Origin of the sequence: Devosia sp. Root436, from assembly GCF_001426345.1 — a bacterium.
Lineage (GTDB): Bacteria > Pseudomonadota > Alphaproteobacteria > Rhizobiales > Devosiaceae > Devosia.
Genome location: NZ_LMEM01000011.1, coordinates 111232 through 223716, shown reverse-complemented (window position 1 = coordinate 223716; position 112485 = coordinate 111232). Strand labels below are relative to the sequence as shown.

At 64.8% G+C, this 112485-nt stretch carries 112 protein-coding genes (2 of these 112 cut by a window edge); 74 read left to right on the top strand and 38 right to left on the bottom strand.

Annotated elements, in window-relative coordinates:
* The 4 genes from ASD04_RS12205 to ASD04_RS12190 form a co-directional block, all read left to right on the top strand.
* Positions 1-106, top strand: partial view of a GNAT family N-acetyltransferase gene (locus ASD04_RS12205; RefSeq protein ID WP_082531180.1) — the 3' end only. The gene continues 416 nt to the left of window position 1, outside the view; the window shows 106 of its 522 coding nt (coding positions 417-522); the start codon falls outside the window, past its left edge; the stop codon is at positions 104-106.
* A gap of 203 nt (positions 107-309) precedes the next feature.
* On the top strand, positions 310-1116 hold the full coding sequence (locus tag ASD04_RS12200; protein WP_056257170.1) for a universal stress protein: 807 nt from the start codon (positions 310-312) through the stop codon (positions 1114-1116).
* A 234-nt stretch (positions 1117-1350) separates the two neighbouring features.
* Positions 1351-2058 (top strand): VIT family protein, encoded by a 708-nt coding sequence (locus ASD04_RS12195; RefSeq protein WP_056257167.1) that lies wholly within the window; start codon positions 1351-1353, stop codon positions 2056-2058.
* Positions 2059-2397: 339 nt separating this feature from the next.
* A complete protein-coding gene (locus ASD04_RS12190) occupies positions 2398-3465 on the top strand; it encodes an HWE histidine kinase domain-containing protein (protein ID WP_156461228.1) in 1068 nt (355 codons plus the stop codon).
* Between the two features lie 291 nt (positions 3466-3756).
* On the opposite strand, the gene ASD04_RS12185 is transcribed toward ASD04_RS12190, so the two are convergent.
* The 7 genes from ASD04_RS12185 to ASD04_RS12160 form a co-directional block, all read right to left on the bottom strand.
* On the bottom strand, positions 3757-4404 hold the full coding sequence (locus ASD04_RS12185) for a BON domain-containing protein (RefSeq protein ID WP_056257163.1): 648 nt from the start codon (positions 4402-4404) through the stop codon (positions 3757-3759).
* Positions 4405-4508: 104 nt separating this feature from the next.
* Entirely contained in the window at positions 4509-5762 is a 1254-nt protein-coding gene (locus ASD04_RS12180; RefSeq protein WP_056257161.1) for an MgtC/SapB family protein, read from the bottom strand.
* Between the two features lie 6 nt (positions 5763-5768).
* Positions 5769-7589 (bottom strand): heavy metal translocating P-type ATPase, encoded by a 1821-nt coding sequence (locus tag ASD04_RS12175; protein ID WP_056257158.1) that lies wholly within the window; start codon positions 7587-7589, stop codon positions 5769-5771.
* 19 nt (positions 7590-7608) lie between these two features.
* Entirely contained in the window at positions 7609-7791 is a 183-nt protein-coding gene (locus tag ASD04_RS19615) for a hypothetical protein (protein WP_082531178.1), read from the bottom strand.
* A 14-nt stretch (positions 7792-7805) separates the two neighbouring features.
* Complete coding sequence (locus ASD04_RS12170; protein ID WP_056257154.1) at positions 7806-8186, bottom strand: hypothetical protein; 381 nt, start codon at positions 8184-8186, stop codon at positions 7806-7808.
* Between the two features lie 114 nt (positions 8187-8300).
* Positions 8301-9152 carry a universal stress protein gene (locus ASD04_RS12165; protein ID WP_056257150.1) on the bottom strand — a complete coding sequence of 284 codons (852 nt, stop codon included), beginning with the start codon at positions 9150-9152 and terminating at the stop codon, positions 8301-8303.
* A gap of 2 nt (positions 9153-9154) precedes the next feature.
* Positions 9155-10333 (bottom strand): hypothetical protein, encoded by a 1179-nt coding sequence (locus tag ASD04_RS12160; RefSeq protein ID WP_056257148.1) that lies wholly within the window; start codon positions 10331-10333, stop codon positions 9155-9157.
* A 172-nt stretch (positions 10334-10505) separates the two neighbouring features.
* Between ASD04_RS12160 and ASD04_RS12155 the strand changes: the two genes are divergently transcribed.
* Complete coding sequence (locus tag ASD04_RS12155) at positions 10506-10841, top strand: DUF4342 domain-containing protein (RefSeq protein WP_056257146.1); 336 nt, start codon at positions 10506-10508, stop codon at positions 10839-10841.
* A 58-nt stretch (positions 10842-10899) separates the two neighbouring features.
* Here the strand turns inward: ASD04_RS12155 and ASD04_RS12150 are convergent, their stop codons facing one another.
* The 6 genes from ASD04_RS12150 to ASD04_RS12120 form a co-directional block, all read right to left on the bottom strand.
* Positions 10900-11559, bottom strand: coding sequence for a helix-turn-helix domain-containing protein (locus ASD04_RS12150; RefSeq protein ID WP_082531204.1), 660 nt, complete (start codon positions 11557-11559; stop codon positions 10900-10902).
* Between the two features lie 530 nt (positions 11560-12089).
* The gene (gene fixJ / locus ASD04_RS12140) at positions 12090-12716 is read right to left on the bottom strand and encodes a response regulator FixJ (protein WP_056257141.1); all 627 of its coding nucleotides are present in this window, start codon (positions 12714-12716) and stop codon (positions 12090-12092) included.
* On the bottom strand, positions 12713-14170 hold the full coding sequence (locus ASD04_RS12135) for a PAS domain-containing sensor histidine kinase (RefSeq protein ID WP_056257138.1): 1458 nt from the start codon (positions 14168-14170) through the stop codon (positions 12713-12715). The genes fixJ and ASD04_RS12135 overlap by 4 nt, the downstream gene beginning before the upstream one ends.
* 258 nt (positions 14171-14428) lie before the next feature.
* Complete coding sequence (locus ASD04_RS12130) at positions 14429-14920, bottom strand: hypothetical protein (protein WP_056257136.1); 492 nt, start codon at positions 14918-14920, stop codon at positions 14429-14431.
* A 112-nt stretch (positions 14921-15032) separates the two neighbouring features.
* Positions 15033-15317 (bottom strand): hypothetical protein, encoded by a 285-nt coding sequence (locus ASD04_RS12125; protein ID WP_056257133.1) that lies wholly within the window; start codon positions 15315-15317, stop codon positions 15033-15035.
* 17 nt (positions 15318-15334) lie between these two features.
* Positions 15335-15970, bottom strand: a complete 636-nt coding sequence (locus tag ASD04_RS12120) for a helix-turn-helix domain-containing protein (RefSeq protein ID WP_056257131.1) — start codon at positions 15968-15970, stop codon at positions 15335-15337.
* 155 nt (positions 15971-16125) lie between these two features.
* On the opposite strand from ASD04_RS12120, the gene ASD04_RS12115 reads away from it, so the two are divergent.
* The gene (locus tag ASD04_RS12115) at positions 16126-16851 is read left to right on the top strand and encodes a response regulator (protein ID WP_056257129.1); all 726 of its coding nucleotides are present in this window, start codon (positions 16126-16128) and stop codon (positions 16849-16851) included.
* Here ASD04_RS12115 and ASD04_RS12110 read toward each other — a convergent pair.
* Together ASD04_RS12110 and ASD04_RS12105 are read right to left on the bottom strand one after the other, a co-directional pair.
* Complete coding sequence (locus tag ASD04_RS12110; RefSeq protein ID WP_056257127.1) at positions 16826-18385, bottom strand: PAS domain S-box protein; 1560 nt, start codon at positions 18383-18385, stop codon at positions 16826-16828. The genes ASD04_RS12115 and ASD04_RS12110 overlap by 26 nt on opposite strands.
* Positions 18386-18496: 111 nt before the next feature.
* The gene (locus ASD04_RS12105) at positions 18497-18889 is read right to left on the bottom strand and encodes a pseudoazurin (protein ID WP_244488313.1); all 393 of its coding nucleotides are present in this window, start codon (positions 18887-18889) and stop codon (positions 18497-18499) included.
* A 276-nt stretch (positions 18890-19165) separates the two neighbouring features.
* On the opposite strand from ASD04_RS12105, the gene nirK reads away from it, so the two are divergent.
* The 4 genes from nirK to ASD04_RS12085 all read left to right on the top strand — a co-directional run bounded on the left by nirK (position 19166) and on the right by ASD04_RS12085 (position 23372).
* Positions 19166-20296, top strand: coding sequence for a copper-containing nitrite reductase (nirK, locus tag ASD04_RS12100; protein ID WP_056257121.1), 1131 nt, complete (start codon positions 19166-19168; stop codon positions 20294-20296).
* A gap of 68 nt (positions 20297-20364) precedes the next feature.
* Entirely contained in the window at positions 20365-21255 is an 891-nt protein-coding gene (locus tag ASD04_RS12095; RefSeq protein ID WP_056257118.1) for an SUMF1/EgtB/PvdO family nonheme iron enzyme, read from the top strand.
* 159 nt (positions 21256-21414) lie between these two features.
* The gene (locus ASD04_RS12090) at positions 21415-22071 is read left to right on the top strand and encodes a Crp/Fnr family transcriptional regulator (RefSeq protein ID WP_056257115.1); all 657 of its coding nucleotides are present in this window, start codon (positions 21415-21417) and stop codon (positions 22069-22071) included.
* An 86-nt stretch (positions 22072-22157) separates the two neighbouring features.
* Positions 22158-23372, top strand: a complete 1215-nt coding sequence (locus ASD04_RS12085; protein WP_056257113.1) for an NnrS family protein — start codon at positions 22158-22160, stop codon at positions 23370-23372.
* Here ASD04_RS12085 and ASD04_RS12080 read toward each other — a convergent pair whose 3' ends face one another.
* The 4 genes from ASD04_RS12080 to ASD04_RS12065 are packed head-to-tail and all read right to left on the bottom strand — an operon-like array spanning position 23373 to position 25851.
* Positions 23373-23681: a metal-sulfur cluster assembly factor gene (locus ASD04_RS12080; protein WP_056257109.1), complete on the bottom strand. Its 309-nt coding sequence runs from the start codon at positions 23679-23681 to the stop codon at positions 23373-23375.
* Entirely contained in the window at positions 23678-24187 is a 510-nt protein-coding gene (locus ASD04_RS12075; protein ID WP_056257106.1) for a DUF2249 domain-containing protein, read from the bottom strand. Before ASD04_RS12075 ends, ASD04_RS12080 begins: the two co-directional genes overlap by 4 nt.
* Entirely contained in the window at positions 24184-25542 is a 1359-nt protein-coding gene (locus tag ASD04_RS12070; protein ID WP_056257591.1) for a hypothetical protein, read from the bottom strand. The genes ASD04_RS12075 and ASD04_RS12070 overlap by 4 nt, the downstream gene beginning before the upstream one ends.
* Before the next feature lie 57 nt (positions 25543-25599).
* Positions 25600-25851 (bottom strand): DUF2249 domain-containing protein, encoded by a 252-nt coding sequence (locus tag ASD04_RS12065; protein ID WP_082531175.1) that lies wholly within the window; start codon positions 25849-25851, stop codon positions 25600-25602.
* 262 nt (positions 25852-26113) lie between these two features.
* On the opposite strand from ASD04_RS12065, the gene ccoN reads away from it, so the two are divergent.
* The 8 genes from ccoN to ccoS are packed head-to-tail and all read left to right on the top strand — an operon-like array spanning position 26114 to position 32996.
* The gene (gene ccoN / locus ASD04_RS12060; RefSeq protein ID WP_082531174.1) at positions 26114-27763 is read left to right on the top strand and encodes a cytochrome-c oxidase, cbb3-type subunit I; all 1650 of its coding nucleotides are present in this window, start codon (positions 26114-26116) and stop codon (positions 27761-27763) included.
* A 4-nt stretch (positions 27764-27767) separates the two neighbouring features.
* Positions 27768-28496, top strand: a complete 729-nt coding sequence (gene ccoO / locus ASD04_RS12055; protein ID WP_056257101.1) for a cytochrome-c oxidase, cbb3-type subunit II — start codon at positions 27768-27770, stop codon at positions 28494-28496.
* Complete coding sequence (locus ASD04_RS19170) at positions 28496-28672, top strand: cbb3-type cytochrome c oxidase subunit 3 (RefSeq protein WP_082531173.1); 177 nt, start codon at positions 28496-28498, stop codon at positions 28670-28672. Before ccoO ends, ASD04_RS19170 begins: the two co-directional genes overlap by 1 nt.
* Entirely contained in the window at positions 28660-29544 is an 885-nt protein-coding gene (gene ccoP, locus ASD04_RS12050; protein WP_056257099.1) for a cytochrome-c oxidase, cbb3-type subunit III, read from the top strand. The genes ASD04_RS19170 and ccoP overlap by 13 nt, the downstream gene beginning before the upstream one ends.
* A complete protein-coding gene (locus tag ASD04_RS12045; RefSeq protein ID WP_056257096.1) occupies positions 29541-29756 on the top strand; it encodes a hypothetical protein in 216 nt (71 codons plus the stop codon). Before ccoP ends, ASD04_RS12045 begins: the two co-directional genes overlap by 4 nt.
* Positions 29757-29775: 19 nt before the next feature.
* Positions 29776-30573, top strand: coding sequence for a DUF2189 domain-containing protein (locus ASD04_RS12040; protein ID WP_056257093.1), 798 nt, complete (start codon positions 29776-29778; stop codon positions 30571-30573).
* Positions 30574-30576: 3 nt separating this feature from the next.
* Positions 30577-32826, top strand: a complete 2250-nt coding sequence (locus ASD04_RS12035) for a heavy metal translocating P-type ATPase (protein WP_056257090.1) — start codon at positions 30577-30579, stop codon at positions 32824-32826.
* Positions 32823-32996: a cbb3-type cytochrome oxidase assembly protein CcoS gene (ccoS, locus tag ASD04_RS19165; RefSeq protein ID WP_082531172.1), complete on the top strand. Its 174-nt coding sequence runs from the start codon at positions 32823-32825 to the stop codon at positions 32994-32996. The genes ASD04_RS12035 and ccoS overlap by 4 nt, the downstream gene beginning before the upstream one ends.
* Here ccoS and ASD04_RS12030 read toward each other — a convergent pair.
* Positions 32993-33448: a hypothetical protein gene (locus ASD04_RS12030; protein ID WP_056257088.1), complete on the bottom strand. Its 456-nt coding sequence runs from the start codon at positions 33446-33448 to the stop codon at positions 32993-32995. The genes ccoS and ASD04_RS12030 overlap by 4 nt on opposite strands.
* Before the next feature lie 162 nt (positions 33449-33610).
* On the opposite strand from ASD04_RS12030, the gene ASD04_RS12025 reads away from it, so the two are divergent.
* From ASD04_RS12025 to hemN, 3 genes are read left to right on the top strand one after another with little or no spacing between them, the layout of a single operon-like run.
* A complete protein-coding gene (locus ASD04_RS12025; RefSeq protein WP_056257085.1) occupies positions 33611-34030 on the top strand; it encodes a hemerythrin domain-containing protein in 420 nt (139 codons plus the stop codon).
* Positions 34027-34713, top strand: coding sequence for an NnrU family protein (locus ASD04_RS12020; RefSeq protein WP_056257083.1), 687 nt, complete (start codon positions 34027-34029; stop codon positions 34711-34713). Before ASD04_RS12025 ends, ASD04_RS12020 begins: the two co-directional genes overlap by 4 nt.
* Positions 34710-36056, top strand: coding sequence for an oxygen-independent coproporphyrinogen III oxidase (hemN, locus tag ASD04_RS12015; protein WP_056257080.1), 1347 nt, complete (start codon positions 34710-34712; stop codon positions 36054-36056). The genes ASD04_RS12020 and hemN overlap by 4 nt, the downstream gene beginning before the upstream one ends.
* On the opposite strand, the gene ASD04_RS12010 is transcribed toward hemN, so the two are convergent.
* Positions 36053-36619, bottom strand: coding sequence for a UbiX family flavin prenyltransferase (locus tag ASD04_RS12010; RefSeq protein ID WP_056257077.1), 567 nt, complete (start codon positions 36617-36619; stop codon positions 36053-36055). The two genes, hemN and ASD04_RS12010, sit on opposite strands and share 4 nt — an antisense overlap.
* Positions 36616-38124, bottom strand: coding sequence for a UbiD family decarboxylase (locus ASD04_RS12005; protein ID WP_056257074.1), 1509 nt, complete (start codon positions 38122-38124; stop codon positions 36616-36618). The genes ASD04_RS12010 and ASD04_RS12005 overlap by 4 nt, the downstream gene beginning before the upstream one ends.
* A gap of 105 nt (positions 38125-38229) precedes the next feature.
* On the opposite strand from ASD04_RS12005, the gene ASD04_RS12000 reads away from it, so the two are divergent.
* The 11 genes from ASD04_RS12000 (at position 38230) to ASD04_RS11950 (ending at position 49584) form a co-directional block, all read left to right on the top strand.
* Entirely contained in the window at positions 38230-38724 is a 495-nt protein-coding gene (locus ASD04_RS12000; RefSeq protein WP_056257071.1) for an SCP2 sterol-binding domain-containing protein, read from the top strand.
* 3 nt (positions 38725-38727) lie between these two features.
* Positions 38728-39705 (top strand): peptidase U32 family protein, encoded by a 978-nt coding sequence (locus ASD04_RS11995; RefSeq protein WP_056257069.1) that lies wholly within the window; start codon positions 38728-38730, stop codon positions 39703-39705.
* A gap of 5 nt (positions 39706-39710) precedes the next feature.
* Positions 39711-40637 carry a U32 family peptidase gene (locus ASD04_RS11990; RefSeq protein WP_056257586.1) on the top strand — a complete coding sequence of 309 codons (927 nt, stop codon included), beginning with the start codon at positions 39711-39713 and terminating at the stop codon, positions 40635-40637.
* Positions 40634-41008 (top strand): hypothetical protein, encoded by a 375-nt coding sequence (locus ASD04_RS11985; RefSeq protein WP_056257066.1) that lies wholly within the window; start codon positions 40634-40636, stop codon positions 41006-41008. The genes ASD04_RS11990 and ASD04_RS11985 overlap by 4 nt, the downstream gene beginning before the upstream one ends.
* 327 nt (positions 41009-41335) lie before the next feature.
* A complete protein-coding gene (locus ASD04_RS11980; RefSeq protein ID WP_056257063.1) occupies positions 41336-42526 on the top strand; it encodes an acyl-CoA dehydrogenase in 1191 nt (396 codons plus the stop codon).
* A 259-nt stretch (positions 42527-42785) separates the two neighbouring features.
* Positions 42786-43247: a tripartite tricarboxylate transporter TctB family protein gene (locus ASD04_RS11975; RefSeq protein ID WP_162245127.1), complete on the top strand. Its 462-nt coding sequence runs from the start codon at positions 42786-42788 to the stop codon at positions 43245-43247.
* Complete coding sequence (locus tag ASD04_RS11970; RefSeq protein WP_056257059.1) at positions 43247-44755, top strand: tripartite tricarboxylate transporter permease; 1509 nt, start codon at positions 43247-43249, stop codon at positions 44753-44755. Before ASD04_RS11975 ends, ASD04_RS11970 begins: the two co-directional genes overlap by 1 nt.
* Positions 44756-44820: 65 nt before the next feature.
* Complete coding sequence (prpB, locus tag ASD04_RS11965; protein ID WP_056257058.1) at positions 44821-45741, top strand: methylisocitrate lyase; 921 nt, start codon at positions 44821-44823, stop codon at positions 45739-45741.
* Complete coding sequence (locus tag ASD04_RS11960) at positions 45738-46601, top strand: CoA ester lyase (RefSeq protein ID WP_056257055.1); 864 nt, start codon at positions 45738-45740, stop codon at positions 46599-46601. The genes prpB and ASD04_RS11960 overlap by 4 nt, the downstream gene beginning before the upstream one ends.
* On the top strand, positions 46598-47953 hold the full coding sequence (locus ASD04_RS11955; RefSeq protein WP_056257051.1) for an MFS transporter: 1356 nt from the start codon (positions 46598-46600) through the stop codon (positions 47951-47953). The genes ASD04_RS11960 and ASD04_RS11955 overlap by 4 nt, the downstream gene beginning before the upstream one ends.
* Positions 47954-47973: 20 nt before the next feature.
* Entirely contained in the window at positions 47974-49584 is a 1611-nt protein-coding gene (locus ASD04_RS11950) for an FAD-dependent oxidoreductase (RefSeq protein ID WP_200940259.1), read from the top strand.
* A 36-nt stretch (positions 49585-49620) separates the two neighbouring features.
* Here the strand turns inward: ASD04_RS11950 and ASD04_RS11945 are convergent, their stop codons facing one another.
* From ASD04_RS11945 to ASD04_RS11920, 6 genes are read right to left on the bottom strand one after another with little or no spacing between them, the layout of a single operon-like run.
* Positions 49621-52242: a CoA transferase gene (locus ASD04_RS11945; RefSeq protein ID WP_200940258.1), complete on the bottom strand. Its 2622-nt coding sequence runs from the start codon at positions 52240-52242 to the stop codon at positions 49621-49623.
* A 60-nt stretch (positions 52243-52302) separates the two neighbouring features.
* Entirely contained in the window at positions 52303-53232 is a 930-nt protein-coding gene (locus tag ASD04_RS11940) for an FAD-binding protein (protein WP_056257046.1), read from the bottom strand.
* Positions 53229-54002, bottom strand: a complete 774-nt coding sequence (locus ASD04_RS11935; protein WP_056257043.1) for an electron transfer flavoprotein subunit beta/FixA family protein — start codon at positions 54000-54002, stop codon at positions 53229-53231. The genes ASD04_RS11940 and ASD04_RS11935 overlap by 4 nt, the downstream gene beginning before the upstream one ends.
* Positions 53999-55384, bottom strand: a complete 1386-nt coding sequence (locus ASD04_RS11930) for an MmgE/PrpD family protein (RefSeq protein ID WP_056257040.1) — start codon at positions 55382-55384, stop codon at positions 53999-54001. The genes ASD04_RS11935 and ASD04_RS11930 overlap by 4 nt, the downstream gene beginning before the upstream one ends.
* The gene (locus ASD04_RS11925; protein ID WP_056257039.1) at positions 55381-56532 is read right to left on the bottom strand and encodes a PrpF domain-containing protein; all 1152 of its coding nucleotides are present in this window, start codon (positions 56530-56532) and stop codon (positions 55381-55383) included. Before ASD04_RS11925 ends, ASD04_RS11930 begins: the two co-directional genes overlap by 4 nt.
* Before the next feature lie 56 nt (positions 56533-56588).
* Entirely contained in the window at positions 56589-57575 is a 987-nt protein-coding gene (locus ASD04_RS11920) for a tripartite tricarboxylate transporter substrate binding protein (protein WP_082531169.1), read from the bottom strand.
* Between the two features lie 403 nt (positions 57576-57978).
* On the opposite strand from ASD04_RS11920, the gene ASD04_RS11915 reads away from it, so the two are divergent.
* From ASD04_RS11915 to ASD04_RS11830, 18 genes are all read left to right on the top strand, one after another.
* Positions 57979-58875 (top strand): alpha/beta hydrolase, encoded by an 897-nt coding sequence (locus ASD04_RS11915; RefSeq protein WP_056257033.1) that lies wholly within the window; start codon positions 57979-57981, stop codon positions 58873-58875.
* Positions 58876-58923: 48 nt separating this feature from the next.
* On the top strand, positions 58924-60402 hold the full coding sequence (locus tag ASD04_RS11910; RefSeq protein WP_056257031.1) for an aldehyde dehydrogenase family protein: 1479 nt from the start codon (positions 58924-58926) through the stop codon (positions 60400-60402).
* On the top strand, positions 60399-61319 hold the full coding sequence (locus tag ASD04_RS11905; protein ID WP_056257028.1) for an NAD(P)-dependent oxidoreductase: 921 nt from the start codon (positions 60399-60401) through the stop codon (positions 61317-61319). The genes ASD04_RS11910 and ASD04_RS11905 overlap by 4 nt, the downstream gene beginning before the upstream one ends.
* Positions 61316-62650, top strand: a complete 1335-nt coding sequence (locus ASD04_RS11900) for an MmgE/PrpD family protein (RefSeq protein WP_244488308.1) — start codon at positions 61316-61318, stop codon at positions 62648-62650. The genes ASD04_RS11905 and ASD04_RS11900 overlap by 4 nt, the downstream gene beginning before the upstream one ends.
* A gap of 34 nt (positions 62651-62684) precedes the next feature.
* Entirely contained in the window at positions 62685-63086 is a 402-nt protein-coding gene (locus ASD04_RS11895) for a carboxymuconolactone decarboxylase family protein (protein ID WP_056257023.1), read from the top strand.
* Positions 63087-63118: 32 nt separating this feature from the next.
* Positions 63119-64039, top strand: coding sequence for a LysR substrate-binding domain-containing protein (locus ASD04_RS11890; RefSeq protein ID WP_056257020.1), 921 nt, complete (start codon positions 63119-63121; stop codon positions 64037-64039).
* A gap of 286 nt (positions 64040-64325) precedes the next feature.
* Positions 64326-65444, top strand: a complete 1119-nt coding sequence (locus ASD04_RS11885) for a thiolase family protein (RefSeq protein ID WP_056257019.1) — start codon at positions 64326-64328, stop codon at positions 65442-65444.
* Complete coding sequence (locus tag ASD04_RS11880; RefSeq protein ID WP_056257016.1) at positions 65444-65848, top strand: OB-fold domain-containing protein; 405 nt, start codon at positions 65444-65446, stop codon at positions 65846-65848. Before ASD04_RS11885 ends, ASD04_RS11880 begins: the two co-directional genes overlap by 1 nt.
* Entirely contained in the window at positions 65845-66621 is a 777-nt protein-coding gene (locus ASD04_RS11875) for an enoyl-CoA hydratase/isomerase family protein (RefSeq protein WP_056257012.1), read from the top strand. Before ASD04_RS11880 ends, ASD04_RS11875 begins: the two co-directional genes overlap by 4 nt.
* A gap of 20 nt (positions 66622-66641) precedes the next feature.
* The gene (locus ASD04_RS11870) at positions 66642-67652 is read left to right on the top strand and encodes a CoA transferase (RefSeq protein ID WP_156461226.1); all 1011 of its coding nucleotides are present in this window, start codon (positions 66642-66644) and stop codon (positions 67650-67652) included.
* Positions 67649-68803 (top strand): CoA transferase, encoded by a 1155-nt coding sequence (locus ASD04_RS11865; RefSeq protein ID WP_056257007.1) that lies wholly within the window; start codon positions 67649-67651, stop codon positions 68801-68803. The genes ASD04_RS11870 and ASD04_RS11865 overlap by 4 nt, the downstream gene beginning before the upstream one ends.
* Positions 68804-68825: 22 nt before the next feature.
* Positions 68826-69995, top strand: coding sequence for a PrpF domain-containing protein (locus ASD04_RS11860; RefSeq protein ID WP_056257004.1), 1170 nt, complete (start codon positions 68826-68828; stop codon positions 69993-69995).
* A 1-nt stretch (position 69996) separates the two neighbouring features.
* A complete protein-coding gene (locus ASD04_RS11855; RefSeq protein WP_056256996.1) occupies positions 69997-70800 on the top strand; it encodes an N-acyl homoserine lactonase family protein in 804 nt (267 codons plus the stop codon).
* A 52-nt stretch (positions 70801-70852) separates the two neighbouring features.
* Positions 70853-72202, top strand: a complete 1350-nt coding sequence (locus ASD04_RS11850) for an MmgE/PrpD family protein (RefSeq protein WP_056256994.1) — start codon at positions 70853-70855, stop codon at positions 72200-72202.
* Positions 72203-72396: 194 nt separating this feature from the next.
* On the top strand, positions 72397-73377 hold the full coding sequence (locus ASD04_RS11845; RefSeq protein WP_056256990.1) for a tripartite tricarboxylate transporter substrate binding protein: 981 nt from the start codon (positions 72397-72399) through the stop codon (positions 73375-73377).
* Positions 73378-73449: 72 nt separating this feature from the next.
* Positions 73450-74187, top strand: coding sequence for a dimethylmenaquinone methyltransferase (locus tag ASD04_RS11840; protein ID WP_056256989.1), 738 nt, complete (start codon positions 73450-73452; stop codon positions 74185-74187).
* A gap of 148 nt (positions 74188-74335) precedes the next feature.
* On the top strand, positions 74336-75115 hold the full coding sequence (locus ASD04_RS11835; protein ID WP_056256985.1) for an aldolase/citrate lyase family protein: 780 nt from the start codon (positions 74336-74338) through the stop codon (positions 75113-75115).
* 2 nt (positions 75116-75117) lie between these two features.
* Positions 75118-75579 (top strand): nuclear transport factor 2 family protein, encoded by a 462-nt coding sequence (locus tag ASD04_RS11830; RefSeq protein ID WP_056256983.1) that lies wholly within the window; start codon positions 75118-75120, stop codon positions 75577-75579.
* Positions 75580-75669: 90 nt separating this feature from the next.
* On the opposite strand, the gene ASD04_RS11825 is transcribed toward ASD04_RS11830, so the two are convergent.
* Positions 75670-76608, bottom strand: coding sequence for a helix-turn-helix domain-containing protein (locus tag ASD04_RS11825; RefSeq protein WP_056256980.1), 939 nt, complete (start codon positions 76606-76608; stop codon positions 75670-75672).
* Between the two features lie 197 nt (positions 76609-76805).
* On the opposite strand from ASD04_RS11825, the gene ASD04_RS11820 reads away from it, so the two are divergent.
* Positions 76806-77735, top strand: coding sequence for a hypothetical protein (locus ASD04_RS11820; RefSeq protein WP_056256977.1), 930 nt, complete (start codon positions 76806-76808; stop codon positions 77733-77735).
* Positions 77736-77773: 38 nt separating this feature from the next.
* Here ASD04_RS11820 and ASD04_RS11815 read toward each other — a convergent pair whose 3' ends face one another.
* Positions 77774-78721 carry a 3-keto-5-aminohexanoate cleavage protein gene (locus ASD04_RS11815; RefSeq protein ID WP_056256975.1) on the bottom strand — a complete coding sequence of 316 codons (948 nt, stop codon included), beginning with the start codon at positions 78719-78721 and terminating at the stop codon, positions 77774-77776.
* Positions 78722-78913: 192 nt separating this feature from the next.
* Between ASD04_RS11815 and ASD04_RS11810 the strand changes: the two genes are divergently transcribed.
* From ASD04_RS11810 to ASD04_RS11780, 7 genes are all read left to right on the top strand, one after another.
* Positions 78914-79666 carry an SDR family oxidoreductase gene (locus tag ASD04_RS11810; protein WP_056256973.1) on the top strand — a complete coding sequence of 251 codons (753 nt, stop codon included), beginning with the start codon at positions 78914-78916 and terminating at the stop codon, positions 79664-79666.
* 145 nt (positions 79667-79811) lie between these two features.
* Entirely contained in the window at positions 79812-80792 is a 981-nt protein-coding gene (locus ASD04_RS11805) for a tripartite tricarboxylate transporter substrate binding protein (RefSeq protein ID WP_056256970.1), read from the top strand.
* Between the two features lie 107 nt (positions 80793-80899).
* Entirely contained in the window at positions 80900-81544 is a 645-nt protein-coding gene (locus ASD04_RS11800; RefSeq protein ID WP_056256967.1) for a tripartite tricarboxylate transporter TctB family protein, read from the top strand.
* Complete coding sequence (locus ASD04_RS11795; protein ID WP_056256964.1) at positions 81541-83046, top strand: tripartite tricarboxylate transporter permease; 1506 nt, start codon at positions 81541-81543, stop codon at positions 83044-83046. Before ASD04_RS11800 ends, ASD04_RS11795 begins: the two co-directional genes overlap by 4 nt.
* A gap of 26 nt (positions 83047-83072) precedes the next feature.
* Positions 83073-84068: an Ldh family oxidoreductase gene (locus tag ASD04_RS11790; protein ID WP_056256961.1), complete on the top strand. Its 996-nt coding sequence runs from the start codon at positions 83073-83075 to the stop codon at positions 84066-84068.
* A gap of 27 nt (positions 84069-84095) precedes the next feature.
* Entirely contained in the window at positions 84096-85340 is a 1245-nt protein-coding gene (locus ASD04_RS11785) for an iron-containing alcohol dehydrogenase (protein ID WP_056256959.1), read from the top strand.
* Entirely contained in the window at positions 85337-86809 is a 1473-nt protein-coding gene (locus ASD04_RS11780; protein ID WP_056256956.1) for an NAD-dependent succinate-semialdehyde dehydrogenase, read from the top strand. The genes ASD04_RS11785 and ASD04_RS11780 overlap by 4 nt, the downstream gene beginning before the upstream one ends.
* Before the next feature lie 191 nt (positions 86810-87000).
* Here the strand turns inward: ASD04_RS11780 and ASD04_RS11775 are convergent, their stop codons facing one another.
* From ASD04_RS11775 to ASD04_RS11765, 3 genes are read right to left on the bottom strand one after another with little or no spacing between them, the layout of a single operon-like run.
* Entirely contained in the window at positions 87001-88176 is a 1176-nt protein-coding gene (locus ASD04_RS11775) for an acetyl-CoA C-acetyltransferase (protein WP_056256953.1), read from the bottom strand.
* Positions 88173-88829, bottom strand: a complete 657-nt coding sequence (locus tag ASD04_RS11770; protein ID WP_056256950.1) for a 3-oxoacid CoA-transferase subunit B — start codon at positions 88827-88829, stop codon at positions 88173-88175. The genes ASD04_RS11775 and ASD04_RS11770 overlap by 4 nt, the downstream gene beginning before the upstream one ends.
* Entirely contained in the window at positions 88829-89542 is a 714-nt protein-coding gene (locus ASD04_RS11765) for a CoA transferase subunit A (RefSeq protein ID WP_056256947.1), read from the bottom strand. Before ASD04_RS11765 ends, ASD04_RS11770 begins: the two co-directional genes overlap by 1 nt.
* A gap of 81 nt (positions 89543-89623) precedes the next feature.
* On the opposite strand from ASD04_RS11765, the gene ASD04_RS11760 reads away from it, so the two are divergent.
* Entirely contained in the window at positions 89624-90178 is a 555-nt protein-coding gene (locus tag ASD04_RS11760; protein WP_056256946.1) for a PAS and helix-turn-helix domain-containing protein, read from the top strand.
* On the opposite strand, the gene ASD04_RS11755 is transcribed toward ASD04_RS11760, so the two are convergent.
* Positions 90179-90853 carry a GntR family transcriptional regulator gene (locus tag ASD04_RS11755; RefSeq protein WP_056256942.1) on the bottom strand — a complete coding sequence of 225 codons (675 nt, stop codon included), beginning with the start codon at positions 90851-90853 and terminating at the stop codon, positions 90179-90181.
* Between the two features lie 118 nt (positions 90854-90971).
* Here ASD04_RS11755 and ASD04_RS11750 point away from each other — a divergent pair, with 118 nt between their 5' ends.
* Genes ASD04_RS11750 through ASD04_RS11715 form a run of 8 tightly spaced genes read left to right on the top strand, consistent with a single transcriptional unit; the run spans position 90972 to position 99541 of the window.
* Positions 90972-92336 (top strand): acyclic terpene utilization AtuA family protein, encoded by a 1365-nt coding sequence (locus tag ASD04_RS11750; protein ID WP_156461224.1) that lies wholly within the window; start codon positions 90972-90974, stop codon positions 92334-92336.
* Positions 92333-92713 carry a hypothetical protein gene (locus tag ASD04_RS11745; RefSeq protein WP_056256936.1) on the top strand — a complete coding sequence of 127 codons (381 nt, stop codon included), beginning with the start codon at positions 92333-92335 and terminating at the stop codon, positions 92711-92713. The genes ASD04_RS11750 and ASD04_RS11745 overlap by 4 nt, the downstream gene beginning before the upstream one ends.
* A 20-nt stretch (positions 92714-92733) precedes the next feature.
* The gene (locus ASD04_RS11740; protein ID WP_056256934.1) at positions 92734-94305 is read left to right on the top strand and encodes an ABC transporter substrate-binding protein; all 1572 of its coding nucleotides are present in this window, start codon (positions 92734-92736) and stop codon (positions 94303-94305) included.
* A 3-nt stretch (positions 94306-94308) separates the two neighbouring features.
* Positions 94309-95211 carry an ABC transporter permease gene (locus ASD04_RS11735; RefSeq protein WP_056256932.1) on the top strand — a complete coding sequence of 301 codons (903 nt, stop codon included), beginning with the start codon at positions 94309-94311 and terminating at the stop codon, positions 95209-95211.
* Position 95212: 1 nt separating this feature from the next.
* Positions 95213-96157, top strand: a complete 945-nt coding sequence (locus tag ASD04_RS11730) for an ABC transporter permease (protein WP_056256930.1) — start codon at positions 95213-95215, stop codon at positions 96155-96157.
* The gene (locus ASD04_RS11725; RefSeq protein WP_056256927.1) at positions 96154-97173 is read left to right on the top strand and encodes an ABC transporter ATP-binding protein; all 1020 of its coding nucleotides are present in this window, start codon (positions 96154-96156) and stop codon (positions 97171-97173) included. The genes ASD04_RS11730 and ASD04_RS11725 overlap by 4 nt, the downstream gene beginning before the upstream one ends.
* A complete protein-coding gene (locus ASD04_RS11720; RefSeq protein WP_056256926.1) occupies positions 97170-98114 on the top strand; it encodes an ABC transporter ATP-binding protein in 945 nt (314 codons plus the stop codon). Before ASD04_RS11725 ends, ASD04_RS11720 begins: the two co-directional genes overlap by 4 nt.
* The gene (locus tag ASD04_RS11715; protein ID WP_056256923.1) at positions 98111-99541 is read left to right on the top strand and encodes a carboxylesterase family protein; all 1431 of its coding nucleotides are present in this window, start codon (positions 98111-98113) and stop codon (positions 99539-99541) included. Before ASD04_RS11720 ends, ASD04_RS11715 begins: the two co-directional genes overlap by 4 nt.
* Here the strand turns inward: ASD04_RS11715 and ASD04_RS11710 are convergent, their stop codons facing one another.
* Positions 99542-100756: an ROK family transcriptional regulator gene (locus tag ASD04_RS11710; protein ID WP_056256921.1), complete on the bottom strand. Its 1215-nt coding sequence runs from the start codon at positions 100754-100756 to the stop codon at positions 99542-99544. It abuts the gene before it with no gap.
* 180 nt (positions 100757-100936) lie between these two features.
* Here ASD04_RS11710 and ASD04_RS11705 point away from each other — a divergent pair, with 180 nt between their 5' ends.
* The 3 genes from ASD04_RS11705 to ASD04_RS11695 all read left to right on the top strand — a co-directional run bounded on the left by ASD04_RS11705 (position 100937) and on the right by ASD04_RS11695 (position 103858).
* Complete coding sequence (locus tag ASD04_RS11705) at positions 100937-101950, top strand: sugar ABC transporter substrate-binding protein (protein ID WP_056256919.1); 1014 nt, start codon at positions 100937-100939, stop codon at positions 101948-101950.
* 73 nt (positions 101951-102023) lie between these two features.
* Positions 102024-103085, top strand: a complete 1062-nt coding sequence (locus ASD04_RS11700; RefSeq protein ID WP_056256916.1) for an ABC transporter permease — start codon at positions 102024-102026, stop codon at positions 103083-103085.
* Positions 103061-103858, top strand: a complete 798-nt coding sequence (locus tag ASD04_RS11695) for an ATP-binding cassette domain-containing protein (RefSeq protein WP_200940257.1) — start codon at positions 103061-103063, stop codon at positions 103856-103858. The genes ASD04_RS11700 and ASD04_RS11695 overlap by 25 nt, the downstream gene beginning before the upstream one ends.
* Here the strand turns inward: ASD04_RS11695 and ASD04_RS11690 are convergent.
* Together ASD04_RS11690 and ASD04_RS11685 are read right to left on the bottom strand one after the other, a co-directional pair.
* Positions 103855-104853 (bottom strand): LacI family DNA-binding transcriptional regulator, encoded by a 999-nt coding sequence (locus tag ASD04_RS11690; protein ID WP_056256909.1) that lies wholly within the window; start codon positions 104851-104853, stop codon positions 103855-103857. The two genes, ASD04_RS11695 and ASD04_RS11690, sit on opposite strands and share 4 nt — an antisense overlap.
* 23 nt (positions 104854-104876) lie before the next feature.
* Positions 104877-105884, bottom strand: coding sequence for a Gfo/Idh/MocA family oxidoreductase (locus ASD04_RS11685; RefSeq protein WP_056256908.1), 1008 nt, complete (start codon positions 105882-105884; stop codon positions 104877-104879).
* 141 nt (positions 105885-106025) lie between these two features.
* Between ASD04_RS11685 and ASD04_RS11680 the strand changes: the two genes are divergently transcribed.
* On the top strand, positions 106026-106754 hold the full coding sequence (locus tag ASD04_RS11680; RefSeq protein ID WP_056256905.1) for a ThuA domain-containing protein: 729 nt from the start codon (positions 106026-106028) through the stop codon (positions 106752-106754).
* Between the two features lie 36 nt (positions 106755-106790).
* On the top strand, positions 106791-108812 hold the full coding sequence (locus tag ASD04_RS11675; protein WP_056256902.1) for a glutaminase family protein: 2022 nt from the start codon (positions 106791-106793) through the stop codon (positions 108810-108812).
* A 57-nt stretch (positions 108813-108869) separates the two neighbouring features.
* On the opposite strand, the gene ugpC is transcribed toward ASD04_RS11675, so the two are convergent.
* On the bottom strand, positions 108870-109949 hold the full coding sequence (ugpC, locus tag ASD04_RS11670) for a sn-glycerol-3-phosphate ABC transporter ATP-binding protein UgpC (RefSeq protein WP_056256899.1): 1080 nt from the start codon (positions 109947-109949) through the stop codon (positions 108870-108872).
* Positions 109950-110304: 355 nt separating this feature from the next.
* Here ugpC and ASD04_RS11665 point away from each other — a divergent pair, with 355 nt between their 5' ends.
* Together ASD04_RS11665 and ASD04_RS11660 are read left to right on the top strand one after the other, a co-directional pair.
* The gene (locus ASD04_RS11665; RefSeq protein ID WP_056256896.1) at positions 110305-111558 is read left to right on the top strand and encodes an extracellular solute-binding protein; all 1254 of its coding nucleotides are present in this window, start codon (positions 110305-110307) and stop codon (positions 111556-111558) included.
* A gap of 78 nt (positions 111559-111636) precedes the next feature.
* Positions 111637-112485, top strand: partial view of a sugar ABC transporter permease gene (locus ASD04_RS11660; protein ID WP_056256894.1) — the 5' portion only. Its footprint extends 78 nt past the window's final position; only the first 849 of its 927 coding nucleotides appear in the window; the start codon lies at positions 111637-111639; its stop codon lies beyond the right edge, outside the window.

Below are 112485 nucleotides of genomic sequence, written 5' to 3'. Positions count from 1 at the left end.
CGTATCGGCGATCCAGCTGGAGCGGGAAATGGGTTTTACCGCCAGCGCCTACCCGGGCGACTCCACCTTGGTCCTGCTTGAGAAAACGTTGTCGGCGCCAAGTTGAGACACCGTACCCCGGGGAACCGGATACGCACCGGTGCTCGCTCCATGACGCCAACCGAGGTCGGCCGCTCCGAACCCGGAATTTGATCCAGGACAAAACATGCTTCACCAGCGCGGCTAGCTTGCCTGGACGAGCCGTCAGTGGTCACGATCGTTGCCACCCGGCGTTCAGCGCAAACAGCGCCCAGGCGGGAGTGCAAATAGATGAAGGACATCGTGGTTCATTTGACCGGATCGGAAGAGGACGAGGTTCGTCTCGCCTATGCCGAAACCATGGGAGAGCGCTTCGAGGCGCATTTGACGGGCCTCTATGTCCATATGATGCCCGAGCTCGTGGGCACCTATCTCGGCGGAACGGTCGCAATGGACGAGTTGTTCGAAGCATCCAATGCTCGAGCAACCGAGACTTTGCGGCGGCTGGCAGGGCGCTTCGAGCGCCTCCGCCTCCCCCACGAAGTTCGTCGCCTCGACGTATTGTCGGGAACAGCCGGTCAGGCACTGACCGCGGAGGCTCGGACGGCTGATGTATTCGTTGCCACACGTCCATATGGGGACCCGGCCGACGAAGTCCACATGGAAACGGCCGTCTTGTTCGGTTCCGGCCGAGCCTGCCTGTTCGTCCCTCCGAAGGGCGAAGCCAAGGGTTTTGGAACGATCCTGGTTGCCTGGAACGGCAGCCGGGAAGCGGCACGGGCGGTGGCTGAGGCCATGCCCATCCTCAAGCAAGCCAGTCAAGTCATCGTCGCAGTCGTCCGCGAGGGCGAGGGCGCAGCGTTCGGCGGAGATATCGCCCGTCACCTGAGCCGGCATGGGATTTCGGCCGTGATCTCTACTGTGGACGCGGCGCCGGATGGTCCGGGGCAGACCCTGCTCAACGAGGTTCGCCGTGTTGGCGCCAATCTGCTGGTCATGGGCGGGTACGGCCATTCTCGGTTCCTCGAATGGGTATTGGGTGGCACCACGCGGCACGTCCTGGCGCATGCCGATGTTGCGGTATTCATGGCACGGTAGCGCGGTAGGGCAGACACAATGTTGGGGGAAGCGTGCATTGGGTACGGCCCGCGTTGGGGGCGCTGCCCCTCGCCTTGCCCTGCGCACTTTTCACCATGAGCACCGGCGATGTTCGACGGCTCATCACGATCTTCGGAGTGGGCCGGCTATGGTCCGCGACTCAATTTTCGAGCTGTTGCAGATGGCACGCAGACAATATTGCATCGATACGACCGCACATCATGGTGAGAGAAAATGTCGCCTCCTTATCAATCCGCTCATGACGAAATTCACTTCATTAACCGCTCCGGATGGCTGCGTGCCGCCGTGCTGGGGGCCAATGACGGCATCGTCTCGGTGTCGTCGCTGATCGTCGGCGTAGCGGCCGCGGACCCCAGCCCGGGACCGGTTCTAATCGCCGGGGTGGCCGGGCTTGCCGCCGGTGCCATGTCTATGGCGGCAGGGGAATATGTCTCAGTCAGCTCGCAATCCGATATCGAACGGGCAGACATAGCTCGCGAGAAGCAGGCTTTGATCGACACGCCCGTCGAGGAAGAAGCGGAACTGGCCTCCATCTACGAGTCGCGGGGCCTTTCCCCGACAACAGCTGCACTTGTTGCGAAGGAAATGACTGAGAAAGACGCACTTGGGGCCCATGTCCGGGACGAGCTTGGCCTCTCCGAAGTCCATAGCGCCAATCCGCTGCAGGCGGCGTTGGCCTCGGGCCTGACCTTCACGGTCGCTGCCGCCCTGCCGCTGACTGCGGCAATGCTGGCGCCCGCCGGCACGATTATTCCTGTCGTTGTCGGAACAACGCTGATCTGCCTGGCGGGGCTGGGGGCGCTGGGCGCGCAGGCCGGTGGCGCACCAAAACTGCGCCCTACGGCGCGGGTTCTATTCTGGGGCGCCGCCGCCATGGCCGTAACTGCGCTTATTGGGCGTTTATTCGGGGTAAACGTTTAGGGAGTCGCAAGCTCCGCCGTCGGCACGGCGGCAGATGGGCCGTCTGTCCAGGTTCGGCATATCGAAACTGGTGGAGCGCACCGCTGGCCGGCTCGCAGCCGAGCGTGGCTGGGCCGTCGCACGCGATGGCGACAAAGGGCGCCGGGCGTCGCCTCTCCGGCGCCCGCGGATATTCTCGAGATCAAGGTCGTCTCGCTGCTCGGCAGGCTGGCCGACGCCACGGCAATTGTCAGGGGCGAACGGGGTACCATCGTTCGACAGCCTTGATCGGCGTCAAGAACGGAGAATTCGTCGCTGCTAGGCTCGGTCCTGAGGCAAACATTGCGAGAGAGTGCGGCGATGGATGATCGCATCGGAAATCAGCCCGGCGGGTCCCAGATTTTGGCGAGCCTTACACTATCGTTTCAGGACTTTATCGATGCCATTCCGGCCGGTGCCGTCGTCGTCGATGAGCATGGGACCGTTCTGATCACCAATGCCGAACTCGACCGCCAGTTTGGCTATGAACCCGGGAGCCTGCTTGATCGGTCCGTCGATATGCTCGTCCCGGTCGGGCTGCGCGGTGGCCATGCCGGTCTTCGGTCGCAATACGTCGAGTCAGAGCAAACTCGAACGATGGGAGGCGGGAGGGCCCTGCAGGGGCAACGGAAGGACGGTTCCACTTTTCCGGTCGAGGTAGGGTTGAGGGCGCTGTCGGCTGGCAACGCCCACTTCGTCCTCGCCGTGGTGTCGGATCGCTCAGACCATTTTCGCGCCAGGGCATCGGAAGCCCAGGAGAAGGCCCTCGGCCTGGAACTGGCGCATCAGGAGACGGTCGCGCGCGAAATGGGCCATCGCGTCAAGAACCTTATGGCGACCGTGGCCGCCCTGGTTTCGCTCAGCGCCCGTGGAGCCTCCACGCCCAGGGAGATGGAGGAGAGCCTGCGGGGAAGGATACTGGCCCTCTCCTCGGTGATCGACCTGGCCTTCAACGCGCCGCAGTCTCGATCTCCAACTGCGCTGAGCATTGAGGACATCCTTCAGGCCGTGTTGGCTCCGTTCACGTGGACCCAGGACGAGCGTGCCCGGATTGCGCTGACCGGTCCGGAACTGACCGTTGGTCAACGGCCTTCGGAGGTGTTGGCGCTGGTCTTTCATGAGCTGGCGACGAACGCCATGAAATATGGCGCCCTGCAGCGCCCCGAGGACAGGCTGTATATCGAATGGCGCAAGGCCGACGCCATGCTGAACCTGTCCTGGCGCGAGGAGGTCGGCCAGTTCCATGGTTCCGCCCCTAAGCAGGGCTTCGGCACAACGCTCGTTGCGCGCCTGATCGAGGCCGAATTTGGAGGACGCGTAGAGCGTCAGGTCTCTTCCAGCGGCTGGACCACACAGCTGAACATTCCAGTCGCGTCGCTTGGAGGCTAGCTACGCTTGCAGAAGCCTGCAAGGCCTCCTCAGAGTCCTGGTCATTGGTGCTTGGGGCAGAGATTCCGCGGGGCGTTATGACTTCGCTTCAGTCAGTAGCTCAGCGCCGGCATCGAGATCGGAACGCCGGCCGGCAAGGGTGGTTTTGCGCGCTCGAAAAGCATCCGCAATAAGGTGCGTGAGGTTCTGATGCGGCCTCGTAATGATCGCATCGGCAAGGATGTCGCGTGATGACGCAGGCGAAGCTGCGACTGCCGGTGGATAGAGCCCGCCGGCAGTCCTTCTCCTCGTTCAAGCGATGGTCAGCCGGTCATCGACCATGGTCACGCCCGGAATGGCCCAGGCGGCCTGCTCGGCGATGCGCCGCTCGTACCAGGCTTTGACGTTGCCTTCCAAAATCACCTTGTTGCCGGCGACGTTGACGCGGATGGACTTGGCTTCCAACTCGGCATTGCGTTTGAGCGAGTCCTCGATGTGCTTCTTGACGTCGATCGAGGAGACGCGGGGACGAAGCGCGATCTGGTTGGAGATGCCGATGACGCCGGCAAGGTCGCGGACGGCGTCAGCGGCGCCGGTCTTCTGATAGTTCCAGTCAACCGTACCGGTCAGGGTCACCCAGCCGTCCTGGACTTTTACCTGGACCTTGTCAGCGGGGACGGAATTGCTCCACTTCAGCATGTTGACGGCGCGCTTGGCGATCTCGTCGTCGGAGTTGCCGGCAGTGCCAGGATACCGAACGTCGATTTCGACGGCGATGCCTTTGACCCCCTTCACCCGGGCCACCAGCTTCTCGACGGTGATCTTCTGGCCAAAGGTCGTTACGTGCCCCGTGAGGGTGACAATGCCGTCTTCCACGGCCACGCCAATATCGGCAGCGTCGATGCTGGGCTCGAAGTCCAGCTCGTCAAGAATATCCTGTTTCAGGGTCTTGTCGCTCATTCGAAATCTCCATTGAGTGGGGCGGCTCGCGCCGTTGACGACCCATTCAACGCCTTGCCCGGGCGCGGGGTATTGACGCAGATCAAGCCTGAGATTTGCAGCCGTCAGAACGGCGGCCACGCGACGACAAGCCCCGTGGCGAGTGCCGTCAGGCTGCCTGCTGCCACCATCAGGCCGAGCCGCCACCCACCGAGCACAAGCGAAATGCCGGCCCGGACCAGTGTGTTGACGGCGACTCCAACCATGATCGCTTGACCGGCCGTCTGCAAATCGACCGCATCGCCGCCAAGACGTGCCATCGACAAGGTGACCGCATCGGCGTCCACCATCCCCGATATGGCGGCGACGATTAGCACACCGGCCGAGCCCAGGACGGATCGCAGGTATCCAACCGCCAGCATCACGGCCCCGATGACGGCGCCCAGTTTAAGGGCGGTGCCAATGGCCAGCGGGTTTGATGCGGTCATCAGCGGACTGGTTGGGTCGCTGGGCCCCACCGCCAGAAGCAATGCGCTCAAGCCCAGCACGGCCCCGGCGGAAGCGATCGGCAAGATGATCCCGGCTACCAGCGGCGCGTTGAGCAGCAACGCAATACCGGTGACCCGAGCCATCATGACAACGCCGGCCAGGAGGATGCCGGCAGCCAACAATCGCGATGACTTCGAGTGGTCCCTGCCCACCCTGGAGAGCGCCAGCGTCGTAGCCGTCGAGGAAGCGAGGCCGCCGACTGCGGCGGCCAGCAATATGCCCATGCGATTGCCGAACACCTTCATCGCCACGTAACCGACGAAGGATATCCCAGCAATCAGGATGGTGAGGAGCCAGACCTCGTGGGGATTGATGGCTTTCCACGGATCGATTGTCCGATCCGGCAACAGCGGGAGCAACAGGAATGTCATTGCCAGCAGGATCAGAACAGAGCTGATCTCCGCCCAGGTCAGATTGGCAACCCAGCGGTGCATCTGCTCCCGAAAGGCGAGCAGTGTCGCGGCTGCCACGGCGGCGGCGGCCGAAACACCGACGTCACCGAGAACGGCCAGCGCGCCGAGCAAGAATGTGAGCAGACCGGCGATGACCGAGGTGGCGCTGAGGTTGCTGTCCGTCGTGGCCTCAAGCCAGTGAAAGGCAGCAAACGCGGCCGCATAGGCAACAAAGACCAAGCCGAGGACGACACCACCGGCGCTCAGCGAAACCAGGCCGGCCACGCCGCCCAACAGGCCAGACAGGGCGAAGGTGCGAAACCCGGCAGCGCGCTGATGATCTTCCTCCTCGCGCTGGCTCCACCCCCTTTCAAGACCGACGAGCAGGCCGATGGCCAGTGATACCCCCAGGCGGCTCAAGACTTCTGCCTGCTCCATGGCGCTCTACCGCAGGGCCCGCAAGGCATTGAGAATGACGGCAATGTCGATCGCTTCCTGCAGCAGCGCACCTTGTACGGGAGGCAGGTAGCCGAGGGCCGCTGCAATCATGGCGGCCAACGAAAGCCCCAGTCCCACGAAGACGCTCTGCAACGCGATGCTGCGCGTTCGCCCGGCGATGACAATCGCAGCAGCCAGCGGTTTCAGCTCATCCACCAGCACGACCACTGCGGCCGCCTCCGATGACGCGGCGGTACCGCGCGCGCCCATCGCTACGCCGACGTCGGCAGCCGCCAGTGCGGGTGCATCATTGACGCCGTCGCCAACCATCATCACCGGACCTGCCGCCGCCTCGGCCTCCACCACCGCGATCTTGTCCTGGGGACTGAGATTGCCCAGCGTCAGGTCGGCGCCGATCTGCTCGCCGACAACGCGGGCGATTTCGACCTTGTCACCAGATGCCAGAACGATCCGCCGAACGCCTGCCTGCCGCAGGGCGGTCAGCATGGCAGCGGCGTCGTCCCGTACCCGATCCTCCAGCACGATCACACCAGCGACCTTGCCGTCGACCGCAACGGCCACCGTCATGGCTGCCGGGGCAAGCCCGGCAAGCAGGTCCTCCAGGTCTGTGCCGCCGACCGAACGCTGCACCATGTCTTCGCCGCCAACGACCACCCTCCGTTCTTCCACGGTCCCTGCAATGCCCAGTCCTGGTGTCTCGTCGATCTCGCTCGGTGCCGAAAGGGCAAGGCCACGGCCGGTGGCAGCCTCTATCAGGGCTGCGGCCACGACGTGACCTGAGGCCTGGTCCAGGCTGGCGGCAAGGCGCAGCACCTCGACCTCGGAGAAGCCGTTGCTTGTCCTGATGGCATTTATGGTCGCGCGACCATGGGTGAGTGTTCCGGTCTTGTCCAGGATGGCGGTTCGTATCCGGGCCAGGGTCTCCAGCACGCCGCCGCTCTTGACCAGCACGCCAATGCGGGCCGCGCGCGACATTCCGGAGATGATGGCAACCGGGACCGCCAGGATCAGGGGGCAGGGCGTCGCCACCACCAGGACCGCGAGGGCACGGATTGGGTCCTGCGCGCCAATCCAGGCCGCGCCTGCAATCGCGAGCGTCAATGCCAGAAACCCCATGGCGTAGCGGTCGGCGAGGCGCACCATGGGCGCCTTGTTGCGCTGCGCAGCCTCGACCAGCCGCACGATGCCGGCATAGGTGCTTTCGGCCGCGACGCGGGTGGCGATCAATTCGAATGCGGCGCCAGTCGAGGTGGCCCCGCTCAACACCTCGCCACCGATGGCAATACGCTGTGGCACGGATTCTCCGGTCAGCGCCGACAGGTTGAGCAGGGCGAATGCGCCCGCAACGCGACCATCGACAGGGAGAACTTCGCCCTCGCGGATCAGTAGCCGGTCGCCCGGCACGATCGAGGATATGGGCGTCTCCTCAAGCATCGATCCCCGGAAGCGCATCGCGGTGCGGGCAACCCGTCCCAGCAGTGCCGTCATCTCGCGACGCGCCCGGCCTTGAGCGAAGCTTTCGAGCAGCTGGCCTCCGGCATACATCAGGGCGACGACATTGCCGGCAAGCGGCTCCCCGAAGGCCAGGGCTGCCGACATCGATAAAGCCGCCACGACATCGAGGCCGACATCCCCTCGACGCAGGGAGGTAACGATCTGGACGAACAGGGCCATCAGTACCGGCAGCGTGGCGATGGTCCATGCGGCTCGAGCCATTGCTTCCAGCGCGTTCCACCAGAAGGTGGCGCCAACCGCCAGGCCAAGCATCGGGATGAAGACCAGCAATAGAGGAGACAGGCGCTGCATCACACTCCTTGGGCCCGCTCTACTTGAGACTACGAGGGGTTGGAGCGGTCAGGCCGCGCGCTTCCAGTTCACGTTTTATGGCTGGAGGCATGTCACGGCAACTGCAATTGGCAGCGTGCCTGATGTGCCAGGTCAGGCGCTCGTCCAGCGTCGCGCCTCTTGGCAGCTTGTTGAGCGCATGCCATTCGCGATTGATCGCCACGGACCTCTTCCCACCTACGAATGCATACGAGCAGCCGCGCGAAAGTACTTTCGCGCGGCTGCAACCAGTTCGGCTTCGCTGGGGTGGTCCATCGGCTCGAGGGCCCAGATGCGCTTGGCGATCGCGGGAAAGCGATCGTTCAGGTGGCCGGCCAGTTCGGTCCTCGCTCTGCCGGGGCCGACGATCATGATGGCCTTGGCCTGCCCAAGCGCTTGCGCCACCTCGTCCAGGAAATCGTGGCTCATGGGATCGGTGCCGATCCTCACGTGATCGGCCTTCCGGTGGATGTGATGCTTCGGTCCCCCATCGACGACGACGTGCTTTTCGGCATCGTGGGTGGTGATGCCGAAGATTTTGGCTTCGTTGTGGTCGATCCAGACACAGTAGTAGTGCACGTGAAGGCTCCTCGAGCAGGGTGGGTGGGCATGGTTCGAACCATAGGCCGCAACCGGGCGCTTGTTTTGATCTGGCGCAAGTCGCAGCGGGCGAAAGGCAAACGGACGCCTGCTCTAGTGAGACAAAAGGATCGGCAACCTGGGCGCGTGCGTGACCGTGCGGGTCGCGCCGCCAAGGATGAATTCCTGCAATCGGGTCCGACCGTAGGCGCCCATCACCAGCAGGTCGGCCTCCTCGGCAACTGCAACCGCCTGCAGGGCGTCACCGATCGGAGAGCTTCCGCGTTCCCTGTGCAGGTGTCGGTTTCTTATGCCATGGTGGTCGAGCAATGCCTGTATTCCGCCAATGCTCAGAGGGTGGATGTTTTTGTCGTCGCCAATCGTCACGATCGAAACCAGATCGGCCAGCGGCAGAATGGGCAGGGCGTCGCGCAGTGCGCGGGAAGCGGCTCGGCCCCCGTCCCAGGCCACGACGATGTTGAGGGGGACAGCACGCCTTTCGGCAACCGGGACGGCCGCTGCCAGCGGGACGAGAATGACCGGGCCCCCGGAACCGAAAATGAGCGTCTCGTTGTCGGCTTGCCGCTGCGGATCGCCACCGTCCTGCACCACGATAGTCAGATCATGGGAACGCGCGTATGGGAGCAGCCCCTCACCGAATGCTTCGGGTCGGCACCGCACTGTGCTGACATCTACCTCGATGCCGAGGCCTTGCGCGCGGTCTCGAATCCACCGGTCGGTCTCCACTGCGCGCTGGCGGCTGTGCGCCTCGGCCTCGGCCGACATTCTCGACAGCCCGAGCAATGCTTCTCCGAGCGTGCTGCTGATGGGGGCAATATCCACCTCCTGCGCAACGGCTGTCACCTTGGCCCCCAGTCTGAGCGAAAGACTGAGAGCGTTTCCAAGGCCGACTTTGGATGTGGGATCCGGATAGGTTGCAATCGGCAGCAGGACGTTCGTGCTCATCGCTATTCTCCCGTGACCACGGCGCCGATGGGGCCGCCCAGACGCCGTGCATCACGCGCCGCCCAGTGACCAATGACGGCGACAGTCGCCGCACCAAAGCCAAAGATCAGGATGAGCAGCGTGATGAGCCAACCCAGGAAGGGGATTGTCCCCAGCAACGCAGCCGCGACTAGTGAGATCGCAAGCACACCCAGGCGCTTCAGATTGGTGTCGACGCCGATAAAGGCACTGGCGATCCGGACCCCAATGAGGAATGCGCCCCCGACAAAGGCCAGGCTGCAGGCGACGACGGCGAAGATCACGACGAATGGCAGCAGGAGAATGCCAACGAACGTCATGGCCATGACAGGGACGAGACCTAGAACGGCTGCGAAGGCGAGAAGCCCCAGACCAAGGTTGCGGAAAGGGCGCCTTTCAGCGGCAGCCTGCAATGCCCCGACCGACTTGGGGAGGAGAGCGATCAGGCCCGCGCCAACCAGCACCAGCACCAGCCACCAGGCTGCTACGGTCCAGAACACCGGCCAGAAGCGGCCAAAAACACTACCAGCCGTCTTGCCAGCCTCCGAGACATAGTCGGGTGAATCCAGCAGTTCGAACCGGACGCGATCGGCGGAGGCGACGGTGCCAGGCACAGCGACCTCCTTGGGCGCCCGGATTTCAACCGTCCCGTCGACACGTGCGCCAGGTCCAAAGACAAGGTTCTCGCCATAAAAACTGAAGTCACCGGACACCACTGCGTCCAAGGTGAACGTTTGCGCTGTTACCAGGGCCGAACCGGCAACGGGAGCGCCCAAAGTGACGGTCGCGCCTGCAAGCCGGGCGTTGCCTGAGACGGGAGCAGTCTCCTTGACGGTGATGGTGTTGGCAGCGGCGGTGAGATCGCTCCCTACCGCACCGGTGACGCTCACCGAAAAACCAGCGGCATAAACATCGCCGGAAACATCGGCGTCCACATCGACGTCGTAGCCTGCCAGGTGCGCATCACCGGAAACGGCCCCAGACAGAGTCACATCGTTTCCGATCGCGAAGGCATCGTGCTGAACGGGCGTCGCAATCGAAGTGACCTGACCGGCGGCAAACTGGTCGCCGCCGAAGGCGAGTTTGGCTTCGTCGGCCCAGGCAATTGGGCACGAGGCTGCCAGAAGGCCGACTGCGAGAGCTGGCAGGAGCGTCTTCATCATTTTCAGTCCTCCATTGTGTGGGAGGCATTCATGGCACCTCGGCCAAGCGACATATTGATCCGTATCAATCGGTCGGAGTGCCCGAGACGAGAGGCCGTCGGGGAGTTGATGTAAGTCAAACTCGGGTCGCCCCGGAGCGGTATGCTGGGGACTTGTCATCAGGAGACGAGCAATGACCGAAGACCCCAAGACGACCTGGAAGACGTTCACCGAGGAGATCGAGGTCACCGGGCATCAACTGGTTGAGCAGGTCACGCGCTTGCTCGCTGAGGGCAACGTGCGTCAGCTTCAAATTCGATCGGAATCAGGAGATGTCTACCTGTCCGTGCCGCTGACAGCCGGTGCCATCGTAGGGGGCGTCATGGTGATCGCAGCACCGTGGCTGGCGGTCATCGGCGCGATAGCCAGCCTGGTAGCCAAAGCGAAGATTGTGATTGTGAGAGTGACGCCGCCATCGGACGATGACATTGGGCCAGAAAGTGGTGGACCCCCCTTGGGCGGCGACTGATGCAGGGGGGGCGCTATGTCGCTACCGCGGTCGGTCGGCAGTACTCCCGTGAACTCAACTACTCCGCGAGGCAGCGAAGCCCCGTCCAATCGAGGACCTCGATCTGACTCAGCATGGGGAGACGGATCAGCTTTGCGTCCTTGAATGCTTTCAGCACGCGCGACACTGTTTCGAAGGTGAGGCCGAGATAGTCTGCGATGTCGCTGCGCTGCATGGACAGGTCGATGAAGCGATCCGCATCCTGTCGATCATGCAGGTCGATAATGAACACTGCCATCTTCTCGGCTGCGTTCATTCGTCCCAGGAGCAGCAAATGGTCCTGGATGCGGGCCATCGTCCGCAGAGCAATCGTCAGAGCGCTTTCGCCAAGTCCTGCGTCGGAATTGGGTCGAAGGAGCCGGATACCGGTGCTGTCAACGCTTTCCGCATAGTTCAGATGCTCCCCGCCAGGCTCGAAACCGAAGACTTCGCCGGCAAAATGGAACGTGCTGATCTGCCGACGGCCATCAGCCGTCAAGCGGCAAACCCGTACGGTTCCGAACTCCACCAGATAGAGTGGTCCGCTGGTATCGCCGTGCGCATAGATGGCCTCGTTCGGTTTGTAAAAGGACACCGCGCAGGGGCGGGCATTCGCCAGCAGCGATCGAACCACGGGGTCGGAGTGGGTCGCGGGTGCGGACACATGCGAAGAAGAGGGATGTAGCGACTGGATCTGCATGGCCATGTCCTCGGTTTTGATGGACAGAACCTGACCGAATTCTTCTGACGGGAATATTCCGGTACGACTCCTAGGGGAGTTACTTAGTGCCCCTACCGCCACTCCGCACCGACCGAAGTGCCGCCTCGACGGCAGCGATCAGTGGCTCTCCGAGAAGGGGTTTACGTACCACGCGAAAGACAAGACTTTCGAGCCATGGCGATGAACCGCCAGCGAGCAGGATGATTGGCCCCAATTTGGGCTTGAGCTCGATCACAAGGTCAGGCCGCGGGATCGCCTGGTGGTCCAGGACTGTGCAGTCGAAGGTCTCCGACTTGGGATAGCTGCTGATGTCGGGTCGGGAAGTCACCACATATCCTGCGGCTTCCAGCAAGAATACCAGCGAGCTCCGCAGATCGCCGTCAGGCGCTATAATGAGCAGGCGGCCACCAGGCATGGAGCAAGATTCCCCCCCGCGATACTGATCGCGTCTTGGTCTCGTAGCTCGCTTATGGCTTGGCGGATTGTCCTAGATCAAAAATGGGACCCACTTAGTCATCACCTTTGTAAGACTCGATGCTCAGAATCATTCGGACCAGTTCCGCAAGATTCTTTGCCTGCATCTTGGACATCAGCCCTGCACGGTAGACCTCCACCGTACGCGGGCTGATGCCGAGGTCGAAGGCAATCGTCTTGTTGGGCTCTCCCGAGACGACGCCATTGAGGACCTGCATCTCGCGTTCGCTCAGCGTGCCCAGCCGCTGACGCGTTGCTTCGATGGTGGCCTCGTTTCCATGTTTGATCTGCGCAGTGTTGACAGCCCTGCGGATGGATTCGATGAGCACTTCATCGCTGAAGGGTTTCTCGATGAAGTCGAGTGCGCCACTCTTCATGGCCTCGACGGCCATTTGCACGTCCCCATGGCCGGTAATGACGATTGCGGGCAGAAGGGTGCCTGCGTCGCGCAACCGCCTCAACAGTTCAACGCCCGTCATGTCGGGCATGCGAAGGTCGGTGACGAGACAGCCCGTACGGATGCTGCTCGCCTCGCGCATGAAGTCGGTCGCGCTCTGATGCGTGCGCACGGCAAAGCCAGCACTTGTCAGCAGGAAAGCTATCGAATTCCGGACGGCTTCCTCGTCGTCGACGATGTGGACTACGACTTCTACCCCGCTCATCCTGGGCCCTCGTCAATTGTGGGGAGCGTGAACTGGAATGTTGCCCCGCCCGAATTGTTTCGGCTGGCAATGATGGTTCCACCGTGCGCTTCGATGATCCGCTTCGAGATCGACAGACCGATGCCCATGCCGGAGGGCTTGCTGGTGACGAACGGCTGGAAGAGTTGGGGAGCTACGTCTTCCGAGACTCCCGGTCCGGTATCGGAAACCTCCACCATCATCAGATCCGGTCCGGCCGGCCTGGCGCTCACCGTCAAGTCCTTGGCCGAACTATCGCGCATGGCTTCCATCGCATTTCGCATCAGATTGATCAGCACCTGCTGGATTTGAACCCGGTCGGCCAATACCGGCTCCAAACCTTCGCCATAGTCGAACACCGTTCGAATGCCGCGCTCGCGGGATCCCACAAGGGCCAGGGCGCCAGCCTCTTCGATCAGTTGTTTGACGTCCTCGGGGTGACGCTCGTTATCGCCCCGGGTAATGAACTCCCGGAGATGGCGAATGATTTCCCCGGCCCTTAGCGCCTGCTTGGCCGCCTCGGACAATGCACTGCGCATTCGGCCCGCTGGTTCCGAGTCGATTTTGTCGAGCATGCGGATGCAGCCCTGCACATAGTTGGCGACTGCCGATAGCGGTTGATTGAGCTCATGCGCCAGAGTCGAGGCCATCTCTCCGAGCTCATTGAGCCGCGACAGGCGGGCCAGCTCGCTTTGTGCTTCGTTGAGCCTCGCCTGGCTTTCCTCCTGCTCGGTCAAGTCACGGATGAATCCCGTGAAGTATGTGACACCGCCGGACCGCATTTCGCCGACAGCGAGCTTCATGGGGAAGGTCGATGCGTCCTTCCGCCGGCCCACGACCACCCGGTCGACCCCGATGATGCGTTTCTCGCCGGTGCGTAGATAACGTGCGAGGTAGCCGTCATGCTGTTCTCGATAGGGGCCCGGCATCAGCATGCTCACGTTCCTGCCAACCACCTCCTCCGGGCGATACCCGAATTGCCTTACCGCGGCGGCATTGAATGAGACGATCGTACCGTCCGTTTCGATGACGATGGTCGCGTCGGGGACCGTGTCGAGGATCGACTGCAGATGAGCTTCGCGGCGGTGCAGCACGCGGGCACTTTCTTCAGCCTTGGTTTGAGCGCGCCTTAACGAGCCTCCCACCCACGCAATCGTGCTGCCGACGATGACGAACAAGACGATATTGCTGACGATGGTCGTCGCATCGTCGCGTCCGTATGCGAAGTAGGCGATCAATGGCGCCGACAGCGCTGTACTCACAAGCCCTGGCACCAAGCCACCCACAATTGCGCCGACCAGTATGGCGGGCGTGAACAGCAGGCCAATGGCCGAGTTCGGCAGGGCATCGTGGATGCCAAACCGGACCAGGAAGGCAGTGAGGATCAAGGCCCCCGAGAGGGCGTATGCAGTCCACCGTCCCCGCAGCGAAATCATGTGGCCACCCGCCGACCCACCCCCAGTGGTCAGTTCAGGTACTGACGGCACCAAATTTGTGGATACGAGAGCAACCTAATGGCGATTAACCATCCTAGGCAAGCAGGCATATCAACAGCGCCAGGCCTTCGCCAAGTCGCTGGGGCCAACAGGGAAGCCGACCTCACTGATCCTGTTATCGATCATGACCTGCGCAGCAGGCGCAACGCTGCTGCCGGCGCTCAGGGCAACGACGTGCCGGGACATGATCTTTGGCCTTCATTTGAGGGCCTCTTCGGCGTTGCGTGATAGGTCCCCAGCCCATTTGGCGGCTCGCTCCAACTCGCCAGTTTTGAGGGGGCCTTCATTACCGGTGACCAGAAAAGCCGCCGGAGTGCCGCGCAATTCGATGTGCTGATGCGTCAGGGCGGCAGCCATCCGGTCGGCCGCATAGCCACCCACATCGATCACCCATCTCAGTGGCGCCGGTTGGACCGTCTCGAGGTCGAGGCGCGTGTCAAAAACGGCCGCGGCCATGCTGCTGGGGAAGTTCCTCAGCCCAGTAAGGTATTCTTGAATCTGTGGAGTGGGCTGGAAGCCGCGTGTTGGCGACCCGATGATCAAAAGATCCGTATTGGACAGATCGAGTTCACCAGCTTCATGCACCGTGGCCAGCCTGATTTGGTTGCCGCCTTGGAGCCCGCCCGCCACGGCCTTTGCAATGCTGGCAGTATTTCCGAAGATGCTGTCGTAGACGATTGTCACGTTCATGATTGCCTCCGGCAATCACGCTAGCAGTACCGGCGGCGGCCAATTTGATATGGCTCAAGGTTCATAGGCTGCCATTTGGCGGCCGAACTCTGCGTGCTATGCTGCACACCCTTCATTGTCGATGCTCCAGGCCGTGCAGCGAGTCGACGTCGTGCAACTGCACGCTTTGGGCGTTGCTCTCGAGAAGGGCGCGTGCGACGAGCTGCTCTTCGTCCGGCGTTTGCAGGTAAACCCGCAGGGCGATGGTGTTGGAAGGGGCGGTCGCAGCCTGGTCGGCGGAAACCGGCAAGCGTTCGAAATGGGTGATGCCGAGTGCCGTGAGCCGCACGACCACGCTTTCGGCGTCGCCGAGTGTGGCAAAGACGCCAATGGCGACGCGCCGCCGATTACGATCCAAGGTCTTGCCTCCCGTCCTCAGTGCATGTTGCCTTCGCACTGCGCCAGAAGGCGCAGGCGATCGATGTCGCGCACGGCAAAGCTGCCCCGATTGGGCAGGTCGATGACCCGCATCGCCTTGAGCCGCGTCATGTTGCGGCTGACCGTTTCGATGGTGAGGCCGAGATAGTCGGCGATATCGGCCCGGCACATGGGCAGCGGCAATTGCCGACCCACAAGTGGGCCGGCGCTCTTGCCGGCCATGGTGAGCAGGAAGCTGGCAATGCGCTCGATGGCGGTCTTGCGGCAGAGCAGGATGGAAAGGTCCTGCATGTTGGCGACTTCTCCACCGGCCACTTCGAGCAGTTTCTCACCCAGTTCGGGACGCTCGCGCATGGCACGCAGCAGCGAGGATTTCGGAATGGCCCGCACGCGCGTCGTGGTCAGCGCATCGCAATCGAAGCGATAGGTTTCGCCATGGCCGAAGCCGACAATGTCGCCGGCAAAGGCGAAGGCCACGATCTGCCGCCGGCCATCGGGAAAAATCTTGTAGGCGCGGACGGCGCCGCTGAGGATTTCGTAGAATCCGGTGGCTTCGTCGCCTTCCCGGAACAGGGGGTCATAGGCGGAGAGCAGCCGCACGCCTCCCGAGCCGATAGCGCCCATGGCGGGCATTTGAGTCTCAACTGCCAATGCGATAGTGGAAAGCTGCATGATATCTGCCCCGGACCCTCAACGTCCTGTCGTCGTTGTGGCCATATAGGCACCGCAATGTAAGCGCCGTGCGGGCGCTTCGTACTGAATTGTAACGCTTTGTAACGGGACGGCGGATGGCGGAGGCGCAACATCACATTCTGGTCGTTGATGACGATGACCAGGTGCGGCGCATGCTGCGGCGCTGTTTTGAGGACGAGGGCTATCGCGTGTCCGAGGCCACGGACCAGGCCGGGGTGACCGCCGCGCTGGGCAATGGCATCGACCTCATCACGCTTGACCTCAACCTGGGCAGCACGGACGGGCTTACCATTGCGCGCACGGTGCGACAGAGCTGGGACCTGCCCATCATCATGATCACCGGCAAGGGCGACATGATCGACCGGATCGTCGGACTCGAGATCGGCGCCGACGATTATATCGCCAAGCCCTTCCACCTGCGGGAGGTGCTGGCACGCGTCCGCTCGGTGCTGCGCCGTGCCGGGCCGCGCAGTCAGCCGGCCGCTGCGCCCGCCGCATCAAACGGTGCGCAGATCCGTTTCGATGGCTTCGTGCTCGATCTTGACCGGCGCGAGTTGAGCGGCCCGGATGGGGACATCCGCATCACCGGCGGCGAATTCGACCTGCTGGCGCTCTTTGCACGGCATCCGCATCGTGTGCTGAGCCGTGACCAGATCATGGACCTGCTCAAGGGGCATGACTGGGCCCCGAATGACCGCAGCATCGACAACCAGATCGCCCGGTTGCGCAAGCTGGTCGAGCCCGACAGCAACCAGCCGCGCCTGCTCAAGACCGTGCGCGGCGCCGGCTACAGCTTCACGCCGAAGACCCTCTCGCCTTGAGCGCATCGTCGATGGCCGAAGCCAGGTCGGCCATGCGATAGGGCTTGCGCAGGATCTTGAGATCGGCATCGGGCTTGACCTGGTTGCCCGCCAGTTCCTCGGCATAGCCCGAGGTGAGCAGTACGGGCATCTGCGGATAGAGGCTGCGCACCTGCTGGCGCAGCTCATAGCCGGACATGCCACCCGGCATGACAACATCGGTGAACAGCAGGTCAACCGCATTGCTCTTGAGCATTTCCAGCGCGTCGGCACCGCTGGCTGCCGCCAACACAGTATAGCCCAGTTGCGAGAGCCGGGTGACAGTGAGCTTGCGCACGCGCTCGTCATCCTCGACGGCCAGGATCACCTGGCCGCCGCCCTGCATGGCGGCGAGATCGTCGGCGCCATGCAGGCGCACCGGTTCGACGCGGTGCCGCGGCAGGTAGATGGTGACGGTGGTGCCCTTGGCTTCGGTGCTTTCTATCGTGGCCAGGCCCCCCGATTGCTTGGCAAAGCCATAGATCATGGACAGGCCCAGCCCGGTGCCCTTGCCTTGTTCCTTGGTGGTGAAAAAGGGCTCGAAGGCGCGCTCGCGCACCGACAACGGCATGCCGGTACCGGTATCGGATACGGAGAGGCGCACATAGTCGCCGGGCGGCATGCCATCCAGCATGGCAGACATGTCGGCGTCGATGGCAGCATTGCCGGTTTCGATGAGCAGGCGTCCGCCGTCGGGCATGGCGTCGCGCGCATTGACAGCCAGATTGACGATGGCGCTTTCCACCTGGGACGGGTCGACTCGCGCCGACCAGAGATTGGGCGTCAGTGCATTGGAGAGATAGATGGTCGCCCCCAATGTGCGGTGGAGCATATCGGTGAGGCCGACCACGAAATTGTTGAGATTGACGCTTTCCGGCTCAAGATGGGAGCGCCGGGCAAAGGCGAGCAGCCGCGCGGTGAGACGCGCGCCAAGGTCGGCCGCTTCCAGCGCCTCGGTGGTCAATTCGCGCTGCAGGGGCGTGGTCAGTTTGCCCTCGAGCATTTCGAGATTGCCGATGATGACCGTGAGCAGGTTGTTGAAATCATGGGCGATGCCGCCGGTCAGCTGGCCCATTGCCTCCATTTTCTGCGCCTGGCGCAGGGCCATTTCGGTGGCCTTGTGGGCGGAGAGATCATGGATGATGCCGGTGAAATGCACCCGCCCATCCATTTCGAACTCGCTCACGGCCAGATGCATGGGGAACAAGGTGCCGTCGCGCCGCCGGCCGGTCACTTCGCGGCCTATGCCGATGATCTTGCGGCGGCCGGTGGTGCGGTAGTTGCGGATATAGCCGTCATGCTCGGAGTGATAGGGTTCGGGCATGAGGAAATGCACGTTGCGCCCCAGGAATTCGTGCTGCTCGTAGCCGAACAGGCGCGCGGCGGCTGGATTGACCGTGGTGATGGTGGCCGAGCCATCGATGGTAATGATGGCATCGACCGCCGATTCCAGTATGGCCTGCAGCTTGCGGGCCTGGCCGAGCAGGGAGGAATTGAGTTCTTCTGTATCGGACACGTTGGGCTCGCCACTCTGGATCGTCGATGAATCGTAGCGAGGCGGGGCGGCCGGCACAACAAAAACCCCCGCAGGTGCACCTGCGGGGGACGGGGCGTGAGCGTTGAGGTCTCAGAGCCCCAGGGCGGCGTAGATTTCGTCGAAGCGTTCGCCCACCTTCTTGGGCACTTTCACCGCCTTGACGGCATCCAGATTGGCATTCTCGTCACCGACAAAGATCATCCCGACCATGCCCATGGCGAAATGCGGCGTGCATTTGACGCCATAAACGCCGGGAACATCGAAGGTGACCGTATAGGTCTCGTTGACCTTGCTCTTGAAGGGCTCGACACCCTCTGGGAGCATGTCCTTGATGGTCTCGACATTATGCCCCTTGTCGGTGGGGATGAAGGTGACCGTATCGCCCGGCTGCACCTGCACATAGGCAGGCTCGAACACCATTGCGCCGGCAGCGCCCTTGTTGAGCATGTGGACTTCATAGTCGGCGGCGAGGGCAGGGGCCATGGCCAGGCCCGCAAAGGCGATGGCCGCGACGAGGGGGGTGAGGGCGTTGCGCATGATTGGTACTCCTTCAATGCGGGTCCATTCGCGGGCCCGTTTCGGCTCTCCTCTATGCCCGGGGCAACGCCGCATCTTTGATACGTGTCAAACTTGTTCGAATTTTCGGCCCGACGAAAATCGACTGATTATTTGCTTCAGATCAAAGAAAATGGACGAAAGCTGCAATATTGCTGATCATACGGGCAAAGAGACGTTCGTGCCCAAGAACAGGATAATAAAATGGCAAATCGTCAGGGACTTTCGCGCCGCGCGTTGCTTGCTGGTGCCACAGCAATTGGTGCCGCAGTACAGTTATCGGCAATATTACCGGCTGCCGCACAGGAAGCCGCTGCCACGGCCGCTGCCGTCGACCTGAGCACGCTGGAGCGCGTAAAGGTCGAGCTGGTTCCCCCGCCTTTCGTCCATGCCCATGAGCAGGTGGCGACCGGCGGCCCCAGGATCGTCGAGTTCACGCTGACGATCGAGGAAAAGCTGCATGAAGTGGATAATGACGGCACGACCCTGTGGGCCATGACCTTCAACGGCTCGGTTCCCGGCCCGCTGATGGTGGTGCATGAGGGCGACTATGTCGAGCTGACCCTGGTCAATCCCGACACCAACATGATGCAGCACAATATCGACTTCCACTCGGCAACCGGCGCCCTGGGCGGCGCGGGCCTGACCATCGTCAATCCGGGTGAAAAAGCGGTTTTGCGCTTCAAGGCCACCAGGGCCGGCGTCTTCGTCTATCACTGCGCGCCCGAGGGCATGGTCCCCTGGCACGTCACTTCGGGCATGAATGGCGCCATCATGGTGCTGCCGCGCGAAGGCCTGACCGACGGCAGGGGCAATGCCCTGCCCTATGACCGGGTCTATTATGTGGGCGAGCAGGATTTCTACGTCCCCAAGGACGCCGACGGCAACTATATCGCCTATGAGAGCATCGGCGACGGATATGCCGATGCGCTCGACGTGATGCGCAAGCTGGTCCCGAGCCATGTCGTGTTCAACGGCAGGGTAGGGGCGCTGACCGGCGAGAATGCCATGACGGCCGCCGTGGGCGAACGCGTGCTGATCGTCCATTCGCAGGCCAACCGCGACACGCGGCCCCACCTGATCGGCGGCCATGGCGACTATGTGTGGCAGACCGGCAAGTTCCACAACGTGCCCGATGTGGACCAGGAAACCTGGTTCATCCCCGGCGGTGCGGCGGGCGCGGCGCTCTACACATTCCTGCAGCCGGGCGTCTACGCCTATGTCAACCACAACCTGATCGAGGCCTTCGAGCTGGGCGCCGCCGCCCACTTCAAGGTGACCGGCGAGTGGAACGACGACCTGATGACCGGCGTGCTGGCCCCCAGCCCGATCTGATCCCGGCTGACGACTGACGGCATGGCGCCAGGTGGCGCCATGCCCCTCCCCCGCGGAGACCACCTGACATGACCGCCCTCGCCCATCCCATCGACACATTGCGCAATTCGGTCGCCCTGCCGGCCATCCTGCTGGTTGCAGGCGCGCTGCTGGTCGGCGCCCAGCTCGACCTGCCCGGCCTCATCCCGGCCCCCGCCGCCAGCGGGCCCGAAACCGTGACGCTGGCCCCGGCAGACTTCACCTACCGCGCCGAGGGCCACTTCCTGCGCAACGGCAATCCCATCGACGCGCCCATGGTCACGGCACGGCTGGATGCGCCGCTGGTCATCATGAAATACCAGGTGAGCGCCGCCGACTATGCCGCCTGCGTGGCCGATGGCGCCTGCGCCCCGGCCGAGCCGCGCAATATCGGGGTCGGCAATGTGCCAGTGACCGGCGTGAACTATGACGATGCCACCACCTATGCCACATGGCTCTCGGCAAACACCGGCCAGGACTGGGCCCTGCCCACCGACCGGCAATGGGCCTTCGCCGCCGGCAGGGGCTTTGCCGATGACGCCCTGGGGCTCGATGACGACAATACCAACCCCGCCGAACGCTGGCTGGCCAATTACGAAAAGGAAGCCGCCCGCGAGAGCGATGCAGGTCGGGTGCCGCTCGCTTTGGGCGGCTTCGGCGTCAACGAAAACGGCATTGCCGATATGGGCGGCAATGTGTGGGAATGGACGCAGACCTGCCACCGCCGCGTGCATGTCGATGCCGACGGCGCCGTGCTGAGCGAGGTCCCCGCCTGCACCATCAAGGTGCTCGACGGCCAGCATCGCACGCCCATGAGCTTTTTCATCCGTGACGCCAAGAGCGGCGGCTGCTCGGTCGGCATCCCGCCGGACAATCTGGGCTTCCGCCTGGTGCGGCAGCAGGCCTGGTATGAACCGGTGCTGGCCCTGATCGGTCGCTAGAACCTGGTCAGAACCGTACCCACTTTGCGGGAAACCCTGCGGGACTGCGGCCGATTGCCGAATACCGGCGACAGGGACTATCGTGTATGGCAAGGCCGTCAATACGATAGGACCCCGATCTTGGCAGCAATTGACCGCAGCCTCGTGCGCGCCTTGCCGATGTTCGAGAAGCTCAGTGACGCCGATCTCGACCGGCTGCTCGCCCGCGCCACCTTGCGCCGCGTGCCGATTGGCGAAGCCGTGTTCGAGCAGGGGCAGAAGGCGACCCAGTTCTTCCTGCTGCTGCATGGTAGGCTCAAGGTGACCCAGGTCACTTCCGACGGCCAGCAGATCATCGTGCGCGTGGTCCATCCCGGCGACATTTTCGGCTTTGCCAAGGCGCTGATGCGGGAAGACTATCCGGGCACGCCCAGCGCGGCGGCCGAAAGCCTCGTCCTGTGCTGGCCCACCGAAGTCTGGGGCCTTTTCGTCGAGCAGAATCCGCACCTGGCGGTCAACGCCATGCAGACCATCGGCCAGCGCCTGCAGGAGGCCCATACCCGCATCCGCGAAATGGCCACCGAGGAGGTCGAGCGCCGCGTGGCCCATGCCGTGCTGCGCCTGATCGACCAGGCCGGCCGCAAGGAAGGCGGGGGTATCCGCATCGACTTCCCCATCTCCCGGCAGGACATCGCCGAAATGACCGGCACCACGCTCCACACGGTCTCGCGCATTCTAAGCGCCTGGGAGGCCAAGGGGCTGGTGGAAGGCGGGCGGCAGAAACTGCTGGTGCGTGACGCGGCGGGGCTTGCCACTCTGGCCGAGGGCGAGAGCTAGGCGTCCCATCCTTGCGCCAGAACAAAGACGCTGGCCAAAGCCCGGTATAAAGCGCCCGCTGAGCCACCCTGTTCGCCGGAGCCGCCATGAACCAGATTGCCCCCGCCGCCAAGCGGACCCCCGTGCCGCGCGGCATCGCCCGCAGCGGCCCGGTGATCTTTTCCTATGGCTTCCGACCATTCTTCCTTGCGGCAGGGCTCTGGGCAATTGCCGCCATGGCCCTGTGGATCGGCGCGCTGGCCGCTGGCTGGGAGATCGGCGGCAGCTATGGCGGGCCGAACTGGCATGCCCATGAAATGCTGTTCGGCTATAGCTCGGCCGCACTGGCCGGATTCCTGCTGACCGCCGTACCCAACTGGACAGGGCGCCTGCCGGTTTCGGGTACGCCGCTGATCGCGCTCTTCGCCGTCTGGTGTGCCGGGCGGCTGGCGCTGCTCGCGCCGGACCTTTTGGGCCTCGTCCCATCCATCCTGATCGATGCCGCCTTCCTGCCGCTGCTGCTGGCCACCTGCGCCCGCGAAATCGTCGCCGGCCGCAAGTGGAAGGACCTCAAGATCCTCGGCGGCATCCTTGCTCTCGCCATTGCCAATATCGGCTTTCACCTACTCATCGCCCTGGGCGGTGATGCGGGTCTTGCCAATCGGCTGGGGGTCGGCGCTTTCGTCATGCTGGTTTCCATTATGGGCGGGCGCGTCGTTCCCAGCTTCACGCGGAACTGGCTGGTCAAGCGCCACGTCATCGACCTGCCCATCCCCTATAACCGCTTCGACACCGTGGCCTTGCTCACAGGACTGGCGGCACTGGCGCTCTGGGTCGCCCTGCCCGGCACGATCTGGACGGCTTTGGCCTGTCTCCTGGCCGGCCTTTTGCATCTGGCGCGCCTGTGGCGCTGGCGCGGCTGGCAGAGCTGGGACGAAAAACTCGTCCTGGTGCTGCATCTCGGTTATGCCTTCGTGCCCCTGGGGTTTCTCGCCATCGCCGCCGCGCAGATGGGCTGGACTGAACCGGTGGCCTCGCTCCATGTCTTTACCGTGGGCGCCATCGGCGTCATGACCCTGGCCATCATGAGCCGGGCGACCCGGGGCCATACCGGCCTGCCGCTCGCCGCCTCGCGCGTCACCGCCATCAGCTATGCCGCGCTGATCCTTACCGCCCTGCTGCGCCCCCTGGCCAGCGTCTGGCCGGATTATTCCACCGAGCTGCTCTCGGCCACCGGCCTGTGCTGGATCGTCGCCTTTGCGCTCTATGTGGCCGAATATGGCCCCGTGCTGGTGCGGACGCGCCGCGACCGGCCGGAATGACTAGCGCGCGCCGAGCAGGCCCGCGATTTCCGGCGCGATGAAGCTGGGCGACCACGGCGGATCATAGGTGAGCTCGACATCGGCAAACTCCACGCCCGGCACCGCCCAGGCCACGTCCTGCACCGCCTGCTTCAGGTAGCCGGTGGCCGGGCAACCGCGCGTCGTCGTGGTCATGCTGATGCGGACCACGCAATCGTCGATCACCTCGATCTCATAGATCAGGCCCAGGTCGACGACATTCTGCCCCAGCTCGGGATCGATCACCGCCTTGAGCGCCTGGCGGATCTCGTCGACCTTGTCCGCGCTCACTTCTGCCCTCCCGAGCGGATCATCAGCCGATAGGCCGCGCCGGTCTCGTCGAAATCACCGGCCCAGGCATGGCCGCGGCTCCTGAGTTCGGGGAACAGGAAGATCGGCTCGCGGCCCAGTAGCGCGAACAGCACCTCGCCCTGCGGCATGGTTTCGAGCTGCGCCAGGATGCGCACCATGGGCTCGGGCGGATCGAGTTCGGTGCAATCGAGATACTGCGCCGGATCTGGCCAGGTCTCGGGCGAGTCCGGGCTGGATTCGACCACGGCACCCCGCTCGCCATCGACAGGCGTGAAGATCACCATCCATTCGCCATCCTCGAGCGGGCTGGCCTCGTTGGAAAAGCCCTGGCTGGCCATGACATGGAACAGGGGCTCGGGCTTGAACGTGGCATAGAGCTTGAGCCGCTGTCCCTTGGCCAGCCGGTTCACCGCGCCCATAATGGCGCCGAACGGCTCCCCGCCATGGCGCAGGATGGGGCGGACGTCGAGTTCGAGATCATTCATGGCAGTTTCCTCGCGACGGGTTGAGGCCAAAAGGGATGCGGCCGCACGAAGCCGCGCCGCAGGTCGGGCGGCACATTGAGCAATTCGCGCGAGCGATAGAGATGGCGGATGATCGCCAGGGTGGCGACAAGCTGGCTGAAGGCACAGAGCCGGAAGGCCAGCGGCAGGTCCACCAGCAGCGTCAGCGTGCCCAGGCCCACGGCCAGGTAATAGACCCCGAACCACGGCGCGGCATGGCGCTCATCGACCAGATCCTGCACCCGCGGCGTCTGCCTTTTGCCCAGCACCGGCGCGAAACATTCCAGCCAGGTGAGAAAGGCGACAATCTTGTAGAGCTTGGCCAGACCCAGCCCCCCGAGCCAGCCGAAAGCGAAAAGATAGGTCAGCGCCCCGACATGTGCGGGCAAGCTGCCTGAGAGCAGCAGGAAAACCAGGAGCAAGCAGGCGGCAAGCAGCGCGCCAAACGCACCGATGGCGGCGATTGCATTGAGCTCGATATTGCGCCTTTTGCGCTGCCGGTAGAGCGCCAGCATGTCGCTGCCATAAACGCCGAATGCACAGAGGCCGATCACCGCCGCGGCCAGCAGCATGCCCCCGACGCCCGCCCCGGCCGCCATGGCAAAGGGCGTGCCCGCGGCCACCAGCGCCAGGGTCAGCGTGCCGGTGGCCAGTACCACGCTGGTCGAAAAACGCTCGGTTTCCGGCGCCAGCATGAACATGGCCAGCAGCCGGTAGCTGACGCCCATGGCCGTAAAACTCATCCACCCGCCCAAGCCCAGCAAAGCATGGAGCGGCACGCCATTGAGCAGCAGCGACAGGGCCGCCTCACCCCCGACCAGACCGGACAGGATGAGCGCGAAACTTTCTCCGAACAGCGCGGTGGCGGCCAGCGCCGCCAGCCCCACCACGACGAAACGGGCCGGCATGGCCAGCGGACGCGCAGCCCAGAGGGTACGGCCCAGCGAGACAATGACGAGCCCGAAGCCGATAATGAGCAGGAGCCCACCCAGCGGCATGACGCTGGCGGGGATGTCGAAAAGGCTACCCATGCCGGCAAAACCGGACAGCAGCGCGGTGAGGCCCAGAATGATGAAAACCAGCGCCACTGGCGGCAGCGCCTCGCCCAGGAGCGGCCGCGCCACCAGTACGGGGACGAATTGGAACAGCGCCCCACAGAGCAACAGGCTCAGCCAGCCGATAGCAACCAGATGCACCAGGATCAGCGTTTCCGGCGCTTCAATGGCCGCGCCCGGATAGCCGAAGCCCATGGCCATCAATCCTTCTGCCGCGACCAGACAGAGGAGGGCGCAGGCGAAATAGGTGAGGGTCCAACGGGAAAGGCTTGCTCCGGGCATGGCGGTGATCTCCAGCAAGGGGAGCGGCGCGGCCGGGCCGCGCCTGCTCCGCATGCGTCAGGCGGCAGCCTGGCGCCCCAGTTCCACGCGCCAGACTTCCGGACCGCTTTCGAGATAGGTCCAGGAGAACTGGCCCGGATATTCGGCCTGCAACTGGTAATGCAGCGGCTTGGGGTCGTGGTCGTTGATGATGGTGAAGGATTCCCCGATCTCGAGGGCATGGGCCATGGCGAAGATGCGGGGATGGCGCTGGCCGGGCGGCACGATGCGGACATCAATGAAGGAGGGGAAAGCCTCGGTTTCGGACATATCGGTCACTACTCCGTTCGGCCGCGGACAGGAGGAGCGCCGGGCAGCGGCCAGAACCCGGGCTGAACCATGCCTTAGCGCCATCGGGCCCGCGCCACTTTGTCGCCGGACAAACAAAACCACCGCAGCATGGCGGCGCGGCTTGCACATGCGGGCGCGATAAGTCGCGATCTTTGTCCTGGATCAAAGACCAGGGCGGTTTTTTCGCTACGCCTCGGGCACAAAGCGGGCTTCGCGCCTGCAGTTGAGGCAGGGCAGAAACATGATTGCAGATCTGACACGGGCCGAGCGGCTTTGGGCCATGCTGATCTTGGGGGCGCTGGGGCTGATCGGGCTGGCCATGGCCATTGGCGGGCGCAATGACCTGCTGGGCATCCATGGCTGGATCGTGCTGGCGGCAGGGCTGGCCGGCTTCATCGCCGTCATGCGCGGCCGGGATGCGCCCGAGCCCGGCGCCGAGCGGCTCCACGAATATTACGACGCGCCCACCCGCGTCGGCCTGATCCTCACTCTGCTCTGGGCCGTTGTGGGCATGGGCGTCGGCTTCTGGGTCGCCGCCTTGCTGGCCTGGCCGGACATGACTTTCGACGTGCCGTGGCTGAGCTTCGGGCGCCTGCGCCCCGTCCATACGTCAGGCGTCATCTTCGGCTTTGGCGGCAATGCGCTGATCGCCACATCCTTCCATGTGCTGCAGCGCACCACCCGTGCGCGCCTGCCCGACCAGATCAGCCCATGGTTCGTGCTGCTGGGCTACAACCTCTTCTGCGTCATCGCCGCTAGCGGGTACCTGATGGGCCTGACCCAGTCCAAGGAATATGCCGAGCCCGAATGGTATGCCGATATCTGGCTGGTCGTGGTCTGGGTGGTCTATTTCGCCATCTATATGCGGACCCTCGCCCGCCGGAAGGAGCCGCATATCTATGTGGCCAACTGGTACTACATGGCCTTCATCCTGGTCGTGGCGATCCTGCATATCGTCAACAACCTGGCCGTGCCGGTGTCGCTGGGCAGCGCCAAATCCTACTCGCTCTTCTCGGGCGTGCAGGATGCCATGACCCAATGGTGGTACGGCCACAACGCGGTGGCCTTCTTCCTCACCGCAGGCTTCCTGGGCATGATGTATTACTACCTGCCCAAGCGCGCCGGCCGGCCGATCTTCTCCTACCGGATGTCGATCATCAGCTTCTGGGGCATCACCTTCATGTATATGTGGGCCGGTTCGCACCACCTGCATTACACCGCTCTGCCCCATTGGGTGCAGACGCTGGGCATGGCCTTCTCGGTCGTGCTGCTGGTGCCCAGCTGGGCTTCGGCGGGCAATGCCCTGCTCACGCTGAACGGCGCCTGGCACAAGGTGCGCGACGACGCCGTGCTGCGCTTCATGGCCCTGGCAGCGATCTTTTACGGCATTACCACGTTCGAGGGCTCGTTCATGGCCATCCGCGCCGTGAATTCGCTGAGCCACTATACCGACTGGACCATCGGCCACGTGCATGCCGGGGCGCTGGGCTGGGTTGCCATGATCACCTTCGGCTCGCTCTATTCCATCGTGCCGTCCATGTTCAAGCGCGAGCGCATCTATTCGCAGAAGCTGGTCGAGGTCCACTTCTGGCTCGCCCTGTCAGGCACTGTCATCTACGTCTTCGCCATGTGGAATTCGGGCGTCATCCAGGGCCTGATGTGGCGCACCTATACCGAGAGCGGGGGCCTGACCTACTCGTTCATCGATAGCCTCGTGGCCATGCACCCCTATTACATTGCCCGCGCCTTCGGGGGCCTGCTGTTCCTGCTCGGTGCCCTGACCGCCCTCTACAATGTCGTGATGACCATCCGCATGCCGGCACCGGCACCGGCACCAGAAGATGCCGGGCTCGACATTCCCGCCAAGCCCGCTTTGCAAGCCGGAGAATAGATCCATGTTCGGCCTACACTATAACCTCGAACGCAGCGCGGTCGGCCTTGTCGCCTTCATCGTGCTGGTCGCCTCGATCGGCGGCCTGATCGAGATCGCGCCGCTCTTCACCATCAACGAGACCGTGGAAGAAGCGCCCGACATGCGCGTCTACACCCCGCTCGAAGTGGCCGGGCGCAACATCTATATCCGCGAAGGCTGCTATGCCTGCCACAGCCAGATGATCCGCACGCTGCGCGACGAAGTGGAGCGCTACGGGCCCTACTCGCTGGCGGTGGAGTCGAGCTACGATCATCCCCAGCTCTGGGGCTCCAAGCGCACCGGACCGGACCTGGCGCGGCTGGGCAACAAGTATTCGGACGCCTGGCACACGATCCACCTCAACAATCCGCGCGACGTCGTGCCGGAATCCAAGATGCCCGCCTATCGCTGGCTGCTGCGCGAGCAGCTCCATACGGACGATCTTGGCGAACACCTGGCGGCCCTGCGCGCTGTTGGCGTGCCCTATACCGACGAGCAGATCGCCAATGCGCCGCTCGACGCCTATGGCCAGGCCAACCCGGACAGTGCCGCCGCCGGCGGCGTGGCCGAGCGCTATGGCGACGCCACCAATATCCGCCTGTTCGACGGCGAGGCGACACGCCTTACCGACATGGATGCGCTGGTTGCCTATCTCCAGGTGCTCGGCAACCTGACCGACGCCGCCCATCAACCCCAGCCGGAGGCCGAATAATGCCATTCGACCACGACACCGTCGTCGGCTTTTCCAAGTCGTTCGGCCTGTTCTATCTCGTCGCGCTCAGCGTGATCGCTTTGGTCTGGACCTATTGGCCATCCAACAAAAAGGGCTTTGACGAAGCCGCCAAGCTCCCCGTGCTCGAAGAGGAGGACCGGCCATGGCGGGGTTGATCGAACGCGACAAGGTCTCGGGGCAGACCACCACCGGCCATGAATGGAACGGCATCAAGGAACTCAATACCCCGGTTCCGCGCCTGCTCTGGGCCTTCCTCATCACGGCAACCATCTTTTCCGTCACCTGGACGGTGCTCATGCCGAGCTGGCCGGGCATCAATGGCTATTTCCGGGGCTTGTTGGGCGTGGACCAGCGCGTGGCCGTGACGCGGAGCGTGACCGAGGCCGCCGCCGAACGGGAAAGCTGGACCAGTCGCATCGACAGCGAGGACTTTGCCACGATCCAGGCCGACACGGAACTGATGGCCATTGTCCGCGAAACCGGCGCGGCCCTGTTCGGCGACAATTGCGCCGCCTGCCACGGCACCAATGCCCGCGGCACACCGGGTTTCCCCAACCTCGTCGCCGCCCCCACCATGTGGGGGGATGATCCCGAAACCGTGGCGGAGACCATCCGCGTCGGCATCAATGGTACGAGCCCGGAAACGCGCTATGCCCAGATGCTGGCCTTTGGCCGCGACCATATGCTGGAACGGGCCGATATCGACGCCGTGGTGAGCTATGTCGAAACCCTGTCGCAGCCCGAACTGGCCGCCGGCATGGACGCCGATACCCTGGCCTATGGCGCCGAAGTCTTCGCGGCCAATTGCGCCGGCTGCCACGGCGAGGATGCCAGGGGCATGACCGAGACCGGCGCGCCCAACCTGACCGACCAGTACTGGACCTATGGCGGCGACCGCGCCACCATCCGCCACTCGGTCTATTATGGCCGCGCCGGCACCATGCCGTCATGGGAAGGGCGCCTGTCGCCCACCCATATCAAGCTGCTGACGCTCTATGTTCTCGACCTGCGGGCCAACGAACAATGAGCACATCTGCGGCCACCCACGACAGCGATGACCGGCGCCGGCGCAGTACGCGCCGCGTGCTGGTCATCGCCGCGCTGGTGATCGTCGGCGTCCTGCTGGCCGCCAATGCCCACCTTGTCTATGTCGCCTTCTCCTCGCAGCCCGACTGCGTGACCCATCTCAAGGGCGAAGGCGAACACGGCACCTACCGCGCCGCCAAATCGGCCTGCTGATCAACAAAGGGAACCGCCCATGGCCAAGACGCTGCACCCTATTCCCGCCCATGTGGCGCCCCTGCCCAAGGCGGTCGACCACAACCGGCACCTGCCCGCCAGCGTCGCTTTCCGCTGGCTGGCTTTGGGCTGGCGCGACCTGTGGACCACGCCCATGCCCAGCCTGCTCTATGGACTGGGCGTGGCTTTGCTCTCCCTGCTGGTCATCGCCGCCATGGTCAATTTCGGCTGGGCGCAGATCCTGTTCCCCGCCCTGTCGGGGTTCCTCGTGGTCGGTCCGCTGCTGGCCACCGGCCTCTACGAAAAGAGCCGGCGGCTGGAAGCGGGCGAGCCGGTATCGCTCTGGCGCATGCTGTTTCCCGGCCGCGGCGCGGGCACGCATCTGCTGTTTGTCGGCGCCATCCTGCTGACGTTGATGCTGGTCTGGATGCGCGCCGCCGTGCTGCTCTATGCGCTCTTCTTCGGCTGGCGGCCTTTCCCCGGCTTCGACAATATCGTCGCCATGCTCTTCACCACGCCTGTCGGCCTGACCATGCTGGTCACCGGCACGGCGATTGGCGGGCTGTTTGCCGCCTTCTCCTTCGCCATCAGCGCCTTTTCCATTCCCATGCTGCTCGACAAGAAGCTCGACGCATTCTCGGCCATGGCCATGTCCATGTCGCTGGTATGGAACAACCTGCCCGCCGCCCTGCTCTGGGGCGCCATCATCCTGCTGCTGACGCTGCTCAGCCTCGGGACGGCCTTGATCGGGCTCATCATCATCTTCCCGCTGCTCGGCCACGCGACCTGGCATGCCTATGCGGCGGTGCGGGACTAGATCATGAGTTGCTGCCTGCCCCCGCCGGAATTCATCGAGGCCGCCGCCGGCCCGATCCGGCGCGGCCCGTCGGATGACGAAATCCGCCTGGCCAGCCGCGATATCGGCCAGGGCATGCGCCAGACCGACCTGTCAGTACCATCAGTGCATTGCGGCGGCTGCATCCAGACGATCGAAAAGGCGCTGAATGCCCTCGAAGGCGTGAGCTCGGCGCGGGTGAACCTGTCCACCAAGCGGGTCGCCATTCGCTGGCCCGACGGCGGAACGCCGCCGGCCATGGTCGAGGCGCTGGTCGGGTTGGGCTATGAGCCCCATCTCTACGAGACCGAGGACAGCCAGAAAGATCGCACCCTGCCAGGCTTGATCCGGGCATTGGCCGTGGCCGCCTTTGCCTCGATGAATATCATGATGCTGTCCGGCTCGGTCTGGTCGGGCGCCGATGGCGCGGCGCGCGATATCCTGCACTGGATCTGCGCCGGATTGACCCTGCCTGCCCTGCTCTATTCAGGCCGCGTCTTCTATCGCTCGGCCTGGAATGCCGTCCGTCATGGCCGCACCAACATGGATGTGCCGATCACCATCGGTATCGCCCTGGCCTTTGCACTCAGTCTCTATGACACGATCCATTCGGGGCGCGAGGTCTACTACGACGCGACCGTGTCGCTGATCTTCTTCCTGCTGATCGGGCGTACGCTGGATCATGTGATGCGCGAACGCGCTCGCACCGCGGTCAAGGGCCTCGCCCGCCTTGCGCCGCGCGGCGCGCTGGTGCTCGGCGACAATGGCGCCCCGGAATACCTGCCTTTGCGGGAGATCGTGCCCGGCATGACCATTCTTCTGGCGGCTGGCGAACGCGTGCCGGTCGATGCCGTGGTGCTGACCGGCGCATCCGACCTGGACCGGAGCCTGATCAGCGGCGAAAGCCTGCCGGTAGCTGCCGAAGTGGGCACAAGGCTCGAAGCCGGCGTGCTGAACCTCACCGGGCCGATCACCATCCGCGCCGCGGCGGGCGAGCAGGATTCGACGCTGGCGCAGATGGTTCGGCTGATGGAAGTGGCTGAAAGCGGCCGCAACCGCTATCGCCGCATCGCCGACCGCGCCGCCGAACTCTATTCGCCCGTGGTGCATCTGGCGGCCTTCGCGGCATTCCTTTTCTGGATGGCGTTCAACGGCGACCTGCATAATGCCGTGACCGTAGCCATTGCCGTGCTCATCATCACCTGCCCCTGCGCGCTGGGGCTCGCGGTGCCCATGGTGCAGGTCGTGGCGGCGCGGCGACTGTTCGATGCCGGCATCATGGTCAAGGACGGCTCGGCGCTGGAACGGCTGGCCGAGGTGGACAGCGTGGTCTTCGACAAGACCGGGACGCTGACCCTGGGCGCGCCGCAACTGCTGGACCTGGGCGATATCGCGCCCGGAGTGCTGGCACAGGCGGCGGCGCTGGCCGCCCATTCGCGCCACCCTTATTCGCAGGCAATCACCAGAGCCGGCGCGGGTCCGGGCGCCATGCCGGCCTTTGCTGACATCAACGAATTGCCCGGCTTCGGCGTCGAGGCCCTGCTGGACGGTGACCGCTATCGCCTCGGGCGCGCCGACTGGGCTTTGTCGGATGCGGCCTACGCTGGCACCGTGCTGAGCCGCAATGGCGTGGAACTGGCCCGCTTCACCTTTGCCGACGGCCTGCGGGCGGGTGCGCGCAGCGCCGTCTCTGCCCTGCGCGAAGCCGGACTATCGGTCGAGATCGTCTCGGGCGACACCAGCGCGGCTGTCGCGGCGGTGGCAGACGAGCTGCATATCGGGGCCAGAGCCGGCGGCGTGCTGCCGGGCGGCAAGGCCGAGCGCATCGCCACCCTGCGGGCAGAGGGTCGCAAGACACTCATGGTGGGCGACGGGCTCAACGACGCCCCTGCTTTGATGGCGGCCCATGTTTCCATGGCGCCGTCAGGCGCCGCCGATGTGGGGCGCAGCGCCGCCGATTTCGTCTTCCTGCACGACGATCTTTCGGCCGTGCCGCTGGCACTGGCCGTGGCCCGCGATGCCGGCAGGCTGGTGCGGCAGAATTTTGCACTCTCGGCGCTCTACAACGCCATTGCCCTGCCCATCGCCATTGCCGGCTATGTCAATCCGTTCATTGCCGCCATCGCCATGTCGCTGTCGTCCATCGTCGTCGTGCTGAATGCCTTGCGGCTCGGTTGGGGTGGTTATCGCTTCTATCGCTGGCCGCTGCACCAGGCTGCGGTGGTGCGGCCATGAGCGACTTTTTCTACCTGATCCCCATTTCGATTGTCCTGGGCGCCATTGGGCTCGTTGTGTTCCTCTGGACGCTGCGGGATGGGCAATATGACGATCTCGACGGCGCTGCCGAACGGATTCTCTATGATGATGACAAGCCGCGCCGCGACCAGCAGAAGGGCAAGCCCTAGATACCGCTCATCAGTGCGCCGGCGGCCAGCCGCGACTGGACCTTGAGCAGGAGCCGCTGGCGCATCACGCCATCATAGATGACTACGTCTTTGAGCAGGCGCGCCAACGCATCGCTGACTTCCGCCACCACGGCGGCGCTATGCAGTGGCAGGACGACCAAGGCGCAATCGAGCAGGATATCGGCTAGCCCGTCGATCGTAGCGCCATCGAGCGTGCGGATGGATTTGGCCAGCCAGTCGCCATCCACGTTGGGGCGTCTCTCCAGAAACAGCGTGGCCTGCAGGAAGGATGAGGCCGCCGCTTCTGCCTCTTCCCAGCGATTGCCCACCAGCCGGTCCATGGCCGGGCGCAGGTCCGGATTGCGCCTCACCCGCTCGCTGAACTCGGCGATCAGCGCGGCGAGATCGGCTTCGTCGAAATAAACGGAGGGGGCGAAGGGTGGAAAGGGCATGGATGGCGACGTCTCGGCTGGCTTCCGGGATGGCACACTCTAGCGCGCCAAACCACCGTGAAGTTGATCGGGGTCAAACGCCGCTGCTTTTGTCCTGTTATTGTGGCCTGATGACAGGCGGCGGGGGGCTGGATCATGGTGCCGCATGGAAGGACAGGACAGTTGGAGCAGAATTATCGAAGCCTGCTCGACCTTTGCGATGCGCTGGAGGCGATTGCCGACAGCTTGCCCTATCCCGACGCGCGCCTGTGCCTGGCGACGGCCAATGCACTCGAAGCGCTGGTCGAGGATACCCATGAGCTGGAGGAAGATGTGCTGTTTCGCATTCTCGTGGCATCGCGCCGCCCGGAACTGGATCGGACCATGGCGCGGCTGCGGCGGGAGCATCTTTCCGACAGCGATACGGCGGGCGAGGTGAGCGAGGCGCTGCAGAGCTTCGTCGCGGGCCACTCGACGCTGTCGCCAGACGCAGTAGGCTATCTGCTGCGGTCCTTTTTCGGCGGCATGCGCCGGCATGTGCATGGCGAAATCGAACTGCTTCGGTTGTTCCAGCCTGATGCGGAAGGAAAGAGCATCAATTGACCCAGTTCCTCCTCGCGCTGGCTCTGTTTTTGGCGCTGCACATGGTGCCCGCCATTCCCGCCCTGCGGGCGCGGCTGGTCGCGGCGATGGGGCGGCGGGCCTACCTCGTCGTCTATTCGCTCGTTTCGCTTCTGACTCTGGCCTGGCTGTTCCATGCGGCGTTGCAGCTCGATTTCGTGCCCCTCTGGGACCCGGCGCCCTGGCAGGCCTGGTTCCCGCTCGTGCTGACGCCCATCGCGCTGGTGCTGCTGCTGGCTGGGCTGGTGAGCCCCAATCCGGCCTCGATCACCCTGCGCAAGCCGGATCTCAGGCCGGGCGCCATCACGACCGTGACCCGCCATCCGGTGCTGTGGGGCTTTGCCCTGTGGGCCGGCAGCCATCTCGTGCCCAATGGCGACCTGCGAAGCCTGTTGCTGTTCGGCGCATTGCTGGCTTTTGCCCTGCTCGGCATGGTCATTACCGATCGGCGCGCGCGCCGAAGGCTGGGCGCACAATGGGCAAAAGTTGAACGCACGACATCGGTCCTGCCCTTCGCTGCAGCTCTGGCGGGCCGGACGAGGTTGCGCTTCGACGCGGCGCTGGTCATGGCCCTTCTCATCGGCTCCACGCTCACCGCCTGGCTGTTGCTGGGCGGGCATGCCGTGCTGTTCGGGGCCGATCCACTGGCCATGGCGACACCATGAACCCCGATCTGATCGAGCGCTATTCGGCCCCGGTGCCGCGCTATACCAGCTATCCCACCGCGCCGCATTTCCACGCCGGCATCACGCCCGAAACCTATGCGCACTGGCTGGGTGACGTGCCGGAAGACGCGACCATTTCGCTTTATCTCCACGTCCCCTATTGCGACCGGCTCTGCTGGTTCTGCGGCTGCCATACCAAGCATACGCTCCGCTATGAACCCATCGCGCAATACCTGCTGGCGCTTTATGCCGAGATCGATTGGGTATCGGCACGGCTCGGCGGGCGCGGCAGGGTGACGGCCATCCATCTCGGTGGCGGGTCGCCCACCATGCTGTCGTCGGCTGATATGGCGGCGCTCAAGGCCAGGCTGGCGGAGCGCTTCGCCGTCTCTGGCGATGCCGAGATCAGCATCGAGATCGACCCCAATGATCTGGGCGAAGACCGCTTCGACGCCATGGCCGATTTCGGGCTGACGCGGGCCAGCGTGGGCGTGCAGGATTTCGATCCGCGCGTTCAGAAGGCTATCAACCGCATCCAGACTTTCGAGCAGACTCAACATGTTATCGACCAGGTGCGGGCGCGGGGCGTGCATTCCGTTAATGTCGACGTGCTCTATGGCCTGCCCTACCAGACGCTTGAAAGCATCGAGGCGACCACGAGGCAGGTGCTGTCGCTCAACCCCGACCGCACGGCGCTGTTCGGCTACGCCCATGTGCCATGGATGAAGAAGCACCAGCAGATGATCCCCGACGCGGCCTTGCCTGATATTCACGCGCGCTTTGCGCAGTCCCAGCTTGCGGCCAGCCTGCTCGATTCCTGTGGCTTGCATCCTGTTGGCTTCGATCATTTCGCGCGGGAAAGCGACAGCCTCGCTATGGCGGACCGGACCGGAAGGCTGCGGCGCAATTTTCAGGGCTATACCGATGACCGCGCTGACCTGCTGATCGGACTGGGCGCCTCGGCCATCGGGCAATTGCCGCAGGGCTATGTGCAGAACATCACGCCCACAGGCGAATACCAGAAGGCGGTGCTGGCCGGGGGTGGCGCCACGACGCGCGGCTTTGCCCTCACGCCAACTGACCGGCTGCATGGCTTTGCCATCGAGGCCCTGCTGTGCCGCTTCGCACTGAGGCGGCCGGAGCTATCCGGCTTTGGTGCGGCGGGCGCGGCGCTGTTCGAGACGGCGCGCGCCATCGCGGCGGCGGATGAGGATGGTTTGACCATGGCCGATGCGGAGTGTTTCGGCGTGACCCGGCGCGGACGGCCCTTCGTGCGGGCCATTGCAGCCAAGTTCGACACCTATCTGGCGCAAGGCGCGGCGCGGCACTCGCTGGCCGTCTAGCCCTGCCATTCCCGCGCCAGCGGGGCATAGGGCAGGTCGAGCAGGTCTATAGCACGGGCGGCGAGCTGGTCGACGATATCGGCGACGCTGGCGGGACGATGGTAGAAGGCCGGCACCGGCGGCATGACCACGGCGCCCATTTCGGTAACGGCAACCATATTGCGCAGATGACCCAGATGCAGCGGCGTTTCGCGCGCCAGCAGCACCAGCCGGCGCCGCTCCTTGAGATGCACATCGGCCGCGCGAATGATGAGGTTGTCGGCCAAGCCGGCGGCAATGGCGGCCAGCGAGTGCATCGAGCAGGGCACGACCAGCATGCCGGCCGAACCGAAGGAGCCGCTGGCTATCGTCGCCCCGATATCGTTGATCGGATGAACCACATGCGCCAGCGCCCGGAGCCTGGTGGCGGCATCGGGCCCCACTTCATGCGCCAGAGTCCGCTCGGCCGCCTGCGATAGTACAAGGTGAATTTCGACATCGGGCAGCGCCCGCAGAAGCTGGGCAGCCCGCAACCCGATGGCGGCGCCGGACGCCCCGGTCATGGCAAGGATTATGCGCGTCATGGCAGGCCCAGCTCGTGCCAGATGACATCGACCCGTGCCGTCACGTCAGGCGTCATGGCGAGCACTCGGCCCCAGTCACGGCTGGTTTCCGGGCCCAGCTTGTGGGTGGCATCAAGCCCCAGCTTGCCGCCCAGGCCCGGGCTGGGCGAGGCGAAATCGAGGTAGTCGATGGGCGTATCGGGCACGACGACCAGGTCCCGCGGCGCATCGAACCGGGTCGCCAGCGCCCACATGACGTCTTCCCACTTGCGGATATCTATATCGCCATCCACCACGATGATGAGCTTGGTATAGCTGAACTGCGGCAGCATGGACCACAGGCCCAGCATCAGCCGCCGCGCCTGGCCGGGATAGCGCTTGTCGATGGAAACGACCATGGCGCGATAGGAACAGGCCTCGGGCGGCAACCAGAGATCGATGATTTCGGGGAATTGCCGCCGCGCCAGCGGCGCGAAGAGCGGCGTCATTGCCTCGCCCAGGCGCGACGGTTCATCGGGCGGTCGCCCGGTATAGGTCGATAGATAGATGGGCTTGTCGTGCATGGTGATGGCGCTGAGCGTCATCACTGGAAAGGGCTCGACGCTGTTGTAGTAGCCGGTGTGATCGCCATAGGGCCCCTCAGGCGCGGTCTCGGTTGCCGAGACATGGCCTTCGAGCACGATTTCGGCATGGGCCGGCACCGGCAGCGGCACAGTCTTGCCGGTAGCAACCTCGGTGCGGCGGCGGCGCAGCAGGCCGGCAAAGCCCAGTTCGCTCATGCCCTCGGGCAAAGGCATGACCGCGGCGAGAATGGTGGCCGGGTCAGCGCCGATGGCCACGGCCACCGGCATGTCGCGCCCGAGCTTCTGCCACATGCGATGGTGCCGCGCCCCGCCGCGATGGGCCAGCCAGCGCATGATGACGCGGTTGGGCCCGAGCACCTGCATGCGGTAGATGCCGACATTGATGTCCTGGGGGTCGTCGGGAGCGCAGGTGATGACCAGCGGCCAGGTGATGAGCGGCGCCGGCTCGCCCGGCCAGCACCACTGGATGGGCAGGCGACCGAGATCCACGGCATCGCCGGTCAGCACCCGGCTCTGGCTGGGGGCGCGATCGACCTGCCGCAGCCGCATGTTGAGCGCGCCGGACAGCAGCGAGCGCTGCTGCCAGGCCTGTTTCAGGCCGCGCGGCGGGCGAGGATGGCGCAGGTCGGCCAGCGCCTCGCCCAGTTCGGGCATGGCATCGGGCGCAGTACTCATGCCCCAGGCGATGCGTTCCTGCGTGCCGAAGAGATTGACCAGCATGGGCATCTCGCTCGCGCGCCCTTCTGCGTCCACCGGCTGCTCGATCAGCAGAGCCGGGCCGCCGGCCAGCAGCACGCGGCGGTGGATTTCAGTGACGTCATGGACGAGGCTCACCGGTCTTTTGATCCGATGCAGCCGGCCGCGCCGCTCGAGCACATCGAGGAAGCCGCGCAGGTCAATGGCAGGCGGGAAGGCGCTTTCGGGCAGGAGGGCTTTGCTCATGCGCGCGACGATAGGGATGCCGTGCGCCCGGTCCTTGCGCCAGCGCAAAGTATTGGTGGCCGGGGCGGCCTAGCTTGAGCATGTCGCAACCTGCCGGAGGCCCGGATGATACTGCCCAAAGCCATTTCGCAGCCGATCAGCCGCCTGCCTTTGCCTGTCATCCAGCAGGGCGCGCGCCTGGTGTTCAACCAGATGCTGCGCCAGCATCCGACCCTGTTCGACCGGCTCGGCAATCACGCGACCAAAAGCTTCCGCTTCACGCCCGCCGATCTCGACCTGACCTTCCTTATCGTGCCGGCGGGGCGCAGCATCACCGTGTCGCGCAAATCCGCCCGCATGCATGCCGATGCCTCGGCGGGTGGGCCACTGCTGACCCTGCTCGCCTTGCTGGAAGGGCGGATCGATGGCGATGCCATGTTCTTTGCCCGCAGCCTGTCCATATCAGGCGACATGGAGGCCATGCTGGCCTTGCGCAATGCGCTCGACGACAGCGGCTTCGACCTGCCGCGCGACCTGGGCAAGGCCGCCGGCCCCTTTGCGCCGCTGATCACGCGCCTGGCCGAAATGGTGCGGCAGCGCGCCTTGGTCGGGTTGGTGTAAGCCATGGAACTGATCTGCCCGGCCGGCACGCCCGCCGCCTTTCGTGAAGCCGTCGATGCCGGCGCCGATGCCGTCTATTGCGGCTTCCGCGACGAGACCAATGCGCGCAATTTCCCCGGCCTCAATTTCACCCGCGAGGAACTGGGCGCGTCAATTGCCTATGGCAAGGCAAGGAACGTCCAGACCTATGTGGCGCTCAACACCTTCATGCGGGCCGGTGCGGAACAGCTCTGGTACACGGCAGCCGATAATGCCGTGCTTCTGGGCGCCGATGCGCTGATCGTCGCCGACCTGGCGCTGATGGCCTATATCGCTGAGTCCCATCCGCAACAGCGCCTGCATGTCTCGGTGCAGGCCTCGGCCTCCAATGCCGATGCCATCAATTTCCTGGTGCAGACCTTCGGCGCCAAGCGCCTGGTGCTGCCGCGCGTGCTGACGGTCGGCGATATCGCCGCGCTGGCGCCCAAGGTGGCCTGCGAGCTGGAAGTCTTCGCCTTTGGCGGGCTCTGCGTTATGGCCGAGGGGCGCTGCTCGCTCTCATCCTATGCCACAGGCCTGTCGCCCAACATGCAGGGCGTCTGCTCGCCGGCCAGCCATGTGCGCTATCGCGAGGATGGGGAGGAGATGGTGTCCGAACTGGGTGGTTATACGATCAACCGTTTCGGCGCCGACGAGCCGGCCGGCTATCCGACGCTGTGCAAGGGCCGGTTCCACATTGCCAATGACGAGGGCTATGCTTTCGAGGACCCGGTGAGCCTGGATGTCATGGAGCATCTGGATGCCCTGCGCGATGCCGGCGTCACCGCGCTCAAGATCGAAGGGCGTCAGCGCGGCAAGGCCTATGTGGCCGAAGTCGTTTCGCGGCTGCGCCAGGCGCTGGCCGCCACGCCCGAACAGCGCCCGGCTCTGCTCGCCCATCTCCGCCGCCTCAGCGAAGGGCAGCGGACCACGGCGGGCGCCTACGAAAAGAAGTGGCGGTGATCCCGATGGCTGGGAGGACCCTCCGGATCACCCTCGGTCCCGTCCCCTATCTGTGGGACGGCGAGGCATGGCGCGACTTCTACTTCCGCATCGCCGACTGCGCATGGCTTGATGCGGTAACTCTGGGTGAAGTGGTTTGCTCCAAGCGCATCCACTTCACCCAGCCTTTTATCGACGCCGTCGCCAACCGCCTCGCCGATGCGGGCAAGCAGGTATCACTGGCCTCCATGGCCATGGTGACGCTGGAGCGCGAGGCCATGCTGACCCGGAAGCTGGTCGAGGCCAGCCCATGGCCGGTTGAAGCCAATGACCTGTCGGCGCTGGGGCTCCTGTCCGGCAAGCCGCACCTCGTCGGTCCTTTCGTCAATGTCTATAACGGCGCCACCGCCCGGATGCTGGCCAGCCGCGGCGCTACGCGGATATGCCTGGGCCCCGAATTGCCGCTCGCTTCGGTCTCCGAAATCATCGCCGCTTCACCAGGCACCGATTTCGAGGTCTTCGCCTTCGGGCGCCTGCCGCTGGCCATTTCGGCCCGTTGCGCCCATGCCCGCGCCAAGGGCAACAGCAAGGACAATTGCCAATTCGTCTGCCAGGACGACCCCGATGGGCTGGCGGTGGATACGCTCGATGGCCAATCCTTCCTGACGCTCAATGGCGTGCAGACCATGTCCCATACCTGCCAAGTGCTGCTGGCCGAACTGCCGGCCCTGCAGCAGGCGGGGGTAAGCCATATCCGCCTGTCGCCGCAGCATTGCGACATGGCTCAGGTGGCCGAGACCTTTGCCCATGTCCGCGACCTCAGGATCGATGCCTCGGAAGGTGAGGCGCGGCTGCGCGCCATCTATCCCGATGTGCCCCTTTCCAACGGCTTCCACTACGGCACGGCCGGCGCCGACTGGGTCCCGGCCGCGGCAGAACAGGTTTCAGCATGATTTATTATGGCCCGCCGCTCACCGTTGAAACCTCGGAAAATGCCGGGCAGCTCACCCGGCGCATCCGCAACCTGATCGGCACTGTCGCGCTCGATTGCGACTGCCGGCAACGCGTCAACGATGCCTTGCAGCGCTTCATGACGCAGGAGCAGCAGCGCCATGACCGGCAATGCCTGCTGGATGCACGCCGGCACAGGGCCTCCATCGCCGCATTGATAGACCTGCTCGGCGAGTTGGAGGATGTGAGCTGGCAGGAAGGCGACCGCAGCGTCTTTGCCGAGCTGGCGCATATCTTCGATGACATCGCCCGCATGGCCGCTTTGGGCTCGGCCGCCATGCAGATGATCTTTCATGATGGAGCCGTACCGTGAACGCTTTCGGTTTGTCTATCTGATTGCCGGCTGACTCGGGCTTGGCGGGCAGGAATCATCTATTGATTTCAATGAAATAGATGCTCGTCATTCTATTCTGACCGCCGCGCCAAATTTCTGATTTTCCAGCATGAACGGAGCCTTGTGGCGCTGCGACTTCCGCTTTTCAGGCGATGAGCCATCGCCGCTGAAGCGCCGCTGTGAGCTTCAGTCATCCCAAGCCAGTGTTTTATCGTTTGACGCGTGGCGCCCCTTTTCTCCCATCATGACACGCAATGGCGGTGCGGATCGGCGCTGCTTCGATATGGGTATGAAAGGAAGGCACAGGTGGATTTCGAGCTGTCGGACGACAACAGGATGATCCGGGATGTGGTTCAGCGCTATGTGCAGAACGAGTTGCTCCCGCTGGAGCCGATGATCCTGCGCCGCGAATCCGAGATTGCCGGGACGGCGCAGCCGCTGGTGCCGCCCGATGTGGAGGCGGACCTGCAGGAGAAGGCCAGGGCGCTGGGGCTGTGGGGCATCGATCTCCCCGAGGAATTCGGTGGCCAGGACCTGGGCGCCCTCACCAAGCTAACGGTGATCGAGCAATTGCGCTATTCGGTCGTGCCCCTGACCCTGGCGCCGGACAGCCCGAACCTGCATTTTCTCAAGGCCTGCTGCAAGGGCGGGCAGATCGAGCGCTACCTGATCCCCTATGGCAAGGGCGAGAAGAAGTCGTGCCTGGCGCTGACCGAGCCCGGCGCCGGCTCCGATATCGGCGGCATGAGCACAAGGGCCGAGCGCCGCAACGGCAAGTGGATACTCAATGGCGAAAAGATATTCATCAGCCATGTGATGAGCGCCGATTTCATGATCGTCATTGCTGTCACCGATCCGGACAAACGCCAGCGCGGCGGCGTGACGGCGTTTCTCGTCGACAAGAACACGCCCGGCGTGACCATCCCTTCATCCTATCCCACCATTGCCGGGGAATACCTGACCTTCGGCATTCACTTCGACAATGTCGAACTGGATGACGAGCAGGTGCTCGGTGAGGTCGGACAGGCCTTCATTCCGCTGCAGAACCGGCTCGGCATCCGCCGCATGGAAATCGCGGCAAAGGCACTGGGCGCCGCGCGCCGGTGCCTGGATATCATGCTCGACCATGCCAACAACCGGTCGACGTTCGGCCAGAAACTGGCCGAACGTCAGGCCGTGCAATGGTGGATCGCCGACAGCCACCAGGAAATGGAAATGTGCCGGCTGCTGGCCTACCGGCTGGGATGGCGCATCGATCGCGGCGAGACGGATGTGCGCCGCGAGGCATCCATGGTCAAGCTGCAGGCCAGCGAGATGATCGGGCGCGTGGCCGATCGCGCCGTGCAGCTGCTCGGCGGCATGGGGCTGAGCAAGGAATCGCCGATCGAATATATCTACCGCGCCTATCGGGTGCAGAGGATTGTCGAAGGCGCCAGCGAAATACACCGCTGGACCATCGCGCGCGACCTGCTGCGCCACGGGCAGCCGGCAGTTTAACGTCGATGAGAGACGGGCACTGGCAGGCATGACTAAATGTCATCCGACGCCCGTCAAATCATCCTTTTCCAGCATTTTTGGGCGGTGCTAGCCTTTTGTCGATGCGCAAAAGGCGCGTCAAACGTGAGAAGGTCTGAGAGAGCGACATTCACAGCCGCGGGCAGCATCAATAGGGCCACTGCGACCGGACGTCGTCTGTCAACAAGAGTTGTGAAAAGCACCAAGGATCATTTTCGCTCGATTTCTCAAGGAGGAGCATTTGAGCTGGATTTCAGGAATAGGTGACAAGAGGTCATTCACCGGAGGCGTTATCCTCCTGATCTATAGTGTCGGACTTGTTCTGTACGCTTTGGAGAATTACCAGCTCGGCACACCGTCTTATATGGGGCCGGGCATGTTCCCGGCTCTGGTGGGCAGCGTCCTTTCCCTGCTCGCCATATTCGTCATTTTCAACGCGGTCGGAAGCCGGGGCACCGATTTTCATATCGAGTGGCGATCCCTGCTTGCGGTGCTCGGGTCCGTGGGCGCGTTCGCGCTGCTCATCGAGCCTTTCGGCCTCATTCCCTCCATCGTGGTAATGACTGCCATATCGAGCTTTGCCGCGGAACGTCTGGGGCTTCGGGCGACCGCGCTGCTCGCCGTGGCGATTGCCGTCCTGACCGTCGGCATCTTCCATTATGGCCTCAAACTCCGCTTTGAAATTATCGCGTGGCCCTTCTGATGACCGATCTTTTTGGCAATGTGCTGCTTGGTCTCAGCACAGCCCTGACCCTGACCAATCTCACCTTCTGCCTCATCGGCGTGTTCCTGGGCACGCTGCTGGGCATGATCCCTGGCATCGGAACGCTGGTGGCCGTGTCGCTGCTGTTTCCCATGACCTACCACATGGATGCGACCTCGGCCCTCGTGATGCTGGCCGGCATCTATTATGGTACGGCCTATGGCGGCTCCATCGCTTCCATCCTGCTCAACCTGCCGGGCACGCCCGCCAACGCGGTGGCTTGTCTTGACGGTTATCCCATGTCGAACAATGGCCGGGCGGGCGTCGCCCTGTTCATGTCGGCCGCCGGCTCTTTCGTGGGGGGAAGCTTCGGCATCCTGCTCATGATGCTGTTCTCGCCGGTCATTGCCGAAAACGCGCTGCGGTTCGGCGCTGCCGAATTCTTCTCGCTCATGCTTATGGGCTTCGTGGTGGCCTCCACCATGTCGGAGGGTTCCACCGTGAAGGGGCTGGCCTCGGTGGTGCTGGGCGTCTCCTTCGGCCTGGTCGGCACCGACCTCAACAGCGGCATCTGGCGCTTCGGCTTCGGCGTGCTCGATCTCATGGATGGCATCAGCCTCGTTGCCCTGGCCATGGGCCTGTTCGGGGTCACCGAAATCGTGTTTGCCGCCTCGGCCAAGGACTCGGGCAAGACCGTGCAGGACGTTTCGCTGCGTTCGATGATTCCGACACGCGACGATATACGGCGCTCCTGGGGGCCGATGGCGCGCGGCTCGGGCATCGGCGCCTTTTTCGGTACGCTGCCCGGCACTGGCGGGCTGATTGCATCCTTCGTGGCCTATGCGGTGGAAAAGCGGGTTGCCAAGGAGCCGGAGCGTTTCGGCAAGGGCGCCATCGAAGGCGTCGTGGCCCCCGAAACGGCCAACAATGCCGCCGACCAGGCTGCGTTCATCCCCACCATGACCCTCGGCATTCCCGGCAGCGCCACCATGGCGATCATGCTGGGCGTGCTGATGATCAACGGCATCACCCCCGGACCGCTGCTTATCAAGGAACAGCCCGACCTGTTCTGGGGCCTGGTGATGAGCTTCTGGGTGGGCAACATCATGCTGCTGGTGCTCAACATCCCGCTGATCGGCCTGTGGGTCCGCATCCTCAAAATCCCGAGCAACCTGCTCTATCCGGCGGTTCTGGTCTTCGTCTGCATCGGCGTGTTCAGCGTGAACTACAGTCCCACCGATATCTGGCTCGTTCTGGTCTTCGCGGTGCTGGGCTATGTGCTGCGCATGCTCGATTTCCCGGTGGCCCCGTTGATCCTGGGCTTCGTGCTCGGGCCGATGCTGGAAGAGAATTTCCGCCGGGCCCTGCTGTTGTCCAATGGCAATCCGATGACCTTCTTCGATCGGCCGATCAGCGGCACGATCATGGTGATCTCGGCGGCTCTTCTGGTCTGGTCGATCTGGTCGGCGCTGCGCCGCCGCCGCCCGCAGCAACAGGCCGCGGCCTGACAGCAATGGGCGGCTCCTCGGGCCGCCCATTGCCTCTCCCTTCTCCTTCATAGCGGAGACTGACCATGCCCTATCTCATCGCCCGGGACCTGCCGGCGGAGCCGGCCGGGACACGCTTTCGCGCCCTGGTGGAACGCGGCGGCATCCTGCCGCTGCCCGGTGCGCATAACGGCATGGCGGCATTGCAGGCCAAAGCGGCGGGCTTTGTGGCCCTCTACCTCTCCGGCGCGGCGATGACCGCGCAGATGGGACTGCCCGATCTGGGCATCATCACGGTCGACGAGGTGAGCTTTTTCATCCGGCAGCTGGAAAGAGCCAGCGGCTTGCCGGTGCTCGTTGACGGCGATACCGGCTATGGCGAGGCGCTCAACGTCATGCATATGGTGCGTGTCTTCGAAGCCGCCGGCGCCGGCGCGGTCCATATCGAAGATCAACTGCTGCCCAAAAAGTGCGGCCATCTCAACGACAAGAAACTTGCCGATGCCCGAGACATGGCGGCAAAGGTTGCGGCGGCGGCCCAGGCCCGGCGGCATCTCTACCTCATCGCCCGGACCGACGCTGCGGCAAGTGAAGGCATGGACGGGGCAGTTGCCCGCGCGCGGCTCTATCTGGAAGCCGGCGCCGACGCGATCTTCCCGGAGGCCCTGACCAGCGCGGAAATGTTCCGGGAATTCGCCCGCCAGCTCCCCGGCGTGCCGCTGCTGGCCAACATGACCGAATTCGGCCGCACCCCGTTTTTCACGGCCACCGAGTTCGAGGCAATGGGCTATCGCATGGTGATCTGGCCGGTCTCTTCGCTGCGGGTTGCCAACAAGGCGCAGCAGGCGCTCTACGATACCATCGCGCAAGCCGGCAGCACCCGGCCGATGCTGCAGGCCATGCAAACGCGCCAGGAACTCTACGATCTTATCGGGCTCAATGCCTATGAAGCGCTCGATGCTTCGATCGTCGCCTCACTCGTGCCTAGCCCCGCATCGCTGAAATGACCCCAACTGGCCTGATAAGGCGGCGGCGCCGCAGCGTGTTGTTCGTCCCCGGCGCGAACGTCCGCGCCATCGAGAAGGCGAGAGGGCTGCCGGCTGACGTGGTCATCCTGGATATCGAGGATTCCGTTGCCGAGGGGCAAAAGGCCCAGGCGCGGCACAATGCCGTCGAGGCCATAAGCAGCGGCGCCTTTGCCGCTGGCGAGTTGCTGCTGCGTATCAATCCTGTGGGCAGCGCCGATTTCGCCGCCGACATGGAGGCGGCAAGGGTTGCCGCGGGCATTGTTCTTCCAAAGGTGGAAAGTGTCGAGCACCTGGCCGCCGCTGCCACGGCGGGCCTGCCGCTCTGGGCCATGATCGAGACGCCGCGTGCCGTACTCGAGGCCGGCTCGATTGCCGCCGCCGCCGCGCACCTGCCGCTGGCGGCGCTCATCGTCGGTCCCAACGACCTGATCCGCACCACCGGGATCTCGCCCGGACAGGATCGCCAATACCTGCTGCCCTGGCTGATGCAGGTGGTTCTGGCCGGCAAGGCATGCGGCCTGACCGTGCTGGACGGCGTCTACAACGCCTTTCGCGACCAAGCTGGCTTCGCCCGCGAATGCGCACAGGCGGCGCAGATGGGCTTTGACGGCAAGACCCTGATCCATCCGTCACAGGTGCAACCGGCCAATGACGCCTTCCGACCCGGCGCCAGCGATATTGCCTGGGCCGAGGCGGTGGTTGCCGCCTTTGCGGCGCCCGATGCAGCACAATCCAATGTCCTGTCGATCGATGGCGCCATGGTGGAGCGGCTGCATCTGCCGATAGCCGAGGCGATTCTGCGGGAGGCGGGGCAGGCGCTCCCCGATGATCCGGCGTGAAAGCGGACGCGCTCCAGCCGAGGCACAAAGTCAGCCGCTATGCGTTCCTCGCCGTCATGCTGGGCATTTCCACCGCGGTTTTCGATGGCATCGGCATCACCGTGGCTCTGCCCACGATCGGGCGGGAATTTGCACTTTCGGACGCCGCCACGACCTGGGTGGTCAACGCCTACCAACTCACCGTGATCGCCGCCATGCTGCCGCTGGCAGCACTCGGCGACGTTGTGGGGCAGAAACGGCTCTACCTGACCGGGCTGGCCCTGCTGGCCAGCATGGCGCTGCTCAGCGCCCTGGCGCCATCCTTCGGCTGGGTGATCGCGGCGCGTGCGGTGCAGGGGCTCGGGGCGGCCTGCGTCACCTGTGTCAACCTGTCCCTGATCCGGCATATCGTGCCGCCACACAAGCTGGGGCGTGCCTTCGGCTTCAACGCGACCGTGGTGGCGCTGGCAGCCACGCTGGGGCCGAGCCTTGCCGGCGCGATCATTTCGATCGCTTCCTGGCAGGCCGTGTTCGGCCTGACCGTCATTGTCGGCCTTTGCGCTTTGCTGGTGGGATTTTTTGCCTTGCCCAATATCGAGCGGGGTGCCGACCGCTTCGATGGCGTCAGCGCCCTTTTCAGCGCCGCCGCTTTCGGCGGCGTGCTGCTGGGGCTGAGCGGGCTGGGCCATTCGTGGCCCCATACACTGGTACTGGCCTTCCTGGTCGCGGGCCTCGTAGCGGGCATATTGCTGGTCAACCGGCAGCGCGGGCGGACCTCGCCCCTGCTGCCGCTCGACCTGCTGGGCAATCCCGTTTTCGCGCTTTCGGTGGGGGCGGGGGTTTGCGTCTTCTGTGCCCAGATGCTGACCTTTGTTTCGCTGCCCTTCTATCTGCAACAGGTGCTGGGTTTTTCCGTGCTCGAAGCGGGAATGCTCTTTGCCGCCTGGCCATTGGCCATCGTCTGCATGGCCCCCCTCGCCGGCATGCTGGCCGACCGCTTCCCGCCGGGGCGCCTGGGTCTGGTGGGCATGCTGTTGCTGGCCTTCGGCCTGGGCGCGATGGCCATATTGCCGCCCCATCCCCACATGGCCGACGTCGTCTGGCGCATGATGTTCTGCGGGGCCGGGTTCGGGCTTTTTCAATCTCCGAACAATCGCCTGCTGATCGGCTCGGTGCCCCGGTCGCGCAGCGCCGCGGCGAGCGGCATGCAGGGCACCGCCAGATTGCTCGGGCAATCCATCGGCACGGCGCTGGCCACCATGGTCCTGGCCTCGGGCATCGGGCCGGCGGTGGCGCTGATGATCGGGGTCGGCGTCTCACTCACCGGCGCCACGCTGAGCATCATGCGGCGCGGCAATATCGACGTTACATAATGATGAATGAGGAGGGGATATTGGGCACGCGAGCCATTTATGAAGCCGACGTGATCGTGGTGGGATTCGGCGCCGCGGGGGGCTGCGCCGCCATCGAGGCGCACGATGCCGGCGCAGACGTGCTGATCGTCGAAAAGCAGCCACAGGACGCCCATTATTCCAACTCGCGCATGAGTGGCGGCGGCTATCACAGCCCACGCCCCGACGGCGACCGCGCAGCGCTCAAGGCCTATGCCATGGCCATGTTCAGCGGCGAAAACATCGGCAATCACCTGGACGGAGAGGTCCATGATTTTGCCGATGATCATGCCCAGCTCTGGGCGGACCTTGCGCCGGACAATGACGCCTTCATGCGCCGGCTGGACCCGCAGTTCAATTCGGTGGAGGTCGGCGCGGCCGCCTTCAGGCATTTCCCCGGTGCGGTCGAATCCGGATATTCGGTGATGCGGAGCACCTATTCTGGAAACAACGACGGTTGGGTCGGCCCTGGCTGGGGCGACAAGAATACGCCGGCTCTGTCTCATACAAGGTCCGAACAGGAGAATGGCGAGGCATTCCACGCCTGCATGGTCACCGGTCTGGCGACCCGCAATATCCCGATCCATTATGGGGTTCGTGCGCGCTCGCTGATCCTCGACGATGCCGGCGCAGTCGTCGGCGTGAAAGCGGAGCGCGACGGGAATACGGTGATTTACCGCGCCCGCCGCGGCGTGGTGCTGACCTGCGGCGGCTATGAATACAACCGCCGCATGCGGCAGGCCTTTCTCGACGGGCCGGGGGCGGAAGCCTGGGCCTTTTACGGCACATCGGCCAATACGGGCGACGGCATCGAAATGGCGTTGCGCGCGGGGGCGGGCCTTACCAAGGCCAGCAGCGTCGCCGCCCGCGTCATCGCCGCGGTGCCCGAGCGGCGCAACGGGCTCAAGGTCGGCCTCAATACTACCGGTATTGGCAAGCCGAACGAAATCGTCGTCGATAATCACGGCAGCCGCTATGCCGCGGAGCGGCGCATCACCAAGGATCCGAGCCGCTATTTTTTCTACAAGGAAGCCCTGCAATTCGACACGGTCAACCTGACCTATCCGCGCATCCCATCCTGGATGATCTTCGATGCGACGCTGATGGAGGCGGGGCCCGTCGTCAATCTCGTGGTCGCCTCCTACAACGCCGTGGAGTGGGGCAGCGACAATCGCCTGGCGCTCGAAAAGGGCTGGATATTGCAGGCGCAAACCATCGAAGAGCTGGCCGCCCGCATCCGGGAGCACCCGGACAATCACGGACGCATGGAGACCGAGCGCCTCGCAACCACGGTCACCGCCTATAACGCCTATTGCGCCGCCGGCGCCGATCCCGATTTCCAGCGCCAGTCCGACACGTTGGGGCCGGTCGCCAAGGCGCCATTCTATGCCATTCCGCTCTATATGGGTGGGCCCAACACCAAGGGTGGCCTGCGGGCCAATGCCAGGCGGCAGGTGCTCGATTGGCAGGATGAGCCGATTGCACGGCTCTATACGGCCGGCGAAATCGCCTCGGTCTTCCAGTTCGTCTATCAGGGGGGTGGCAACCTGGCCGAGTGCATCACCTTCGGCCGGGTCGCGGGCCGCAACGCCGCCGCGGAACCCGCGCTTTAATCAGCTGTGGCGGGCGATCGACCCGATCGCCCGCCCCTAGATCACGTCATCTTCGGCCAGCTTGCGGATATCGGCCTCGTCGAACCCCAGCAGGTCGCGCAGCACATAAACATTGTCCTCGCCATACATGGGCGCCCCGCGCTCGGTGATCCCGCCGATATGGGCGGTGCTGCGGCTGAATTTCATCGGCAGTTCCGCAACCGGCCAGCGGCCTATCCTGGTGCCGGTGACCTCGGTCAACCACTCCAAAGCCGCCAGTTGCGGATCGCGCTCGATCTTGTCTTGCGCTGTCTGGCAGACACCGGCCGGTATACCCGCCGCCTGCAGCCGGTGCATGAGGGCAAAGGCGTCCTCGCCGCGGGTCCAGGCCGTGACTTCGGCCTCCAGCGCATCCTGGTTGGCCAGCCGTGCATCGAGCGTGGCGAAGCGGGGATCGGCCAGCCAGTGCTGCCGGCCGGCCACCTTGGCCAACGATATCCATTCGGCCTCGGTAAAACAGGCGATGGCCAGCCAGCGGTCAGTGCCGGCGCAGCGGAAAGCGCCATGGGGGGCCGCCAGCTTGTGGGGCGAGCGGTTGCCGGTGCGCGGGGCAATGCGTCCATTGACCGACCAGTCCAGGATGGCCGTGCCGTTGAGGAAGATGCCGCTTTCGCATTGCGAGGAATCGATCCATTGGCCCTCCCCGGTGCGCCCCCGATGGTAGAGTGCACCCAGCGTCGCCAAGGCGAAGCCATAGGCCCCCATCCAGTCGAGGAAGGAGTAGCCCCAGCCGGTGGGCATGGCCGGCTCGGGCATGCCCGACATTTCCGAGACGCCGGCAAAGGCGGCTGCTACCGGACCGACCGTGCGCATGCGGCCATAGGTGCCGCGGGTGCCCATGCCCGATTGCTGCACATAGATGATATCCGGCTTGATCTGCCGCATCACGTCATAGCCCAGACCAAGCCGCTCGAGCACGCCGGGGGAAAAGCCCTCGGCCACCACGTCGGACATGGCAACCAGCCGCTTGGCGATATCCAGGCCCCTGGGATGTTTGATATTGAGCGAGAAGCCGCGCTTGCCGGAATTCTTGTTGTTGAACTGTCCGCCCATGCTGGGGTCGGTCTCGCCCGGCACCGGGCCGGTGGCGACGGCGCGGGCGGCGCGGCCGCCCACCGGGGCCATGGCCGCAAAGCGCGTGTCCGGATTGCCCTTCCATTCCACCTTGAGGCATTCCGCGCCAAGACCAGCCATGAAACGCGTGCCGCCTGCCGAAGCCAGAAACCAGGAGAAATCCAGGATACGGATATTCTGCAGCGCAAAGGGCTTGCCGTTCGCGGCCAGGCGCGGTGGCTCCGCCTTGCGCAACGAGGGTTCGACGCGCACCGGCGCGATCGGCGCGCCGAGGACGGCGCTCGTATCCTCCCCCAGCAGGGGCGCCCGGCGGCCAATCTGCCAGGCGGTGGCATTGCTCAGCCATTTGCTGGTGACATAGCGGAAGCTGCAGCCCAGTTCGGGATGGTCCACATCGGCCAGGGTCTGGCGCTCGAGCCAGTGTGGATCGTCGGCGGCCTCATGCGGCTTGCGCAGGGGGGACCAGAGCAGGCCCACATCCTGCGCCTCCCGCCAGGGCATGTCCTCGGCGGTGAAGGCGCGCGTGAAATCGCGTATGATGGCATCCAGCGCCACGGCGCGCTCGTCGGTCTCGCCGGTGCCGGGAATATCGCGTCCGCCTACCACTGGCCGCGCATTCGACGGCGGCCGGGGCAGGGCCTCCCGCACGCCCTCGGTGAAACCATGGCGCGCGAAGAAGTCGACGATTTCATCCTGGTTCTGCCGGGCGGCGATCCAGGTCAGGAACCACCGGCCATCGCGGGTCTGGCTGATCGTGGGCACCGGATCGATCTTTTCGCGCGCATGGCGCCCGGTCTGGCGATAGAGCGGCACCCGTCGCATGACCCAATACATCAGGTCCAGCTCGGTATTCTTGGACACCGCGTCGTGGATAGCGCAGGACACATCCTGGCCCTTGCCATCGCGCTGGCGCGCCAGCAGCGCGGCCACGATGGCGATCGCCAGTTGTTCGCCGGCAATGTGATAGGCCTGCCAGGCCTGCGGCGCGATCGGCGCCAGGGCGTAGTGACCATCGGGCTCTGGATCGTAGCCGCAATTCATCATCACGCCGCCAAGCGCCAGATGCACCAGGTCGGAGCCGGCATAGTCCTTCCACGGCCCGGTATCGCCAAACGGCGTCATCCGGGACAGGACGAGGCCCGGAAACCGGGCCAGCAGCGCATCGCGTGTCATGCCCAGAACGCCGGCCATGCCACCCCTGGTGGAATCGAGAAGGACATCGGCACCTTCGAGCAGCAGGAGCAGCCGGTTCCGGTCCGCCCCGGCAGTCAGGTCGAGGATGACGGACTTCTTGCCGCGATTATAGGTCCAGAAATGCAGGGACCGGTCGGGATGGGGCTCATCGTCCAAAAATGGGCCGATGCGCCGCGTGGCGCCGCCGCCGGGCGGTTCGATCTTGATCACGTCCGCGCCCAGCCCGGCGAGCAGCAGGCCGCAATATTCGGCGCTTTCGTCGGCGATCTCGATGACGCGGACGCCGTCCAGCATGCCCTTGCTGACGGCCGCGCTTTTCGCGCCTGTTGTTTCTGCCGCCGCCTTGTTCATCGTCGTCCTCATGCTTGTAGAAGGTCTTGGGATAGGAGCTGCCCATAGGGCGGGCAGCCGCTACAGCTTTCGTGTCAGCTCCGGCAGGGCCTCGAAAATATCGGCAACGAGGGCAAAATCGGCTAGCTGCATGATCGGTGCCTGCGCGTCATTGTTGATGGCAACGATGACCCGGCTGTCCTTCATTCCCGCCAGATGCTGGATGGCGCCGGAAATGCCGCAGGCGATATAGAGGTCCGGCGCCACGATCCGGCCGGTCTGGCCGACCTGAACGTCGTTGCCGACGAAACCGGCATCCACCGCCGCGCGGGACGCGCCGACCGCGGCGCCCAGCTTGTCGGCAAGGGGCAGGATAAGTTCGGCAAACCCCGCCTTGCTGCGCAATGCACGGCCGCCGGAGACAACCACGCGCGCCGTCGTCAGGTCGGGCCGGTCGCTATGAGAGGCCTCAAGGGACACAAAGCTCGACAGCGCCGGACCATCGAGCGGGGCGAGGGCCTGGACCGGCGCTGCCGGGCCGCGTCCGGCATCGACGAAGGCCGACGCCCGCACGGTGAGCACCTTGCGCGCGTCCTGCGCCTCGACGGTCAGGATGGCATTGCCGGCATAGATGCGCCGGTCGAACCTGTCCGGCCCACGCACCGCCACGATTTCGGAAACCTGCATCACGTCCAGCATGGCGGCAGCGCGCGGCATGATCGCCTTGCCCGCGGAACCGGCCGGGGCCATCAGCACGTCATAGCCGGGCGCCAGGCTGACCAGCAGATCGGCAATCCGCTCTGCCGGCCCATGCTCGTAGCGCGGATCGTCGGCGCAGAGCACGCGGTTCACGCCTGCAATTTCGGCCGCCGCGGCGGCGATTGCCCCGCAATCGCGGCCGGCAACCAGAATGTCGATGGCGCCTCCGATTTCTTGCGCCGCAGTCACCACGCGCGACACCGTACCCGCCAGCATGCCGTCACGATGATCGGCCAGAACAAGAATGGTCATTGGGCTGCGCTCCCCGCTGGTATCAGATCGGCGTCCCGCAGCCGCGCGATCAGGTCATCGACCGTCTCCACCACCAGCCCGGCCTGCCGCTCCGGCGGCTCCCGCACCTCGATGCGCTTAAGACGGGGCGCGGTGTCGATGCCGAAGGCATCGAGCGCGCGCGTTTCCAGCGGCTTCTTCCTGGCCTTCATGATGTTGGGCAGGGAAGGATAGCGCGGCTCGTTGAGGCGCAGGTCGGCGGTGATGACGGCGGGCAGGGGGACATCCAGTGTCTCCAGGCCCCCATCGGTCTCGCAGGTCACGCGGGCAGTGTTGTGGGAAACAACGATGCCGGAGGCGCAACCGGCCTGTCCCCAGCCCAGAAATCCGGCCAGCATCGGGCCGGTCTGGTTGTTGTCTTCGTCGATGGAGAGCTTGCCCATGAGGACGAGCTGCGCCCCTTCCTCGGCGATGATCGCGGCAAGGATCCTGGCGATGGCCAGCGGCTCGATCGCCGCGCCGGTTTCCACCAGCAGGGCCCGGTCCGCGCCCAGCGCCAGCGCCGTCCGCAAGGTTTCTTGAGCAGCCTGCGGCCCGATGCTGACAGCCAGCACGTCGTCGGCCAGGCCTTGCTCGCGCAGGCGCACGGCCTCTTCGAGGGCGATTTCGTCAAACGGGTTCATCGCCATCTTGGCATTGGCCATGTCGGGGCCGCCGCCATCCGAACGGAGGCGGATGCGGACACTGGCTTCGATGACCCTTTTGACGGGCACGATGATCTTGAGGCTCATGGTTCGGCTCCGTTTGTGGCTGCCGGCCACCCGAGAGCCCGCGCCAGAAGGAGGCCAACAGCCTCCGTCCGCTGTGCCGACAGCAGGGTTTCAGCCAGGCGTGCGCCGTCGATGCCGGCGTCGGAAAAGGCGCAGCAGTCGATGATCTTGGCGGTGAGGGCGGCGTCGGTCAGCGGCATCTGCGCGCTGCCGCGCAGGCCGGTCACGCGCTTTTCCAGTCGTCTTCCGTCCTTGAGGCGGAGGTCCAGATTGACCCAGCGCGGAAACAGCGTGCCTTCCGCCTCGACCTTGCTGACATGGGGAAAGAAAGCCTGGATTTCCGGCCGCATCACCATGTCGTCGGTGAAGCTGGACAGCGCGATCTGGCCATCCGCCAGCGCGGCGGCCAGGCCATATTGCATGCTGAACTTGGCGGTGAGCCCGGTGACCGGGCGGTCGTGGATCAACGGGGTGAAGCCACCATTGCTGCCAGAAACGACAATGCTGGCCACCTGGTCGAGGGTCAGTCCGTGTTCGGCCCGCAGGTCCAATATGCCGTCGAGGGCCCGGTGGGCGCCGCCGCACATAGGATATTGCTTGATATCGACGCCACCGGCCTCGATTTCGAGGGGGGAATGCCCCAGCTGCGACAGCTGCTCCGAGAGGTCCGCGCCTTCGGCGTAAAGCCTGGCATAGCCGGCCCGGCCATCGAGCGCCGTGGCGGCGGCGGTAAAGCCCCTCCGGGCCAGAAGAACCGCGCGGATCGCCGCGGCACCGCAATGGCCGGGCTGGAAGGATTTAGCCATGGTGCCGAAATTCTCGTGCAGCCCGCTGGCCTGGGCCACTGCCAGGCCAATGGCGTGGACACTCTGTTCTTCATCGAGCCCGACAAGCGTGCTGCAGCCCGCCGTGGCCGCAATCACGCCGATGGATGAGGTTGCATGCCAGCCGTGTTTGTAGTGGTCGATGGCAAAGGCGCGGCCCAGCTTGCAGGCCACTTCGAGGCCCACTGCGTAGGCGGCGGCCAGCGCTTCGAAACTGGCATTGCCTGCCTCGGCAAGGGCCATGATCGGAGGCAGAAGCGCTACGCTGGGATGGCCGCGCATGGTCACGACGACGTCGTCATAATCCAGCACATGGCCGGCAATGGCATTGACGAAGGCCGCCAGTTCTACCGGCATGTTCTGGCCGTTCGTCCACGACCTTGCCGTGAGCGGGCCGGCATGGCCCGAGGCATAGTCCAGCGCGAGGGTCGTGGCGGGTTCATTCATGCCGCCCATGGCAACGCCGATCGTATCGAGGCAGACCCGGCGCACGGTCTCCAGGGCCTGGTCGCTGAGCGATCGTGGCCTGAAGCCGGTGCTGAAGCGCGCAATTTGCTGGCTGGCCGTGGGAGCGGTCATGGTTCGGACGTGCCGTCGAGCAGGAAGGTACGGCCCTCGGCCAGCCGTCGTGCCGTCCGCAGGATGAGCGCCTTGTCGACCCTGGGATTGCCGAGGCTGCCCGAAACGCTGCTTTCCACCTCGATAATGCCCGAAGGGTGGCCGATGCGCAGCTTGGGCCGGTCATGGGCCGATGGCGCCAGCATGGCATGCAGCACGCTGCCGTCCAGCCTGGCGGCGACGCCGGTGCAGGCGGTAACCGTGGCGGCATAAGCGCGGCTTACCGAGCCGGCAGCGAATTGCCGGCAGGCCACGTCCATGTTGTCGGCGGGCACCGGCCGGCCGGTGCTGAAGCTGGTATATTCGGCCGGCGGGCCGACAATGACGCAGAACGGCGTTGCCGCCGCCGGGCGACTGTCGAAATAATCCCCGAAGCCGAGGCGATGGGCGACAACGCGGCGAATTGCGTTGATCCTGCCGATCAGCGCGGGATTTCCATCCACTTCCTCCGGTGCCTCGGCGCCGCGCATGCCGAGCGTCTCGGCCGCGACGAAGATCACCAGATTGGCGCAATCCACCACGGAAACGGATATTTCGCCCAGTTCGGGTACCGCCAGCAGGGACTGCGGCGCGCCCAGGGGCAGCAACTGCCCGGTTATGGCGCCCGCGGCATCGCCGAAATTGAGGGCGATCGGCGCGCCCGTTCCCGGTACGCCATCGATCGCCAGTTTTCCGGCGACCAGCGGCTTGCCATTGGCGACCGGCACGTCGGCGGTGATGATCTTGTCGGTATTGACGTTGTGGATGCGGACCCGTGTCGTGCCGTCGCGCGCCGCCACCAGCCCTTCCTCGATGGCATAGACGGCCGCAGCCGCGGTGAGGTTGCCGCAATTGACGTTGAATTCCACCTGCGGAACCGTGATGCCGACCTGCCCGAACAAATAGGACACGTCGCTATCGGCGCGGGTGGGTGGCCCCATGATGGCGGCCTTGCTCGTCAGCTTGTCAGCGCCGCCCAGCCCGTCGATCTGCCGCCGGTCGGGGCTGCCCATGACAGCGAGCAGCAGCTTCGCCAGATCCCCGCGATCCTCCGGCACATCACTGGCGCGCAGGAAGACCCCCTTGCTGGTGCCACCGCGCATCAGAATGAAATCGAGCTGTCTCATCATGTATCTTTCAGGACGGAGAACCGGGCGACGGTGCACGCCGCCCGGCAGGGAGGAGCCTAGATCAGCGGTTCCTGGCCGATGACCTCGAGCATCTGCCGATAGAAGGTGGTTTCGCCGTCCAGCTCGGTGATGATCTCTTCGGGGGTCAACGGCTCTGGGGGCACATAGCCGCCTTCGGCCAGGAAGGCCTGGAAGCGCTCGCTTGCCACCGCCTGCTGCGAGGCCGCCACGAGCTTGTCGGCGATGTCCTGCGGCAGGTCCTTGGGCGCGATGATGTAGTATTTCACGCCGATATCGATGTCGTAGCCATAGTCCGAAGCCATCGGCACGCCCGGGAAGAAATCGTAGGGCGTGTCGCTGAAGGACACGATGGGCCGTACGTCGCCCGATGCTACCTGGCCGCGGATCGAGGGGCCGAAGGCGAAATTGGCATCGACATGGCCGCCCATGAGCTGGGTAATGGCCTCGCCGCCGCCCGAAGTGGGAATAGCCACGATATCGAGCCCAGCCATCTCGTTGAGCGTTTCGACCGTCAGCCCGGAAGGGGTCAACTGCCCGGACGTGGTGGCATGGACATTGCCAGCATTGGCGCGGGCATAGTCGATGAAGTCCTCCAGCGTCTGGAAGTCCGACTGTCCCTGCACGGCCAGGATGCCCGGCATTTCGGCCAGCTTGACGATGGCCCTGTAGTCGTCGTTGCCGTCCCAGGGCAGGCTGGGAATGGTCAGCGGGCTCATGGCCACGGTGCCGTTGGAGATGACGCCCAGCGTATAGCCGTCGGCATCGGCGCGGATGGCCATGCCGGTGCCGATCGAGCCCGAACCGCCGGGGCGGTAGTCGATGATCAGCGTGGCGCCGAGAATGTCGCTCATCTCGCGCATATAGGCCTGGGTCAACGGCTCCGTGCCACCGCCCGCCGCATAGGGCATGATGATGGTGATGTCGCGCGAGGGCCAGTCATCCTGGGCCATGGCACTGACGCTGCCGAATGAAAGCGTGGTCGTTGCAAGGAGCCCGGCAAGGCCCATTTTGCCTATCGTCATCGAAATTCCTCCTCATGGTCTCGATGTATCGCTTGCAGTGGCGGCGCTCATCTTGCGCGAGGTCCGCCAATGGATCGACCGCGCCTCGCGGCATTGGCCCATCTGACGGCAACTATCAAAAGGGAAGGGAAGGGCGACAAGCGATGATGCCGGGGGGGCGGCATGAGCGCTAGTCATGGCAGCGCCCGGCAGCGCGGTGGAAGGGCATCGCTGTACGCATGATTTCTAGTCATGCTGCGACCCAGCTAAGTTTTATTGACACTGCCATCCCCCCGCGTGCCTTCTTCGTCTTGGGCACGCCGCCAAGTCGGAAGTTGTTTATCAAATAATTACAATGACTTGGTGAGTCTGCAGTCCTGCATAAGGCCGCGGTCCGCCTGGAGAGAAGGAGTTCGACGCCGCCATGAATGCCCCCAACTCCATCCAGCTTGTCGACCATCTGGACCGGCTCTGCGTCCGGCTGACCAGTGGGCCGGCCGCCGCAACGATGGTTTGGCGGGTGTGGGGCGAGGGGACGCCGCTTGTCCTGCTCCATGGCGGCCACGGCTCCTGGACGCATTGGCTGCGCAATATCGAAACGCTCTCCCAGACCCACAAGGTCATCTTGCCCGATATGCCGGGATATGGAGATTCGGCGGATTTGTCCGAACCGCAGACCATCGCCAGCGTGGCGGCTGCGGTCAGCCGCGGGCTCGATGAGATTCTGCCCGGGCAGCGGTTCCTCATGGCCGGCTTTTCCTTTGGCAGTTCGGTGGGCAGCCTCGTGGCTGGACTGCAGGGCCACCGCCTCGACCGCTTTGTACTGGTCGGCGCGGGCGCTGCATTGGGTGGCGTGGCGACGCCCCGTCCGCCCCTGCATAAATGGCGCGATCTGCCCGAACGTGCCGACCGGAATGCTGCGCACCGGCATAACCTGGCCGCCTTCATGCTCGCCGATGCCGGCACCATTAGCGACGACACCGTCGCCATCCAGGCGCGCAATGCCGAACGAACCAGGCTTCACAGCCGGCAGATCACCTTGCGGGGCGCTGCAGCCGCCGCGCTTGCCGAAACCCATGTGCCCCTCGGCGCCATCTGGGGGCGCGGCGATGTCGACTGGCCGGGCGTGCTGGAGGAGCGCATCGCCATCCTGCGGGCCCGCGACCTGGATTGCCGCTTTGCGGTCATCGAGCATGCGGCCCACTGGGTTCAGTACGACGCTCCCGCGCAATTCAACGCGATACTGGCGCGCATGCTGGCGCCGACCTGGTCTCACCCCGAGGCGCAGCAACACGATCCCGCCGCGCCTTCGCTCTCGTAACACCGGTTCGGCGCCAGCGCCGGCCACCCATTTCATGGAAGCGTGAACATGTATGATTTTGATCCCAACCTGATTGCCACGACCTCAGGACATTTCATCGACGGCAAGGTCGTTGGCGCGGGCGCCGACCGCATGCAGGTCATCCGGCCCTCCGACAGCGAGCCCTATGCCGATATCCCCTTGGGCAGCGCCGAAGATGTCGACCGCGCGGTCACCAGTGCCCATCGCGCCTATCGTACAGCCGCATGGGCGCGGATCGCGCCGCGCGATCGCGCCAAGGTCATGTACCGATGGGCCGATCTCATCGAAGCGAACAAGGAAGAACTCGCCCGGCTGGAAGCCGTCGGCTCGACGCGGCCAATCTCCGAAGCCATCGGCTGGGACGTTCCGTTTACGGCCGAAGCCATCCGCTTCTTTGCCGAATTCGCCGACAAGCTGGGCGGCGACGTGGCGGCTACCCGCCCCGACCATCTCGGCCTCATCATCGCCGAACCCTATGGCGTCATCGCCGCCATTGCGCCGTGGAATGTGCCGCTGGTCACCGTATCGTGGAAGGTTGGCCCCGCCCTCGCGGCCGGCAATGCCGTCGTGCTCAAACCTTCGGAAATGACGCCATTCTCGGTCATGCGCATGGCTGAACTCGCCATCGAAGCCGGCATGCCGCCCGGTATCTTCAATATCGTGCAGGGCAATGGCCCGGTGACCGGCGATGCCCTGTGCCGCCACCCAATGGTTGGCAAGATCACCTTCACCGGTTCGGGCCGGTCGGGCGCCGCCGTGATGACGGCATCGGCCGAAAGCGGCGCCAAACCGGTGACGCTGGAACTGGGCGGCAAAAGCCCGCAACTGGTCTTCGGCGATGCCGCCGATCTCGACAAGGTCGCGCAGTCCATCGCCCGCTCCATGCTGGGCAATGCCGGGCAAATCTGCGTCACCGGCACCCGGCTGATCGTCCAGCGCAGTATCGAGGCCGAGCTGATCGATCGCGTCGGCACGATCGCCAAGGCCATCCGCCCCGGCGCGACCTGGAAGGGCGATACGACCTTCTCGCCCATCATCTCGGCGCGGCAGCTCGACCAGATCGACGCCAAGGTGCGATCGGCCTTCGATGCCGGCGCCGAGGCGGCCATAGGCGGCCATCGCATCCAGCATATTCAGGACGGCAATTTCTATGAGCCCACCATTCTGGTGAATGTGAAATCGGACATGCCAGCAGTGCGCGAGGAAATCTTCGGACCGGTCGTCACCGTCCAGCATTTCGATGACGAGGAGGAGGGTATCGCCATGGCCGATGATTCCATCTACGGCCTTGCCGCCGGCATCTATACGGCCGATCTCGGCCGCGCCATGCGGGCCATGCGGGCGCTGGAAACGGGCACGGTGTGGATCAACCGCTATGGGCGCACCAGGGACTTCATCCTGCCCACCGGGGGCTACAAGCAATCCGGCTTCGGCAAGGATCTGGGCCGCCAGGCCGTCGAGGCCAATATGCGCCTGAAAACCGTACTGATGGAATTCGCAGAATGAGCGGGTCCGGACAGCATCCGGCCGTCGGCTTCGTCGGCATCGGCAATATGGGCTTTCCCATGGCCCGGCGCCTGCTCGAAGCCGGCTATCCGGTCATTGCCTATGATCCCAACGCTGCCGCGCTGCAAAAGCTCGCCGGGCACGGCGCGGAAATCGCCTCGTCCCCGGCCGAGGTGGCCAACAGGGCGGAAACGGTGCTGCTGTCATTGCCGACGCCGCAGGTCGTGCTGGCCGTGGCCCTTGGCGAAGCCGGGCTGGCAGAGGGCAGCAAGCTCCGGCTCGTGGTGGATCTGTCCACCGTCGGTCCGGAATCGGAGGCGGCCCTGGCCGAAAAGCTCGCCGCGGCCGGCATCGCGACTCTGGATTGCCCGATCAGCGGCGGGGTAGCCGGGGCGAACAAGGGTACCTTGGCCCTGATGGTGGCCGGCAAGAAGGACGATTTCGATCTGCTGCTGCCACTGCTGCAGGTGCTCGGTCGTCCGGTTTATATCGGCGCCAAACCGGGCGATGCCCAGATGATGAAGGTCATCAACAATCTCGTGTCGCTGACCGCGCTGGCAATCTCCTCCGAGGCGCTGGTCCTGGGGCGGCGGGCGGGTCTTGACCCCGACGTGATGATCGAAGTCTTCAACATGGGCAGTGCCCGCAACAGCGCCACCGTGGACAAGCTGCCCAATTTCGTGCTGTCGCGCAGTTTCGATTTCGGCTTTGCCCTGGGACTTTCGGCCAAGGACACCAAGCTGTGCCTCGATGCGGCTCAGTCGCTCGGCGTGCCGATGATGATCGGCAGCGCGGTCAACCAGTTGCTGACCCTGGCCAAGGCGAGGAACGGCGCCGAAGCCGACATGACCACGATCATCAAGCCCCTGGAAGAATGGGCCGATGTGGAAGTGGCCGGCGCGGGGTCGAAGCGGTGACGGTCAGCGCCCGCCTGGCCGACTTCGTTGCCGCCTCGCGCTGGGAGGATATCCCCGCGCCCGCGCGGCACGAGGCGAAGCGGGCGCTGCTCAGCTATTTCGGCACGGCGCTGGGCGGCAGCCGCGACATCGCCACACAGCATCTGCTGCAGGTGCTGTCGCGGTTTTCGGGGCCGGCGGAAGCGGGCATCATCGGCCACCAGCTCCGCCTCGACATGCTGAGTGCCGCCTTTCTCAATGCGGCGGCCAGCAACGTTTTTGACTTCGACGACACGCATGATCCCACGATCATCCACCCCACCGCGCCCGTGGCGCCCGTGCTCTTCGCGCTGGCCGAGCATAGACCGGTTGCCGGCCGGGAACTGCTGCATGCCTTCGTTCTCGGCGTCGAGATCGAATGCCGGCTCGGCAACGCCGTTTCGCCGGAGCATTACGCGCGTGGCTGGCATATCACATCGACATGCGGCGCTTTCGGCGCCGCCATTGCGGCTGGAAAACTGCTCGGTCTTGTGCCGCGGCAACTGGTCTGGGCTCTCGGCAGCGCCTCGTCCCAGGCGTCGGGCCTGGTGGAAACGCTTGGCACTATGGCCAAGAGCGTCGGCGTGGGCGGCGCGGCACGGGGCGGCCTTTTTGCCGCGCTGCTGGCGCAGCAAGGGTTGGCTGGCCCGGATGAGCCGATTGCCGGTCCACGCGGCTTTGCCCATGTCACGGCCGCGTCCCCCGATTTCGCTCGCCTGACAAATGGGCTGGGCGAAAGCTGGGAAATTCTTGCCAATATGATCAAGCCCTATCCCTGCGGGGTAGTGTTGAACGCGGTGATCGATGCCGCAATGGTGTTGCGCCAGCGGCTGGGCGGCAAGCTGGCGGATATCGCACAACTGGAGGTGGTGGCGCACCCGCTCCTGCGGCAGCGTACCGATCGTCCCGCGCCCCTTTCCGGACGTGAAGCCCAGGTCAGCGCCCATCACGCCGTCGCCGCCACCTTGCTCCATGGCTTGCCGGGTGTCGACCAGTTCGGCGATGCCTGGGTCGGCCGCGAAGACGTCATCGCCCTGCGCGCCAAGGTGTATCTTGTCGACGATGCGGCCATGCCGGTCGGCGCGGTGCGGCTGTCCGCCCAGACGACCGACGGCCGCCTGTTCCGGGTCGAGATCGCCGAGGCGCGCGGCAGCCGTTCGCACCCGCTGTCCGATGCCGAGATCGAACAGAAACTGCGCCGGCTTTGCCAGCATGGCTGCCCCGGTCTCGACCCCGCGCCATTGATCGACGCCGTCTGGTCACTCGACGAACAAGCCGATGCCGGGGTGCTGATGCGCCTCGCCCGTCCCTGACGATTTCCCGCCGCTCTATGAGAAGGACAATACCATGAGCTCTCGCCCCGAATTCTCCACCGAACAGTTTCAGAAGGGCCTCAAGGTTCGCCGGGAGGTGCTTGGCGGCGCCTATGTTGACCGCTCGGTGGCGGCGGCCGATGATATGACGGCGCCGCTGCAGAAGCTGGTGACGGAATGGTGCTGGGGCGAGGTGTGGAGCCGTCCGGGACTGGACCGGCGTTCGCGCAGCCTGCTCAATCTGGGTATGCTGCTGGCGCTCAACCGGCCGCATGAATTGCGGCTGCATATTCGCGGCGCTCTCACGAACGGGCTGACGCGCGAGGAAGTGAAGGAAGTGATCCTGCAGGCCGCCATCTATTGCGGCGCGCCGGCAGCGCTCGACGGCATGCGCATTGCCGTCGAGACATTCAAGGAAATCGACGCGGCGGCGTAATTCGCCGCGCGGCGTGGAAACGAGATGCTCGCATGACCAATCTGCCCCCCCTTGCCTCTATTCGTGCTTTTGAAGTGGCGGCGCGCCACCTGAGCTTCACCAAGGCGGCCGATGAATTGTGCGTGACGCAGTCGGCCGTCAGCCGGCATATCCGCCATCTCGAGGACAGGCTGGGGCGGCAATTGTTCATCCGCGGCCACCGCACCTTGCTCCTGACCCCGGCGGGCGAGAAGTATGCGGGAGAACTGGCGGGCGTATTCCGCCAGTTGGGCTGGGCCACCGACCGGGCGGCCCGCTCTTCCAACGAGCAGCAATTGCTGATCCACGCCTACACCACCTTCGCCATGTACTGGCTGGTACCGCGCCTCAAGCGCTTCCGGGAGGCACATCCCGATATCGAGATACAATTGACCGCCGCTACCAGCGAGGCCAATGCCGAGCAGCAGCAGGCGCATGCCATTTTGCGGGTCGGGCCGGGACAGTTCGAGAATGCCCAGCCGATCTTTCCGGTCTGCATGGTGCCGATCTGCACGCCCGAACTGCGCGATACCTTCCTGTCCGATCCTAACGACCTGACGCAGCTTTCACGGGTGACCCTGCTGCATTCGCTGGCGGTAAAGGGCAATTGGCCATCCTGGCTGCGCCGGACCGGGGCCCATAGCGTCGAGCCGGACCGGGGCTTCTGGTTCGAGGCCTCGGCCATGGCCTATACCGCGGCCGAGCGGGGCCTGGGCGTGGCCCTGGCGCAGTATTATTTCATCGACGACGAGCTCAGGCGCAAATCCCTGGTTGTTCCGTTCCCCTACGGCTGGCAGAGCGAGCGCGTCTACTGCCTCACCTGGCCGCATCGCTATTCGAGGCTCGAGCCGCTGATGCGCTTCCGCGAGTGGCTCGCCAGCGAGGTGGAAGCACAGCGCCAGGGGCTCGACGATTCCTTCCTGATCCGCGTCTAGCGCGCGGCCCGTCCTGCCGCCCTCCGGCGGGCAAAACCGGCGCGCTTTTCAGCCGTGTTCCATGGACATGCCACCAGCCCTTCCGGGGCCGGTGCCGCTTCGCCATGCGGCCAATAACCACCTGAAAACTAAACCATTTCCGGTCGCATGAGTTTTTGTTGGGGTACGGCTTCGATTTCATTTCTTTACCCAAAATGACCCGCCTGCGACATTCCCGATGCGTCTTCGGCACCTGCCGGAACGGGCGCGAAATCAAACAAGTCGGGGATGAGGACACACTATTTCCATGAGTTCCTGGAACATGCGAGACAAGGTCTGCGTGGTCGGTGTCGGCAATACGCAATATGGCAATTTCCCCGAAACCGACTCCTATGGCCTTGGGGCCCAGGCGCTGGCTGCGGCCGTGGAGGATGCCGGACTGTCCTTCAAGGATATCGACGGCCTTATCGTCAATCGCATCCCCTCCTATGAACGTTTCGCCCAGATGGTGGGCATCAATCCCCAGTTCTGCCTGCCGACCGACATGGCGGGGCGCTTTGCTTCGGTCTCCCTCACCATCGCCGCCCAGGCGGTAGCATCGGGCGCTGCCGAGACGGTGGCGCTGGTCTATGGCAACAACGGACGCTCCAAGCGCATGCTCTATGGCGGCGCTGAAGGCGGGCAGTGGAATCCGTGGGGGATGACCTCCCCCGGCGCTACCCATGCCATGATGTGGCGCATGCATATGGATCGCTTCGGCACCACGACCGACGATCTGGGGCGCGTCGCCAGCACGTTCCGCAAGCATGCCAGCCTGAATGCCGACGCGGTGATGCGCACGCCCTTCACCCTGGAAGACTATCATCAGGCCCGGCCAATCTGCGAACCGCTGCGCCTGCTGGACTATTGCCTCATCAATGATGGCGGGGTGGCCTGGATCGTGACCACCCCGGAGCGCGCCAAGGACCTGCGCAAGCCGCCGGTCTACGTTTCCGGCTATGCCCAAAGAGACGTCTTCGAGCAGGCAACGCCGCGCGACGATTTCTGGTATCCGGCGCTGCAGCAAATAGCGGGCGAGGTCTATGACCGCGCCGGCATCGGCCGCGACGAGATCGACGGGCTGATGATCTACGACAATTTCACGCCCACCGTACTGTTCACGCTTGAGGGTCTCGGCTTCTGCCCGCAGGGCGAAAGTGGGAACTTCATCAAGGACGGCATTCTCGAACTGGGCACGGGCCGGCTGCCGGCCAATACCAATGGCGGGCATCTGTCGGAAAGCTACATGCAGGGCTGGGCCCTGATTGCCGAGGCCGTGCGCCAGGCGCGCGGGGAATGCGGCGACCGCCAGATCGAGGGCGCCCGTGCCATCCAGTATGCCTGCGCCGCCAATATCGCATCTTCGATTATCTTCAGGAGGGACTGATGGCCGATATGCCGCAGCCAGCCATCGATCCCTGGAACAAGCCGTTCTGGGACGCCTGCGAGCAGGAAAAGCTGGTGGTCCAGCGCTGTGGGGAAACCGGGCGGGCCTGGTTCCCGCCGTCACCGGTCAGCCCCTATGCGCCGGCCGCCGAATGGGACTGGATGGAATGCTCGGGCGAGGGCGAAGTGCTCTCCTGGGTGGTCTTCCACCAGAAATACTTCGCCGGCTTCACCGACCGCCTTCCCTACAATTGCGCCCTCATCAAGCTCAAGGAAGGTCCGCTTCTCGTCAGCAATATCGATGGGCCGAACGATTCCATCAGCATCGGCCAGCAGGTGCGGGTGCTGTTCGAGCGGCGTGGCGACGTCAAGGTTCCGATCTTCAGGGCGAAAGACCGATCATGAGCGAAGCGGTCTTTCAGGCATCCGATGAAATCCGGCTCGAGGGCCGTGGCGACCATGCCCTGCTGGTGATCGACCGCGAGGCCAAGCGCAATGCCATGAATGCCAGCGCGCGCGCCGGCATGCTGGCGGCCATGGAACATGCCCGCGGCAAATATCGCGCTATCGTGCTGACCGGGCGCGGCACCTCCTTCTGCGCCGGCGTCGATCTCAAGGAAGACGTGACGCTGGTCGATAGCGGCACCCGCACGCGCAGCCAGGAATGGGCCGCGGTCAACGTGGCCGTCCGCGAGCATCCCGCCATCTTCATTGCCGCCGTCAACGGTACGGCGCTGGGCGGGGGGCTGACGCTGATCAATGTCTGCGATCTGGCGGTGGCCGCCGACAATGCCGAACTGGGCATGCCGGAAATCACCTTTGCGGCCTATCCGAGCCTGGCCGGCGTTTCCACCCAGCTCTCGCTTGCCCGCAAGCGCGCCGCCTGGATGGTGCTCACCGGCGAACGGGTCGGGGCGCGAACGGCCATGGAATGGGGGCTGATCAACGAATGCGTCCCCGCAGCGCAATTGCTGGAACGCGCGGAAGCCATCGCCCGGCGCATTGCCGGCTTCGATCCCTATGCCCTGGCCGCCTGCAAGAAGGCGCTCGATACCGTGCCTGCAGTCGTCACGGATTGGGACCAGGCCTTCGCCTTCGGTGACTCCATGAACGCCGTCATCCGCAGCCGGACCACCGTGCCGGCCGACCCGCTCGCGCAGTCGCGCGCCAGGCGATAGAGCAGATAAGGATTGTGTCCGTGACGACCCCCTTGGGCCATGGCCCGCTTTCCGGATTGCGGATCATCGAGCAGGTCGGCGCCGGCTCTACCGATATGGGCCGCGTGGCTGTGGCCTTTGCCGGTCTGCTGGCGCAGCGCTTCGGCGCCACGGTATTCCGGCCTGCCGATGCCGGCCCGGACCCGATAATGCAGTGGCCGCCCATGCTGGCCGACGGCAGCAGTGCCCTCCATCGCTTCCTGACTGCCGGCAAAGGCCCCGGTGACGCACAGCCGGGAGACTATCTCCTCAGCGACGATCCGGACCTTGTCGCGGCGTGGAGCGATGACCGGAAGGTTCTGATCCGACCCACACTGGACGAAGCCCGGCCGCAATCGGACCTCACTGTCATGGCGGCCAGCGGGCTCCTCGACATCGTCGGCGAAGTCGGCCGCGCCCCGCTGGCGCTTCCCGGCTACCAGATGGGTTATGTCGCCGGCATGGTGGCCTTCAACGCCCTGCTGGCAAGCCACCTCGCTTCCGTCCTGGGCGGCAAGCCGCTGGCCGGCGAAATCGCGGTCCTCGAAGCGGCTCGCTGGCTCAACTGGAAGAACCTGCTGTCTGAAGTCAGCGGCCAGCGCGCCTCCGGTGTCGGCCGCGCCGAGGAATGGCAGATCACGCGCTGCAAGGATGGCTATATCGCCCCGGTATTCCGGGATCGCGACATGCCCAACCTAGCAAGGCTCATGCGCGAGCCGGCCTTGCTGGAGGAGCGCTTTGCCACGGCCGCCGGCAGGCGGCGCAACCTGGCCGAAATGTACCGGCTGATCGAAGCGGCCCTGGCGGACAGGATGGCGCAGGACATTCTGCTGGAAGCTGTGGAACTCAAGCTGCCCTTTGCCCAGGTGCAGTCGCCTGAACAGGTTGCCGCCGACCCGCAGATGCAGCACCGGCAGTTCATTGTCGAGGGCCCCCTAGGCCCCATGCCGCGCCTGCCGCTGCTCTGGAATGGACGGAGCGTCGAGGCCTGGCAGGCAGGAGGGGAGGCATGACCCTGCAAGCTCTTGCGGGTATCCGCGTGCTGGACCTCGGCATCGTGACGGCCGGCGCCGCAACCTCGGGCGTACTTGCCGATCTGGGCGCCGAAGTCATCAAGATCGAGGGCCCGACCTATATCGATCCCTTCCGCGACTGGCAGGGCACGGGCGACGGCGACTGGTGGGAACAGAGCCCGCCCTATCGGGCCACCAACCGCAACAAGAAAAGCGCCTGCCTCGACCTGAAGTCGCCGCGCGGCCGGGACCTGTTCCTGCAACTGGTGGGCCTGAGCGACGTCGTGGTCGAGAATTTCCGCGTCGGCGTGCTGGACAAGCTGGGCATCGGTTTCGAGACCTTGCGCCAGGCCAATCCGCGTATCGTGCTGGCATCTTTGTCCAGCCAGGGCGCCACCGGGCCGGGCGCCGGCAATGTATCCTTCGGCTCCACGCTGGAAGCCTCCAGCGGGTTGGCGCATCTGACGCGCTATCCGGGCGGCAAGCCGCAGATCACCGGCCGCGCACTGAACTATCCCGACCAGATCGTGTCGATGTTCGCCGCCGGCGCCGTCATGGCCGCCCTGGTCGAGCGGCAGCGCACCGGGCAGGGCGTTCACATCGACCTGGCGCAGCGCGAGTTGTCGTCCTTCTTCGTGGGGGAGGCATTTATCGCCGCCCTCGATGGCGCCTTGCCGGAGGATTATCCGGTCGGGCCGCCTGCCATGCTGCAAGCGCTGTCGCGCGGCGAGGATGGACAGTGGATCGCCGTGACCATACCGGCCTCCGCCAGCGCGGCGGCCGAGCATCTCATTGGCGCGCTCACCGGCCAGGCCCTTGCAGCGTTCATTGGGGGGCGTCCGGCAGCCGAAGGCGCCCGCGCCCTGCGTCGGGCCGGGGCCGCCGCCGAAGTCGTGGTCGCCGCCAGGGATTATGCCGACCCCCATGGCCCGGCGCCGGGCAATGCGCTGGCGCTGGACGATGCCGGCCATCAGGTCAAGGGCCAGCCCATTCGCCTCGGCGGTCGCGATGCCGGCACGGCCGCGGCGGTCGCCCCCCTGGGGCGCGACAACAGATATGTCGCCTCGGGTCTGCTGGGCCTGAACGACGCACAGTACGACGCGCTGCTCGCCGAAGGCATCTTTGCTACGCGGCCTCGGACGACGGAGTAGCGGGGAAGCAGGGGAGGCGATCATGCCGCAAGCCATTCGATGCGTGCTGATGCGCGGCGGCACCAGCAAGGCGGTGTTTCTGCGTGAAAACGACATTCCGGCCGATCCGGAGGCGCGGCTGCGCACCATCCTGTCGATCTTCGGCTCGCCCGACAGGCGGCAGATCGACGGGTTGGGTGGGGCCGATCCGCTGACCAGCAAACTGGCCATCATCGGCCCGCCGCGACAGGACGATCCGCGCGCTGCCGGCACGCACCTGACCTACACGTTCGGCCAGGTCGAGATCGATCATCCGGACGTCGACTGGCTGAGCCTCTGCGGCAACATCTCCGCCGCCGTGGGCGCTTTCGCCATCGAGGAGGGCATGGTGGCGGCCGCCGAGCCGCTGACCATTGTGCGTGTCTTCAACACCAATCTCAACCGCATCCTCACCATCGAGGTGCCGGTGCTTGGGGGGCGCCCCGCCGAATACGGCGACTATGAAGTTGCCGGTGTTCCCGGCACCGGCGCCCGCATCCTCGTCGATTTTGCCGATACGGCTGGCGGCGCCACCGGCGCCCTACTGCCCACGGGCAATGTCGTGGACAGCCTGGACGTGCCGGGCATTGGGCCGGTCGAGGTTTCGCTCGTCGATATCGGTAATGCCCATGTCTTCATTCGCGCCGCCGATATGGGCCTGACCGGCACGGAAAGCACTGCCGAGATCGATGCGCAGACCGAGCTGCGCCAGCGGCTTGAGCTGATCCGCGGCGCGGCCGCGGCCCGCATGGGGATGATTGCCGACGCGGCCCGCTCGCGCCAGGACAGCCCGGCAACCCCCATCCTCGGCCTGGTCGCCCCGCCGGCCGACTATCTCAACCACCTGACCGGGGCGGCCGTCCCTGCCGATGCCATCGATCTGGTGGCCCGGCTGCAATTCATGCAGCAGACCCACAAGACCTATGCCGGCACCAGTACGGTCTGCACCGGCGTCGCGGCGCGCATTCCCGGCACACTGGTTCATGCAGCGGCCCGCCATAGTGCCGGTGCCGAAATCCGCATCGGCCATCCCGGCGGGGTGATCGAGACCGAAACCCTGGTCGAAGCCGGGCCAGGCGGCCCGGTGGTGCGGCGCGCCACACTGGGTCGCACGGCAAGGCGTATTCTCGAAGGCCGGGTCTTCATCCCCAGTCATGCAGCAGCAGGAGCATGAAATGACAGGCCCGCAATTGCCCGCCTACGAAGTCTATGCCATCCGCTACGCCACCCGCGAGGCCCGGCGATCCAGCCATTTCATCGGCGGCGATCCGCACGATGGCCCCATGCCCATGGACTACTACATGTGGGTCATCAAGGGCGATGGTCGCGCCATCGTGGTGGATGCCGGCTTCACCGAGGATGTCGCCCGCAAGCGCGAGCGAACCTTCCTGCGCTGCCCCGTCGATACGCTGGCGCTGCTGGATGTCGATCCGGAACAGGTCGCCGACGTCATCCTGACCCATCTCCATTACGACCATGTGGGAAACTTCCATCGCTTTCCCGCCGCCCAGTTCCACATGCAGGAAGCCGAGATGCATTACGCCACTGGGCGTTACATGCGGTACCCGCGTCTCTCTCATGCCTTCGAGGTCGAAGATGTCTGCGGCATGGTGCGGCTCAACTACGAGAGCCGCGTCCGCTTCTATGGCGGCTCGGCCGAGCTGGCGCCGGGTATCCACCTGCATGCCGCGGGCGGCCATTCGGCGGGCCTGCAGTTCGTGACCGTCAACACCCGGCGCGGCGTGGTGGTCCTGGCGTCGGATGTCTCCCATTTCTATGAGAACATGGCGAGCTACCGGCCCTTCCCGACCGCCTTCCATATCGGGGAGATGCTGGAGGGCTTCGACAAGCTCCAGGCCGCCGCGCCCTCGCCCGATCACATCATTCCCGGCCATGACCCGCTGGTCATGCAGCGCTATCCCGCGCCCAACCCGGCCTGCGAAGGCATCGTCGTTCGCCTCGACGCCGACCCGCGCTAATCCGACCCGGCTCCGGCCTGGCCGGGCGGGTCCAGCAACTGGACTTTATTCAATGACCAAGACCGTTTCCGAACAGCTTGCCCATCATTTCGTCAACCTCACCGATGACGCCATTCCCGCCAGGGTCCGCAAGGATGCCGCCACGCTTGTCCGCGATTATCTGGGCGTGGCGCTGGGCGGCAGCCGTACCGGCAGCGGCCGAGCCGCCCGCCAGTTTGTCCTCGAAACCGGCGGCAAGGCCGAAGCCAGTCTTATCGGTGGTGGTCCGGCCAGGGTGCCGGCGGTTCATGCCGCCTTTGCCAATGCCATAGCCTCCCATTCGATAGAGCTGGACGACGTGGACGTGCTGGCGCTGTTTCACTTCAGCCCGCCCGTGGTTTCGGCGGCGCTGGCCGTGGCCGAGCGTGTCGGCGCCAGCGGGCAGCAATTCATTACCGCCGTGGTCGCCGGTTGCGACATGATGGCCCGCGCCAGCAATGCCACCAATTTCTCGCTGCGCAATCGCGGCTATCACACCACGCCCGTTTGCGGCGTCTTCGGCGCCACCATAGCCGCCGCGCGCCTGCTGCGCCTCAGTGAGGAGCAGGTCGTGTCCGCTCTCGGCATGGCCGGCGCCCAGGCCTCGGGGCTCATGGAAATGTATGGTCCTTCCATGCAGAAGCGCTTCAATCCCGGCCCGGCCGCGCGCAATGGCGTGACTTCGGCCCTTATGGCTCAGTTGGGCTTTACCGGTACGGCGACTATCTTCGAGGGCGAGCGTGGCTTCTGCCGCGCCTTTGCCGATGAAAGCGACATCAGCGCGCTGACCCGCGAGCTGGGTTCGGATTTCCCGATCCACATCGAATACAAGCCCTATTCCTGCGCCCGGCCCATCCATAATGCTATCGATTGTGCCCTCAATGTGCGGGCGGAGATGGACGAACCGGTGGAAGCCATCGCCGGCATGAAGATGTGGCGTCACCCCGCCTGGGCACATTATCACCTCAATACCGCTCCCAAGACCTATCATGAGGCGCAGGTGAGCCTGCCATATTCGGTGGCGGTGGCGTTGATCGACGGCGCTGCCCTGTTCCCGCAATACCAGAACGAGCGCCTGGCCGATCCGCAGATCGTTCGTCTTTCCAATATGCTCGAAGTGCTGCCGGACGATGGCTTGCCGCGTGGCGTGTCCTGCCTGCTTGAGCTCACCACCGCCTCCGGCAAGGTCTATCGATCGCAGGTCGATCACCCGCGCGGTTCGATCGAAAATCCCATGTCGGAAGCCGAGCTCAACCAGAAGGTGCACCTGCTGGCCGAACCGTCCATCGGCGCTCAGGGTGTCGCCGGTCTGATCGCCGATCTGGGGCAGATCGATTCCGGCCTGCCGGTGAGCACGATCGCGGCGCGCTTCACGGTTGCTTGATGCCGTTCGCATGAGCAATTGTCATACAAGGCCCTTCGGAACATCGTTTGTTCGATCTGCCAACCTTCCCGATAATGGTCGCATCACAAGGCCGACGGCCATCCAGCAGGAAATGGCGGGCCGGCCGGCCGTGCGAAAATGTCACGAAATAGGCATTTCGGGCGGCCGGGGATATAAACAGGAGGAGTTGCTTTATGGGTTGGTCCACAATTCGAGCGGCCGGTCTCGCCGTCACCATGGCTGCATTGGGCGCTACTACCGCCTTGGCCCAGGATTGGCCGTCGCGCGACATCACGTTCATCATTCCCTATGCTCCAGGCGGCGGCACCGACATGCTGGCTCAGGAGTTCACCCGCAAGCTGAGTGACGTCATCGGCGCGACCGTGATCATCGACTATCGACCCGGCGGCTCGGGCTCGGTGGGAACGGGCATTGCCGTGCGTGCCCCGGCCGACGGCTACACGGTCGCCATGGTGTCCAATGGCAATCTGACCATGAGCCCGCTGACCATTCCGGGCCTGCCCTGGGATGGCATCGACGACTATGTCGTTCTGGGCAAGATCGGGGACCAGCCGGTGGTCCTGGCAGCGCGCAGCGATGCGGAATGGTCGACGCTGGAGGAGTATATCGCCTTCGCCAAATCCCGCCCCGGCAATGTGCATGCGGCGACCTCCGGCCAGCTGACCCCGTCGGGTCTGGGGGTCGAAATGCTCAATGCCCAGGCCGATCTCGATGTCGTCGCCATCCCCATGTCGGGCGGCGCGGAATCGTTGACCCAACTGCTGGGCGGCCATGTGGATGCGCTGTTCAGCTATGGACCGGCCATCAAGGGGCAGGTCGATGCCGGTGAGCTCAAGCCCGTCACGGTATTCAGCACCACGCCCTATCCCTTCTTTGCCGATACCGGCCTGGCGCAGGATGCCGGCTACAACATTGATCTGGGCACCAAGTTCTACCTGATCGCACCCAAGGATCTGCCACAGGATATCGCCGAAAAGCTGCGTGCCGCCACGCTCGAAGTTACGGCGCAGGACGACTTCCAGGCTTTCCTGGCCAATAACGGCTATGTAAAGCCCGCCGAACTCGACGCCGCCGGCATGGTCGAGGAACTGAAGGCCGAAGAGCGGCTCAACCGTGATGCACTGACCCTTATCGGGCAGGAACCGGTACTCTAGCGGCCGAACCCGACGCCGCGGCCGGGCGTTCACCGCGCCCGGCTTCTTTTTGTCTGAAATCAGGAGGCAGTGATGGGCAACGACAGCAAGAAACTCACAGGAAGGGTCGATCCCGGCCGCATTGCCATGCTGGAAGTGCCGCGGCCGCCCCAAGGCGTGGTGGAGCGCTTCATGCGCCTGTCCGACCCGTCTTCCACCGTTTCGGACGTGATGGACGAAATGGGCCTGCCGAGTGGGGCCATCGGCGCGTCGGTCCTTCGGCCGACGATCGCAGGCAAGGTCGTAGTCGGTCCGGCTCTCACCATGCGCAACGCCATTCAGGGCATCGATGCGCTGGCCGGAGCGCAGAAGCACGTCAACCGCATGGGCGAATTTGAGGCGCATAACCTGGCTCTGCCTGGCGATGTCCTGGTCTGCGAGGGTGTTGCCGACGTTTCCAATATGGGCGGCATCTCCTCGCGGCTGGCGCAACGTCAGGGGGAGGCCGGCGCGGTCATCATGGGGGGCGTGCGCGACGTCGCCTATTCGCGCTCGATCGGTTTCCCTATCTGGGCCAGCGATTATACCCCGGTCACCGGCAAATGGCGCATCGAGACCATGGAAATCAACGGCCCGGTGACGATGGGCAATGCCAGGGTCATGCCGGGCGATCTCGTGGTGGCCGACGATACCGGCATATGCTTCATCCCGCGCGCGGTGATCATGCAGGTGCTGGAAGCCGCCGAAAAGCAGACCGCCTTTGAGGAGGAACGCTCCGCCCAGATCGAGGCGGGACTTCCCATCACTGAATTCGGCCCGCGCCCGCATTGAGTATCAGTCATATATGTTGCCCTCCTGCAACGCGGGGCTGGAAAGGTGGATCAAGGGGCTTTTTCGCGTGTTGAAACAGGCCGGGTTCTGAGGCCCGGGGACAGGCGCGGCTGCTATCGAGGGGCGGAATTGAAGGGCCCGTTCCGCCATGCCAGCACCATCCTATCGTAGTTTCGCAACCCGTCTCCGGGCGGGGTCGCGTCTGGTCGGCACTTTCGTCAAGACGCCGACGAGCCATGCCACCGAGATTCTTGGCCTGCTCGGCTTCGACTTTGTCGTTTTCGACATGGAGCATGCGGCCATCGGGATCGGTGCGCTTGACCGCATGATGCTGGCGGCCCGCGCCGCCAACCTGGCGGGAATCGTCCGCGTGGCGGAGGGGACGCCGGCGGCCATTCTCTCTACCCTTGATATCGGCGCGGCCGGCATTCTCGTTTCCCATGTGCTTTCGGCGGACCGTGCCCGCGCGATGGTCGAGGCGGCGCGCTATGCGGGCGGCAAACGCGGCTTCGCCAATACGACCCGGGCCGGCGACTACGGCATGGTGGGCTATGGCGCGCACAAGGCGGCGCAGGATCGCGAGACGGCCTGCATCGCCATGATCGAGGATATCGAGGCGCTGGATGTGCTGGACGACATCCTCGCCGTGCCGGGTCTCGATGCCATTTTCATCGGGCGGGGCGACATCACGGCGGCATTGGGCGGCGAGGCGATCAGCGACCCCCGCACCACCGAAATTGTCCGCCGCATCGCCATGGCCGCCACCCGCCACGGCGTGCCGGCCATGACGATCTGCATCGACAGCGAAGATGCGGGCGTCATGGCCGGCATGGGCATCAATGCCTTCATGATCGGCTCCGATCAGGGCTTCATGGCCAAGTCGGCAAAGGCCGCACTGGCCTCTCTATCCGCAATACAGGAGAAATAATCATGCGCATCGACGAAGATCGCCTCGCCTTGACGCAGGAGCTGCATGCCTTGCTGGTCGACTACTGGCACGATGTCGACGCCAATTGGGGGCGCGGCGCACCCGACTATTATACGCCGGACGGCTCGTTTGTCGGCCCCGCCGCCTCCTATGAAGGGCGCGAGAAGATCCGGGCATTCTACAAGTGGCGCGAAGATCGCGGCGCCCGCACCGTGGTCCACTCGGTGCAGAATTTCCAGGCCAAGTTCGACGGTGGCCCCGACAAGGCGGTGTGCCACTGGTTCATGATGCTCTATGCCGCCGACGGCAAGCCGGTGCTGCCCACCCATCCCCCCATCCAGATCGCCTATATGACCGACCGCCTGGTCAAGACCGCCGAGGGCTGGAAAGTCACCTACCGCAAATTCGATATCTGGTTCGAGGGCGGCACGCCGGCGACCAATCCGATACTGGACGACGATTAAGCCGTCCGGCTCCGGTCTTTACAATGCCAACGGCGATCCCCGCGAAAGCAGAGATGGCCGTTTGGTCAGGAATGAGCCGGTGAAAACGGCCTAGAGGTTGACGTCGTATTCGCGCTGCAGGCTGGTATCCAGATGCGGCCTTGTGCTGATGAAGGCCAGGGCATGCTCGATATTGAGGCGCGTTTCGATCAGCGGGTCCAGCACCGTCTCCCGGACGGAATTGAGCGGCACCGATGAGGTGAAGAAGCTCACCGACATGACGGCTGCCACACTGGCTCCATCCAGGATCGGTACGCCGAACGTGGTCATGCGGGTGGGCTCGGTCTTGGGGTCGCGCGTGGCAAAGCCGGAGCGCCTGATCCGGTCCAGCATATGGCGGAATTCGGACTCGGCAACCTGGTCGAGCTCGCTGCCGAGGCGCTTGCGCAGGACGCGAATCTGGCGCTCGCGCTCCTGTTCCGGACAGAAGGCCATATAGACCCGCCCCATCGCCGATTTCAGCAGGTCGGGCCGCTTGCCCAGCACGGTATTGGTATGGACGACCGGGCTGATCGTGCCGGTCCAGTAGCGGATTTCGATTTCGTCGCCGTCGATCTCGCCCAGCCCGATCGGCCACTTGATCTGCCGCGTCAGCCCGATCGCCAAGGGCCTGGCTACCTCGATCACCCGCGAAATGCCGCTATAGCCGGCCGACAATTCGGCCACCTTGCCGGTGACGCGGTAGCCGCCGCACATATTGTCGCGCACGATATAGCCTTCGTGCATCAGGGTTTCGAGCATGCGCACGACGGTCGGACGCGGAATGGCGGTCTCGGCATGGATCGAATTGACGGTGGCGATCGCCTTGGTGTTGACGACCTTGAGCACATGCAGCGCCCGCAGCACCGAATTGACCGGCGGATAGGACCGGTCGAGCGGATTGGTATGCCCCCGGCGCGAATTGGTGCGGATATGCACCGAGGTCTGGGCGGCGTCGCTCGCCGGTTCGCCGAACGCGTCACCGTCCCAATCGTCCACATCTCGTTCCATGACGTCTCCAGACTATCCGGCACGATCTTACCCGCAGCCGGCGCCGCACCAAACCATATGAGAGCAATTTCATCCAGTGAAACGAGGCTTTCCCGTCAGCCAATTTCGTCTCCTGAAATCGGGTGGCGCCGCCAATGCGGCGCAGGACGCTTACCGGCTAGGGACAGGGACCCAATTGGCGACACGGAGAACAGGCCATGAGCGATCTCGCATGCCGGCTGGCATCCCGATCCATTTTTTCTGAACAGGAGCCGCAGGCCAGGGGCGAGGACGGCCTGTCAGGGACCTGGATCACGCGCGGCGGCAATTTTGCCGTCTGCGTCTCCGAGGTCCAGCCCGGCGCCGTGCTGGTGCGGCAGGACAATCCCGAGGAGTATATGCTCATCGCCCCGCCGCAAGGGGCCGCCCTGACGATCGAGGCTGGCGGGCAGGTGATCGAGGCGCAGCCGGATTCGCTGACCATTGTTCCGCCCGGCCCGAGCCGGGTCACTGCCCGCACCGCCGGCCGGCTGGTCCGGATTTTCTCCCGGGCCGCCGACGACATCCTTGCGCTGGCGATCAACGGCGAGGTCTATGCGGACGGGGCGCCCGAGCTGGCTCCCGTCGATCTCTGGCCGGAGCCCAATGGCGGCTTCAAGCTCCGCCACTATCCGCTGGCGCAATATTTCGATCCGCAGGGAGAGCGCATCCAGCCGCGCTGCTTCCGGTCGACCAACATGATGGTCAACCTGTTCGGCCATTTCCACACCCGCCGCGATACGCAATCGCTGAGCCCGCATTGGCATGACGATTTCGAGCAGGCTTCGCTCTGCCTCGATGGCACCTGGATCCACCACCTGCGCTATAATTGGGGCGCCGATCTCGGCAACTGGGTGCCCGACGACCACACCGCATTGCCGACGCCATCGGTGATCGTCATCCCGGCCAGGGTCATTCATACCAGCCGCGATGTCGGCTCGGACGGGCCGGAAAGCTCGCTCTACGACATTTTCTGCCCGCCCCGGATGGATTTTGCCGCTAAGCCGGGCTTCGTGCTCAACGAGGACGACTATCCGCTGCCAACCGATCGCGGCGAGCAGCAGACCAAGACCGGGGGCACCCTGCTCAATTGGCAGAAGCCGGGTTGAACCCGGCTTCCATTCCTGACCGCAGCGACCGGGTTGGCTCAGAAGCCGACCCGGTCGCTGCCCTTGAGCTCCAGCATGGCGCGGGCGTCGTCGGGGGTGGCGATTTCCAAGCCCAGCGATTCGACGATCTGGCGGGCCAGCCGTACCTGTTCGGCGTTCGACGCGGCCAGCTTGCCCGGTCCCGACCACAGGGAATCTTCGAGGCCGACCCGCAGATTACCGCCCAGCAGCACCGACTGGGTGGCGATGTTCATCTGGTGCCGCCCGGCGCCCAGCACCGACCAGCGGTAGTTGTCGCCGAACAGCCGGTCGGCCGTCCGCTTCATGTGCATGACGTCCTCGGGGTGGGCACCGATGCCGCCCAGGAGGCCGAATACGCTCTGGATGAAGATGGGCGGCTTCAGCAGGTTGCGCTCGAAGAAGTGGGCGCAGGTATAGAGGTGGCCGATATCGTAGCACTCGACCTCGAACCTAGTACCGTTTTCCGCGCAGCGCCGCAGGATGGTCTCGATATCGCCGAAGGTGTTGCGGAATACCCGGTCGCGCGAGCCTTCGAGGTAAGGCCGCTCCCATTCATGCTTGAATGTGTTGAAGCGCGACAGCATGGGGTAGAGGCCGAAATTCATCGAGCCCATATTGAGCGAGGCCACTTCCGGCTTGAAGGTGGCAACCGGCAGCAGCCGCTCCTCGACCGTCATGGTGGCCGCGCCGCCGGTGGTGATGTTCAGCACGCAATCCGAGCGCTGCTTGATGACCGGCAGCATGCTGGCGAAATGCTCGATGGACTGGTCGGGTTCACCGGTCTGCGGATTGCGCGCATGCAGATGGATGATGGCGGCGCCGGCCTCGGCGGCTTCGATGGCCGCTTCGGTGATCTCCTCGGGCGTCAACGGCAGGTGCGGCGACATCGATGGCGTGTGGATTGAGCCGGTAACGGCACAGGTGATGATGATCTTTCGCTTGGTAGCCACTGTTCTGCTCCGCATCGGCAAGGCTGTTGAGGTTCCAGGAGCCATAGATCGCCCGGCGCGCGCGCGGCGGCGGTAAGATGGCCGCTTTCGGCAAATGAAATCCGGACAGAAACCCGTTCATCCCCTCGCGGCAGGCGCTAGTGTCGAACCTGAACGAGCGGGTGCCGTCCGGCGGCCCGTTCCCCTGTCTGTCTTCGAGGAGGTCCCATGCAGGACGTTGTCATAGTAACCGGCGCGAGCAGCGGCATAGGCGCGGCCACGGCGCGCCTCTTGGGAGCCGCCGGCGCCCATGTGGTCGTCAACTACAAGAGCTCGCGGAGCCTGGCCGAAGGCGTGGTTGCCGATGTCGAGGCGGCCGGTGGCAAGGCCATCGCCGTCGGCGCCGACATGGGCACCGAGGCCGACATCCTGCGCATGTTCGAAGAAACCGACAGGGCCTTCGGCCCGCTGACCGGCCTCGTCAATAATGCCGGTATCAACGGGCCGGTGCATCGCGCAGCCGACAATTACGACTTTGACGAAGCGATGAACATTTTCGCGGTCAATACGGTGGGCGTGCTCATCGCCTGCCGCGAGGCCATCAAGCGCATGTCTACCAAGCATGGCGGCAAGGGTGGCAGCATCGTCAATATCTCCTCGATCGGCGCGCTGACCGGCTCGCCGGGCCGCTTCATCCACTATGCCGGCTCCAAGGCCGCCGTCGATACGATCAGCAAGGGCCTTGCCGTCGAAGTGGCGCGGGAGGGGGTGCGGGTGAATTCGATCCGTCCGGGCATGGTCGACACCCCCATCCATGCCAAATCGGGGCAGGCGGACCGGGTGAAGGAATTCGCCGCCAAGAACCCGCTCGGCCGCGCCGGCCAGCCCGAGGAAGTGGCGGAAGCCATTGCCTGGCTGCTGTCCGACAAGGCCTCGCTGGTCACCGGCGCGGTGCTCGATGTGATGGGCGCCCAACGTTAGCCCGGGGAGGCGACCGTTTTCATTGCCTGAAACAAGGTAGCCACGCGGTGGGCCATGCCTGGTTTCTCCGTTAGCAATTCGCCACTAGCTTCGCGGCCCAAGCATACAAGCGCGCCGCGGGGCTACTCCAAGGGAGGATGACATCATGAATAGGACTGAATCACTTCGGCGCCTCGGGGCGGCCGCCATCTTTACCGCCGCGCTGGGGCTGGGCATGGGCAGCGCCTTTGCGCAGGATTACCCCAACCGCCCCATTACGGCGGTCGTGCCCTTCGGGGCCGGCGGCGGCGCCGATACCCAGACCCGCATCTGGGGCGAAGCCATGGCCGGGCTGACCGGCCAGCGCATCGTCATCGAGAATGTGGCCGGCGCCGCGGGCGTGGCCGGCACCAAGCAGGGCATCAATGCCGAGCCCGACGGCTATACGGTGGTGATGGGCGCGGCTTCCACCATCGCCATCAACCCGGTCAGCAATCCGGCGGCCGACTATTACCCGCCGCGCGACCTGCGGCCCGTCGCCGTCATCGGCTATACGCCCTATGTCATGGTCGTGGCCAACAATCTCGGCGTGAAGACGCTGCCTGAACTGATCGCCTATGGCAAAGCCAATGAGGGCGCACTGACCTATGCCGGCTGGACGGCCGTCGGCGAATTTGCCCGGCGCGGGCTCGAGCTGCGCACGGGCCTGGTCATGACGCCGGTGCCCTATCAGGGCGCCACCGAGGCCATGACCGACGTGATCGCCGGCCGAGCATCGAGCGCCATCCTCGATATTTCCAGCGCGCTGCCCTTCATCCGCTCGGGTAGCGTCACCCCGATCGTCATGACCGGCCCGGACAAGTCCCCGGCGCTGCCCGATGTGGGGACCGTAGTCGAGGCAGGCGTCGAGAACTATGTCATCGACTCCTGGATCGCGCTGTTCGTGCCGAGGGACACGCCCGATGATGTGGTCGAATATCTCAATGCCAAGACTCGCGAGGCGCTGAAGACACAGCCTGTCATGGATCGCTATGCCGAGCTCGAAATCGAAGTGCGCGACTATGACGTGGAAGAAACCGGGGCCTTCATGGCGCGCCAGATCGATGCCTGGGCAGGGCTGATCAAGGAAGCCGGCCCGACGCAATAGGGGCGGCGACAAGAATGTGCGGCCGGGCATGCCTCCATGGATGCCCGGCCGCACATTGCCGAATGATCGCCGAAGCGGCAATGGCCAGGGGTTCGAAGGGAATTTGCATGACACACGAGGCGGCTGAGCAGCAGGGGCGCGAGCCCGTTCCGCCCTATGCGCGGCTCGAGGTGATCGGGGGCGCGACGATGGTCGCCATCGCCGCTCTCATCTGGTTCGGCGCGATCAACCTGGCGCTGGGCACCTTGCCCAATTTCGGACCGGGCGCCTTACCCAGGGTGTTGGCCATCCTGCTGGCGCTGGCCGGCGCCGGGGTGTTGATCCAGGGCCTGGTGCGACCGGAAGCGGCTTTCGAGCGCTTCGAATTCGCCCTGCGCCCGACACTGGTCATCATGCTGGCGGTGGTTTTGTTCGGCCTCTTCATCCGGGGCGGCAATTTCGGCCTGCTGTCCACCCCGCAACTGGGTCTCTGCGTCGTCGGCCCGCTTACCGTGTTCATCGCCGGCTGTGCCGCGCCGCAGGTCAACCTCAGGCAATTGCTGGTGCTGGCTTTCGGGCTGACCGCTCTGATGCTGCTGGTGTTTCCCGATCTTCTCCGGCTCGGCATTCCGCCGTTTCCGGCAATCCTGCAAAATGCCATTCCGCCATCGCTGGGCCGGGAGACGGCTCTCAGGATCGCCTATGCCGGCTATGGCGTCCTTGCGCTCATTCTCTATCTTGCTTTCGTCCGTCCGGACCGGAGGGCGGCATGACCGACCTGCTTCAACATCTGCAACTCGGCTTTTCGGTCGTTTTCTCGTTCCAGAACCTTTTTCTCTGCCTGGTCGGTTGCCTCGTCGGCACGCTGATCGGCGTGCTGCCCGGCATCGGCCCGCTGGCCACCATCGCCATCCTGATGCCGCTGACCTACAGCGCCGATCCGGCCGGGGCGATCATCATGCTGGCCGGCATCTATTACGGCGCCCAATATGGCGGCTCCACCACGGCCATCCTGGTGAATATGCCGGGCGAGTCCTCCTCGGTGGTGACGGCGCTTGACGGGCATGCCATGGCAAGACAGGGCCGCGCCGGCAAGGCGCTCGGCATCGCCGCGATCGGCTCGTTCATCGCCGGGAGCTTTGCGACGCTTGTCGTAGCCGCCGTCGCCATACCGCTGTCCCGCCTGGCGCTCGGCCTGACCGCCGGCAACTATTTCTCCCTGATGCTGCTGGGGCTGACGCTCGCCATCGTGCTGGGCAGCGGCTCGCTGCTCAAGGCGTTCTGCATGCTGCTCATCGGCGTCACCATGGCGCTGGTCGGCGCCGACCAGATCACCGGCGAAGCCCGGCTGACCTTCGGCAGCCAGGTGCTGTATGACGGCTTCGACATGGCCGTGGTCGCCATGGGCCTGTTCGGCATTGCCGAAATCCTGCGCAACCTGGGGGCTTCGGAACGCCAGCCTTTCGTCGACAATGTCGTGGGCGGGCTGCTCCCCGACAAGCAGGACATAAAGGACTCGGCCGGAGCCATCGCGCGCGGCTCGTTGCTGGGGTCGATCATCGGCATCATTCCCGGCAATGGCGCCACGCTGTCCTCGTTTGCCTCCTACGTGCTGGAAAAGAAGCTTTCCAAACATCCCGAAACCTTCGGCAAGGGCGCCATCCAGGGCGTGGCCGGCCCCGAATCCGCCAATAACGCCGCGGCGCAGACCACCTTTGTCCCGCTGCTGACGCTGGGCCTGCCCTCGACGGCGACCATGGCGCTGGTGGGCGGCGCCATGACGTTGCATGGCGTGGTGCCCGGCCCACAGGTGATCGACATGCATCCGGAGCTGTTCTGGGGCGTGGTCACCTCGATGTGGCTCGGCAACCTGATGCTGGTGATCATCAACCTGCCGCTGATCGGGGTCTGGGTGAAGTTCCTCAAGGTGCCCTATCACCTGTTGTTCCCGACCATCATCCTGCTGTGCTGCGTCGGCATCTATTCGGTCAATTCCCGGCCTACCGACGTGCTGATGGTCGCGGGCTTCGGGCTGGCCGGCTACCTGCTCTACCGGCTGAAATTCGATCCGACACCCCTGCTGCTGGGCCTGGTGCTCGGCGGCATGCTGGAAGATTCGCTGCGCCGCGGCCTGATCCTGAGCCGCGGCAGCTTCTGGACCTTCGTCAGCGATCCGCTGACGCTGGTGCTGCTCGGGCTCTCCGCCGTCATCGTCGTCTCGGCGCTGTCGCCGTCGATCAGCCGTGGCCGCAAGGTGCTGTCCGAAGATGAATAGACCAGTTTTCGTGCCGGAATACGCTCATGGCTCTCGTTGAATTCGGCGCCCTAGAACGCCTGGCGCTGGACGCATTGCGACTGGCGGGCGTGCCCGAGCCGCATGGGCGTATCCAGGCCGACGTTCTGCTCGATGCCGAATTGCGCGGCGTGCCGTCGCACGGCCTGCTGCGGCTCGAACGCATCATCCGGCGCATCGCCCATGGCGTGATCGATCCGCATGCCACCGGCACGCACCACTGGCGCAGCACGGCCTTTCTGGCGGTGGATGGCGGGCGTGGGCTGGGGCCGGTCGTGGCCAGCGCGGCGCTCGAAGCGCTGAAGGCGCGGGTGGAAGAGACCGGCATCGCCATCGCCGCGATCAGCAATTCCAACCATATCGGCATGCTCGGCTGGTATGCCGAGCGGGTCGCGACCGAGGGCTATACGATCATCGGGCTGACCACGAGCGAGGCGCTGGTGCATCCCTGGGGCGCCCAGCGCGCCATGATCGGCACCAATCCCATCGCCATCGGTATTCCGACCGGCACGGGACCATTCCTCATGGACACCGCGACCAGCATCGCCTCCATGGGGGATATTCACGACCACGCCCACCGCAAGGCGCCGTTGCCCGCCGGCTGGGCGCTCGACGCGAATGGGGAGCCGACGACCGACCCTGAAGCTGCCAAGAGCGGCGCGCTGGCGCCCTTCGGGCAGGCCAAGGGCTATGCCTTGGGCCTGGCGCTCGAACTGCTGGTCGGCAGCCTGACCGGGGCGGCTTTGGGACGCGACGTGCGCGGCACGCTCGACGACACCGCCATCTGCAACAAGGGCGACGTATTCATCGTTATCAAGGGCGTGGAGCGCAACCTGGAAGCCTATCTGGCTTCCATCCGCGCCATGGAGCCGGCCCCCGGTTTCGACCAGGTGCTGATCCCCGGCGAGCGCGGGCGGGCCTGCCGCGAACTGCGCCTGCGCGACGGCGTGCCGATAGCAACTGCCGTGTGGCAGACGCTGCAGCACCTGGCGGGCCCGACCTAGACTTTTTGCCGACCAAGAGGAATTTCCGTGTCACTATTTGGAACATTGCGCATGCCGCGCAATCTTGTTTTTGGGGCCGGCCAGCGGCATGCGCTGCCCCCCTTCGCCGCGTCACTGGGACAGCGGGCGCTGGTGGTAACCGATGAGCGGCTGGCGGCCGACCCGATGTTCGCCAAACTGCTGGACGGGCTGACCAAGGCCGGATTGCGGGTGCGCGTCTTTGACAGGGTGATTGCGGAGCTGCCGGTCGCCTGCATTGCCGAGGCGGTGGAGGCGGGCCGGGCGCTGGGGGCCGATCTGGTGATCGGCATTGGCGGCGGTTCCTGCCTCGATGCGGCCAAGGTCGCGGCCTTGCTGCTGACCCATGGCGGCACGGCGTCTGACTATTACGGCGAATTCCGAGTGCCCGGGCCGGTGCTGCCGCTGATCTGCATCCCCACCACATCGGGGACAGGTTCGGAAGTGACGCCGGTCGCTGTCGTGACCGATCCCGATCGTGCCCTCAAGGTCGGCATTGCCAGCCCGCACCTGATCAGCCACACGGCCATCTGCGATCCGGAACTGACCTATTCGTGCCCGCCGGGACTGACGGCGGTTTCGGGCGCCGATGCGCTGACCCACGCTATCGAGGCCTATACGACGATGCGGCGCCAGCCAGGCCCGGCACTGGTGCATGAGCATGTATTCCTGGGCAAGAATGCGCTGAGCGATCACTATGCGCTGCTGGCGGTCTCGCACATTGCCGCGGGGCTGAAGCGCGCTTGTGACGACGGCGCGGACATCGAGGCGCGCGGCAGGCTGATGCTGGGGGCCACCGCGGCAGGCCTCGCCTTTGGCACCGCCGGCACCGCAGCCGCCCATGCGGTGCAATATCCGGTCGGCGCCATGACGCATACGCCGCATGGCGCCGGTGTTGCCACGCTCATGCCCTATGTTATGACATTCAACAGCGCCTGGTGCGCGCGCGAGCTCGCCGAGATCGGCAAGGCCATGGGCCTTGCGGGCAGGGGCACGCAAGCCGAACAGGCCGCCGCGACGGTCGACGAAGTCGACCGGCTCTTCGCCGCCATAGCCATTCCCAGGACGCTGGCGGCGCTCGGCGTGAAGGAGACGCAATTGCCCCAGATTGCCGAGCAATCCATGGGCATCACACGGTTGATCAAGAACAATCCGCGCCCCATTGACGACGCATCCATGATGGAACTGGTGCAGGCCGCCTATAGTGGCGACCGCATGCAGCTCCGCTCCGAAGACAAGGCTGACCGACCATGACACTTTCCCCAGACATCGCCGCGCAACTGGATCTCGTTGCCCTGCCAACCGATCTCTATATCGGCGGCAAATGGATGCCGGGCGGGACCGGGCAGCGCATCGACGTGCTCGATCCATCGACCGGCGCGGCCATTGCCGCGGTGGCCGATGCCAGCCTCGATGATGCCCTGGCGGCGGTCGCTGCGGCCCATGCAGCCGGTCCCGCTTGGGCGGTGACGCCGCCGCGCCAGCGCTCGGAAATCCTGCGCCGCTGCTTCGAGCTGATGATCGAGCAGAAGGACATGCTGGCCCGGCTCATCAGCCTCGAAAACGGCAAGTCGCTCGCCGACGCGCAGGGCGAGGTGATCTATGCCGCCGAATTCTTCCGCTGGTTCGCCGAAGAAGCGGTGCGGCTCAATGGCGACCTTTCCACCGCACCGTCGGGCGCCAACAGGATTCTGGTGCAGCACCAGCCGATCGGCGTTGCCGTGCTGGTTACGCCGTGGAATTTCCCGGCAGCCATGGCGACCCGCAAGATCGCGCCGGCACTGGCGGCGGGCTGTACCGTGGTGCTCAAGCCGGCGACGGAAACGCCGCTGACCGCCTATGCGCTGGCGGCGCTCTATGCCGAAGCCGGCGTGCCCGACGGCGTGGTCAATGTGCTGACCACGCGCCGCTCGGGCCCTGTCGTCAGCGCCATGCTGCATGACAGCCGGGTGCGCAAGCTCTCGTTTACCGGCTCGACCGAGGTAGGGCGGAGGCTGCTGCATGAAGCAGCCGATACCGTCATCTCCTGCTCGATGGAACTGGGCGGTAATGCGCCCTTCATCGTCTTCGACGATGCCGACCTGGATGCGGCAATCGACGGGGCGATGATCGCCAAGATGCGCAATGGCGGCGAAGCCTGCACCGCGGCCAACCGCTTCCTCGTGCAGGCCGGCATCGCCCCCGAATTTTCGCGGCGGCTGGCCGAGCGCATGGGCGCTCTCAAGGTCGGCCCCGGCTACGAGGCCTCCACGCAATGCGGGCCGCTGATCAACCAGGATGCGGTGGAGCGCATCGAGGGGCTGGTGAGCGAGGCGACGCAGCGCGGCGCTACGGTGCTGACCGGGGGCAGCCGGTTGCAGCGCGACGGCTTCTACTTTCCGCCCACGGTCATATCGGGCGTCCCGGCCGACGCGGCCATGGCGCGCGAGGAAATCTTCGGGCCGGTGGCGGCCATCACCACTTTCGAGACCGAGGACGAGGCCATCGCGGCGGCCAACGACACCGAATACGGGTTGATATCCTATGTCTATACCGGCGACCTCAAGCGTGGCCTGCGGGTCTCGGAGAAGGTCGATAGCGGCATGGTGGGGCTCAACCGTGGCGTCGTCTCGGACCCGGCCGCACCCTTCGGCGGCACCAAGCAGAGCGGCCTCGGACGCGAAGGCGCCCATCACGGCATCCTGGAATTCTGCGAGACCAAATATATCGCTGTGTCCTGGTAAAGCGGGGTGTTCACTTTGAACTCGTGAACATTAGCTTACGCGATGTCATCCCGGCGAAGGCCGGGATCCATCCTGAGGTCTGTCCGCACCCGGAGGAGGCTGAACTATCTCAGGATGGATTCCGGCCTTCGCCGGAATGACACGGTGCTTGAAGCCGGGCACCGATTGTAGACACTCAGGCCGAAGTGGCGTCAGGCGCGCTCCACGCACAGGGCCACACCCATGCCCCCGCCGATGCAGAGGGTGGCCAGGCCCTTGTGTCCGCCCGAGCGCTGGAGTTCATGCAGCAGCGTCACGAGGATGCGGGCGCCCGACGCGCCGATCGGGTGGCCGATGGCGATGGCGCCGCCATTGACGTTGACGATATCGGGGTTCCAGCCCATGCCGGCATTGACCGCGCAGGCCTGGGCGGCGAAGGCCTCATTGGCTTCGACGCGGTCGAGATCGGCAATGCTCCAGCCGGCCTTTTCGAGGGCCTTCTTCGAGGCCGGGATCGGGCCGGTGCCCATGATCGCGGGATCGACGCCCGACGTGGCCCAGCCGGCGATGCGCGCCAGCGGGGCGAGGCCACGGCGCTGAGCCTCGTCCTCGTCCATCAGCACCAGCGCCGCCGCGCCGTCATTGAGACCGGAGGCGTTGCCGGCGGTGACCGAGCCATCCTTGTCGAAGGCGGGACGCAGCCGGGCCAGGGCTTCGGCGCTGGTGTCGGGACGCAGGTGGTCGTCGGCATCGACGGTCACCGTGCCCTTGCGGGTCTCGATATGAACCGGAGTGATCTCTTCGCGAAAATGTCCGGCGGCCTGCGCCGCGGCCGCTTTGTGCTGGCTGGCGAGGGCAAAGGCGTCCTGCTGGTCGCGGGTTATGCCGAACTGGCGGGCGACGTTTTCAGCGGTGACACCCATATGGTAGAGGCCAAAGGCATCGGTCAGCCCATCGACCACCATGGTATCGACCAGACTCACCGGGCCCATTTTCGTGCCGCTGCGCAGGGCCTGGCAATGGGGCGACAGGGACATCGATTCCTGGCCGCCCGCGACAACGATGCTTGCGTCGCCTGATGCGATCTGCTGCATGCCCAACGCCACGGCGCGCAGGCCCGAGCCGCAGACCTGGTTGACACCGAAGGCGGTGGCCGATTTGGCGATGCCCGCCTTGATGGCCGCCTGCCGCGCCGGATTCTGCCCGGCGCCTGCTGTCAGCACCTGGCCGAGGATGACCTCATCGACACTGTCAGGAGCAATGCCTGCGCGCTCAAGCGCCGCGGCGATGGCGATGGCACCCAGCTCATGGGCGGGCACCGTGCTCAGCGGCCCCAGGAAGCTGCCGACCGGCGTGCGGGCGGCGCCGACGATGACGATAGTGCTCATGCGACCTTGTCCTCCAGTGCCACGGTGAACCGGGCTTCCGTCTTGGCGGCGATTTCCTCCACGGTGACCCCGCCGGCTAATTCGATCAGGCGCATGTCGGTGTTGCCCCGACGGGCGAGCGTGAATACACCGAGATCGGTGATGACGAGGTCGGCGACGCGCTGGCCGGTCAGCGGCAGATTGCATTGCTTCAGCAGCTTGGCCTGGCCTTTGGCCTCATGCTCCATGACCACGACCACACGCTTGACGCCGGCCACAAGGTCCATGGCACCGCCCATGCCCTTGACCATCTTGCCCGGGATCATCCAGTTGGCCAGATCGCCATTCTCTGCCACCTGCATGGCGCCCAGGATCGATAGATCGATATGGCCGCCGCGGATCATGGCAAAGCTGTCGGCACTGGAAAAGAAGCTGGTTTCGGGCAGGGCGGTGATGGTCTGCTTGCCGGCATTGATGAGGTCGGCATCTTCCGCACCGGCATAGGGGAAGGGGCCCATGCCCAGCATGCCGTTTTCGCTCTGCAGGCACACATCCATGCCTTCGGGGATGAAATTGGCCACCAGCGTCGGAATGCCGATGCCGAGATTGACGTAGAAACCGTCCTTGAGTTCACGGGCGGCGCGCGCCGCCATCTGCTCGCGGGTCCAGGCCATCAGGCTACCTCCTCGCTGCGCTGGCGCACGGTGCGCTGCTCGATATGCTTGACCGGCATGGGCACATGCACAAGACGGTCGACAAAAATGCCGGGCGTGTGGACCTGGTCCGGATCGAGACTGCCGGTCTCGACCAGCTCTTCCACCTCGGCGATGGTGACCTTGCCGGCCGTGGCCATCATCGGATTGAAGTTCCGTGCCGTCATCCGGTAGACGAGGTTGCCGGCATGGTCGCCTTTCCAGGCATGGACGATGGCGACATCGGCGACGAGGCCGGTTTCCATGACGAAGTCGTCGTCGCCGAAGCGGCGGACTTCCTTGCCCTCGGCGATTAGCGTGCCGACGCCCGTGCGGGTGAAGAAGGCGGGAATGCCGGCGCCGCCGGCCCGGATGCGCTCGGCCAGAGTGCCCTGCGGGTTGAATTCGAGCTCCAGTTCGCCCGACAGATATTGCTCGGCAAAGAGCCTGTTCTCGCCCACATAGGACGAGATCATCTTCCTGATCTGGCGCGTGGCCAGCAGCCGTCCCAGCCCGATGCCGTCGACGCCGGCATTGTTGGAAATGACGGTGAGGTTCCTGGCGCCGGAGCGCTCGACGCCCTCGATCAGCGCCTCGGGGATGCCACAGAGGCCGAAGCCGCCCGACATGATCGTCATGCCATCGGCCAGCACGCCGGCCAGTGCATCGGCAACGCTCGAATGGACCTTGCGCATGTGGGTCTCTCCTCCCCCTGATGGTCTTTGCGCAGACGCTAGGTCTTGCCGGGGCGGGGCAGTTAGTCGTATTTCTACGGCATGACGACAGAGCTGCAATTCGCCCTCGCCGACATTCCGGTGCCCATGGTCTATGCCACGCACCGCATCATCCGCGACTGCAACGAGGAGTTTGCGACCCTGTTCGGCTATCGGCGCGAGGAGGTGGTGGATACCAGCTTTTCCCGGCTCTATCCGGCCATTGCCGATTTCGTGCGCACCGGCGAGATGTGGCGCCATCACCTGCCAGGGGGCGCGGTCTATTACGATGAGCGCATCATGGCGGGGGCAGGGGGCAAGCGCTTCTGGTGCCGGGTGAACGGGCGCTCGCGCGATGCCGGCGACCCGTTTGCGGCGGCGCTCTACTGTTTCGAGCCGATGAGCCGCAAGGTGACGGAGACGACGCTCAAGCTGACCGGACGGCAGCGGCAAATCCTGACTTTGGTGGCGCAAGGCAAGACCAATGCGGCCATTGCCGAGGAGGTGGGACTGTCGCGCCGGACCGTAGAAGCCCATCGCCTGCGGCTGGCGCGCTCGGTCAGCGTCGCCAATTCGGCCGAGCTGGTGGCGTGGTTCCTGAGCCAGCCGGCGGGGTAGCTACAGCGCGCCCTGGATATAGGTCGCCTTGAGGTAGAAGTCCTTCGGCCCCTGGATATGGGTGCGGATGATATTGGCCAGTTCCGCCGCTTCGCCCCGGGTGATGGCCTCGATCATGGCGAAATGCTCGCCGATGGCGATTTCGCGCAATTCCTCGCTGGGGAAAGCGCGGGTACGGATCGGGTGGGTGGCGAAGGTGTAATGCAGGATGGCGTCGGCCAGTTGCTGGTTGCCGGCTGCCCGATAGAGCACTTCATGAAACACGTTGTTGAGCGAGAACACCTCGGCATAGCGCTGTTCGCGCGAGGCGGCGCGATGCCGCGTGGCGATATCGGTGAGCTGCGCCACCAGTTCGGGGCTGGCCGCGCGGTCGAAATGGGATGCCGCCCGCATCTCGAGGCATTCGCGGATCTCGTAGAGTTCCTCGACCTCGGTGATGGAATAGTCGCGCACCTGCACGCCCTTGTTGGGCTGGCGCACCACCAGTCCGACGCGCTCCAGCTCGTCGAAGGCGCGGCGCACCGCATGGCGCGTGGCCCCGGTGCGCTCGATGATCTCATCCTCCACCAGCCGTTCGCGGGGGCGGAGCTGGCCGGCAATGATCTGCCGCTGCAACTCGCGGTAAACCGCATCCCAGCTTTTCGACTGTTCCGACAAAGGCTTGGCGACCCGCATACGCCCCTCGAATCCATGCTCCAACGGGAGCCAACCTAGCCAAGTTTCCACAGCCAGACAATCATCGTTGACATTATCGATAATCATAACGATGATAATGGCGATCAGGGAGGTCTACGTGTATCGCATTGGCAGTGGCGCTGGCTTTTCGGGCGACCGCATCGACGCCCCGCAATCGGTGGTGGCGGCAATTGCTGCCGCCGGCGAGGGCGGGGCCGTGATCTTCGAGACCTTGGGCGAACGCACCCTGGCGCTGGGGCAGATCGCCAAGCGGCAGGACGCGGCGCGCGGCTACGAGCCGCTGCTCGAAGACCTGCTCGAACCCATCCTCTCCCTCTGCGTGTCATCAGGCATCGTCATCGTCGGCAATTTCGGTCAGGCCAATCCCCCGGCCGCCGCCGCCGCCATCCAGGCGCTGGCGACCCGGCTCGGCCTCGGCAACCTGCGCATCGCCGTGGTCTCGGGTGACGACCTCGTTGGCCGCATCGACCTGTCGCAGACCGAGCGCTGGGATGGCGACGGCAGGCTGCCCGGCATCGATGGCGATGTCATTGCCATCAACGCCTATCTGGGGGCCGGAGCCATTGCCGACGCCATCAGGGCCGGCGCACAGGTCGTGGTCACCGGCAGGGTGGCCGATCCGGCGCTTGCGTTGGGGCCGCTGGTGGCGCATTTCAACTGGTCTTGGGACGATCTCGATCGCATCGCCGCGGGGACGCTGGTCGGGCATCTGCTCGAATGCGGGGCGCAGGTTTCGGGTGGCTTCTTTGCCGATCCGGGCTTCAAGGATGTCCCCGGCACCGCCGATATCGGCTTTCCCATTGCCGAGGTCGCGGCCGATGGCAGCTTCGTCATCACCAAGGCCAAGGGCACCGGCGGGCTGGTCGACCTGCGCACGGTCAAGGAGCAACTGCTCTACGAGATTCACGACCCGGCAGCCTACCTCACCCCCGATGTGACGCTCGATATTACCGATGTCGACCTGGAGCAGGTGGGGCCCGACCGCGTGCGCGTCACCGGCGCCCGGGGCCATGCGGCGCCGGCCCGGCTCAAGGCCACGGTCAGCTTCTATGGCGACTGGCTGGGCGAGGCGGAGATTTCCTATGCCGGGCACAATGCCCTGGCGCGGGCGCGACTGGCCATTACCACCATCAATGAGCGGGTCCGCATGCGCGCCATCCCGGTGCGCTACCGCGCCGATATCATCGGCACGGTCAGCGCCTTCGATTCCGACGACGGCGATTTCCTCGCCGATTTCGCCGATACGCCCTCCGGCGACTATCGCGTGCGCTTCGCCTTTGGTGGCGGCTCGCAGCGTGAGGTCGAGCGGGCGGTGCAGGAGGTCAACGCCCTCTATTGCTGCGGGCCGGCCGGCGGCGGCGGCGTGCGCCAGAGCGTGCGCCCGCGCGTGCGGACACTGTCGCATATGGTGCCGCGCGCGCTGGTCGAAACCCGTTTCCATTTTGCGGGAGAGCAGCCGTGACCGCGTCCACGCAGATAGTGAGCCTGCACCGGATCGCCCATGGCCGCTCGGGTGACAAGGGCAACCGGCTCAACGTCAACATCATCGCCTTCGAGGCCCGTCACTGGCCTGTGCTGGAGGCCGAAGTGACCGCCGAGCGGGTGGCCGCCCTGTTCGCTTATCGCGGCGTTACCCAGGTCACCCGCTACGAACTGCCCCGCCTGGGCATCCTCAACTTCGTCATCGAGGATGCGCTGGAGGGTGGCGTCAATTCGAGCTTGGCCGTGGACACCCACGGCAAGTGCCTGAGCTATCTCGTACTCGGATTGGACGTCCGGGTGCCCGTCGAACCAGGTGAAGGCCAGGCGGCCGAACCTGTGCTGCAAACTGCCCGCTAAGGGCAACAAGGGAGGAAGAAATGAAGCTCGATTCTGTCATGCGACGGGCCTTGCTGGCCGGGGCGTCGCTTGCCGTCGTGGCGGCTCAGCCGGTGCTGGCCCAGGACTTTCCGCAGGGCGGCACCCTGCGCATCGCCATTTCGCAGATGGCGCCCTCGCCCGATCCGGTGGTCACCACCTTCGGCGTGAACTGGGCAACGGCGGGCGTGGTTTGCGAAGGCCTGTTCGCGCTCGACGAAAGCTGGACGCCCCAGCCCATGCTGGCCGACAGCTTCGCCTATGGCGAGGATGGCAAGACGCTGACGGTTACCTTGCGTGAGGGGCTGAAATTCCACTCCGGGGCCGCCCTGACTTCGGCCGACGTGGTGGCCTCGCTGGAGCGCTTCCGGGAATCGGCCGGTATCGGCGCCGCCTTCAAGGGCGCGGTGTCCGCCATCACGGCCCCCGACGCCAAGACCGTGGTGTTCGAGCTGCCAGCGCCGTCGCCGATCATTCCGGGCCTGCTGGCCGGATCGCAGGCGGTGATCATGTCAACGGCTTCGCTGGAAGGCGCTTCGCCCACCGAAGCCACCCGCGGCCTCGATTGCACCGGGCCCTATACGCTGACCGAATACCAGCCCGACCAGGGCGTGACTATGACCCGCTGGGACGACTATGCCAGCCGCAGCGAGCCCAGCTCGAGCGCATCGGGCATGAAGCATGCCTATGCCGACCAGATTGTCTTCCGCCTGATGCCGGAAGCCTCGGTGCGCCGCGACTCGCTGATCACCGGCGAAATCGACATTGCCGGCGAGCTGCCCAGCGATTTCTACGATGCGCTGCAGAACGACCCCAATACCGAAGCCGTGGTGGTGCCCAACAACCAGTCGCTGACTGTGGTGTTCAACACCAAGGAAGGCGTGGCCGCCGACGTCAACCTGCGCCGGGCGATGTATTACGCGCTGGAGATGGAGCCGATCATGCTCGCCTCGGTGGGCAACCCGGAATTCTATACGCTCGATCCAAGCTGGATTCCCGATCCGAACTCCTTCTGGTACACCACGGCAGGCGTTCCCGAAGGCTTCGGCACGCCCAACCCGGACAAGGTGAAGGAATATTTGGCCGCCTCGAACTACAATGGCGAGCCGATCCGCTGGCTGGTGGCTTCCGAGCAGTACCAGAAGCATTTCCTGACCGCGATCACCGCCTCCCAGCAGTTGGAGGAATACGGGATCAACGTCGAAATCGTCGAATCGCCGATGGCCAACTATATCCAGGCCCGTGCCGACGCCACGGCGATGGACGCTTTCTCCAGCTTCCTACCGACCTATGTCGATCCGACTTCGATCGCCTATTTCAACGCCAGCTATCCCGGCTTTTGGGAAGATCCGGACAAGATGGAGCTGATGCAGCAGATCGCCACCACGATCGATCCCGATGAACGCAAGGCGATCTTCGAGAAGCTGCATGCCCTGGCCTATGACCAGTTCCCGTTCATCAAGTTCGGCACCGAGGCGAACATGTATGGCATCCGCAAGGGTGTGGGGAATCCGGCCCGCATTCCATCGCGCGCCGGCGACTACTACAATGTCGCCCCGCCCCCGCAGAGCTGATCAATGACCCTTACCCAGGCGACATCTCCCGACCGCCTGCCCGGTGGTGACGAAGAGGCCTTCGTCACCACCAACAAGACGGTCTGGCAAAGGCTGCTGGCCAATCCCACGGCCATGGCGTCCATCGTCATGCTGGCGATCCTGACCCTGAGCGCGGTGCTTGCGCCGCTCCTGGCGCCGGGCAACCCGCTGCGCGTCAGCCCTGCCGACCGTTTCATACCCCCCGGCGCCGAGCATTTCTTCGGCACCGACAATCTGGGGCGCGACATGTTCAAGATGGTGCTGCATGGCGGGCGCACCTCGCTGTTCGTCGGCCTCGTCGTCACCGCCATTTCCATGTCCATCGCCGTGGTGCTCGGCGCGATTTCCGGCTTCTACCGGCAGGTCGACGTGGTGCTGATGCGCTTGGTCGATGGGCTGATGGCCTTTCCCGGCATCGTGCTGGCCACCGCCGCCGCCGGTATCATGGGGCCCTCGATGACCACGGTCATCACCTCGCTTTCCATCGTGCTTATCGCCCCCAGTCTGCGCGTGGTGCGCGGCCAGGTGCTGGTGATCCGTGAATTGCAGATGATCGAGGCGGCCCGCGCCGTCGGCGTGCCGACGCTGCGGCTGTTCACCCGCTATATCCTGCCCGCCGTGAGCTCGCCCATCCTGGTGCAGGCGTCGTTCATCTTCTCCGCCGCCGTGCTGGGTGAAGCGGGGCTGAGCTTCATCGGCGTGGGCATCGGGCCCAAGGAATTGAGCTGGGGTAACGCGCTGACCGAAGCGCGCAATTACATCGCCCAGGCGCCCTGGATCGTGCTGTTTCCGGGCCTGGCGCTGATGCTCACCATTCTTGCCCTCAATCTTCTGGGCGACAGTTTGCGCGATATTCTCGATCCGCGCCTGGCACGGAGGCGCTGACATGCTGCGCTATCTTGGAAAACGCTTCCTGCTGATCCTGCCCACGATCTTCGTGCCGCTGATCCTGGTCTTCCTGCTGCTGCGCCTGTCGCCCGGCGACCCCGCCGGCATGATGCTTGGCGATCAGGCTACGGCCGAACAGATCGCCGCCTTGCGGACCCAGCTCGGGCTCGACCAGCCCATCTTTGTGCAGTTCCTGCTCTGGCTCAAAGGCATCGTCACGCTCGACCTGGGCAATTCGATCTTCTTCCGCGAGCCGGTCATGCAGATCATTCCGCGCTATGCCGGCGTGACAATCCTGCTGACGCTGGTGGCGCTGACGCTGGCCGTGCTGATCGGCGTCAGCATGGGCCTGATCTCGGCCATGAACCGAAACAAGCCGATCGACCGCGGCGTGGTGACGACCGCCGTTCTGGGCATATCGCTGCCCGAATTCTGGTTCGCGCTGCTGCTGATCTTCCTCTTCGCGGTGACCCTGCGCTGGTTTCCGGTGGCCGGCTACAACCCGCCCTCGGCCGGCATCGTCGCCTTCGCCGCGACCATCTTCATGCCGGCGATGGCGCTCGGCGTGCGGCAGTCGGCCCTGATGACGCGCATGATGCGCTCCTCGATGCTCGATGTGCTCAACGAGCCCTATATCACCACGGCCCGCGCCCAGGGACTGCCGGAAAGCACGGTTATCGGCCGCTACGCCATGCGGACCGCCGCCATGCCGGTGATCACAGTGGCGGGGCTGTCGGCCGGCTATATGCTGGGTGGCGCCGTGACCATCGAGATCATCTTCGCTTTGCCGGGCCTTGGCCGCATGCTGGTCGAGGCGGTGGGGCGGCGCGACTATCCGCTGGTCGAGGGCGGCGTGCTCACCATTTCGCTGGTGCTGGCGGTGCTCAACCTCGCCATCGACCTCATCTATGCCATTCTTGACCCCCGGATCCGCTACCAATGACCGCGCACATCGCCCCATTGCCGGCCGATCTTGTGTCGCCGCAAACCGAACGACCCACCGTGCTGGCCGTCGAGGACCTCGGCCTGTCCCTGCGCAACGCCGATGGGCTACTGCCCATCGTCACCGACGTGTCCTTCTCCATCCGCGAAGGCGAGGCGGTGGCTCTGGTGGGTGAAAGCGGCTGCGGCAAGTCGATCACCGCCTCGGCCATCATGGGCATCGCCCCTGACAATGCTGTTATCACCGGCACCATCACCCTCAATGGCAAGGTGATCTCGGGTCTGTCGCCCCGCGACCGTCGCCGGCTGTGCGGCCGGCATATGGGCTTCATCTTTCAGGAGCCGATGACGGCTCTGCATCCCACGCTCAGCATCGGCCGGCAGATGACCGATACGCTCCGGCACAATCTGGGGCTGAGCCACGGCGCGGCGACCGACCGGGCCGCCGAACTGCTCGGCCGGGTGGGGATTCCGCGGGCCCGCGACATCCTCAAGGGCTATGTGCATGAACTGTCCGGCGGCATGCGCCAGCGGGTGATGATCGCGCTGGCCATTTCCTGCGGACCGTCACTGATCATTGCCGACGAACCGACCACGGCGCTCGATGTGACCATCCAGGCGCAGGTGCTCGACCTGCTCGACGACATGCGCCGCGAGTTGAACCTGGCCATGCTGTTCATCACCCACGATCTCGAAGTGGTGGGCGATTTCTGTGAGAAGGCGGTGGTGATGTATGCCGGCGACGTGGTCGAGCGCGGCTTGAGCGCCGATGTGGTGCGCGCCCCGGCCCATCCCTATGCGCGAGGTCTGATCGATGCGGTGCCGGCCCATGACGATGGCCGCACCCGCCTGACCCCGATCCTGGGCACGGTGCCGCCGGTGGGGCAGTGGCCGGAAGGCTGCCGCTTCGCGCCGCGCTGCAGCCGCGCCGATGGCCAATGCGGCACCCGCCCGTCGCTCGAACGACATGGCCCGACCGACGCCCGCTGCTGGCACCCGCTGGAGACCATGCCATGAGCACCGAAACCGTCCTCTCCGTCGCTGGCCTCTCCAAATCGTTCCGGGCCGTCAAGGCGGTGCGCGATGTGAGTTTTTCCATCCCGCGCGGCAAGACGTTCGGATTGGTGGGCGAGTCGGGATCGGGCAAGTCGACCACGGCCCGCCTGGTGCTGCGGCTGGTGGAGCCGAGTGCCGGCTCGATCAGCTTTCGGGGCATGGATCTTGCTGGGCTTTCGAGCGGCGACCTGCGCGCCGAGCGGCGCCATATGCAGATGATCTTCCAGGACCCGTTCGGCTCGCTCAATCCGCGCATGAGCGTGCGCGATACGCTGGTCGAGCCGCAACTGGTGCATGGCATCGGCACGCCTGCCGAGCAGTTGAAGACCGCCGAGCGGCTGCTGGCGGAAGTCAGCATGCCCCGCGCGGCGCTCGACCGCTATCCACATGAATTTTCCGGCGGGCAGCGCCAGCGCATCGCCATTGCTCGGGCGCTGGCGACCAATCCCGAAATGATCGTCGCCGACGAGCCGGTCAGCGCGCTCGACGTCTCGGTGCAGGCGCAGGTGCTCAACCTGATGCGCGACCTGCAGGACCGCCACGGCACCACCATGCTGTTCATCTCGCATGACCTGCGGGTGGTGCAGTTCATGTGCGACGAGATCGGCGTCATGTATCTCGGCGAAATCGTCGAGCAGGGGCCGCGCGACCGCATCTATGGCGCGCCGGCCCACCCCTATACCCAAGCCCTCCTCGTCTCGGCTCCGGGCAAGGCGGGTGGCCAAAGGGCACGGCTCAAGGGCGAGATTCCCAGCGCCCATGCCGTGCCGTCAGGCTGCGCCTTCCGTACGCGCTGTCCGCAGGCTTTCGAGCGCTGCACCGTGGAAAAACCGGTAATGCGCGATCTTGGTGGCGGCCAGAAGGCCGCCTGCCATCTGCTCGATGGGGCAGTTGCGGCATGAGCGGCGCAAGCGTGGTCGATATTGCCAGCCGCGAGGCCGTCTATCGTGGCTTTCGCGACCAGAGCGGGGATCGGTTCCTCGGCATCCGCTATGCCGCGCCGCCTGTGGGTGCGCTGCGCTTCAAGGCGCCGCTCCGCTTCGAAAATCGTGGACTGGTCGATGCGACGCGCCACCGCTTCGCGCCGCCGCAGGCCGTTCGCTCCGCGCCGGCCTGGGCGCCACAGGGCGATGGCTTCGAGACCGGTGAAGACTGCCTCAATCTCAACGTCCACACGCCCGCCGCCGATAATGCAAGGCGGCCGGTGATCGTCCACGCCTTTGGCGGCGGCTTCCAGGGCGGCGCGGCGCATGGCTCGTTCCACAACGAGGCGGCCTTCACCCGCAATGGCAATGTGGTGCTGGTGCGCCCCAATATGCGCGTCGGCGCGCTGGGTTTCCTCCATCTGGGTGAGGCGTTCGGGCCGGATTATGCGTCCGCCAATCGCGGCATGCTCGACTTCATCGCCGCCTTGCGCTGGGTCCATGACAATATCGCGGCCTTTGGCGGCGACCCCGACAATGTCACCCTGGCCGGCATGTCCTCGGGGTCTTTCACCATCGCTGCCCTGTTTGGCGTCGATGGCCTGGCCGACCTCTATCGCCGGGTCTGGCTGATGAGCGGGCCGGCCAGCCGCATCATCGCGCCGGAGACTGCGACGGCGCTGACTGCCGATTTCCTGGAACGGGCGGGCGTGCCGCCGGGCGACGAGGCGGCTTTGCGCGCGCTGCCCATCGACACGATCCTGGCAGTGCAGGAACAGGTGCTGGCGACCCATCTGGGCGAGCGCAACGCGCCGGGCGGGCGGACCTTCGGCATCGTGCTCGATGGCGCGAGCCTGCAGCGTCATCCGCTCGACGGGTTGGCTTCGGGTCGCTTCCGCGATCATCGGATTGTGGCCGGCTGGGCGCGTGACGAGGCGCGCATGTGGTACGCCTTCGGCATGATGCCCGAGGTCACGAGCCGCGCGGCCTTGCTGGCCTCCATTGCCCGCTTCGACGGTGCCGGTGCGGGGGCCAGTCTTGCTGCATTGGAGGCGGAGAGACCGGGGCTGAGCTTCACGCAATATGAGGAAATCTTCCTTTCCCGCGCCATTTATCGCGAGCCGGCGCTGCGGACACTGGCCAGCCATGCGGCGGCTGGTGGCACCGGCTTTGCCTATGAATTTGCCTGGGTCCCGGCTTTCGAAGGCGGGCGGCTGGGCGCGGCGCATGGCTCCGACGAACCCTTCGTCTTCGGCGACCTGAGCCGCGTGCCGCTGGCCAGGGGCGACGAGACAGCCGAAGCGCTGGCGGCCAGGATGTCCGGAGCGCTGTTCGCCTATGCGCGGAGCGGCGACTGCGGCTGGCAGCCCTATTCGGCTGGCGGCCCGATGGCGCGCTTCGACTAGCTACCGCCCGGCATTGCGAGCTGCCGACAGGGCCTGGCTGCCATTCATGAAATAGCGCTCGAACAGAGGGCTGGTGGCGGCGCCGATAGCGCGGGCATTGCCGCCGACCACGCCGGCCTCGATCTGCGGGGTGACGAGACCGCGCATATCCTGATTGACCAAATAGCGCCGCGTGCGCTCGACCAGGGCCTGCTTGACCGGTTCGGGGAAGGCGCCGTCGATGACGATGGCTTCGAAGTCGATGACGGCGCAGACCGACAGGCTCGCCTTGGCCAGTTCCTGCGCCGTCTGGCCCAGCCAGGGCTCGACGAAGCGGGTGAGGCGGCTCCAGTCCTGCGGCTGCGCCCAGAGCTCGTTGGGGTCGATGCCGAATTCGCTGAGCCGCGCTTCGAGCAGGTGGATCGAGGCGGTATCGATGAGCTGCTGGCTTTCGCCATGCGGGCCGAAGCTGCGCAGCGAGCCCAGCGCCCCGGCATTGCCCTGGTGGCCCTGATAGACCGAGTGGTTGAGCACTACGCCGCCGCCGATAAAGGCGCCGATGAAGAAATAGGCGTAGTCGCGGAATTCCTTGCCGCGTCCATAGATATGTTCGGCCTGGCAGCCGGCCGTGGCATCGTTGACCACGCTCACGGGCAGGTCGGTGAAACCGGCCAGTTCGGCGCGGAAATCGATATCTTTCCAGGACGAGAATTCATCGGCGGGGGCGCCGACCAGCTCGTTCCATTTCCACAATTCGAACGGGGTGGCGATGCCGATGCCGCAGATGCGGTCCCGCTCGGCCGGTGTGCAGCGGGCCAGGATCGATTCCATCCCGTCCTGCAGGAAGCGGAAGATCGGCGCCGGCATGGGGTATTTGTAGGTCAGCTGCAGCTGGTGGCGCACCGTGCCGCGGAAGTCGCTGAGCAGCAAAACGGCGCTGCGCCGGCCGATCTTGTAGCCGAAGGAGAGCACGCCGCCTTCGGCCAGGCTCATCGGCACCGAAGGCTTGCCCACCTTGCCCTTGATCGGCGTGCCGCGCGACAGCAGGCCCTCGGCTTCCATCTCGCGCAGGATGATGGAAACGGTCTGCGGCGACAGGTTCGCCATGCGCGCCAGATCGCTCCCGGCGGTGGGGCCATTGCGCTGCAGCAGCGTCAGCAGCAGGCGCTCGTTATAGTCGCGTACGCCGCTCTGGTTTACGCCGCTGCTGAGGGATCGAATGATTGTGGGGCCCATGACCCGGCACCATAGTTGGAGCTTTGCCGGGGCGGAAGCCGTCCGGAGACGAATAAATAAATAAATTAGATTTATATATTGACGGGCGGTTTTGAACTGGCCACGATAGGGGCGTCCAATCAGCGATAGGCCAGCCAGGACCGGGGAGGAGCCCGGTCCGGCGTCGGCCAGGGAGAGAAAATGAACAAGCTGCTTTTGAGCACTGCATTGTGCTTTGCCGTCCTGTCGGTGCCCGCGATGGCGCAGGAGGTTTCGGCCTGCCTCATCACCAAGACCGACACCAATCCATTCTTCGTCAAGATGCGCGAAGGCGCTGAAGCCAAGGCTGCCGAACTGGGCGTGACGCTCAAGTCGTTTGCCGGCAAGGTCGATGGCGATCACGAAACCCAGGTCGCCGCTATCGAGACCTGCATCGCCGATGGTGCCAAGGGCATCCTGCTCACCGCCTCGGATACTTCGGCCATTGCCCAATCGGTGCAGAAGGCCCGCGATGCCGGTCTGCTGGTGATCGCGCTCGATACCCCGCTCACCCCGGCCGATGCGGCCGACGCCACCTTTGCCACCGACAATTTCCTCGCCGGTGAACTGATCGGCAAATGGGCCGCCGGCAAGCTGGGCGCCGAGGCCGCCAATGCCAAGATCGCCATGCTCGACCTCGCCGTCAGCCAGCCCACGGTCGACGTTCTGCGCGACCAGGGATTCCTCTCGGGCTTCGGCATCGAGCTGGGCGATCCCAATAAATGGGGCGACGAAACCGATCCGCGCATCGTCGGCCATGACGTGACCGCCGGCAACGAGGAAGGCGGCCGCAAGGCCATGGAAAACCTGCTCGCCAAGGATCCCATGATTAACGTGGTCTATACCATCAACGAGCCTTCGGCGGCGGGCGCCTATGAAGCGCTCAAATCCTTCGGGCGCGAGAATGACGTGCTGATCGTATCGGTCGACGGTGGCTGCCCGGGCGTTGCCAACGTCAAGGACGGCGTCATCGGGGCGACCTCCCAGCAGTATCCGCTGGACATGGCGGCACTCGGCGTCGAGGCGATCAAGACCTGGTCCGATACCGGCAGCAAGCCGGCGCCGACCGAGGGCAAGGATTTCTTCGATACCGGCGTCAAGCTGGTGACCGATACGGCCGTCGATGGCGTCGACTCCATTGACAGCGCCAAGGGCGCGGAGCTCTGCTGGGGCTAGTCTAGCCTGCCAATGAACTTGAGGGGCGGACCAGGTGTTCGCCCCTTGCCTATCCGCACGGGGAGGAGAACCCATGTCGAGCGAATCCGATCTGGACGCGGCCAATGTCGCGCGTTCCGAGGCCGTCGCCACCTTCGATCACCAGCCGGTCGGGCTGCTGTCGCGGCTGCAGCACGCATTGCACAGCTCGCCATCGCTGGTGCCGCTGATCGTGCTGGTGCTGTCGATCATCATTTTCGGCGCGCTGCTGGGGGCAAAGTTCTTCTCGTCCTTCGCGCTGACGCTGATCCTGCAGCAGGTGGCCATCGTCGGCATTGTTGGCGCCGCGCAGTCGCTGGTGATCCTGACCGCCGGCATCGACCTGTCGGTGGGCGCCATCATGGTGCTGAGCTCGGTCATCATGGGGCAATTCACCTTCCGCTACGGCCTGCCGCCTGCCTTGGCCATCGCCGTGGGACTGGCGGGGGGCACGTTTGTCGGCTTTATCAACGGCTGGCTGATCGCCCGCATCAAGCTGCCGCCCTTCATCGTGACCCTGGGCGTGTGGCAGATCGCGCTGGCCTCCAATTTCCTCTATTCGGGCAACGAGACCATTCGCGCCCAGGAGATCGAAACCCAGGCGCCCTTGCTGCAGTTCTTCGGGCAGACCGTGAGCTTCGGCGGGGCGGTGTTCACCTATGGCGTGTTCTTCTTCGTGCTGCTGGTGCTGCTGCTGGCCTATGTCCTGCGCCACACCGCCTGGGGCCGCCATGTCTATGCGGTGGGCGACGATCCCGAGGCGGCCGAGCTGTCGGGCGTCGATACCAAGCGCATCCTCATCTCGGTCTACATGCTGTCGGGCCTCATCTGCGCCTTTGCCGGCTGGGCCCTGATCGGCCGCATCGGCTCGGTATCGCCGACCTCGGGCCAAACGGCCAATATCGAGAGCATTACCGCCGTGGTGATCGGCGGCATTTCCCTGTTTGGCGGCCGCGGCTCCATCCTGGGCATGCTGTTCGGGGCGCTGATCGTGGGAGTCTTCTCGCTCGGGCTGCGCCTGCTTGGCGCCGACGCGCAATGGACGTACCTGCTGATCGGCGCGCTCATCATCGCCGCCGTGGCGGTGGACCAATGGATCAGAAAGGTATCGGTCTGATGGAAGCCATTCTCAAGGCGCGCGGCCTCAACAAGCGCTATGGCCGGGTAACGGCGCTGGACAATTGCGACTTCGACCTGATGCCGGGGGAAATCCTGGCAGTTATCGGCGACAATGGCGCCGGCAAGTCGTCGCTGATCAAGGCCCTATCGGGCGCCATCACGCCCGATAGCGGCGAGATTTTTCTCGAAGGCCAGCCGGTGAGCTTTCCCTCGCCCATCGCGGCCCGCAACGCGGGGGTGGAGACGGTCTACCAGACGCTCGCCATGTCGCCGGCCCTCTCGATTGCCGATAACATGTTCATGGGGCGCGAATTGCGCAAACCCGGCTTCATGGGCAGCGTGCTGCGCCAGCTCGACCGGCCGGCAATGGAACGCATCGCCCGCCAGAAGCTCAGCGATCTTGGCCTGATGACCATCCAGAATATCAACCAGGCGGTGGAGACCCTGTCCGGCGGGCAGCGCCAGGGCGTTGCGGTGGCGCGGGCGGCGGCTTTTGGCAGCAAGGTCATCATCCTGGACGAGCCGACCGCGGCCTTGGGCGTCAAGGAATCACGGCGGGTGCTCGAACTGATCCAGGACGTGCGGGCGCGGGGCATTCCGATCATCCTCATCAGCCACAACATGCCGCATGTCTTCGAAGTGGCCGACCGCATCCATGTGCACCGGCTGGGCAAGCGGCTCTGCGTTATCGACCCCAAGGATTATACCATGTCCGACGCGGTGGCCTTCATGACCGGCGCCAAGGCGGCGCCCGGCCTCGCCCTCGCCTAACGCCGCGGCAGATCGCCGGTACTGCGGCCCCAGCGCACCATGCACTCGATGACGCGCTGCTCCGGCGCGACATCGGCGGGCTGTTCGATGAACTCGGCCAGGGCCGCGCTCACCGCACCGGGCGGCGGGGCGATGGTGGTGATCGAATGGCTGTCCCAACCCGCCAGCGCCACGCCATCGTGGCCGACAATGGCGAGATCGTCCGAAACGACAAGGCCCAGCACCGCGGCCGCATCCTTGACGCCGATGGCCATCAGGTCATTGGCGCAGACGATGACGTCAGGTCGCATCCGGCGCAGCAGCAGGGCGGCTTCCTTATAGCCGGACTCGTAGGTGTAGTCGCCATGCTCGACCAGGTCGAAGACCAGGCCATGCCGGGCCAGGGCCGTGGCGAACCAGCCCATGCGCTGCTTGTCGACATGACTGGAGGCGCGGCCGGAGAGATAGACGAAATGCCGCCGCCCCTGCGCCACCAGATGCTCGACAATCTCTTCCGTGGCCGCGCCGGCGTCGAGCCGCACATCGGCAATGTCGCGACCGTCAAGCGGTTCGGACGAGGCGATAACAGGAATAGCCGAATGGAAGATGCGGGTCGCGTCATCGATGGAGACGGCGTCGGAATAGAGCACCACATGATCGACCTGATAGGTCGAGGCGATGCGCATCAGCTGGTTGCGATCCTCATGGTCGGCGCAGCGCAGCACCAGCGGTAGCCGTTCCTGCTGCTGCAGGCGCTGGATCAACTGGTCCAGCCCCTCGGCCTCGGCCGGGTTGGCGACCGTATTGACCACCAGCGCCACCAGCCGCGACTGGCTGTTGTTCAGCACCCGCGCCATGGCATTGGGGCGAAAGCCATACTCGTCGGCCAGCGCCAGGATGCGGGCGCGGGTCGCGGGCTTCATGCTGGAACTGGCGGCAAAGGCGCGCGAGATCGTGGCCGAGGAAACACCGGCGAGCTTTGCCAGTTCGACCGATGTTATGCCCTTGCGCCGCATTCCGCCTCGCTGTCGCCCTGCCTTCAGGGCTCAGCCACCTCTAGCGTAACCGCATCGCCATCGCGAGAGGCCGAGAGCTTGATGGCGTCCCACAGCCGCGCAAAGCGCAAGCCATTGGCGACGGTGGATGGATTGGCCAGCCGCCCGTCGCGCACCGCCTGGAACGTGTGCATCGGCGTGTCGCGGGTTTCGCCTTCCTCGCGCGGCTCGGCCACGCCATCGATGGTCACCTCGCGCCATTTGCCCCAGGCATCGATGCGCACGATGGCCTTGCTGTAGAAGAAGGTGATGGCCGAGGCGCAGCCCGGCGGGCCTTCGCCGGCGGCATTGAAGGTGACCAGCGCACTATTGGTGAGCCGCGCCGCCACGGCGGTCGCCAGATCCACGGCAATGCCGCGATTGTTGGCATAAGCGGAGAGCCGGGCGAACTCCGCGTCGGCCAGTACGCAGACGGTATTCATCATGTGGGCGCCGGTATCGAACATGAAACCGCCGCCTGATATCGCCGGATTCTGCTTCCACTGGCCGGCATAGTTGTTCTTCCAGCCTTCCCATATCGCCGCATTGACGCTCACCAGCTCGCCGAACTCGCCCCGCCGCGCCCTGTCGCGCGTATCGTGGACGAGGGGAGACAGCCCGCCCTGGAAGGCGATGACCACGGTGCGGCCGGTGCGCTTTTCCGCCTCCACCAAAGCGAGGGCTTCCTCGACCGTGGTGACCATCGGCTTTTCCAGCAGCAGGTCGTAACCGGCTTCGATCACCGCCAGAGCGTTGGCGCCGTGGAACACATGCGGTGTCGAGACATAGACCGCGTCCATCTGGCCCTGCATGGCGGCCAGCATGGCATCGGCATCGTCATATTCCGCGGGGCGGGGGGCGCCGGCGGCCTGGCAGGTATCGGCAAAGCGCTTGCGCGAGATTTCGCTGACTTCGGCGGTGGCGACGATATCGACATCGTCCATCGCCGCCCAGCCGCGCGCATAGTCGGCGGCCTTGAGGCCCGCCCCGATCACACCCAGGCGCAACACCATGATTTCCTCCAATGCACACGCTGCCGCACCGCTTCACGTTGAATCATAAAGCACATCGACAGCCTCTTGCCTGCAAAATGTAGACGTGTACATTATCGCGCGTCAAGGCCGCCGAATGGCGCCAAACAGAGGGAGAGAGACGTGACCATCCGCGTGACCATCTGGAACGAAGGCCGCCACGAAAAGCGCGATGCGCCCGTGGCGAAGATCTATCCCGATGGCATGGATGGCGCGATTGCCGCGGGTCTCGAGGACCGCGACTTCGCCATCGAGCGCCGCTCTATCGACGATCCCGAGCAGGGCCTGACCCAGGAGCTGCTGGACCGGACCGACGTGCTGACCTGGTGGGGCCATGTGGCCCATGATGAGGTCAAGGACGAGGTCATCGATCGGGTGCAGCAGCGTGTGCTCGCCGGCATGGGGCTGGTGGTGCTCCATTCCGGGCATCACTCCAAGATGTTCCGCCGCATGATGGGCACCAATTGCAACCTGGCCTGGCGCGAGCTGCCCGAGGGTGACCTCGAACGGGTCTGGGTGACCAATCCGAACCACCCCATTGCCGAGGGCGTGCCGCCCTTCTTCGAAATTCCGCAGTCGGAAATGTATGGCGAGCCCTTCGATATTCCGGCTGCCGACGAGATCGTCTTCATGAGCTGGTACAAGGGCGGCGAGGTGTTCCGCTCGGGGTTGACCTTCTATCGCGGCCTGGGGCGCATCTTCTATTTCTCGCCCGGCCACGAGACCTTCCCGATCTATCACCATCCCATGGTACAGCACGTCATCGGCAACGGCATTGAATGGGCCGTGCGGCCCCATTCTGGTGCGCGCAAACTCGACAATTGGCATCGCAAGGAGCCGATCCATCGCTAGCATGGCCCCTGAGTCGCGACCGCCGAGGAGATATCGATGAGCAAAGCCACTACCGCGCGCGCCCCGGTGACGCCGCTGATCCTGCATGACCCGTTCATGAGCGTGTGGTCGTGGTCCGATACGCTAACCGACACCTGGCCGGCACACTGGACCGGCAAGCACCAGCAGATGAGCGGCATGCTGCGCATCGATAGTCAGCCATATCGCTTCGTCGGCCGCTCCAATCGCATGGCCGACAGGGTGCCGGCAATGGAGCAGCTTTCGCGCGAGGTGACGCCTTTGCGCACCGTCTACCGCTTCGCAGCATCGGGCATCGAGCTGACGCTTGCATTCACCAGCCCGATGCTGCCGGACGATCTGGAACTGCTGGGCCGTCCGGTGAGCTATGTCGATATTTCGGTGCGCTCGACCGATGGCCGGGAACACGAGGTCGCCGCCTATTATGATTGGTCCGCCAACTGGACGGTGGGTGATGCCGAGACCGAGCTGAGCTGGGGCCGCCATCGTGCCGGCCCGGTGGAGTCGCTGTTTGTCGGCGCGGCCGAGCAGCGGCCGCTCAAGCGCTCGGGCGACGAGGTGGCGATCGAATGGGGCTATCTGTTCGTGTCGTCGCAGCCCGGCCTGCCGGCCACCGGGGCTTTCGGCGATGGCCATGCTTTGCGCGAGGGCTTTGCCAGAACCGGCGCCATTCCCGACCGTGACGATGTGCGCGAAACCAGGCCGCTGCGCATGCCGGCGGGCAGTTCGCACAAGGTCACCGCCTTTGCCACAGATCTTGGCCGCGTCGGCGCTACAGCGAGGAGTTGGAGCCTGGTGGTTGCCTATGACCAGGTCTGGGCGCTGACCTATTTCGACCGCCGCCTGCGCCCCTATTGGAGCCGCAACGGCCAATCGGCCATCGGCCTGATCGAGACAGCCTGGGCCGAGCGCGACGCGGTGCTCAAGCGGGTCGAGGCCTTCGACGCCGCGCTGATTGCCGATCTCGAGGCGTCGGGCGGCGAGATCTACGCCCGACTGGGCATCCTCGCCTTCCGGCAGTGCCTTGGCGCCCATATCATGGCCGAGGATTTCGGCGGCGACCTGCTGCATTTTTCCAAGGAGGGCAGCTCCAACGGCTCGATGGGCACGGTGGACCTGACCTATCCCGGCGCGCCGTTTTTCCTGCATTTCAACCCGGCTCTGCTGGAAGCGCAGATGCGCCCGGTGCTGGCCTATGCGAAATCGGGCCGCTGGCCCTTCCCCTATGCGCCGCACGATGTCGGGCACTACCCCTGGGCCAATGGCCAGAATTATGGCGGCGGCGACCGCACCGAGCATGACCAGATGCCGGTGGAGGAAAGCGGCAATATGCTGATCCTCGCCGGAGCGCTGGCACAGAAAACCGGCAGCACGGCTCTGGCCGAGGAATTCTGGACCGAACTGACGCGCTGGGCCGACTATCTGGTGACGAGCGGGCTCGACCCTGACAACCAGCTCTGCACCGACGATTTCGCCGGGCATATGCCGCACAACGCCAATCTCGCCATCAAGGCTATTCTGGGCATCGGCGCCTTCGGGCAGTTGTGCCAGACGCTGGGCAGGACGGCGGAAGCAGAGCGCTATCTGGCGGTGGCGCGCGACTGGGCGCAGCGTTGGGAGCAGATGGCTAATGACGGCAAGTCCTACCGCCTCGCCTTCGACCAACCCGGCACCTGGAGCCAGAAGTACAATCTGGTGTGGGACCGGATTCTCGGGCTGAACCTGTTTGATACGGGGATCGCCGAGACGGAGCTGGCGCATTATCGCAGCAAGCTCAACCGCTATGGCCTGCCGCTCGACAGCCGCAAGGCCTATGCCAAGCTCGACTGGCTGGTGTGGAGCGCCTGCCTCACCGGCAGGCAGGACGATTTCGACGCCATGCTGGCGCCCCTCGCTACCTGGCTCGATGACGCGCCGCAGCGCGTGCCGCTATCAGACTGGTTCGAGACCGACACCGGCAAGCAGCCCGGCGGCCACGGCTTCTGGGCCCGCTCGGTGGTGGGCGGGATTTACATCAAGCTGATGCTGGACAAAGGCTAGCCTGGCACTCGCCTCCGAGGGCGGTCCGGCGGTTGTTTGGCCATCGTGGAAGAAGTGCTACAGCCGCAAGCCCTGGGCGTCGAAAGCCAGGCACGCGGCCGGGTCCAGCCCGACGCTGACTTCGGCGCCAGCCGGAATGGCTGAATGGCCCTTTTGCTGGATGGTGATCTTGGCCCCGTTGCGCCCGGTGGCGTAGACGTAGGACACACCGCCGAGCTGCTCGACCACCTGGGCTGTAGCCGTCAGCATGGTGCCGCCGGCATCGACGAAATGCTCGGGACGGATGCCCAGTGTCACGGCATCGCCCACCTTGGCGCTATTGCCCCGGACACGCACCTCTATCGGATTGCCATCGAAGTCGACCGGTTGCAATGTTGCTGTCAGGTCATCGACAGCGGTCACGGTCGCCGCGAGAAAATTCATCCGCGGCGAGCCGATGAAGCCGGCGACGAAAATATTGTCCGGATTGTCATAGAGGTCGATCGGGGTGCCCTGCTGCTCGATGCGGCCGGCGCGCAAAACCACGATCTTGTCGGCCAGCGTCATGGCCTCGACCTGGTCATGGGTCACATAGACCATGGTGGCGCCCAACTCCTGGTGCAGCTTGGCGATTTCGATACGCATCTGCACGCGCAATTCGGCGTCGAGATTGGATAGCGGCTCGTCGAACAGGAAAGCCTTGGGCTGGCGCACGATGGCGCGGCCGATGGCGACGCGCTGGCGCTGGCCCCCGGAGAGCTGGCGCGGCTTGCGGTCGAGCAGCTCGTCGAGTTCGAGAATACGCGCCGCCTCGGCGACACGGATGGCCACCTGGTCGCGCTTCATGCCGCCCATCCGGAGGCCAAAGCCCAGATTCTGCTCGACGGTCATATGCGGGTAAAGCGCGTAGCTCTGGAACACCATGGCGACACCACGCTCGGCCGGATCGAAATCGGTGACATCCTCGCCCCCGATCAGCACCTGTCCGGCGCTGGGCTCCTCGAGCCCGGAAATGGTGCGCAACAGCGTGGACTTGCCGCAACCGGAGGGGCCGACAAAGACCACGAAGGCGCCATCCTCGATATCGAGGTCGATGCTGTGCAGCACCGGCACGGCGCCGAAGCTCTTGTTGATCCCCCGCAGTTTCAGCTCGGCCATTGTGGGTCTCCTCCTCTTGCGCGGTGGCACCGGCGGTCTCTGCCATCTGATGCCTTCGGGCACGGTATTTAGTGAGTCATCGAAACTAAAAGGCAAGGTCGATTTAGGATATGCCCGGCCAGCAATGATACGTTATCCATATAAAATACTGATATAAATAGATAAAAGACAATTCCGAGTTTGGACAGCGCTGCTGACCATTCAATGAGGCACGTACATCTTGCCTATCTTTTACGGAATGCGTAGAAAGTATCAAGCGGGGATCGCACGGGAGGACGTGCCCCCTGCCGCAGCCGGAAGGCGCCCATAAGAGGCATAACCGGGCTGTTGTGAGGACATGAGGAGGAGGAAGACCATGAAGAAGCTTGCGCTTGCCGCAATGCTCAGCGTCGCCGCCATTTTTCCGGCCGCTGCCCAAGAAGTCGTAGACTGGATGCATATCGCTTCGATTCCCGAGGAAGTCGCCCTCATGGAAGCCGCCGTGGCGGAATACGAGGCCGCCAATCCCGACGTGAAGATCAATATGCAGTTCCTGGAAAACGAGGCCTTCAAGGCCAAGCTGACCACTTTGCTGCAATCGGATGCCGCACCGGACATCTTCTATTCCTGGGGTGGTGGCGTCCTGACCGAACAGGCCGCGGCTGGCGTGCTGCGCCCGGTCGAGGATCTGGTCGACCCCGCGGTTGCCGAGGCGCTCGGTTCGGGCGGCATGTCGGCCTTTACCCGTGACGGCCATATCTATGGCCTGCCCCAGCAGGTGAGCGAAGTCGTGCTGTGGTACAACAAGGCCCTGTTCGAGCAGGCCGGCGTCGATCCGGCGAGTCTTGAGACCTGGGAAGGTTTCCTGGCCGCCATCCAGACCTTCAAGGATGCCGGCATCACGCCTCTGGCGGTCGGCGCCAAGGACAAATGGCCGGCCCATTTCTGGTGGTCCAAGCTGGTCGTCCGGCTGGCCGGGCAGGACGCGTTCGACGCGGCGCGCAAGGGCGAGAACGGGGGCTTTGCCGCCGAGCCCTTCGTCAAGGCCGGCGAAATGTTCCTCGAACTGGCCGCGCTCGAACCGTTCCAGGAAGGGTTCCTGGCCGCCTCCTATGGCGATGCCTCGGGCTATTTCGGCGACGGCAAGGCCGCGATGCACCTGATGGGCGACTGGGACTACGGCGCCATGAAGGACAACTCGGCCAACAAGCAAGGCATTCCGGACGACCAGCTCGGCATCCTGCCGTTCCCCACCATCGAGGGCGGCGCCGGTGACCCCACCGACACGCTGGGCGGTATCAATGGCTGGCTGTTCCACAAGAACGCCTCCGACGCCGCCGTCAAGTTCATGGAATGGTACACCTCGGCCGAGGTCGGCGCCCGCTTCGGCAATGCCGGCTTCTTCATTCCGATCGCGGCCGGCGCCGCCGACGGCATGACCAATCCGTTCAAGGTGCAGATCGCCCAGTCGATCAACAATGCCCACTGGCACGCCATCTTCTTCGACCAGGAACTGGGGCCGCAGGTGGGTGGCGTGGTGAACGACATCTCGGCTGAACTCGCGGGCAATGCCCTGTCGGCCGAAGAGGCCGCGGAGCTGGTGGAAGAGGCTGCGGCCGACATTCGCTAGACCTTGTCTGCGCTCCCGGCGGATGCTCTCCCATGTGTCCGCCGGGTTCCCCGCCGAGGATTGTCCGAGGAATAGCCCGTGACCACGATCGCCTCGTCCGCCGCAATATCCGCGCCGCGCCGCGCCCGCCGCTACATGGACCGCAAGAGCCTGGTGCCGCTGCTGCTGTTCATTCCGCCGGCATTGATCCTGTTCGTCGTGCTCGTCGTGCTGCCGATGATCGACGCGGCCAGCTTTTCCTTTTTCGACTGGACCGGCTACGGCCCGATGACCGATTTCGTCGGCTTGGACAATTACGACGACGTGCTGAGCCATCGCCATTTCGGGACCGCGGTGCGCAACAGCCTGCTCGTCATTGCAGTGTCGCTGCTGGTGCAATTGCCGCTGGCCATGTGGGTGAGCCTGGCGCTGGTGGAAAAGCGCTGGAGCGTCAACGTCATCCGCACCCTGTTCTTCCTGCCCTACATGCTGGCCGAAATCGCCGCCGGCCTGATCTGGAAATTCGTCTATGACGGCAACTACGGCATCATCCCCACTGTCGGCGACGCCATCGGCATGGAGATGCCCTTCGTGCTGGGCGACAAATTCTGGGTGATGCCGGCCATCATGCTGGTGATCGTGTGGAAATATTTCGGCTTCCACATGATGATCTATATCGCGGGCCTGCAATCCATCCCCTCCGAGGTGATAGAGGCGGCGCGGCTCGACGGCGTCAAGAAATGGCAGATCGTGCGGCATATCAAGCTGCCGATGATCTGGGGCTCCATCGTCATTTCGGTGTTCTTTTCCATCATCGGGGCGCTGCAGCTGTTCGACCTGGTGATCCCGTTGTCCAACGGCGGCCCCAACAATTCGAGCCACACCATCGTCACCTTCCTCTACCAGTTCGGCATCCTGCGCATGAAGCTGGGCTTTGGCGGCGCCGTC

Excerpts from the sequence above, each read along its gene's own strand:
- ASD04_RS12200 (WP_056257170.1), top strand. The coding sequence starts at position 310 with ATGAAGGACATCGTGGTTCATTTGACCGGATCGGAAGAGGACGAGGTT.
- ASD04_RS12195 (WP_056257167.1), top strand. The coding sequence starts at position 1,351 with ATGTCGCCTCCTTATCAATCCGCTCATGACGAAATTCACTTCATTAAC.
- ASD04_RS12190 (WP_156461228.1), top strand. The coding sequence starts at position 2,398 with ATGGATGATCGCATCGGAAATCAGCCCGGCGGGTCCCAGATTTTGGCG.
- ASD04_RS12185 (WP_056257163.1), bottom strand. The coding sequence starts at position 4,404 with ATGAGCGACAAGACCCTGAAACAGGATATTCTTGACGAGCTGGACTTC.
- ASD04_RS12180 (WP_056257161.1), bottom strand. The coding sequence starts at position 5,762 with ATGGAGCAGGCAGAAGTCTTGAGCCGCCTGGGGGTATCACTGGCCATC.
- ASD04_RS12175 (WP_056257158.1), bottom strand. The coding sequence starts at position 7,589 with ATGCAGCGCCTGTCTCCTCTATTGCTGGTCTTCATCCCGATGCTTGGC.
- ASD04_RS12165 (WP_056257150.1), bottom strand. The coding sequence starts at position 9,152 with ATGAGCACGAACGTCCTGCTGCCGATTGCAACCTATCCGGATCCCACA.
- ASD04_RS12160 (WP_056257148.1), bottom strand. The coding sequence starts at position 10,333 with ATGATGAAGACGCTCCTGCCAGCTCTCGCAGTCGGCCTTCTGGCAGCC.
- ASD04_RS12155 (WP_056257146.1), top strand. The coding sequence starts at position 10,506 with ATGACCGAAGACCCCAAGACGACCTGGAAGACGTTCACCGAGGAGATC.
- ASD04_RS12150 (WP_082531204.1), bottom strand. The coding sequence starts at position 11,559 with ATGCAGATCCAGTCGCTACATCCCTCTTCTTCGCATGTGTCCGCACCC.
- fixJ (WP_056257141.1), bottom strand. The coding sequence starts at position 12,716 with ATGAGCGGGGTAGAAGTCGTAGTCCACATCGTCGACGACGAGGAAGCC.
- ASD04_RS12135 (WP_056257138.1), bottom strand. The coding sequence starts at position 14,170 with ATGATTTCGCTGCGGGGACGGTGGACTGCATACGCCCTCTCGGGGGCC.
- ASD04_RS12130 (WP_056257136.1), bottom strand. The coding sequence starts at position 14,920 with ATGAACGTGACAATCGTCTACGACAGCATCTTCGGAAATACTGCCAGC.
- ASD04_RS12120 (WP_056257131.1), bottom strand. The coding sequence starts at position 15,970 with ATGCCCGCCATGGGCGCTATCGGCTCGGGAGGCGTGCGGCTGCTCTCC.
- ASD04_RS12115 (WP_056257129.1), top strand. The coding sequence starts at position 16,126 with ATGGCGGAGGCGCAACATCACATTCTGGTCGTTGATGACGATGACCAG.
- ASD04_RS12105 (WP_244488313.1), bottom strand. The coding sequence starts at position 18,889 with ATGGCCCCTGCCCTCGCCGCCGACTATGAAGTCCACATGCTCAACAAG.
- nirK (WP_056257121.1), top strand. The coding sequence starts at position 19,166 with ATGGCAAATCGTCAGGGACTTTCGCGCCGCGCGTTGCTTGCTGGTGCC.
- ASD04_RS12095 (WP_056257118.1), top strand. The coding sequence starts at position 20,365 with ATGACCGCCCTCGCCCATCCCATCGACACATTGCGCAATTCGGTCGCC.
- ASD04_RS12090 (WP_056257115.1), top strand. The coding sequence starts at position 21,415 with ATGTTCGAGAAGCTCAGTGACGCCGATCTCGACCGGCTGCTCGCCCGC.
- ASD04_RS12085 (WP_056257113.1), top strand. The coding sequence starts at position 22,158 with ATGAACCAGATTGCCCCCGCCGCCAAGCGGACCCCCGTGCCGCGCGGC.
- ASD04_RS12075 (WP_056257106.1), bottom strand. The coding sequence starts at position 24,187 with ATGAATGATCTCGAACTCGACGTCCGCCCCATCCTGCGCCATGGCGGG.
- ASD04_RS12070 (WP_056257591.1), bottom strand. The coding sequence starts at position 25,542 with ATGCCCGGAGCAAGCCTTTCCCGTTGGACCCTCACCTATTTCGCCTGC.
- ASD04_RS12065 (WP_082531175.1), bottom strand. The coding sequence starts at position 25,851 with ATGTCCGAAACCGAGGCTTTCCCCTCCTTCATTGATGTCCGCATCGTG.
- ccoN (WP_082531174.1), top strand. The coding sequence starts at position 26,114 with ATGATTGCAGATCTGACACGGGCCGAGCGGCTTTGGGCCATGCTGATC.
- ccoO (WP_056257101.1), top strand. The coding sequence starts at position 27,768 with ATGTTCGGCCTACACTATAACCTCGAACGCAGCGCGGTCGGCCTTGTC.
- ASD04_RS19170 (WP_082531173.1), top strand. The coding sequence starts at position 28,496 with ATGCCATTCGACCACGACACCGTCGTCGGCTTTTCCAAGTCGTTCGGC.
- ccoP (WP_056257099.1), top strand. The coding sequence starts at position 28,660 with ATGGCGGGGTTGATCGAACGCGACAAGGTCTCGGGGCAGACCACCACC.
- ASD04_RS12045 (WP_056257096.1), top strand. The coding sequence starts at position 29,541 with ATGAGCACATCTGCGGCCACCCACGACAGCGATGACCGGCGCCGGCGC.
- ASD04_RS12040 (WP_056257093.1), top strand. The coding sequence starts at position 29,776 with ATGGCCAAGACGCTGCACCCTATTCCCGCCCATGTGGCGCCCCTGCCC.
- ASD04_RS12035 (WP_056257090.1), top strand. The coding sequence starts at position 30,577 with ATGAGTTGCTGCCTGCCCCCGCCGGAATTCATCGAGGCCGCCGCCGGC.
- ccoS (WP_082531172.1), top strand. The coding sequence starts at position 32,823 with ATGAGCGACTTTTTCTACCTGATCCCCATTTCGATTGTCCTGGGCGCC.
- ASD04_RS12030 (WP_056257088.1), bottom strand. The coding sequence starts at position 33,448 with ATGCCCTTTCCACCCTTCGCCCCCTCCGTTTATTTCGACGAAGCCGAT.
- hemN (WP_056257080.1), top strand. The coding sequence starts at position 34,710 with ATGAACCCCGATCTGATCGAGCGCTATTCGGCCCCGGTGCCGCGCTAT.
- ASD04_RS12010 (WP_056257077.1), bottom strand. The coding sequence starts at position 36,619 with ATGACGCGCATAATCCTTGCCATGACCGGGGCGTCCGGCGCCGCCATC.
- ASD04_RS12005 (WP_056257074.1), bottom strand. The coding sequence starts at position 38,124 with ATGAGCAAAGCCCTCCTGCCCGAAAGCGCCTTCCCGCCTGCCATTGAC.
- ASD04_RS12000 (WP_056257071.1), top strand. The coding sequence starts at position 38,230 with ATGATACTGCCCAAAGCCATTTCGCAGCCGATCAGCCGCCTGCCTTTG.
- ASD04_RS11995 (WP_056257069.1), top strand. The coding sequence starts at position 38,728 with ATGGAACTGATCTGCCCGGCCGGCACGCCCGCCGCCTTTCGTGAAGCC.
- ASD04_RS11990 (WP_056257586.1), top strand. The coding sequence starts at position 39,711 with ATGGCTGGGAGGACCCTCCGGATCACCCTCGGTCCCGTCCCCTATCTG.
- ASD04_RS11985 (WP_056257066.1), top strand. The coding sequence starts at position 40,634 with ATGATTTATTATGGCCCGCCGCTCACCGTTGAAACCTCGGAAAATGCC.
- ASD04_RS11970 (WP_056257059.1), top strand. The coding sequence starts at position 43,247 with ATGACCGATCTTTTTGGCAATGTGCTGCTTGGTCTCAGCACAGCCCTG.
- prpB (WP_056257058.1), top strand. The coding sequence starts at position 44,821 with ATGCCCTATCTCATCGCCCGGGACCTGCCGGCGGAGCCGGCCGGGACA.
- ASD04_RS11960 (WP_056257055.1), top strand. The coding sequence starts at position 45,738 with ATGACCCCAACTGGCCTGATAAGGCGGCGGCGCCGCAGCGTGTTGTTC.
- ASD04_RS11945 (WP_200940258.1), bottom strand. The coding sequence starts at position 52,242 with ATGAACAAGGCGGCGGCAGAAACAACAGGCGCGAAAAGCGCGGCCGTC.
- ASD04_RS11940 (WP_056257046.1), bottom strand. The coding sequence starts at position 53,232 with ATGACCATTCTTGTTCTGGCCGATCATCGTGACGGCATGCTGGCGGGT.
- ASD04_RS11935 (WP_056257043.1), bottom strand. The coding sequence starts at position 54,002 with ATGAGCCTCAAGATCATCGTGCCCGTCAAAAGGGTCATCGAAGCCAGT.
- ASD04_RS11930 (WP_056257040.1), bottom strand. The coding sequence starts at position 55,384 with ATGACCGCTCCCACGGCCAGCCAGCAAATTGCGCGCTTCAGCACCGGC.
- ASD04_RS11925 (WP_056257039.1), bottom strand. The coding sequence starts at position 56,532 with ATGATGAGACAGCTCGATTTCATTCTGATGCGCGGTGGCACCAGCAAG.
- ASD04_RS11920 (WP_082531169.1), bottom strand. The coding sequence starts at position 57,575 with ATGACGATAGGCAAAATGGGCCTTGCCGGGCTCCTTGCAACGACCACG.
- ASD04_RS11915 (WP_056257033.1), top strand. The coding sequence starts at position 57,979 with ATGAATGCCCCCAACTCCATCCAGCTTGTCGACCATCTGGACCGGCTC.
- ASD04_RS11910 (WP_056257031.1), top strand. The coding sequence starts at position 58,924 with ATGTATGATTTTGATCCCAACCTGATTGCCACGACCTCAGGACATTTC.
- ASD04_RS11905 (WP_056257028.1), top strand. The coding sequence starts at position 60,399 with ATGAGCGGGTCCGGACAGCATCCGGCCGTCGGCTTCGTCGGCATCGGC.
- ASD04_RS11895 (WP_056257023.1), top strand. The coding sequence starts at position 62,685 with ATGAGCTCTCGCCCCGAATTCTCCACCGAACAGTTTCAGAAGGGCCTC.
- ASD04_RS11890 (WP_056257020.1), top strand. The coding sequence starts at position 63,119 with ATGACCAATCTGCCCCCCCTTGCCTCTATTCGTGCTTTTGAAGTGGCG.
- ASD04_RS11885 (WP_056257019.1), top strand. The coding sequence starts at position 64,326 with ATGAGTTCCTGGAACATGCGAGACAAGGTCTGCGTGGTCGGTGTCGGC.
- ASD04_RS11880 (WP_056257016.1), top strand. The coding sequence starts at position 65,444 with ATGGCCGATATGCCGCAGCCAGCCATCGATCCCTGGAACAAGCCGTTC.
- ASD04_RS11875 (WP_056257012.1), top strand. The coding sequence starts at position 65,845 with ATGAGCGAAGCGGTCTTTCAGGCATCCGATGAAATCCGGCTCGAGGGC.
- ASD04_RS11865 (WP_056257007.1), top strand. The coding sequence starts at position 67,649 with ATGACCCTGCAAGCTCTTGCGGGTATCCGCGTGCTGGACCTCGGCATC.
- ASD04_RS11860 (WP_056257004.1), top strand. The coding sequence starts at position 68,826 with ATGCCGCAAGCCATTCGATGCGTGCTGATGCGCGGCGGCACCAGCAAG.
- ASD04_RS11855 (WP_056256996.1), top strand. The coding sequence starts at position 69,997 with ATGACAGGCCCGCAATTGCCCGCCTACGAAGTCTATGCCATCCGCTAC.
- ASD04_RS11850 (WP_056256994.1), top strand. The coding sequence starts at position 70,853 with ATGACCAAGACCGTTTCCGAACAGCTTGCCCATCATTTCGTCAACCTC.
- ASD04_RS11845 (WP_056256990.1), top strand. The coding sequence starts at position 72,397 with ATGGGTTGGTCCACAATTCGAGCGGCCGGTCTCGCCGTCACCATGGCT.
- ASD04_RS11840 (WP_056256989.1), top strand. The coding sequence starts at position 73,450 with ATGGGCAACGACAGCAAGAAACTCACAGGAAGGGTCGATCCCGGCCGC.
- ASD04_RS11835 (WP_056256985.1), top strand. The coding sequence starts at position 74,336 with ATGCCAGCACCATCCTATCGTAGTTTCGCAACCCGTCTCCGGGCGGGG.
- ASD04_RS11830 (WP_056256983.1), top strand. The coding sequence starts at position 75,118 with ATGCGCATCGACGAAGATCGCCTCGCCTTGACGCAGGAGCTGCATGCC.
- ASD04_RS11825 (WP_056256980.1), bottom strand. The coding sequence starts at position 76,608 with ATGGAACGAGATGTGGACGATTGGGACGGTGACGCGTTCGGCGAACCG.
- ASD04_RS11820 (WP_056256977.1), top strand. The coding sequence starts at position 76,806 with ATGAGCGATCTCGCATGCCGGCTGGCATCCCGATCCATTTTTTCTGAA.
- ASD04_RS11815 (WP_056256975.1), bottom strand. The coding sequence starts at position 78,721 with ATGCGGAGCAGAACAGTGGCTACCAAGCGAAAGATCATCATCACCTGT.
- ASD04_RS11810 (WP_056256973.1), top strand. The coding sequence starts at position 78,914 with ATGCAGGACGTTGTCATAGTAACCGGCGCGAGCAGCGGCATAGGCGCG.
- ASD04_RS11805 (WP_056256970.1), top strand. The coding sequence starts at position 79,812 with ATGAATAGGACTGAATCACTTCGGCGCCTCGGGGCGGCCGCCATCTTT.
- ASD04_RS11800 (WP_056256967.1), top strand. The coding sequence starts at position 80,900 with ATGACACACGAGGCGGCTGAGCAGCAGGGGCGCGAGCCCGTTCCGCCC.
- ASD04_RS11795 (WP_056256964.1), top strand. The coding sequence starts at position 81,541 with ATGACCGACCTGCTTCAACATCTGCAACTCGGCTTTTCGGTCGTTTTC.
- ASD04_RS11790 (WP_056256961.1), top strand. The coding sequence starts at position 83,073 with ATGGCTCTCGTTGAATTCGGCGCCCTAGAACGCCTGGCGCTGGACGCA.
- ASD04_RS11780 (WP_056256956.1), top strand. The coding sequence starts at position 85,337 with ATGACACTTTCCCCAGACATCGCCGCGCAACTGGATCTCGTTGCCCTG.
- ASD04_RS11775 (WP_056256953.1), bottom strand. The coding sequence starts at position 88,176 with ATGAGCACTATCGTCATCGTCGGCGCCGCCCGCACGCCGGTCGGCAGC.
- ASD04_RS11770 (WP_056256950.1), bottom strand. The coding sequence starts at position 88,829 with ATGGCCTGGACCCGCGAGCAGATGGCGGCGCGCGCCGCCCGTGAACTC.
- ASD04_RS11765 (WP_056256947.1), bottom strand. The coding sequence starts at position 89,542 with ATGCGCAAGGTCCATTCGAGCGTTGCCGATGCACTGGCCGGCGTGCTG.
- ASD04_RS11760 (WP_056256946.1), top strand. The coding sequence starts at position 89,624 with ATGACGACAGAGCTGCAATTCGCCCTCGCCGACATTCCGGTGCCCATG.
- ASD04_RS11755 (WP_056256942.1), bottom strand. The coding sequence starts at position 90,853 with ATGCGGGTCGCCAAGCCTTTGTCGGAACAGTCGAAAAGCTGGGATGCG.
- ASD04_RS11740 (WP_056256934.1), top strand. The coding sequence starts at position 92,734 with ATGAAGCTCGATTCTGTCATGCGACGGGCCTTGCTGGCCGGGGCGTCG.
- ASD04_RS11735 (WP_056256932.1), top strand. The coding sequence starts at position 94,309 with ATGACCCTTACCCAGGCGACATCTCCCGACCGCCTGCCCGGTGGTGAC.
- ASD04_RS11730 (WP_056256930.1), top strand. The coding sequence starts at position 95,213 with ATGCTGCGCTATCTTGGAAAACGCTTCCTGCTGATCCTGCCCACGATC.
- ASD04_RS11725 (WP_056256927.1), top strand. The coding sequence starts at position 96,154 with ATGACCGCGCACATCGCCCCATTGCCGGCCGATCTTGTGTCGCCGCAA.
- ASD04_RS11720 (WP_056256926.1), top strand. The coding sequence starts at position 97,170 with ATGAGCACCGAAACCGTCCTCTCCGTCGCTGGCCTCTCCAAATCGTTC.
- ASD04_RS11715 (WP_056256923.1), top strand. The coding sequence starts at position 98,111 with ATGAGCGGCGCAAGCGTGGTCGATATTGCCAGCCGCGAGGCCGTCTAT.
- ASD04_RS11710 (WP_056256921.1), bottom strand. The coding sequence starts at position 100,756 with ATGGGCCCCACAATCATTCGATCCCTCAGCAGCGGCGTAAACCAGAGC.
- ASD04_RS11705 (WP_056256919.1), top strand. The coding sequence starts at position 100,937 with ATGAACAAGCTGCTTTTGAGCACTGCATTGTGCTTTGCCGTCCTGTCG.
- ASD04_RS11700 (WP_056256916.1), top strand. The coding sequence starts at position 102,024 with ATGTCGAGCGAATCCGATCTGGACGCGGCCAATGTCGCGCGTTCCGAG.
- ASD04_RS11695 (WP_200940257.1), top strand. The coding sequence starts at position 103,061 with ATGGATCAGAAAGGTATCGGTCTGATGGAAGCCATTCTCAAGGCGCGC.
- ASD04_RS11690 (WP_056256909.1), bottom strand. The coding sequence starts at position 104,853 with ATGCGGCGCAAGGGCATAACATCGGTCGAACTGGCAAAGCTCGCCGGT.
- ASD04_RS11685 (WP_056256908.1), bottom strand. The coding sequence starts at position 105,884 with ATGGTGTTGCGCCTGGGTGTGATCGGGGCGGGCCTCAAGGCCGCCGAC.
- ASD04_RS11675 (WP_056256902.1), top strand. The coding sequence starts at position 106,791 with ATGAGCAAAGCCACTACCGCGCGCGCCCCGGTGACGCCGCTGATCCTG.
- ugpC (WP_056256899.1), bottom strand. The coding sequence starts at position 109,949 with ATGGCCGAGCTGAAACTGCGGGGGATCAACAAGAGCTTCGGCGCCGTG.
- ASD04_RS11665 (WP_056256896.1), top strand. The coding sequence starts at position 110,305 with ATGAAGAAGCTTGCGCTTGCCGCAATGCTCAGCGTCGCCGCCATTTTT.